The 115,343-nt window shown below is 40.4% G+C and carries 97 protein-coding genes, 1 pseudogene and 1 other annotated feature (2 of these 99 only partly in view); of the genes and pseudogenes, 57 read left to right on the forward strand and 41 right to left on the reverse strand.

Annotated elements, in window-relative coordinates:
- Positions 1–1,534 carry the 5' portion of an energy-dependent translational throttle protein EttA gene (gene ettA, locus M1E86_RS03205; RefSeq protein ID WP_004914750.1) on the reverse strand. 134 nt of this gene lie to the left of the window's left edge, so 1,534 of the gene's 1,668 nt are visible here — the first part of the coding sequence; its start codon is at positions 1,532–1,534; the stop codon falls past the left edge of the window.
- Positions 1,535–1,990: 456 nt separating this feature from the next.
- Between ettA and sltY the strand changes: the two genes are divergently transcribed.
- Together sltY and trpR are read left to right on the forward strand one after the other, a co-directional pair.
- The gene (sltY, locus tag M1E86_RS03210) at positions 1,991–3,904 is read left to right on the forward strand and encodes a murein transglycosylase (RefSeq protein WP_185746895.1); all 1,914 of its coding nucleotides are present in this window, start codon (positions 1,991–1,993) and stop codon (positions 3,902–3,904) included.
- A gap of 224 nt (positions 3,905–4,128) precedes the next feature.
- Complete coding sequence (gene trpR, locus M1E86_RS03215; RefSeq protein WP_125891892.1) at positions 4,129–4,446, forward strand: trp operon repressor; 318 nt, start codon at positions 4,129–4,131, stop codon at positions 4,444–4,446.
- A gap of 329 nt (positions 4,447–4,775) precedes the next feature.
- Here trpR and yjjX read toward each other — a convergent pair whose 3' ends face one another.
- Positions 4,776–5,312 carry an inosine/xanthosine triphosphatase gene (gene yjjX / locus M1E86_RS03220; protein WP_004914743.1) on the reverse strand — a complete coding sequence of 179 codons (537 nt, stop codon included), beginning with the start codon at positions 5,310–5,312 and terminating at the stop codon, positions 4,776–4,778.
- A 52-nt stretch (positions 5,313–5,364) separates the two neighbouring features.
- On the opposite strand from yjjX, the gene gpmB reads away from it, so the two are divergent.
- Positions 5,365–6,012: a 2,3-diphosphoglycerate-dependent phosphoglycerate mutase GpmB gene (gene gpmB, locus M1E86_RS03225; RefSeq protein ID WP_125891893.1), complete on the forward strand. Its 648-nt coding sequence runs from the start codon at positions 5,365–5,367 to the stop codon at positions 6,010–6,012.
- 43 nt (positions 6,013–6,055) lie between these two features.
- Here the strand turns inward: gpmB and robA are convergent, their stop codons facing one another.
- Entirely contained in the window at positions 6,056–6,970 is a 915-nt protein-coding gene (gene robA / locus M1E86_RS03230; protein WP_426099247.1) for an MDR efflux pump AcrAB transcriptional activator RobA, read from the reverse strand.
- A gap of 185 nt (positions 6,971–7,155) precedes the next feature.
- Here robA and creA point away from each other — a divergent pair, with 185 nt between their 5' ends.
- Positions 7,156–7,632: a protein CreA gene (creA, locus tag M1E86_RS03235; RefSeq protein WP_213912980.1), complete on the forward strand. Its 477-nt coding sequence runs from the start codon at positions 7,156–7,158 to the stop codon at positions 7,630–7,632.
- Between the two features lie 62 nt (positions 7,633–7,694).
- Here creA and arcA read toward each other — a convergent pair whose 3' ends face one another.
- Positions 7,695–8,411: a two-component system response regulator ArcA gene (gene arcA, locus M1E86_RS03240; RefSeq protein WP_004905684.1), complete on the reverse strand. Its 717-nt coding sequence runs from the start codon at positions 8,409–8,411 to the stop codon at positions 7,695–7,697.
- Between the two features lie 1,079 nt (positions 8,412–9,490).
- On the opposite strand from arcA, the gene thrL reads away from it, so the two are divergent.
- From thrL to thrC, 4 genes are all read left to right on the forward strand, one after another.
- The gene (gene thrL, locus M1E86_RS03245; protein ID WP_071548816.1) at positions 9,491–9,559 is read left to right on the forward strand and encodes a thr operon leader peptide; all 69 of its coding nucleotides are present in this window, start codon (positions 9,491–9,493) and stop codon (positions 9,557–9,559) included.
- Positions 9,498–9,619 (forward strand) — a sequence feature (Thr leader region). It overlaps the preceding gene by 62 nt.
- Positions 9,620–9,643: 24 nt before the next feature.
- Complete coding sequence (gene thrA, locus M1E86_RS03250) at positions 9,644–12,103, forward strand: bifunctional aspartate kinase/homoserine dehydrogenase I (protein WP_213912979.1); 2,460 nt, start codon at positions 9,644–9,646, stop codon at positions 12,101–12,103.
- Positions 12,104–12,106: 3 nt separating this feature from the next.
- The gene (gene thrB, locus M1E86_RS03255) at positions 12,107–13,036 is read left to right on the forward strand and encodes a homoserine kinase (RefSeq protein WP_213912978.1); all 930 of its coding nucleotides are present in this window, start codon (positions 12,107–12,109) and stop codon (positions 13,034–13,036) included.
- A gap of 3 nt (positions 13,037–13,039) precedes the next feature.
- Complete coding sequence (thrC, locus tag M1E86_RS03260; RefSeq protein ID WP_213912977.1) at positions 13,040–14,335, forward strand: threonine synthase; 1,296 nt, start codon at positions 13,040–13,042, stop codon at positions 14,333–14,335.
- Between the two features lie 126 nt (positions 14,336–14,461).
- Here the strand turns inward: thrC and M1E86_RS03265 are convergent, their stop codons facing one another.
- The 6 genes from M1E86_RS03265 to M1E86_RS03290 all read right to left on the reverse strand — a co-directional run bounded on the left by M1E86_RS03265 (position 14,462) and on the right by M1E86_RS03290 (position 18,895).
- A complete protein-coding gene (locus M1E86_RS03265) occupies positions 14,462–15,124 on the reverse strand; it encodes a hypothetical protein (RefSeq protein WP_125891899.1) in 663 nt (220 codons plus the stop codon).
- A 61-nt stretch (positions 15,125–15,185) separates the two neighbouring features.
- Complete coding sequence (locus tag M1E86_RS03270) at positions 15,186–15,416, reverse strand: hypothetical protein (RefSeq protein WP_125891900.1); 231 nt, start codon at positions 15,414–15,416, stop codon at positions 15,186–15,188.
- A 444-nt stretch (positions 15,417–15,860) separates the two neighbouring features.
- The gene (locus M1E86_RS03275) at positions 15,861–16,055 is read right to left on the reverse strand and encodes a hypothetical protein (protein WP_125891901.1); all 195 of its coding nucleotides are present in this window, start codon (positions 16,053–16,055) and stop codon (positions 15,861–15,863) included.
- 200 nt (positions 16,056–16,255) lie between these two features.
- Positions 16,256–16,720 carry a hypothetical protein gene (locus M1E86_RS03280; RefSeq protein WP_125891902.1) on the reverse strand — a complete coding sequence of 155 codons (465 nt, stop codon included), beginning with the start codon at positions 16,718–16,720 and terminating at the stop codon, positions 16,256–16,258.
- Positions 16,721–16,827: 107 nt separating this feature from the next.
- The gene (locus M1E86_RS03285) at positions 16,828–18,219 is read right to left on the reverse strand and encodes a Cu(+)/Ag(+) sensor histidine kinase (RefSeq protein ID WP_213912975.1); all 1,392 of its coding nucleotides are present in this window, start codon (positions 18,217–18,219) and stop codon (positions 16,828–16,830) included.
- Positions 18,212–18,895 carry a heavy metal response regulator transcription factor gene (locus M1E86_RS03290; RefSeq protein ID WP_213912974.1) on the reverse strand — a complete coding sequence of 228 codons (684 nt, stop codon included), beginning with the start codon at positions 18,893–18,895 and terminating at the stop codon, positions 18,212–18,214. The genes M1E86_RS03285 and M1E86_RS03290 overlap by 8 nt, the downstream gene beginning before the upstream one ends.
- Before the next feature lie 154 nt (positions 18,896–19,049).
- Between M1E86_RS03290 and M1E86_RS03295 the strand changes: the two genes are divergently transcribed.
- The 5 genes from M1E86_RS03295 to M1E86_RS03315 are packed head-to-tail and all read left to right on the forward strand — an operon-like array spanning position 19,050 to position 25,689.
- Positions 19,050–20,444 (forward strand): efflux transporter outer membrane subunit, encoded by a 1,395-nt coding sequence (locus M1E86_RS03295; RefSeq protein ID WP_213912973.1) that lies wholly within the window; start codon positions 19,050–19,052, stop codon positions 20,442–20,444.
- Between the two features lie 8 nt (positions 20,445–20,452).
- The gene (locus tag M1E86_RS03300) at positions 20,453–20,794 is read left to right on the forward strand and encodes a copper-binding protein (RefSeq protein ID WP_426099248.1); all 342 of its coding nucleotides are present in this window, start codon (positions 20,453–20,455) and stop codon (positions 20,792–20,794) included.
- 17 nt (positions 20,795–20,811) lie between these two features.
- Entirely contained in the window at positions 20,812–22,080 is a 1,269-nt protein-coding gene (locus M1E86_RS03305; protein ID WP_213912971.1) for an efflux RND transporter periplasmic adaptor subunit, read from the forward strand.
- A gap of 3 nt (positions 22,081–22,083) precedes the next feature.
- Positions 22,084–25,221 (forward strand): CusA/CzcA family heavy metal efflux RND transporter, encoded by a 3,138-nt coding sequence (locus M1E86_RS03310; protein WP_213912970.1) that lies wholly within the window; start codon positions 22,084–22,086, stop codon positions 25,219–25,221.
- 45 nt (positions 25,222–25,266) lie between these two features.
- Positions 25,267–25,689 (forward strand): DUF411 domain-containing protein, encoded by a 423-nt coding sequence (locus M1E86_RS03315; protein ID WP_213912969.1) that lies wholly within the window; start codon positions 25,267–25,269, stop codon positions 25,687–25,689.
- A 48-nt stretch (positions 25,690–25,737) separates the two neighbouring features.
- Here the strand turns inward: M1E86_RS03315 and M1E86_RS03320 are convergent, their stop codons facing one another.
- The gene (locus M1E86_RS03320; RefSeq protein WP_125891910.1) at positions 25,738–26,730 is read right to left on the reverse strand and encodes an aldo/keto reductase; all 993 of its coding nucleotides are present in this window, start codon (positions 26,728–26,730) and stop codon (positions 25,738–25,740) included.
- Positions 26,731–26,929: 199 nt separating this feature from the next.
- Positions 26,930–27,706: a peroxide stress protein YaaA gene (yaaA, locus tag M1E86_RS03325; RefSeq protein ID WP_213912968.1), complete on the reverse strand. Its 777-nt coding sequence runs from the start codon at positions 27,704–27,706 to the stop codon at positions 26,930–26,932.
- A gap of 349 nt (positions 27,707–28,055) precedes the next feature.
- Between yaaA and tal the strand changes: the two genes are divergently transcribed.
- Positions 28,056–29,009 (forward strand): transaldolase, encoded by a 954-nt coding sequence (gene tal, locus M1E86_RS03330; protein WP_125891912.1) that lies wholly within the window; start codon positions 28,056–28,058, stop codon positions 29,007–29,009.
- Positions 29,010–29,199: 190 nt separating this feature from the next.
- Complete coding sequence (gene mog, locus M1E86_RS03335; RefSeq protein ID WP_181489286.1) at positions 29,200–29,781, forward strand: molybdopterin adenylyltransferase; 582 nt, start codon at positions 29,200–29,202, stop codon at positions 29,779–29,781.
- Positions 29,782–29,860: 79 nt separating this feature from the next.
- Here the strand turns inward: mog and satP are convergent, their stop codons facing one another.
- A complete protein-coding gene (gene satP / locus M1E86_RS03340; protein ID WP_125891914.1) occupies positions 29,861–30,427 on the reverse strand; it encodes an acetate uptake transporter in 567 nt (188 codons plus the stop codon).
- 335 nt (positions 30,428–30,762) lie between these two features.
- On the opposite strand from satP, the gene dnaK reads away from it, so the two are divergent.
- A complete protein-coding gene (gene dnaK, locus M1E86_RS03345; RefSeq protein WP_125891915.1) occupies positions 30,763–32,679 on the forward strand; it encodes a molecular chaperone DnaK in 1,917 nt (638 codons plus the stop codon).
- 111 nt (positions 32,680–32,790) lie between these two features.
- A complete protein-coding gene (dnaJ, locus tag M1E86_RS03350) occupies positions 32,791–33,927 on the forward strand; it encodes a molecular chaperone DnaJ (RefSeq protein ID WP_112307826.1) in 1,137 nt (378 codons plus the stop codon).
- 67 nt (positions 33,928–33,994) lie between these two features.
- Here dnaJ and M1E86_RS03355 read toward each other — a convergent pair whose 3' ends face one another.
- Positions 33,995–35,395, reverse strand: coding sequence for an amidohydrolase (locus M1E86_RS03355; protein WP_213912967.1), 1,401 nt, complete (start codon positions 35,393–35,395; stop codon positions 33,995–33,997).
- Between the two features lie 115 nt (positions 35,396–35,510).
- Complete coding sequence (locus M1E86_RS03360) at positions 35,511–36,359, reverse strand: EamA family transporter (RefSeq protein WP_213912966.1); 849 nt, start codon at positions 36,357–36,359, stop codon at positions 35,511–35,513.
- 388 nt (positions 36,360–36,747) lie between these two features.
- On the opposite strand from M1E86_RS03360, the gene nhaA reads away from it, so the two are divergent.
- Both nhaA and nhaR read left to right on the forward strand, forming a co-directional pair.
- On the forward strand, positions 36,748–37,923 hold the full coding sequence (nhaA, locus tag M1E86_RS03365) for a Na+/H+ antiporter NhaA (RefSeq protein WP_213912965.1): 1,176 nt from the start codon (positions 36,748–36,750) through the stop codon (positions 37,921–37,923).
- A 189-nt stretch (positions 37,924–38,112) separates the two neighbouring features.
- Complete coding sequence (gene nhaR / locus M1E86_RS03370) at positions 38,113–39,033, forward strand: transcriptional activator NhaR (RefSeq protein WP_125891919.1); 921 nt, start codon at positions 38,113–38,115, stop codon at positions 39,031–39,033.
- A 55-nt stretch (positions 39,034–39,088) separates the two neighbouring features.
- On the opposite strand, the gene rpsT is transcribed toward nhaR, so the two are convergent.
- Positions 39,089–39,349 (reverse strand): 30S ribosomal protein S20, encoded by a 261-nt coding sequence (gene rpsT / locus M1E86_RS03375; RefSeq protein ID WP_004914688.1) that lies wholly within the window; start codon positions 39,347–39,349, stop codon positions 39,089–39,091.
- Positions 39,350–39,937: 588 nt separating this feature from the next.
- Between rpsT and ribF the strand changes: the two genes are divergently transcribed.
- The 16 genes from ribF to M1E86_RS03455 all read left to right on the forward strand — a co-directional run bounded on the left by ribF (position 39,938) and on the right by M1E86_RS03455 (position 60,942).
- Positions 39,938–40,876 (forward strand): bifunctional riboflavin kinase/FAD synthetase, encoded by a 939-nt coding sequence (ribF, locus tag M1E86_RS03380; protein ID WP_102138982.1) that lies wholly within the window; start codon positions 39,938–39,940, stop codon positions 40,874–40,876.
- A gap of 28 nt (positions 40,877–40,904) precedes the next feature.
- Entirely contained in the window at positions 40,905–43,715 is a 2,811-nt protein-coding gene (gene ileS, locus M1E86_RS03385; RefSeq protein ID WP_426099249.1) for an isoleucine--tRNA ligase, read from the forward strand.
- Positions 43,715–44,218, forward strand: a complete 504-nt coding sequence (lspA, locus tag M1E86_RS03390; protein ID WP_125891921.1) for a signal peptidase II — start codon at positions 43,715–43,717, stop codon at positions 44,216–44,218. Before ileS ends, lspA begins: the two co-directional genes overlap by 1 nt.
- Before the next feature lie 82 nt (positions 44,219–44,300).
- A complete protein-coding gene (fkpB, locus tag M1E86_RS03395; protein WP_004905629.1) occupies positions 44,301–44,771 on the forward strand; it encodes an FKBP-type peptidyl-prolyl cis-trans isomerase in 471 nt (156 codons plus the stop codon).
- Positions 44,752–45,705 (forward strand): 4-hydroxy-3-methylbut-2-enyl diphosphate reductase, encoded by a 954-nt coding sequence (gene ispH / locus M1E86_RS03400; protein WP_213912963.1) that lies wholly within the window; start codon positions 44,752–44,754, stop codon positions 45,703–45,705. Before fkpB ends, ispH begins: the two co-directional genes overlap by 20 nt.
- A gap of 1,311 nt (positions 45,706–47,016) precedes the next feature.
- A complete protein-coding gene (gene fimA, locus M1E86_RS03405; protein WP_125891923.1) occupies positions 47,017–47,562 on the forward strand; it encodes a type 1 fimbrial major subunit FimA in 546 nt (181 codons plus the stop codon).
- Between the two features lie 77 nt (positions 47,563–47,639).
- Positions 47,640–48,176 carry a fimbrial protein gene (locus M1E86_RS03410; protein WP_213912962.1) on the forward strand — a complete coding sequence of 179 codons (537 nt, stop codon included), beginning with the start codon at positions 47,640–47,642 and terminating at the stop codon, positions 48,174–48,176.
- Positions 48,177–48,240: 64 nt separating this feature from the next.
- The gene (locus M1E86_RS03415) at positions 48,241–48,939 is read left to right on the forward strand and encodes a fimbria/pilus periplasmic chaperone (RefSeq protein ID WP_213912961.1); all 699 of its coding nucleotides are present in this window, start codon (positions 48,241–48,243) and stop codon (positions 48,937–48,939) included.
- A 92-nt stretch (positions 48,940–49,031) separates the two neighbouring features.
- Positions 49,032–51,674, forward strand: coding sequence for a fimbrial biogenesis usher protein (locus M1E86_RS03420; protein ID WP_426099431.1), 2,643 nt, complete (start codon positions 49,032–49,034; stop codon positions 51,672–51,674).
- A 12-nt stretch (positions 51,675–51,686) separates the two neighbouring features.
- On the forward strand, positions 51,687–52,226 hold the full coding sequence (locus M1E86_RS03425; protein WP_426099250.1) for a fimbrial protein: 540 nt from the start codon (positions 51,687–51,689) through the stop codon (positions 52,224–52,226).
- A 12-nt stretch (positions 52,227–52,238) separates the two neighbouring features.
- Positions 52,239–52,751 (forward strand): fimbrial protein, encoded by a 513-nt coding sequence (locus M1E86_RS03430; RefSeq protein WP_125891927.1) that lies wholly within the window; start codon positions 52,239–52,241, stop codon positions 52,749–52,751.
- 8 nt (positions 52,752–52,759) lie between these two features.
- On the forward strand, positions 52,760–53,689 hold the full coding sequence (locus M1E86_RS03435) for a fimbrial protein (RefSeq protein WP_125891928.1): 930 nt from the start codon (positions 52,760–52,762) through the stop codon (positions 53,687–53,689).
- A 355-nt stretch (positions 53,690–54,044) separates the two neighbouring features.
- Positions 54,045–54,866 (forward strand): 4-hydroxy-tetrahydrodipicolinate reductase, encoded by an 822-nt coding sequence (gene dapB, locus M1E86_RS03440; protein ID WP_213912958.1) that lies wholly within the window; start codon positions 54,045–54,047, stop codon positions 54,864–54,866.
- Between the two features lie 445 nt (positions 54,867–55,311).
- Positions 55,312–56,475, forward strand: a complete 1,164-nt coding sequence (gene carA / locus M1E86_RS03445) for a glutamine-hydrolyzing carbamoyl-phosphate synthase small subunit (RefSeq protein WP_426099251.1) — start codon at positions 55,312–55,314, stop codon at positions 56,473–56,475.
- 15 nt (positions 56,476–56,490) lie between these two features.
- Positions 56,491–59,712, forward strand: a complete 3,222-nt coding sequence (carB, locus tag M1E86_RS03450; protein ID WP_213912957.1) for a carbamoyl-phosphate synthase large subunit — start codon at positions 56,491–56,493, stop codon at positions 59,710–59,712.
- Between the two features lie 204 nt (positions 59,713–59,916).
- Positions 59,917–60,942, forward strand: a complete 1,026-nt coding sequence (locus tag M1E86_RS03455; protein ID WP_213912956.1) for a MerR family transcriptional regulator — start codon at positions 59,917–59,919, stop codon at positions 60,940–60,942.
- A gap of 39 nt (positions 60,943–60,981) precedes the next feature.
- On the opposite strand, the gene M1E86_RS03460 is transcribed toward M1E86_RS03455, so the two are convergent.
- Together M1E86_RS03460 and metC are read right to left on the reverse strand one after the other, a co-directional pair.
- Positions 60,982–61,659: a DedA family protein gene (locus tag M1E86_RS03460; RefSeq protein WP_213912955.1), complete on the reverse strand. Its 678-nt coding sequence runs from the start codon at positions 61,657–61,659 to the stop codon at positions 60,982–60,984.
- A gap of 157 nt (positions 61,660–61,816) precedes the next feature.
- A complete protein-coding gene (gene metC, locus M1E86_RS03465) occupies positions 61,817–63,001 on the reverse strand; it encodes a cystathionine beta-lyase (protein WP_125891934.1) in 1,185 nt (394 codons plus the stop codon).
- A 412-nt stretch (positions 63,002–63,413) separates the two neighbouring features.
- On the opposite strand from metC, the gene exbB reads away from it, so the two are divergent.
- The 4 genes from exbB (at position 63,414) to yedF (ending at position 67,761) form a co-directional block, all read left to right on the forward strand.
- Positions 63,414–64,358, forward strand: coding sequence for a tonB-system energizer ExbB (gene exbB, locus M1E86_RS03470; RefSeq protein WP_125891935.1), 945 nt, complete (start codon positions 63,414–63,416; stop codon positions 64,356–64,358).
- Between the two features lie 5 nt (positions 64,359–64,363).
- Positions 64,364–64,789 carry a TonB system transport protein ExbD gene (exbD, locus tag M1E86_RS03475; protein WP_102138994.1) on the forward strand — a complete coding sequence of 142 codons (426 nt, stop codon included), beginning with the start codon at positions 64,364–64,366 and terminating at the stop codon, positions 64,787–64,789.
- A gap of 1,521 nt (positions 64,790–66,310) precedes the next feature.
- The gene (gene yedE, locus M1E86_RS03480) at positions 66,311–67,525 is read left to right on the forward strand and encodes a selenium metabolism membrane protein YedE/FdhT (RefSeq protein WP_213912953.1); all 1,215 of its coding nucleotides are present in this window, start codon (positions 66,311–66,313) and stop codon (positions 67,523–67,525) included.
- Complete coding sequence (yedF, locus tag M1E86_RS03485) at positions 67,522–67,761, forward strand: sulfurtransferase-like selenium metabolism protein YedF (RefSeq protein WP_004914660.1); 240 nt, start codon at positions 67,522–67,524, stop codon at positions 67,759–67,761. Before yedE ends, yedF begins: the two co-directional genes overlap by 4 nt.
- Before the next feature lie 526 nt (positions 67,762–68,287).
- Here the strand turns inward: yedF and M1E86_RS03490 are convergent.
- Complete coding sequence (locus M1E86_RS03490) at positions 68,288–68,803, reverse strand: GNAT family N-acetyltransferase (RefSeq protein WP_125891937.1); 516 nt, start codon at positions 68,801–68,803, stop codon at positions 68,288–68,290.
- Between the two features lie 233 nt (positions 68,804–69,036).
- The gene (gene rdgC / locus M1E86_RS03495) at positions 69,037–69,942 is read right to left on the reverse strand and encodes a recombination-associated protein RdgC (RefSeq protein WP_213912952.1); all 906 of its coding nucleotides are present in this window, start codon (positions 69,940–69,942) and stop codon (positions 69,037–69,039) included.
- Positions 69,943–70,145: 203 nt separating this feature from the next.
- Here rdgC and mak point away from each other — a divergent pair, with 203 nt between their 5' ends.
- Together mak and M1E86_RS03505 are read left to right on the forward strand one after the other, a co-directional pair.
- Positions 70,146–71,051: a fructokinase gene (gene mak / locus M1E86_RS03500; RefSeq protein ID WP_213912951.1), complete on the forward strand. Its 906-nt coding sequence runs from the start codon at positions 70,146–70,148 to the stop codon at positions 71,049–71,051.
- A gap of 759 nt (positions 71,052–71,810) precedes the next feature.
- Complete coding sequence (locus M1E86_RS03505; protein WP_125891940.1) at positions 71,811–73,760, forward strand: bifunctional 2',3'-cyclic-nucleotide 2'-phosphodiesterase/3'-nucleotidase; 1,950 nt, start codon at positions 71,811–71,813, stop codon at positions 73,758–73,760.
- A gap of 166 nt (positions 73,761–73,926) precedes the next feature.
- Here the strand turns inward: M1E86_RS03505 and M1E86_RS03510 are convergent, their stop codons facing one another.
- From M1E86_RS03510 to sbcD, 4 genes are all read right to left on the reverse strand, one after another.
- Positions 73,927–74,226, reverse strand: a complete 300-nt coding sequence (locus M1E86_RS03510) for a type 1 fimbrial protein (RefSeq protein ID WP_125891941.1) — start codon at positions 74,224–74,226, stop codon at positions 73,927–73,929.
- Positions 74,227–74,653: 427 nt separating this feature from the next.
- The gene (locus M1E86_RS03515; RefSeq protein WP_125891942.1) at positions 74,654–75,253 is read right to left on the reverse strand and encodes a nitroreductase family protein; all 600 of its coding nucleotides are present in this window, start codon (positions 75,251–75,253) and stop codon (positions 74,654–74,656) included.
- 470 nt (positions 75,254–75,723) lie between these two features.
- Positions 75,724–79,407: an AAA family ATPase gene (locus M1E86_RS03520; protein WP_213912950.1), complete on the reverse strand. Its 3,684-nt coding sequence runs from the start codon at positions 79,405–79,407 to the stop codon at positions 75,724–75,726.
- Position 79,408: 1 nt separating this feature from the next.
- Complete coding sequence (gene sbcD / locus M1E86_RS03525; protein WP_213912949.1) at positions 79,409–80,623, reverse strand: exonuclease subunit SbcD; 1,215 nt, start codon at positions 80,621–80,623, stop codon at positions 79,409–79,411.
- A gap of 285 nt (positions 80,624–80,908) precedes the next feature.
- Here sbcD and phoB point away from each other — a divergent pair, with 285 nt between their 5' ends.
- The 3 genes from phoB (at position 80,909) to brnQ (ending at position 84,748) form a co-directional block, all read left to right on the forward strand.
- The gene (gene phoB / locus M1E86_RS03530) at positions 80,909–81,598 is read left to right on the forward strand and encodes a phosphate regulon transcriptional regulator PhoB (RefSeq protein WP_125891945.1); all 690 of its coding nucleotides are present in this window, start codon (positions 80,909–80,911) and stop codon (positions 81,596–81,598) included.
- A 23-nt stretch (positions 81,599–81,621) separates the two neighbouring features.
- Positions 81,622–82,932: a phosphate regulon sensor histidine kinase PhoR gene (phoR, locus tag M1E86_RS03535; protein WP_213912948.1), complete on the forward strand. Its 1,311-nt coding sequence runs from the start codon at positions 81,622–81,624 to the stop codon at positions 82,930–82,932.
- A 490-nt stretch (positions 82,933–83,422) separates the two neighbouring features.
- Positions 83,423–84,748, forward strand: coding sequence for a branched-chain amino acid transport system II carrier protein (gene brnQ / locus M1E86_RS03540; protein WP_125891947.1), 1,326 nt, complete (start codon positions 83,423–83,425; stop codon positions 84,746–84,748).
- A gap of 66 nt (positions 84,749–84,814) precedes the next feature.
- Here brnQ and ggt read toward each other — a convergent pair whose 3' ends face one another.
- From ggt to M1E86_RS03555, 3 genes are all read right to left on the reverse strand, one after another.
- The gene (gene ggt / locus M1E86_RS03545; RefSeq protein ID WP_213912947.1) at positions 84,815–86,581 is read right to left on the reverse strand and encodes a gamma-glutamyltransferase; all 1,767 of its coding nucleotides are present in this window, start codon (positions 86,579–86,581) and stop codon (positions 84,815–84,817) included.
- A 239-nt stretch (positions 86,582–86,820) separates the two neighbouring features.
- Entirely contained in the window at positions 86,821–87,423 is a 603-nt protein-coding gene (locus M1E86_RS03550; RefSeq protein WP_004905550.1) for a peroxiredoxin C, read from the reverse strand.
- A 234-nt stretch (positions 87,424–87,657) separates the two neighbouring features.
- Entirely contained in the window at positions 87,658–88,269 is a 612-nt protein-coding gene (locus M1E86_RS03555; protein ID WP_213912946.1) for an ACP phosphodiesterase, read from the reverse strand.
- A gap of 394 nt (positions 88,270–88,663) precedes the next feature.
- Here M1E86_RS03555 and queA point away from each other — a divergent pair, with 394 nt between their 5' ends.
- From queA to pgpA, 11 genes are all read left to right on the forward strand, one after another.
- A complete protein-coding gene (gene queA / locus M1E86_RS03560; RefSeq protein WP_213912945.1) occupies positions 88,664–89,734 on the forward strand; it encodes a tRNA preQ1(34) S-adenosylmethionine ribosyltransferase-isomerase QueA in 1,071 nt (356 codons plus the stop codon).
- Between the two features lie 89 nt (positions 89,735–89,823).
- On the forward strand, positions 89,824–90,951 hold the full coding sequence (tgt, locus tag M1E86_RS03565) for a tRNA guanosine(34) transglycosylase Tgt (protein WP_102139012.1): 1,128 nt from the start codon (positions 89,824–89,826) through the stop codon (positions 90,949–90,951).
- Between the two features lie 94 nt (positions 90,952–91,045).
- Entirely contained in the window at positions 91,046–91,378 is a 333-nt protein-coding gene (yajC, locus tag M1E86_RS03570) for a preprotein translocase subunit YajC (RefSeq protein WP_004905542.1), read from the forward strand.
- Between the two features lie 26 nt (positions 91,379–91,404).
- Positions 91,405–93,252: a protein translocase subunit SecD gene (gene secD / locus M1E86_RS03575; RefSeq protein WP_125891951.1), complete on the forward strand. Its 1,848-nt coding sequence runs from the start codon at positions 91,405–91,407 to the stop codon at positions 93,250–93,252.
- Positions 93,253–93,262: 10 nt separating this feature from the next.
- Positions 93,263–94,231: a protein translocase subunit SecF gene (secF, locus tag M1E86_RS03580; protein WP_125891952.1), complete on the forward strand. Its 969-nt coding sequence runs from the start codon at positions 93,263–93,265 to the stop codon at positions 94,229–94,231.
- Positions 94,232–94,444: 213 nt separating this feature from the next.
- Entirely contained in the window at positions 94,445–94,894 is a 450-nt protein-coding gene (nrdR, locus tag M1E86_RS03585; protein WP_125891953.1) for a transcriptional regulator NrdR, read from the forward strand.
- Positions 94,895–94,899: 5 nt separating this feature from the next.
- Positions 94,900–96,015, forward strand: coding sequence for a bifunctional diaminohydroxyphosphoribosylaminopyrimidine deaminase/5-amino-6-(5-phosphoribosylamino)uracil reductase RibD (ribD, locus tag M1E86_RS03590; protein WP_125891954.1), 1,116 nt, complete (start codon positions 94,900–94,902; stop codon positions 96,013–96,015).
- 90 nt (positions 96,016–96,105) lie between these two features.
- A complete protein-coding gene (gene ribH, locus M1E86_RS03595) occupies positions 96,106–96,579 on the forward strand; it encodes a 6,7-dimethyl-8-ribityllumazine synthase (RefSeq protein ID WP_004905531.1) in 474 nt (157 codons plus the stop codon).
- A gap of 103 nt (positions 96,580–96,682) precedes the next feature.
- Positions 96,683–97,099 carry a transcription antitermination factor NusB gene (nusB, locus tag M1E86_RS03600; protein ID WP_036958557.1) on the forward strand — a complete coding sequence of 139 codons (417 nt, stop codon included), beginning with the start codon at positions 96,683–96,685 and terminating at the stop codon, positions 97,097–97,099.
- Positions 97,100–97,342: 243 nt separating this feature from the next.
- Positions 97,343–98,326, forward strand: coding sequence for a thiamine-phosphate kinase (thiL, locus tag M1E86_RS03605; RefSeq protein ID WP_213912943.1), 984 nt, complete (start codon positions 97,343–97,345; stop codon positions 98,324–98,326).
- A 1-nt stretch (position 98,327) separates the two neighbouring features.
- Positions 98,328–98,846 (forward strand): phosphatidylglycerophosphatase A, encoded by a 519-nt coding sequence (gene pgpA, locus M1E86_RS03610; RefSeq protein WP_248467673.1) that lies wholly within the window; start codon positions 98,328–98,330, stop codon positions 98,844–98,846.
- A 325-nt stretch (positions 98,847–99,171) separates the two neighbouring features.
- Here the strand turns inward: pgpA and M1E86_RS03615 are convergent.
- The 4 genes and pseudogenes from M1E86_RS03615 to xseB form a co-directional block, all read right to left on the reverse strand.
- A pseudogene (locus M1E86_RS03615) lies at positions 99,172–99,255 on the reverse strand (carnitine metabolism transcriptional regulator CaiF); the annotation flags it as partial.
- A 324-nt stretch (positions 99,256–99,579) separates the two neighbouring features.
- Positions 99,580–101,445 carry a 1-deoxy-D-xylulose-5-phosphate synthase gene (dxs, locus tag M1E86_RS03620; RefSeq protein WP_213912941.1) on the reverse strand — a complete coding sequence of 622 codons (1,866 nt, stop codon included), beginning with the start codon at positions 101,443–101,445 and terminating at the stop codon, positions 99,580–99,582.
- 249 nt (positions 101,446–101,694) lie between these two features.
- Positions 101,695–102,612, reverse strand: a complete 918-nt coding sequence (gene ispA / locus M1E86_RS03625) for a (2E,6E)-farnesyl diphosphate synthase (RefSeq protein ID WP_213912940.1) — start codon at positions 102,610–102,612, stop codon at positions 101,695–101,697.
- 3 nt (positions 102,613–102,615) lie between these two features.
- The gene (gene xseB, locus M1E86_RS03630) at positions 102,616–102,867 is read right to left on the reverse strand and encodes an exodeoxyribonuclease VII small subunit (RefSeq protein ID WP_125891971.1); all 252 of its coding nucleotides are present in this window, start codon (positions 102,865–102,867) and stop codon (positions 102,616–102,618) included.
- A gap of 220 nt (positions 102,868–103,087) precedes the next feature.
- Here xseB and thiI point away from each other — a divergent pair, with 220 nt between their 5' ends.
- Positions 103,088–104,539, forward strand: coding sequence for a tRNA uracil 4-sulfurtransferase ThiI (gene thiI, locus M1E86_RS03635; RefSeq protein ID WP_213912939.1), 1,452 nt, complete (start codon positions 103,088–103,090; stop codon positions 104,537–104,539).
- Positions 104,540–104,609: 70 nt separating this feature from the next.
- On the opposite strand, the gene M1E86_RS03640 is transcribed toward thiI, so the two are convergent.
- The 3 genes from M1E86_RS03640 to panE all read right to left on the reverse strand — a co-directional run bounded on the left by M1E86_RS03640 (position 104,610) and on the right by panE (position 107,005).
- A complete protein-coding gene (locus M1E86_RS03640) occupies positions 104,610–104,753 on the reverse strand; it encodes a Hok/Gef family protein (protein ID WP_004914564.1) in 144 nt (47 codons plus the stop codon).
- Between the two features lie 784 nt (positions 104,754–105,537).
- Positions 105,538–106,131 (reverse strand): protein deglycase YajL, encoded by a 594-nt coding sequence (yajL, locus tag M1E86_RS03645; protein ID WP_213912938.1) that lies wholly within the window; start codon positions 106,129–106,131, stop codon positions 105,538–105,540.
- Positions 106,094–107,005, reverse strand: coding sequence for a 2-dehydropantoate 2-reductase (gene panE / locus M1E86_RS03650; RefSeq protein WP_213912937.1), 912 nt, complete (start codon positions 107,003–107,005; stop codon positions 106,094–106,096). The genes yajL and panE overlap by 38 nt, the downstream gene beginning before the upstream one ends.
- Before the next feature lie 187 nt (positions 107,006–107,192).
- On the opposite strand from panE, the gene M1E86_RS03655 reads away from it, so the two are divergent.
- Positions 107,193–107,684, forward strand: a complete 492-nt coding sequence (locus tag M1E86_RS03655) for a YajQ family cyclic di-GMP-binding protein (protein ID WP_004914551.1) — start codon at positions 107,193–107,195, stop codon at positions 107,682–107,684.
- A 37-nt stretch (positions 107,685–107,721) separates the two neighbouring features.
- Here the strand turns inward: M1E86_RS03655 and M1E86_RS03660 are convergent, their stop codons facing one another.
- From M1E86_RS03660 to M1E86_RS03690, 7 genes are all read right to left on the reverse strand, one after another.
- On the reverse strand, positions 107,722–109,083 hold the full coding sequence (locus M1E86_RS03660; RefSeq protein WP_213912936.1) for an MFS transporter: 1,362 nt from the start codon (positions 109,081–109,083) through the stop codon (positions 107,722–107,724).
- Between the two features lie 303 nt (positions 109,084–109,386).
- Entirely contained in the window at positions 109,387–110,274 is an 888-nt protein-coding gene (cyoE, locus tag M1E86_RS03665) for a heme o synthase (RefSeq protein ID WP_004905461.1), read from the reverse strand.
- A gap of 12 nt (positions 110,275–110,286) precedes the next feature.
- Positions 110,287–110,619: a cytochrome o ubiquinol oxidase subunit IV gene (locus M1E86_RS03670; RefSeq protein WP_125891977.1), complete on the reverse strand. Its 333-nt coding sequence runs from the start codon at positions 110,617–110,619 to the stop codon at positions 110,287–110,289.
- Positions 110,620–111,234 carry a cytochrome o ubiquinol oxidase subunit III gene (locus M1E86_RS03675; RefSeq protein WP_004905456.1) on the reverse strand — a complete coding sequence of 205 codons (615 nt, stop codon included), beginning with the start codon at positions 111,232–111,234 and terminating at the stop codon, positions 110,620–110,622. It abuts the gene before it with no gap.
- Complete coding sequence (gene cyoB / locus M1E86_RS03680) at positions 111,224–113,215, reverse strand: cytochrome o ubiquinol oxidase subunit I (protein WP_036958554.1); 1,992 nt, start codon at positions 113,213–113,215, stop codon at positions 111,224–111,226. The genes M1E86_RS03675 and cyoB overlap by 11 nt, the downstream gene beginning before the upstream one ends.
- 4 nt (positions 113,216–113,219) lie before the next feature.
- Positions 113,220–114,191: a cytochrome o ubiquinol oxidase subunit II gene (cyoA, locus tag M1E86_RS03685; protein ID WP_125891978.1), complete on the reverse strand. Its 972-nt coding sequence runs from the start codon at positions 114,189–114,191 to the stop codon at positions 113,220–113,222.
- A gap of 427 nt (positions 114,192–114,618) precedes the next feature.
- Positions 114,619–115,343: the 3' portion of an outer membrane protein OmpK gene (locus M1E86_RS03690; protein ID WP_125891979.1), read on the reverse strand. It continues 46 nt past the right edge of the window; 725 of the gene's 771 nt are visible here — the last part of the coding sequence; the start codon falls outside the window, past its right edge — the gene reads right to left on this strand; its stop codon occupies positions 114,619–114,621.

The following is a 115,343-nucleotide window of genomic DNA, read 5'->3' on the forward strand; positions in this document are numbered from 1 at the left end:
TAATATGCGTTGCAATACGGTCAAGGAACCAACGGTCATGGGAAATAACCATAGCACAGCCCGGGAACTCTAACAGGGCGTTTTCCAACGCACGTAAAGTTTCAACGTCGAGGTCGTTAGTTGGTTCATCGAGTAACAGGACGTTGCCGCCCACTTGCAGTAGTTTGGCTAAGTGCAAACGGCCGCGTTCACCACCAGATAACTCACCAACACGTTTACCTTGGTCTACGCCTTTAAAGTTAAAGCGACCGACGTAAGCGCGGCTTGGAATTTCAAAGTTACCAATACGCATGATATCTTGGCCGTTGGAAATCTCTTCCCAGACAGTTTTGCTGTCATCCATTGCATCACGGAACTGGTCAACAGAGGCAATTTTCACGGTATCGCCTAATGTGATCGAACCAGAGTCCGGTTGCTCTTGGCCTGAAATCATACGGAACAGGGTAGATTTACCCGCACCGTTAGGACCGATAATCCCAACTATCGCCCCTTTAGGGATCGAGAAATTCAGGTTGTCAATCAGAACGCGGTCACCATAGGATTTACTTAGGTTTTCAACCTCGATAACTTTATCCCCTAAACGCGGTCCAGGTGGAATAAAGAGTTCGCTGGTTTCATTACGTTTTTGATATTCAACGCTATTAAGCTCTTCAAAACGAGCCAAACGCGCCTTCCCTTTAGCTTGGCGGCCTTTGGGATTTTGGCGGATCCACTCAAGCTCTTTCTCGATAGATTTACGACGAGCGGCTTCTGTAGAGGCTTCTTGCGCCAGACGTTCATCTTTTTGCTCAAGCCAAGAAGAGTAGTTACCTTCCCAAGGAATACCTTCACCACGGTCAAGTTCGAGGATCCAGCCCGCCACGTTATCTAAGAAGTAACGGTCATGCGTGATAGCCACAACAGTCCCTTCGTAATCATGTAAGAAACGCTCTAACCATGCAACAGACTCGGCATCCAAGTGGTTAGTTGGTTCATCGAGCAGTAACATGTCTGGTTTTTCTAATAGCAGACGGCAAATTGCCACACGGCGGCGTTCCCCCCCGGAGAGGTTTTCAATTTTAGCATCCCAAGCTGGCAGGCGCAGTGCATCCGCAGCACGCTCCAATTGGTTATCTAAATTATGGCCGTCTTGCGCGGAAATAATTGCTTCTAACTCGCCTTGCTCTTTTGCGAGTTTATCAAAATCTGCACCTTCTTCTGCGTAAGCTGCATAAACTTCGTCTAAGCGCGTTAATGCATTTTTTACTTCGCTAACCGCTTCTTCAACGGCTTCACGCACGGTGTGCTCAAGGTTTAGCTTCGGTTCTTGCGGAAGGTAGCCGATTTTCAAACCCGGTTGTGGACGCGCTTCACCTTCGATATCGGTATCAATACCCGCCATAATACGCAGTAATGTCGATTTACCTGCACCATTAAGACCTAAAACACCGATCTTAGCCCCCGGAAAGAAGCTCAGAGAGATATTTTTTAAAATATGACGTTTCGGTGGAACAATTTTTCCAACCCGATACATACTATAAACGTATTGAGCCAATTTATTTACCTTTTGATTTATAAAGGGAATTTTAGTTTTCTGTTTCTATGCAGTAGGAATACATGATCTACTGCGATTGGATAAACAACAATAAATATTTTGGTATGAACTATACCTGATTGCGTATGTGATGGTCTAGGCTATCTGCGTTAACTCGATAGTAAAAACCTAATAAATATAAAGTAAAAGACTGTAAAGTCGAAAAATTCAAGAACTCTCCGCTGTTACTAAATAAAAACTTTCGGTAGCATTCATAGTATTGATATATGTTTAATATACCCGTAATCCTTCACGTTGCAGCGTTTTTTGTTGAGGTGGCTAGCCGAGTTACATAGTTTATCTATGCTCCTCGTCTATCTTAGCTTGTCGTTTACCTGCAACTCGAATTATTTGGGTATATATAGGTTAAGGGCTTTCTTGTATTTTGACTTTAGTTTAGTGATGGAGCGAGTGAATATGAAAGGTTGGTTAGCGGCAGTACCTGTGACAATGTTGCTGGTTTCCAGCACCGTATGGGCGGATCCCTTGCAGGCACAAAGGGAACGTTATCAGGCAATTAAGGTTGCATGGGATGCCAATAAAATGGATGAAGTCGAACGCTTGCTGCCGACCTTGCATGATTATCCACTTTACCCTTATCTTGCTTATCGTGAGCTGACTCAAGACTTAGATATTATTTCACCTCGTCAAGTTCAGGAGTTTATTAATACCTATCCAACCTTGCCTGTCGCTAAAAACCTGAAAACACGCTTTGTCAACGAACTAGCTCGCCGCCAAGAGTGGAAATCGCTGCTGGAATTTAGCCCTGAAGCGCCAAAACCTGCCGAAGCACAATGTAATTTTTATTTTGCAAATTGGGCGGTGGGAAATAAACAAATTGCTTGGCAAGGGGCAGAAAAAGCCTGGTTAAATGGCCGTTCAATGCCGAGTGCTTGTGATAAATTATTTAATGAATGGGAAAAAGCAGGTTATTTAACCCCTGAGATGACCCTTGAGCGTATTAACTTAGCCATAAAAGAGGGCAATACCTCGATTGCGAGTTATTTAGCTAAACGCTTACCGCCAAGTTATAAAACGATTGGCGATGCGTTAGTGAAATTACAAAATGACCCTGCCTCAGTTGTGACATTCGCCAAAACGATGACACCAACAGATTTTACTCGTCAAGCCACCATCGCGGCTTTTAGCCGTTATGCACGCCAAGCCCCTGATGCGGCTCGTACAGTACTGAATAGCATCAGTTCTGCCCAAAAAATGAATATGGCGGAAAAGCAGTTACTTAAAGACAGTGTTGCTTGGCAATATATGGGAGATGTGACCCCGGAGCAGGCTCAATGGCGCGATGAAACTATTCAAGAAAGCAATTCATCGTCATTGAAAGAGCGTCGTGTTCGTTTAGCATTAGGCGCTGGTGATAAAACGGGTGTCGCGTCATGGCTAAAACGCTTGCCAGCAGATGTCAAAAATAAAGAAGAGTGGCAGTATTGGCAGGCTATCACGTTAATTGATGCAGGCAAAAAAGCAGAAGGAGAGGTATTACTTCGCCAATTAACGGAGAAGCGCGGCTTCTACCCAATGGTGGCCGCACAGGTACTAGAAATTGACTACCCGGTGTATGTAAAAAGCGCGGTTAAGCCTGATTCAAGTATTGATCAATTGCCTGAAGTACAACGTGTTCGTGAGTTAATGTACTGGGAAATGGATAACCTTGCCCGTTCTGAGTGGGTGAGTTTAGTGGCATCGTTGCCAGCAAACCAGCAAGAGCAATTGGCGCGTTATGCGTTTGATCATAAATGGGCCGATCTCAGTGTTCAAGCGACTATCACAGCCAAACTTTGGGATCACCTAGAAGAACGTTTCCCACTAGCGTGGGACAAAGAATTCAATTTATATACTAAGTCGAAAGATATTCAAAAGAGCTATGCAATGGCGATCGCTCGCCAAGAGAGTGCGTGGAATCCGCAGGCTCGTTCACCGGTTGGAGCGACAGGTTTGATGCAGTTGATGCCAGCAACAGCAAAACATACCGCGCAGAAGCAGGGCATTAATTATGTGAACACGAGCCAGTTGACTAACCCGACAACCAATATTGAGCTAGGAACAGCTTATTTGGAGGATGTTTATCAGCAATTTGGTAATAACCGTATTTTAGCCAGTGCGGCTTATAATGCAGGCCCTTCACGTGTGACTCGCTGGTTAGGTAACAGCGGGGGGCGCATTGATGCGGTCGCATTTGTCGAAAGTATCCCGTTCTCAGAAACTCGCGGTTATGTGAAAAATGTGTTGTCGTATGATTTATTCTATCGGCACTTTATGGGGCAGAAAAATAGTAAAATATTGCTTCCTAATGAGTGGAATATGAAATACTAACAAATACTCTTCATATTTCGAATTGTAGGGGTGTTGGCTACGTTTGCTAACCCTAGTCACATATTTGTGTATGCTCCTAGGGCTATCCTCGCTAGTCGCCTAGCCACAACTCAAACTATTTAGCGTATTAACGCAGTAACTAAATGAAAATGGCGTTTGATTGATGATTTCCAATAAGAGTGTGTTATTATTTGTACTAGTTAAATAGTATGGGTGGATAAACGATGACAGCAAATCAACAACATGACCCGGCACTGACTGCCGATGAAAACGCTGACTGGCTGCGCTTTGTGAATTTATTACAATTGGCATTTGAACAAGATATTCATTTGCCAGTTCTTCAGTTATTACTCACGCCAGATGAACGTACAGCATTAGCGACTCGCGTTAAAATTGTGCAAGAGTTGATGCGCGGTGAAATGAGCCAAAGAGAACTGAAAAATGAGCTCGGCGTGGGGATAGCAACTATTACCCGGGGTTCGAATAGCTTAAAGTCAGCGCCTATTCCTGTGAAGGAGTGGTTGGAGTCTCAACTTCTCTAAAATACGCGTCATATTTTGCACTGTCGCGGTGTTGGCTTCATGGGTTAGCCTTAGTCACATACTTGTGTATGCTCCTAAGATCTAACCCATTTGCCGCCTTGCGACAGCACAAACTATTTAGCGTATTGGGGAAACATTTATTTCTTTTAATTTTCAGTCCATAAAGACTAGCTTCTTTGATAACAGCTTGTCACAGTACGAATTATTTAGAATATTAATACCCTTCATATTTTGAATTAATAGTCACAAAAAAAGTATGGTTTCCCATACTTTAGTGTGAAAAGCGTGGTGTTTAATCGCACATGCAATTTTAATTATTTTAAGTATAATTAATCTTCTACTTGGTTTAGCTCTTTATAAATTTCATGCTTAATGGGAACCAAGGCCAATATCAAGGCTTGTTGGTAAACACTGGTGCGAGTTAATACCCCGTCAGTGAAAAAGCCAATAGCACCACCTTGTTGTTTGATATTATCGATGCCTGTTAAAAAGGCCATTTCATCGCCGAGTTCACGGCCTTCACGAATACCCGCCAGAATTTTTTCTGGGATCATAATACTGGCAGAGCGAGATTCACCACGTATTTGCTTATGTTCAATCACTATCCAAGCAAATGTCATATCGTCTTCGATACCCGCTTCAATACCAACCCAAAAATCCGCTTCAGGGCGAACTTGTCTAGAGGCCATAACACGTTGTCTAGCCCCAGTACGGGTTTCATTATTACCGATAGGTTGCTGTGGAACGCTGCTATCGACATTAATATCTTCAATTTGATAACTGCCAGCCCCAAAAACAGCATCGAAAGCAAGATGGATCGCTTTAATTTTGGCAGGATTAGTCGTTGCAGCTATAACTTGGTACATTAATTATTTTCCTTTGAACACATACTTCGAAAAGTAATAACGGAACACATCTATGTTACAGGTTTATCTTGTTCGCCATGGCGAAACTGAATGGAATTTAGCTCGTCGCATCCAGGGACAATCCGATAGCCCTCTGACCGCCACTGGACGACTGCAAGCAAGGCAGGTGGCTGAGAGGATAAAGTCAGAAGGTATTACCCATATTATCACTAGTGATATGGGACGCACACTGGAAACTGCACAAATAATTGCAAGTGTGTGCGAGTGTGAAATTACCACAGAACCGCGTCTACGTGAACTAAATATGGGTGTTCTTGAACAAAGAGCAATAGAGTCGTTAACGCCAGAGGAAGAACTGTGGCGTAAAAGCTTAATTGATGGAACCCGAGGAGGACGAATTCCAGAGGGTGAATCAATGGAGGAGCTGTATACACGTATGTTTGCAGCACTTAATAGTTGTTTAGATTTGCCTGAAGGTAGCCGCCCACTAATTGTTAGCCATGGGATTGCGTTGAGTACGTTAATTAGCCGTATTATGGGGGTTCCTGCTTACTCAGAACGCCGCCTACGTTTACGTAACTGTTCGTTATCTCGTGTTGATTATCAAAACAGCCCATGGTTAGCGAATGGTTGGATCGTGGAAACAGCAGGCGAAGTAACACACTTATCGCAGCCTGCTCTTGACGAACAGCAAGGCTAACTATTTAGAAAAAGGAGTTTCAATAAACTGAAACTCCTCTTCTTTAAGGGGTTGTGGCCGAACCTGTTTTGATGGGGACATAATAATCAAAGGTATCGATGTGTGTTTTAGGGTCATCATTTTCTGGAGTGATGTGACGTAAATCGATGTCTTTTAATCGATAATGTTCGATGTCATAACCTGGTCGGCGTGTTAAATTCAGCTTAGGCAGATATACACCATAAATTTGGTATAAAAACTCTTGTAATGCATCTCGAGTTGGCGTGCCATTGAACGAAAATTTAACATAATGGCCACTTGGTAGCGTTAAGCTCGTGTATTGGTCAGTATTAAAACTCGCATCTTCAGGTTTTACCGCCGTGGTATAGAATACCGTTTGTTCATCTTCTTTTTCTGGATTATGAATGGCATGGTGCAAGCCAAAAACTTCAGACGCAATCGTCGTCGTATTATCCAAATAGTAGTGCCAAAAAGTTTGGCGCATTTGCGAACAAGCGGTCGACCACTCTTCTAACGCATAAGAACAACTTTGTTCCAAGCCAACTAACTCTTGTGCAGGCATTTGTAGGAACTCATGTTCAATATTCGTGTGATTATCTAAAATAATCGGTGGGCAAATACCTGTCGCACACCACTCTTCACTCCGACGGTAAAAAGCAGGGGTTAGGTTAAACTGCTTTTTAAAGGCTCGAGTAAAAGTTTGTTGCGAATCAAAGCGATACTGCAATGCAATATCAAGAATTGGTCGGCTTGTTAGCCGCAATGCCACAGCCGCACGAGAAAGCCTTCTGGCACGAATATAAGCACCAATCGCTTGGTCAGTCACCTCTTTGAACATTCGTTGTAAATGCCACTTTGAGTAACCCGCTTTTGCGGCAACATTATCCAGCGAGAGTGGTTTATCTAGGTTGTCATCTATCCAGCGAAGCAAGTCGCGAATAATATTAGTTTGATCCATGTATATCCCCAGCCAATGCGACTTATAGAACAGATATAATCTATCAATGAATGGCTATTCTATATCAAGTTATCTTTTTCGGTTATAGTAAATGAGTTGTATTTGATAATTAGTTAAGAAAGTGAATAATAAGTCTTGCTTTACTACGAGGTTTTACCGATTTTTAGTTGAATAGGAAATTCAGTATGCGTCGTTCCAGATTAAAAAATATCATACTTGCGGCATTATTATCAGTGTTGCCGAGCATCACATTTGCTGAGGAAATTGGTTCAGTCGATACTGTTTTTAAAATTTTCGGCCCTGATCATAAAATTGTTGTAGAAGCATTTGATGATCCGGATGTTGAGAATGTCACTTGCTATTTAAGTCGTTCGAAAACAGGGGGGATCAAAGGGGGGTTAGGGTTAGCGGAAGACACCTCTGATGCTGCCATTTCATGTCAGCAAGTTGGACCGATTGAGTTAAGCGACCGCGTCAAACGTAAACCAACAAAAGGGCAGGTTGTTTTTCAAAAACGAACGTCTTTAGTCTTCAAAAAATTACAAGTTGTACGTTTTTACGATCCAAAACGTAATGCATTAATCTATTTGACTTATTCAGATAAGATGATCGACGGCTCACCAAAAAATGCGTTAAGTGCAGTACCAATTATGCCTTGGTGATTAATTTAGATGATAAAAAACCGGCTAAATAGCCGGTTTTTTGAATATCAATTCAAAATTGATTATTCGTCTAAATCACCACAGAAACGATAGCCTTCACCGTGGATGGTCGCAATGATTTCTGGTGTGTCAGGCGTTGATTCAAAATGTTTACGAATACGACGGATCGTGACATCAACCGTTCTATCGTGTGGCTTTAATTCACGGCCAGTCATTTTCTTCAGCAGGTCCGCACGAGTCTGAATTTTTCCTGGGTTTTCACAGAAATGCAGCATCGCACGGAATTCACTACGTGGTAATTTGTAGTGCTCACCTGCAGGGCTGACTAATGAACGGCTATTGATGTCTAATTCCCAACCATTAAACTTATAGCTTTCAACTAAACGACGCTCTTCGGTACCGCCCGCTAAATTCATTGTACGGGACAGTAAGTTGCGAGCACGAATAGTCAGTTCGCGTGGGTTAAATGGTTTAGTGATATAGTCATCAGCACCAATTTCAAGGCCAAGGATTTTATCCACTTCGTTATCACGTCCGGTTAGGAACATTAACGCAATGCTTTCTTGCTCACGAAGTTCACGAGCAAGTAATAAACCGTTTTTACCTGGTAAGTTAATATCCATGATGACTAAATTGATGTCATGTTCAGAGAGAACATTATTCATCTCTTCGCCATCAGTTGCCTCATGAACCACATAGCCTTCCGCTTCAAAGATACTTTTCAGCGTATTGCGTGTGACAATTTCATCTTCAACAATCAAAATGTGTGGGGTCTGCATAGTTGCTACCTAAAGTATTAAAATAAGAATACTGAACTCACAATCCGTTTCCAGTTAGGTGGTTATTGATATTGTTCTTCTGGAAAAACACGCTTATGAGTATAAATTTGTTTTGAAATTCAACAGTGCCATCATGTTGCCATTTTAGGCAAAAGACTTTAACAACAAGTCTAAATATAAGCACTTTCCCAATATTGTACTGTTAACAGCAATATAACAGCTAATACTGCATTTACCACCTAAAAAACTAACTTTTGTTGATACATATCAAAATCAATTGTAGCACGTTAACAAAAATTGTTAGGTAGATAATTATATAAATTAATGCAGTATTTAGGAATCAGATAGCGTCTAAAAAAAGGGGAGCCGTTGATGCACTGGGGAGCTTTAGCTTGGTATTAATGAATATAATCTTCAATGGGTTAAATATACCATCATAAATAATGTTTAATTTGTGAGTTACCTCCAATTTTGAAAGGTTATTTTGATACACAGAAAGGTAAGTAATCACTCTGGTTAGAGATAACAGGATGCAAATATTCAATTTGTAAGTTTTTGTGTTATTTAATTAGGAAATATACTTATTTTATTTTGATAGTGTCAGTTTTTAACAATCACCTAGCATTTGTTTGTAATTTAAACAGACAAAAAATGTGGATTCAAGTCCTCATACTTACCTTGTCATTTATTGTCATTACCGATTGTAGATTGATGACCATGAATGGTAAATGGCATGAAATATATGCGTTGAATGCATCGGTTGGGTTGCTCACTTTTTCATCTTGATTCTCTTCACAAGAAATGGCTAAAGGTCATCTTTTTTGTCTATTTTATAGGCGATTTTGTTTTTTGTCGGTTAAAAAATTATTCATCTTTAAATTTTAATTATTTTGGTTTTAAAAACCAACATTGGTGTGATGGGGGTCTTTTTGGAAAGGTGTTTTTCGTACTGGTAGATAATTTATCAAGTAAAAAAAGGGTTTTAAAAGGGATGTTTTACAAATAAATTTGACAAAATATAGCAATTGCTTTAACCGTATAGGGAGAAACTTAAAGAATCTAAGAGACAGACAGAATCTATGCGTAATATCAGCCTGACTATTATTATTACCACCACCACCGTAACCACAGGAAACGGGGCGGGCTGACGCATCCAAAAAATAAAAATGAAAAAGCCCGCATACTTAAACGATGCGGGCTTTTTTTTGGTGTTAATTCAGGAGAGAAATACCATGCGTGTGCTTAAATTTGGCGGTACTTCGGTTGCAAATGACGAACGAGTACTGAATGTTGCTGACATCGCTGAAGGCAAATTAGCAGATGGACAAGTGGCTTTGGTGTTATCCGCGCCAGCAAAAATCACTAACCATTTGGTTGCTATGATTGAAAAAACGGTTGCAGGACAAGATGTCATCACGCATGTTAATGATGCTGAAATGATTTTTGCTAACCTTTTAAAAGGATTAAAAGAAAAACAACCCGGTTTTGAATATGACCGGTTAAAAAAACTGACAGAACAAGAATTCGCGCAAATCAAACAAGTACTGCATGGTATTACTCTTCTCGGACAGTGTCCAGACAGCATTAACGCATCAATTATCTGCCGTGGTGAGAAACTCTCTATCGCTATTATGGAGTCAGTGCTAAAAGCTCGCGGCCATAATGTGACCGTCATTAACCCTGTTGAGAGCTTACTTGCGAAAGGCCACTACCTTGAATCTACGGTTGATATAAATGAGTCAACAAAACGCATTTCTGATTTAAATATACCGAAAGATCATTTTGTCTTAATGGCAGGCTTCACTGCAGGTAATGAGAAGGGTGAACTAGTGGTATTAGGCCGTAATGGCTCCGACTATTCAGCAGCAGTGTTAGCGGCTTGCTTACGCGCTGATTGTTGTGAAATTTGGACTGATGTTGATGGGGTCTATACATGTGACCCGCGTTTAGTGCCTGACGCTCGCTTGTTAAAAGGGATGTCATATCAGGAGGCTATGGAGTTATCCTATTTTGGCGCCAAAGTTCTCCATCCTCGTACCATTGCCCCAATTGCTCAATTCCAAATCCCTTGCCTGATAAAAAATACCACCAATTTAAGCGCACCAGGCACTTTAATTGGCGATGGCCAAACTGACGACAGCACACCAGTGAAAGGGATCACCAATCTGAATAATATGGCGATGATCAACGTATCTGGTCCCGGTATGAAGGGAATGGTGGGGATGGCTGCACGCATTTTTTCCGTCATGTCTCGTAAAGGGATCTCGGTTGTTCTGATCACGCAATCCTCATCAGAATACAGTATTAGTTTTTGTGTCCCGCAAAATGAGTTAGTCAGAGCACGCGCTGCACTGGAAGAAGAGTTTTACTTAGAACTAAAAGATGGCGTACTTGAGCCGCTGGATGTGATGGAGCAGTTAGCGATCATTTCTGTGGTAGGTGATGGTATGCGTACTTTGAAAGGCATTTCGGCGCGTTTCTTCTCTGCGTTAACTCGCGGCAACATCAATATTGTGGCTATCGCTCAAGGTTCTTCTGAACGTTCAATTTCTGCGGTAATTGCCAATGAGTCTGCAACAACGGCAGTGCGTTTATGTCACCAAATGCTATTTAATGCAGAACAAGTTATTGAAGCCTTTGTTATCGGTGTGGGTGGTGTTGGTAATGCGTTAATTGAACAAATTCATCGCCAGCAACAATGGCTAAAACAAAAACATATCGACTTACGTGTCTGTGGTATTGCGAATTCACGTGCAATGCTAACGGATATGCAAGGGATCGATTTAGATAATTGGAAAGCGGAACTGGCGGAAGCGAAAGAGCCATTTAGCTTAAGCCGCTTAATTCGTTTAGAGCGTGAATACCATTTCTTGAACCCTGTCATTATCGATTGTACATCAAATCAGGAAATCGCAGAGCAGTACGTCAACTTCTTGAAAGATGGCTTTAATGTGGTCACACCGAATAAAAAAGCCAACACTTTATCGATGGATTATTACCACCAATTACGTGCTGCAAGTGAAACATCGAAACGTAAATTCCTCTATGACACCAACGTAGGGGCGGGTTTACCCGTTATTGAAAACCTACAAAACTTACTGAACGCAGGGGATGAACTGGTTCACTTTAGCGGAATTTTATCGGGTTCTTTATCATTTATCTTTGGGAAATTAGATGAGGGCATGTCTTTATCGGAAGCCACAACACTGGCTAAAGAAAAAGGTTTTACAGAACCAGACCCTCGAGATGATTTATCCGGTATGGATGTGGCGCGTAAATTATTAATTTTAGCGCGTGAAGCAGGTTATAATTTAGAACTGCAAGATATTGAAATTGAAGCCGTTTTACCTGCTGATTTTGATAGCAGTGGTTCTGTTCCTGAGTTTATGGCTCGTTTACCCCAACTGGATGCACAATTTGCACAGCGTATAAAAGCCGCAGAAGCGGAAGAAAAAGTGTTACGCTATGTTGGGTTGATTGAAGAAGGGCGCTGTCAGGTTAAAATTGTTGCTGTTGATGGTAATGACCCTCTCTTCAAGGTTAAAAATGGCGAAAATGCACTGGCCTTCTATACGCGTTATTACCAGCCAATTCCTTTAGTATTAAGAGGTTATGGTGCGGGTAATGATGTCACTGCCGCAGGTGTGTTTGCAGATATGCTGCGTACCCTTTCATGGAAACTGGGAGTTTAATAAGTGATTAAAGTTTATGCACCGGCTTCAATTGGTAATGTGAGCGTCGGGTTTGATGTTCTTGGAGCGGCAGTTTCTCCAGCAGATGGCTCATTGTTAGGTGATTGTGTAACAGTTGAAGCGGCGGACACTTTTTCGTTGACGAATAAAGGCAAATTCGTAGCTAAACTTCCGAAAAAAAATGAACACAATATTGTTTACCAGTGCTGGCAATTGTTTTGTGAGCGCCTTGGTCGACCATTAAATGTCGCTATGACACTCGAAAAAAATATGCCAATTGGTTCAGGGCTCGGTTCTAGTGCGTGCTCTGTTGTCGCAGCGCTGATGGCGCTAAATGAATTTGCAGAGAAACCCTTCGATGATACTCAACTGCTTGGCATGATGGGGGAGCTCGAGGGGCGTATTTCAGGAAGTGTGCACTATGATAACGTCGCACCGTGCTTTTTAGGTGGTTTACAGCTGATTATCGAACAGAATGGCATTATTTCTCAGCCAGTACCTGCATTTGAAAACTGGTATTGGGTGATGGCTTATCCAGGAATTAAAGTGTCGACTGCGGAAGCGCGTGCAATCCTTCCTGATAGCTATCCTCGCCATGACATTGTAAACCATGGTCGATACCTATCAGGGTTCATTCATGCTTGTCATACAAACCAATCGTTACTTGCAGCAACGATGATCCAAGATGTTGTGGCTGAACCTTATCGTACACAGCTATTACCGGGTTTTGCGGCAGCACGTCAGAATGCAAAAGAAATTGGTGCGTTAGCGTGTGGTATTTCAGGCTCAGGGCCAACACTGTTCGCTATTTGCGATGACAAACAAATCGCTGAAAAAATGGCGAGCTACTTGAAACAACATTATATTCAGAATGATGAAGGCTTTGTGCATATCTGCCGTTTGGATCTGGCCGGGGCAAGGACAATAGGGTAAATAATGAAACTGTATAATTTAAAAGATAACAACGAACAAGTAAGTTTTGCGCAAGCAGTTAAGCAAGGTTTAGGCAAGCAACAAGGTCTATTTTTTCCTCAAGACTTACCTGAATTCACTGCGGCTGAAATCGACGAATTATTAAAATTAGACTTTGTCACTCGTAGCAGTCGTATTTTAAGTGCTTTTATTGGTGATGAAATCCCTCATGAAGAGCTCGCTGCAAGAGTCAAAGCCGCGTTCGCTTTTCCTGCGCCAGTTTCTCAGGTTGAAGATGATGTTGCGACGTTGGAGCTATATCATGGGCCAACACTCGCATTTAAAGATTTCGGTGGCCGCTTTATGGCTCAGGCGCTGGGGCAAGTCGCTGGTGAGCAGCCGGTGACCATTTTGACTGCCACTTCTGGGGATACAGGAGCAGCTGTTGCACACGCATTCTACCGTCTTAAGAACGTGCAGGTTGTTATTCTCTACCCAGAAGGAAAAATTAGCCCGCTGCAAGAAAAACTCTTCTGCACGCTGGGTGAAAATATTCATACGGTTGCAATTAAAGATGACTTCGATGCATGCCAGGCATTGGTTAAACAATCGTTTGATGATGAAGAACTGAAAAAGGCGTTGTATTTAAACTCTGCGAACTCGATCAATATCAGCCGTTTATTAGCGCAAATTTGTTATTACTTTGAAGCTGTCGCACAGATCCCAGCAGAAAAACGGGATCAATTAGTGATCTCAGTTCCGAGTGGTAACTTTGGGGATCTTACGGCTGGTTTATTAGCCAAATCAATGGGCTTACCTGTTAAACGCTTTATTGCAGCTACTAACGTCAATGATACTGTGCCGCGTTACCTTGTTGATGGGCAATGGAAACCAAAGCAAACTGTGGCAACATTATCGAACGCCATGGATGTTAGCCAGCCAAACAACTGGCCTCGTATTGAAGAGTTATTCCGTCGTAAAGGTTGGTCTCTGGATGAATTAGGCCACGGCGCGGTGAGTGACGAAGTGACTAAAAAGACAGTACGTGAATTAGATAAAAAAGGGTATTTATCTGAGCCACATGCTGCGGTGGCTTATCGTGTGCTTCGTGACCAGTTGCAAGAAGGTGAATACGGGCTGTTTTTAGGTACGGCACACCCAGCTAAATTTAAAGAAAGTGTTGAAGAAATTCTTAATAAAGCAATACCTTTGCCTAAAGAGTTAGCAGAGCGTGCGGAACTCCCACTACTCTCACACTTTTTACCCTCTGATTTTGCACAATTACGCACATTTTTAATGAAGTTAGCACCTAAACAATAAAGAATACATGGATACGAAAAACGGAAGCGGTAGCTTCCGTTTTTATTGATAAGACCATTTTTTATAAAGATAATTATAGGGTTTCATATTGCCACATCACTTATTCACTTCTAACGGATTTGTTTATCACATGGAGCTAAGGCCATCGTGCCCGTCTCTACCGCCATCAGGTCCACCGCGTCCTCCTTTTCCTCCTTGGCTACCATTACCCCCATTGCCGCCATTACCACTACCAGAGCCGTTGCCTCCATTACCCCCGTTACCGCCATTAGTACCACCATGCCCTCCATTACCCCCATTGCCATTTACTGTTCCATTGCCGCCATTCCCACCGCTACCAGCACCATCTCCATCGCCGCCATTTCCCCCATCACCTCCAGTTACACTGCCATTACCCCCATTACCTCCATTGCCATTACTGCCTTTTTCTGCGTTTCCACCATTGCTACCATTACCGTTATTTGATCCCGTTCCACCATTCCCTCCATTTTGGCCATCACCACCGTGACCACCGTGACCACCGTGACCACCGTTGCCACCATGGCCACCTAGACTATCATTTCCAGCTTGACCCGAATTTCCATTTTGTCCATAGCCTACAAAGCTAAAAAATTTAGAAGAGTAATATTGACCATGAAGTCTTGAACATACTTTATTATTTATTTCATTAATATTGAGCTCATTTTTAAATAAACAGTTAGATGGAGTATTTAATAAGGAGTGAGAGTATGCTGAAAATGAGATAGAACTTATTAATAAAACACCAAGTGAAATGTAATTTTTATACATGATAAATTCCTCCGTTCCCTCCTCATTGAATGAGGAGGGAGATATTTAGTGACGAGATATATTATCTACCGTTGCCGCCATTACCGCCGTTACCACCATGGCCGCCATTTCCACCATTTCCTCCATTCCCTCCATTACCACCATGACCGCCATTCCCACCATTTCCTCCATAGTTTTGTTCGTAAGTAATAGAATAAGTAGAAGTATTGTCAGAATGTTCTTTTTGGAAAGAAGTTGCAGATGCTAGAATTGGAAATAATAAAGATACTATGATAATAGATGCTTTATACATATAAAATCCTCTTTTAAAAGTTTAAATTAAAATGAACTGCAATGAAATTGTAAATCATGGTTTTGAATAAGCAATTAATTATTTATCTATGAGTGTAATTAAATTTATTTTACGGTAAATACAAAGTAATATAGCTTGTTTTTATTTTTTGGTTTTATATTAATAACAAATAGTTAATTGTTTATATAACTAATTTGAAAGTTAGTGATTAAATAATTAATTATCAGTTGATAATGAAACCTTTTATTTTAAAGTTAATTTTATAGTTGTGAGGAATAACTCATTGGAAAAAGGGTAAAATGGGATTTTTTTAAATTAGAACCCATTTTACTTGTTATTTAACCGCATATAGCCTATTTTTCCTAGGGCAGTATATTAAATGGAGATAGGACTATACACTATGAGGGAAATATTCTTTAAATTTCATTCGGTATCTTATTACTCTTACTTGATATTCAGCCAGACATCATCATCATCACCATTTTTTACTTGAAACCAAACATCATCATCATCTCCGTTATAGGATATGTTTAAGTCTATACCTAGGATAGGTGGCTCTGGCGGAAAGGGAAGGATAGGGGTAGCGAAAGAGAGCATTGGGAATAATAAAGATGTAAATATGATTGATTTTTTAAACATATAGTTGCCTTTTAAAGTTAATGTTAAAGTGAGAACTGCTTAGAAATAATAATCTATTTCTCTTGATGTTCAATGAATAGTTTAATTTAAACTTTAATAAAAAATGAAAGGGGTTAAATAAAATCATGATTGATAGGGTTAAATTTTTTTCAATTAATTTAAAACCATATTATTTTAATAATATGGTTTTAAGGTTTAAATTAATTATCTTTTAAGTTGTCTAGTATTTTACGTTGAATAGATTCCGATGAACTGTTTTTATGGAAACTTAACATCGTGACTGCTTTTTCATTTTCATTCATATCGGAAAATGATTTCGCAATTTTTACTGTCGGTTTTTTATCGTTAGGCGATTGGTTTTGGTGGTAACTGATCATGTTCTGCATCATTGGTGATGTATTGTTTTGTGTAAAACTTAATGCCGCAGCAGCTTGGGCGTGTTCGTCTAACTGAAGGAATGACTGAGTTGAATTGACACTATTATTGGTCGAAATGCCCGCTTTGCTTAAATGGTTATTAATCGATTTTAGGTTGGAATAAGAAGTATTATTTTCAGTGAAACTTAATGCATTTGCAGCATTATAATGTATTTCTTTTTCAGTTTGAGCGGCAGATACATGTGTTGCTATAGCTGCAAGTGTTAAAGCAAAAATAAATTTTTTCATTGTGAATCCTTATTAAGTTAAATCGTTTATCTTGTAACTATAATAAGGGTTTATTTCTGTCTGAATACTGACAACAAAATGACAAAATTGCCATTTGTGGCAGATGTTTAATTTGGTTTTATAGGTAAAAATACAGTAAAGCGTGTTGAAAAATCATCTGATTTTACAGTGATCCTGCCTTTATGCGCCAATATAATTGACTTGACGATAGCTAACCCAATTCCACTTCCTTCATTTTTTCTTTGCCTTGATTTATCCACTCGATAAAATCTATCAAAGAGTTTTTCTAAGTGTTCTTCGGGTATTTTTATACCGGGATTACTAATGGTTAATTCAACACCTTCTTTTACATTTGAAATGTTAATGCTGACAGCATCACCTTTTGGGGTATAGCGGATAGCATTTGATATTAAATTAGTAATCGCTCTTCTCAACATGTCTTTATCGGCACTAATAGGGCTAGCGTCCCCAATTATCTTAAGTTTTATTTCATTCTCTTCAGCGAGATATTCAAAGTAATCAAATATAAGCTCTATTTCATTTTTAATATTAATGATTTTTTTCTCTGGGATAAGGCGGTTATCATCCGCTTGAGCAAGAAAAAGCATATCAGAGATCATTCGTGATAGACGGTTATATTCTTCCAAATTAGAGTATAACACTTCAACGAGTTCTTCTTTACTGCGATTTTTACTCAAAGATATTTGGGTTTCAGTCATTAAATTAGTGATTGGTGTACGCATTTCATGAGCAATATCTGCTGAAAAATTTGTTTGCCTTACGAAAACATCTTCAATTTTGACTAGCATCTGATTAAATGACTTTGTTAATTGCTTCAATTCTTTAGGTACAGAATCAGGATCTAAACGAACGCTTAAATTTTCGGATGTGACATTTTTTATGTCATCGCTCACATCTTTAAGGGGCTTTAATCCCTTAATCACAAGGAAATAAACGACAAGGATAGTAAATAAGCACAGTATAATCGCACTGATAATTAAATTATTTATTAATGAGCTCAGATAATCATGATGAAAATTCAATGATAGTGCAGTAACCAATCGATATTGTTTAGGTTCTGAAGGAGGCCCGACCTGAATAAGGCTTTCTGATAGACGATAATCTCTAAGCTCTACGTTTTGGTTATTTTTATCAGGGTCATAATTTTTTAAGTGGGTAATAAGTTTATCTGTTGCATTGGGAGATACTAATGTATTTCCTTCATCGTCAATGAGATAAATAGTGATGTCTTGATGTTCATTAATAATGGTTTTAATACGTGCATATTGCTCACTTTGTGGCTCCGTATTATCATTTAATAAGCTTCGGATCGTTAAATTCAACTGGTTAAGTGTATATTCATCTTGCTGCTTAAAATGCAACATAACCGAGTTGATCATGATCGAGCTAAATAACAGTAAGGCGAGGGAGAGAGTAATACTGATCAAAACAATAAGACGAATTGAAATAGAGACAGGAGATCGAAATAACTTAATCATTTTCAGGGATCTCAAGTAAATAGCCCATTCCTCTAATGGTATGGATTAATTTAGGTTCATAGTGTTGGTCTATTTTAGCTCTTAACCTTTTAACTGCCACATCAATCACATTGGTATCACTATCAAAATTCATATCCCAAACTTTTGAGGCGATAAGAGAACGTGAGAGCACTTCGCCTTGGTGAAGAATAAAAAATTCCAATAATGAAAATTCTTTACTGGTTAGTATGATTTTATCGTTTTCACGCGTCACACGTCGTTTGATTAGATCAACATGTAAATTAGCAATGGTAAATTGTGTTTTCTGGATGCTGTTGTTGCCTCTACGTAATAAAGTTCTTACCCGGGCAAGTAGCTCAGAAAAATCAAATGGTTTAACAAGATAATCGTCAGCACCTAACTCTAGCCCTTTGACTCGATGCTCAACATTACCTAAGGCTGTAAGCATGAGGATGGGTGTATTTTTTCCTGTATTACGTAAATTTTTAGCAATTTCCCAGCCGTTAATATCTGGCAACATTACATCAAGAATAATTAAATCATAGTCTTCAGTTGTCGCCATATGCAGGCCTGTAATGCCATTTTCGATCGCATCAACAATAAACCCGGACTCACTTAAGCCTTTAGATAAGTATTCTCTCGTTTTATGTTCATCTTCAACAATAAGTAGTTTCATCTCAGGCCCGGCTGTCAGGAAAACAATGTAGTTATTCTAAGCACTACGGCAATGAAATGTAAAATGACAAATTTGTCATTTTCATGTCATGAATCTAACAGGAGGTCTTTTTTATTATAGTGACAATTTTAATCACTAGAGGCATGGCTATACCATGTATTCCCCTAAAATATTAATAATAGCTTATGCCCTAATTTTAACTGGTTGTGTTTCGCTCGCCCCTGAATATCAACGCCCTAATCTGAATTTGCCTCATCAAATCAGTGGCAATGTTCCTGATATAGTAATGGGGGATAAAACAGAATTAGTCATTCCGAGTTGGTCTCAATTTATTCAAGACCCACAAATGAAAAGCGTGATAGAAATTGCGCTTGAGAAAAACAGCGATTTATATCTTGCGGCCTTAGATGTAGAAGAAGCTCGTGTACGCTTCGGGCTAGCGGGAGCAGAAAAATACCCTCAAGTTAGTTCATCGATGAGTGGGGATTATGGCCAATCATTAGAGTCTGGGTCATCCTTCAATAAGAAATACAGTGCAGGCATTGATATCAGCTATGAACTGGATTTTTTTGGGCGTATTAAAAATTTATCTGATGCCGATAAAGCAAAGTTTATCGCTTCTCAAGAGATGAAGCGTGCGACACAAATTATTACAATCAAAACGGTAGCAGAAGCGTATTTAGATGTGGTGTATAACCAGAAATTATTATTAATTGCACAAGAGACGAAGCAAAGCTACCTCAATAGTCAATCGATTGTAATGCAAAAAGTCGCAGCAGGAAAAGCAGGGATATCAGACCTAGAACAAGCTAAAGGGCAAGTACAGTCTATCTCTATTAATATCGAAAAAATTGAAAGTGAAATTGCAAAAAATGAAAATTTACTGAATTTTTTGACAAATGACTACGCAACAAAAATAAATTCAGGTCTAGGACGCTACGAACCAAACTATCCTTTAATTACGGCACCTCCAGATATTCCCTCTGAGATATTACTAAAACGCCCAGATATTATGGCAGCAGAGCAAAACATTATTTCTGAGAATGCCAATATAGGTGTCGCAAGGGCCGCTTTCTTTCCTTCTATTTCCTTTAATACAGGAATAGAAAACAGTAATGATTCTTTAACAGGGTTATTTGATTCCTCAAATGGTATTTGGAATTTTATTCCTAAAATTACGCTACCTATTTTTACTGGTGGTACAAATAGCCGAAATTTAGAATTAGCAAATATTAGAAAAAACAAAGCCATAGCTAGTTATGAAAAAAGTATTCAGGTCGCATTTCGTGAAGTAAAAGATACCCTAGTACTCAAATCGAGCTTAGAAAAACAGCTTATATCTCAAGAGCAATATGTCAAAACGCTGCAAAACGTCTTAATACAGAAACAAGCAAGTTATCGATATGGCGGTTTAAGCTATCTCGATGTGCTTGAAGCACAGCGTAGCTTATTTACCGAACAACAAAATTTATTGATGTTGAAAATAGAACAGCAGAAGAATGAAATAAATTTATTCTCTGCATTAGGTGGCGGATTAATAAAATCATGAGGGTAATAATGAAAAAATTAAATACGGTATTTTTTGCAATTTCAATGGCGATGTTAACAGCAACTAGTTATGCAAATGCTGCTGATCATAACCACTCTATTTATCCAGAAAAAGTCGCAGAACCGACAATCAATACTGAAGGAACGCTAATCTCGATTGATAAAGATAATAAAAAGTTAACAATAAATCATAAAGAAATTCAAAGTATTGGCTGGCCGCCAATGACGATGCGTTTTACCTATGAAGATGAAACTATGATCAACGGTTTACAAGAAAATGATGAATTAAAATTTTCATTTGTACAACAAGGCAATCTTTCAATGTTGAAATCCATCGAAAAGATAAACTAAATAGGTAGAGAGATGTTATGTCATTAGTTAACCTGACCAAATTGCTATTGGTAATTATTTTATCGAGCGTTATTTCAATTTTATTTTATCGATATTTTTTCGTTGTAGAAAATAATAGCCAATCAGTTGAAAAACAAGAACGCACCGTATTGTATTGGTATGACCCAATGTATCCCAATACCAAATTTGATCAGCCAGGGAAATCTCCTTTTATGGATATGGATCTTGTTCCTAAATATGCGGATGAAAACTTGGTTTCAGCGAATAGCAAAGGGATAACAATTAACCCAACACAGACACAAAATTTAGGACTTAAAACGGTGGATGTAAAGTGGGGGAAGCTAAGCTATGACTTAACATTTCCAGGCGAAATTGCATTTAATGATCATCAATTCGCTATCGTGCAAGCACGAGAAAATGGTTTCGTTGAAAAAGTTTACCCATTCACCGTTGGTGAGAGGATCCAAAAAGGCGTTCCTATTGCTGAACTAACGATCCCTGCATGGGTTGAAGCGCAAAGTGAATACCTTGCACTCAAACAAATGAATGCGAGCCGACAAGATCTTAACAGCGTCATTGAACGTTTACGTTTAAATGGCATGCCAGAGGGAGCACTTTCTCAGTTTATAAAAACAGGAAAAGTCCAATCACGTTTTACGATCCAAGCACCTATTTCAGGGGTAATTACTGCACTTAATCTACGTTTAGGGATGAACGTGTCTAAAGAGGTTGTTATTGCACAAATACAAGGAACAGACCCATTATGGATTAATGCCTCTGTTCCTCAGTCAGTTGCTGAATTACTGAATAAACAAACAGAATTTACAATTTCTATCCCCGCTTATCCTTCACAGTTATTTACTGTAAAAAACTGGCTGATATTACCTAGCGCAGATCAAGCAAGCCGTACAATTAATATTCGTACAGAAATAGCAGACCCTAGCCATTTATTAAAACCGGGTATGACTGCATATTTAAATTTAGTTGCAGAAGGCAATGAAAGTTTATTGATCCCCTCACAAGCCATTGTGGATTCAGGGAAAGAACAACATGTTATTGCTGTTGGTGAGAATGGTGAATTTATTCCGAAAAGAGTACGAGTACTCAATGAATCCCAACAAATGACGGCAATATCTGAAGGATTACAAGTGGGTGAGCATATTGTGACTCAGGGGATTTTCCTGATTGATTCCGAAGCGAATATTGCGGGAGCATTAGCCAAGATGGAAGCGCTTCCTGAGCCTTCAGCGTCATCTAATCATTCATCACATAAATCTCAGGAGTAGAGTATGTTGGAATGGATTATAAGACGCTCGGTCGCTAACCGCTTTCTAGTGCTCATGGGTGTCATGTTTTTAGTTATTGCGGGTATTTGGAGTATCCGCAGTACACCTGTTGATGCATTACCTGACTTATCTGATGTACAAGTGATCATCAAAACCACTTATCCAGGTCAAGCGCCCCAACTGGTTGAAAACCAAGTTACCTACCCAATAACGACGACGATGCTATCTGTGCCGGGAGCAAAAACAGTGCGGGGGTTTTCTGCATTTGGTGACTCATATGTTTATGTTATTTTTGAAGATAATACAGATTTATACTGGGCTCGTTCACGCGTTTTAGAATATTTAAATCAAGTGCAAAACCAATTGCCAAAAGGTGCAGTAGCCTCCATTGGCCCTGATGCGACAGGGGTTGGTTGGGTTTTTGAATATGCTTTAGTGGACAAAACCGGAAAGCATAATCTAGCAGAACTGCGTTCATTACAAGATTGGTTTTTGAAATATGAATTGAAGGCGTTGCCTAATGTCTCCGAAGTGGCAACCGTTGGCGGTGTGGTTAAATCTTACCAAATCTTAGTTGATCCGCTCAAGCTCAGCCAATTTTCCGTGACATTACCTGAAATAAAACAGGCAGTCGAAATGGCTAACCAAGAAGCGGGTGGCTCATCGATTGAAATTGCTGAAGCTGAATATATGGTTAGAGCAAGTGGATACCTTCAATCTATTGATGATTTCAATAAAATCTACCTGAAAACCCCCGAAAATGGCGTGCCAATTTACCTGCAAGATGTTGCTCGAATACAGGAAGGCCCTGAAATGCGTCGTGGAGTTGCTGAGCTCAATGGGGAAGGCGAGGTGGTTGGTGGTATTATCTTGCTTCGTTCAGGTGAAAATGCACGTAATGTGATCCATGATGTAAAACAGAAACTTGAAGATTTAAGTGCCAGTTTGCCGGAAGGCATCGAAATAATCACGACTTATGATCGAAGTATTCTTATTGATAATGCGATTGATAATCTAAGTTATAAGTTACTAGAAGAATTTATTGTTGTCGCATTAGTGTGTGCCGTTTTTTTATGGCATTTCCGTTCTGCTCTCGTGGCAATTATTTCTTTGCCCCTTGGATTATTTATTGCCTTTATCGTCATGCGCTACCAAGGAATAAATGCAAATATTATGTCGTTAGGGGGCATTGCAATTGCTATCGGGGCAATGGTAGATGCCGCCATTGTAATGATCGAAAATGCGCATAAAAAATTAGAAAAATGGCAACATGAAAATGAAGGCAAAGTCATTGATAATGCCCAGCGTTGGAAAGTTATTACGGACTCTGCTGTTGAAGTTGGGCCTGCATTATTTATCAGTTTATTAATTATCACATTGTCTTTTATTCCTATTTTTACGTTGGAAGGACAAGAAGGCCGTTTATTTGGCCCGCTCGCATTCACAAAAACTTATGCCATGGCGGGAGCAGCGGCGTTAGCGTTAATTGTTATTCCAATCCTAATGGGGTATTGGATCCGCGGTAATATTCCAAATGAAAATAAAAATCCACTGAATCGTTGGTTGATTGCTCTCTACAGCCCTATTTTAGTTAAGGTATTAGCGTGGCCGAAGACCACCTTATTAATTGGTTTCTTATCTTTATTTACCGTGATATGGCCATTAAAACATTTAGGGGGTGAATTCCTTCCTGCGATTAATGAAGGTGACTTACTTTATATGCCTTCAACATTACCGGGAGTTTCGCCTGCTCAAGCGGCATTTTTACTGCAAAATACAGATAAGTTAATCAAAACTATTCCTGAGGTAGATACGGTATTCGGTAAAGTCGGTAAAGCTGAAACGGCAACGGACTCTGCTCCTATGGAGATGATCGAAACAACGATACGTTTGAAACCGCAAGCAGAGTGGCGAGAAGGAATGACACTCGAAAAAATTATTGATGAGCTTGATGAAACCGTGCGCTTGCCTGGGGTTGCAAACTTATGGGTTCCACCTATACGTAATCGTATTGATATGTTATCAACAGGAGTCAAAAGCCCTATCGGTATCAAAGTATCAGGCAGAGATCTTGATGAGATCGACGCATTAGCCCAAGAAATTGAAAAGGTGACAAAATCGGTTCCTGGGGTTGTTTCTGTTTTGGCCGAACGATTGGTTGGTGGGCGTTATATTGATGTCAAAATTGATAGAGAAAAAGCGGCTCGTTTTGGCATGAGTATCAGTGATGTACAAGTTTATATTTCAATGGCGACTGGTGGGGAAATGATCGGGGAAACGGTTGAAGGAATCGAGCGCTACCCAATTAGCATAAGATATCCTCAAGATTACCGAAATAGCGTATCTGCGATGAAATTATTACCAATTTTAACGCCGAGCAAACAGCAAATTGTGCTTAGTGATGTTGCTGATGTATCTGTGAATATGGGCGCTCCAATGTTGAAAACAGAGAACGCAAGACCAACAAGCTGGATTTATATTGATGCACGCGATCGCGATATGGTCTCTGTTATTAAAGATATTGATGCCGCAATAAAAGATAACATCCAAATGAAGCCGGGTTTGAGCTATTCCTTTACGGGACAATTTGAATTGCTCGAAAGAGCTAACCAAAAATTAATGTTAATGGTTCCTGCTACCATACTGATTATTTTTGTCCTGCTTTATTTAGCATTCAGACGATTTAGTGAAGCATTACTGATTTTATTAAGCTTACCATTTGCTTTAGTGGGCGCTATTTGGTTCCTTTATTGGATGAACTTTAATTTATCGGTTGCGACAGGGACTGGGTTTATTGCATTGGCAGGTGTCGCCGCTGAATTTGGCGTGGTTATGTTGATTTATTTACGCCATGCAATCGAAGATAAAGAAAAACAGCAAGGAATAAGCAAGTTATCAAACCAAGATTTAGACCATGCATTATATGAAGGTGCTGTTTTACGTGTCCGTCCTAAAGCCATGACAGTTGCCGTAATTTTAGCGGGTTTATTGCCAATATTACTTGGGACGGGAGTCGGTTCGGAAGTCATGAGCCGTATAGCTGCACCGATGATTGGCGGTATGATCACCGCGCCACTATTATCCCTATTTATTATTCCCGCAGCTTATAAATTAATCTGCCAGTTACGTCATAAAAAATAGACACTTTTTAAGTACTCGTCATTATTATTGATAAGGTAAATAGCAATGAAAAAGATAATTTTAGGTGGAATGTTTTTACTGTCATTTTCTGCATTTTCTCAAAACCAGAGTGTGCAATTGTATAAAGATGCAAATTGTGGCTGCTGCCAATTATGGGGAGAAGGGGTTAAAAAAGCAGGGTATGACGTTGTGATCAATGAAATCAGTTATGATGACTTGAACAAACTAAATGATGAGCTGAATGTGCCACATAACTTACGCAGTTGCCACATTGCAAAATATAAAGGCAAAGTGATTGTTGGTCATGTTCCTGTCAGCAGTCTTGATGCGATTGATACCTTACCGGCGGATGTGGTAGGAATTTCTGTTCCTGGTATGCCAATTGGTAGTCTAGGGATGGAACAACCAGATGGTCGTACTCAGCCTTATTCTGTGGTGCAGTTTAAAGCCAATGGGGAATATCGTTAATTGAGATAAAATTCATTAAGTTGCAGGATATCCTGCAACTTATGGGGGTTATTCGTTTTCTAATATTAATTCGATGGCTTTGAGTTCATCTTGCGTAAAGTTACGATTTTTTAGGATCCCCATTGCATCATCAATTTGGCTAATACGGCTTGCACCGATGAGGACGGAAGTGATCCTATCATGTCTAAGCAACCAGGCTAATGCCATTTGGTTTAGCTTTTGTCCTCTTTTTATCGCCAATTCATTCAGTTGTTTAACTTTTGATAAAATGGTCGAAGTGAGCCTTTCAGGAGGTAAAGAAGGATTGCCTGCCGCGCGTGAATCAGCAGGAATACCATTAAGGTAGCGATCAGTTAAAAGACCACCGGCTAGCGGGGAATATGCGATAGAGCCCACCCCTTCTTCTTCCAGTAAATCGAGTAAACCCTCTTCAGGAGTACGTTCTAGCATAGAATATTTCGGCTGGTGGATCAGGCAAGGGGTTCCCAATTCATTGAGGATACCAATAGCTTCTTTGGCTAAATTCGTTGGGTAATTAGAAATCCCGACATACAGGGCTTTTCCTTGGCGAACAATGAGATCCAACGCTCCCATGGTTTCTTCTAATGGGGTGTTGGGGTCAGGTCGATGATGATAAAAGATATCTACATAATCCAAACCCATTCGTTTCAAGCTCTGGTCTAGGCTTGCCACCAAGTACTTTTTACTTCCCCAGTCACCATAAGGGCCATCCCACATAGTGAAACCCGCTTTTGATGAAATGATCATTTCATCACGATAAGGCAGGAAATCCTGTTGCATGATTTGGCCAAATGTACTTTCGGCAGATCCAGGAGGTGGTCCATAATTATTAGCCAGATCGAAATGGGTGATCCCAAGGTCAAAAGCATGACGAAGCATGGCTTGGCAGTTATCAAAGGGTTTGTTATTGCCAAAGTTATGCCATAACCCTAATGAAATCAGTGGTAACCGTAACCCGCTACGGCCACATAAACGATATTCCATTTCACTATAGCGCTTTGATGATGCAACATAAGGCATACTTCACCTCCAAAGTAGTGGGCAAAACCTCAACTTATACTGTCATAAAGCTAAAAAGTAGTCTGAGGAATCAATGCTAATTTGTTATTGGTTAGAAAGTTTATAAATAAACTGTGATAGAGTTGGAAAAAAGAGTGAAGTATTTTGAAATACGTGGGTATCGGCTGTGCGCCAGTCCCCACGTTTTAGGGATTAAGAATTAAGCTTGTTCTGAACGAGTAAATACTAGCTCGTTACCTTTAGATTGGCTCTCATCAAATTGATAGCTTTCTAAATTAAAATCAGCCAGTTGGTCTGTTGTCGTCAATTTATTTTGGATAATAAAGCGACTCATTAAACCCCGCGCTTTTTTTGCATAAAAACTGATAACTTTATATTTACCATTCTTTTCATCAAGGAAAACAGGTTTGATGATTTGACCATCCAGTTTCTTCGTATTCACGGATTTGAAGTACTCATCAGAAGCTAGGTTGATTAATACTTGGTCTTTTTGTTCTGCTAAGGCGTGATTGAGCTGTTTGGTGATAATGTCTCCCCAAAACTCATATAAATCTTTTCCACGGGTGTTTTTTAAACGAATTCCCATTTCTAAGCGATAAGGTTGCATTAAATCTAGTGGCCTTAAAATACCGTAAAGACCTGATAATATGCGTAAATGGGATTGAGCAAACGCAAAATCGTCTTGTGAAAAAGTCTCTGCTTGCATACCAGTATATACGTCCCCCTTGAATGCGAGGATCGCTTGGCGTGCATTTTCTGGGGTAAAGTCCGCATGCCATTCTTCAAAACGGGCAGCGTTGAGCCCTGCAAGTTTGTCACTAATTTTCATTAAACTGGCAATATCTGAAGGGGTTAACTTACGACAGACATTAATTAATTTTTGAGACTCAGTGAGTAATTCAGGCTGAGTAAATTGCTGCGTCGCAAGTGGGCTTTCGTAGTCTAATGTTTTTGCAGGTGAAATTGTAATAAGCATGACTTGACCCTTTATAAAGAATGATACTGCTTACTTTAGCAAAAATTCTTCCTAATTGGCTAATTGATACGATAAGCCAAACCAATATTATTCTTTATTATAATAAGAGCACAGTATCACTGCTAAAAGGATTCAGTTTCTAATTGGCTAGCGAAACCGATTGCCAATCAAATAGTTGCTTTTGACTAGATTTACTTGCTTGCAGCAATATGGATGCATGATATTATCTGTAGACGGTGCGGCGATAGCCACAATTCCTTTATAATACGCAAAGTAATTCAAGTTGCAGTTTTTTAGCCTATACCGCTACAACTTGAAATATGACGGGTATAACAACGAGATTAAAGAAATGACCGATAAACTAACCTCACTACGTAGTTTGACAACCGTTGTTGCTGATACTGGCGACATCGAAGCGATGAAGCTTTACAAACCACAAGACGCGACCACAAATCCATCGCTGATCTTAAATGCTGCACAAATTCCTGAGTACCGTAAATTAATTGATGAAGCGGTAGAATGGGCACGTAAGCAAAGCAGTAATCGTGAGCAACAAATTGTTGATGCTTGTGACAAACTGGCTGTTAATATCGGTCTGGAAATTCTGAAATTAGTTCCGGGTCGTATTTCTACTGAAGTTGATGCGCGCCTTTCTTATGATGAAGAAGCTTGTATTACTAAAGCGCGTCACTTAATTAAAATGTATAACGATGCAGGCATCAGTAATGACCGTATTCTGATTAAACTAGCTTCGACTTGGCAGGGTATCCGTGCTGCAGAGAAACTGGAAAAAGAAGGCATTAACTGTAACCTGACCTTATTATTCTCTTTTGCTCAAGCGCGTGCTTGCGCAGAAGCAGGTGTATACCTGATTTCTCCATTTGTGGGCCGTATCCTTGACTGGTACAAAGCGAATACAGATAAAAAAGAATTCGCGCCACATGAAGATCCAGGTGTGATTTCTGTTACCGAAATCTACAATTACTACAAAGCTCACGGTTATAAAACTGTGGTTATGGGCGCAAGCTTCCGTAACGTGGGTGAAATCATTGAGTTAGCAGGTTGTGACCGCTTAACTATCTCCCCTGGCTTACTGAAAGAACTGTCTGAGTCACAAGGCGAATTAGACCGTAAATTGATAGATACAGGTAAAACTCAAGAGCCAGGCGCTAAGTTGACTGAAGCTGAGTTCTACTGGCAGCACAACCAAGATCCAATGGCGGTTGATAAACTGTCTGACGGTATCCGTAAGTTTGCAGTAGACCAAGAAAAACTGGAAAAAATGATTGCAGATTTACTGTAATTTATTTCGTTTTTTCTTAAAACCCAGCCAGTTGGTTGGGTTTTTTTATACCTATTTTTCATTGAGTTAGTTCTCAATTTCAAGATATAAAATTGAGGTCACTGTATGCAAAAGCGCATCATGCTATGATAATGCTCCTGTTTATCCATTAGTAGACAGTTTCTGAATTGATCAATTTTTTGAGGTTTGTATGAATGAATTGCGCATAGGTCTGGTTTCTGTTTCTGATCGTGCTTCGAGTGGTATTTATGAAGACAAAGGCATTCCTGCATTAGAAGAGTGGTTAGCAAAAACGCTGACAACCCCTTTTCGTATTGAAACACGCCTGATCCCTGATGAGCAAATCATGATAGAGCAAACATTATGTGAGCTGGTGGATGAATTTGCTTGCCATTTAGTCCTCACTACTGGTGGGACAGGGCCCGCTCGTCGCGATGTCACGCCTGATGCAACCCTTGCGATTGCTGACCGTGAGATGCCGGGTTTCGGTGAGCAAATGCGCCAAATTAGTCTAAAATTCGTCCCTACTGCGATACTGTCACGTCAAGTGGGGGTAATACGCAATCAAGCTCTGATTTTAAATTTACCAGGGCAGCCTAAAGCGATTGCGGAAACTCTGGAAGGTTTAAAAGACAAAGAAGGGAATGTGGTAGTTTCTGGTATTTTTGCCAGTGTTCCTTATTGTATTCAATTACTTGATGGCCCCTATGTAGAAACAGACCCTACAATTGTGAAAGCGTTCAGGCCTAAATCGGCTATTCGCCCTGAGTAGTCTTTTAATGTAATCAGGTGAGGCTTAACTCACCTGATTAATGATATTTAATGCATAAAATCACATACGTGAGTTAAATTTAACCACGTTGGCCAATCGGTAATACCGTTTTACCATATTGCTCATTTAATATTTCTGCGACTGCTAAATAAAATGCGCTAGCACCACAGATAATTCCCTCAAAACCAGCAAATTTTAGTAATGCTGCATTTCCCGTCATATTACCAATCGCTAATAAAGCGAATAATACCGTTAAGCTACCAAAGACAAATTGCAAAACAAAATTAGCTTTGAAGGTTCCTAAAAACATGAAAAAGGTAAAAATTCCCCAAATAGCGAGGAAAACACCTAAAAACTCAGGTGAAGTTGCTTCGGCTAATCCCATTGAAGGCAAAAATAATAACCCCACTAATGCAATCCAAAACATACCGTAAGAGGTAAATGCAGTTGCACCGAATGTATTGCCTTTTTTGTATTCGATCAGACCCGCAATAAATTGAGCAATACCACCATAAAAAATGCCCATACTTAAAATAACGGATGAAAGAGGGAAAAAACCTGCGTTATGAATATTCAGCAGGATGGTTGTCATACCAAAGCCTAATAAACCAAGTGGGCCTGGATTTGCAAGAGAGCTAGACTGCATATAACCTCTGGTAAAATATAAATAATTCAAATAGATAAAAAACAAAATTTTTTGCCAAAGTGACAGCGGCGGCGCATCATACGCAGTTTTAATTGTTTAAACAATGATCACAAAACAGGTTTTTTTGCAATAAATGCAAATTTTTTTGATTCTCCCCCTTGATGAATGAATTTGTGACCCCATCTTAAAAGCATCAACTGATATCAATCCAAATTATTGCGTATTGAAAAATAATTTAGGCTCTGAGTGAAAACTCCCTTGAAAATGAAATATTGAGCCTCATATAGATTGATATCGAAATCATAGTGAAAAGAATTCCTTTGGAGGCGTTTTAGATGGGTAAAATCATTGGTATCGACTTGGGTACAACTAACTCATGCGTTGCAATTATGGATGGTACTACAGCTCGTGTTCTGGAGAACAGCGAAGGTGATAGAACGACTCCTTCCATCATTGCGTACACTCAAGATGGTGAAATTTTAGTTGGTCAGCCAGCGAAACGTCAGGCTGTGACTAACCCAGAAAATACTTTATTCGCAATCAAACGTTTAATTGGTCGTCGTTTCCAAGACGAAGAAGTTCAGCGCGACGTTTCTATCATGCCATATAAAATCATTGCGGCTGATAACGGCGATGCTTGGTTAGATGTGAAAGGCCAAAAAATGGCGCCACCACAAGTTTCAGCTGAAGTTCTGAAAAAAATGAAGAAAACAGCAGAAGACTATTTAGGTGAGCCAGTAACAGAAGCGGTTATTACTGTTCCTGCTTACTTTAACGATGCTCAGCGTCAAGCAACTAAAGATGCTGGTCGTATCGCTGGTCTAGAAGTAAAACGTATCATTAACGAACCAACAGCTGCTGCGTTAGCATATGGTTTGGACCGAGAAGTGGGTAACCGTACTATCGCGGTATATGACTTAGGTGGTGGTACCTTTGACTTATCAATCATCGAAATCGATGAAGTTGATGGCGAAAAAACCTATGAAGTTCTGGCTACCAATGGTGACACTCACTTAGGTGGTGAAGACTTTGATACACGTTTAATCAACTACTTAGTTGAAGAATTTAAGAAAGAACAAGGTGTTGACCTGCGTAACGACCCGTTAGCAATGCAACGTCTGAAAGAAGCTGCAGAAAAAGCGAAAATTGAGCTGTCTTCTGCACAACAAACAGATGTTAACCTGCCGTATATTACAGCAGATGCAACAGGTCCTAAACACATGAATATCAAAGTGACTCGTGCGAAATTAGAGTCACTGGTAGAAGATTTAGTTAAGCGTTCTATGGAGCCAGTTAAAGTTGCTCTGCAAGACGCAGGCTTAAGCGTGAGCGAAATCAACGACGTTATCTTAGTTGGTGGTCAAACACGTATGCCAATGGTTCAAAAAGTTGTTGCTGATTTCTTTGGTAAAGAGCCACGTAAAGACGTGAACCCAGACGAAGCAGTTGCAATGGGTGCGGCAGTTCAAGGTGGTGTTTTAGCCGGTGATGTTAAAGACGTTCTGTTACTTGACGTAACTCCTCTGTCTTTAGGTATCGAAACCATGGGTGGCGTGATGACTTCGTTAATCTCGAAGAATACCACTATCCCAACGAAACATAGCCAAGTGTTCTCAACAGCGGAAGATAACCAAGCAGCGGTAACTATCCATGTTCTGCAAGGTGAGCGTAAACGCGCAAGTGACAACAAATCACTGGGGCAGTTTAACTTAGATGGTATTCAACCTGCACCACGTGGTATGCCACAAATTGAAGTAACTTTTGATATCGATGCTGATGGTATCTTGCATGTTTCTGCTAAAGATAAGAATAGCGGACGTGAGCAAAACATCACCATTAAAGCTTCTTCAGGTCTGAATGACGAGGAAATCGAAAAAATGGTACGTGATGCAGAAGCAAACGCTGAAGCAGACCGTAAATTTGAAGAATTAGTTCAGGTTCGTAACCAAGCTGACCAATTAGTTCACGGTACGCGTAAACAAATCGAAGAAGCCGGTGAGAAATTACCAACTGAAGATAAAGCGAATATCGAAAAAGCAACTTCTGAGTTAGAAGCAGCAGCAAAAGGTGAAGACAAAGCAGATATTGAAGCGAAAATCCAAGCTTTAGTCACGGCATCTGCGAAACTTCTGGAAATCGCACAGCAAGAAGCTCAAACGGGCGGTGCAGCTGGCGCTGGTGCAGAAGCGAAAAAAGATGATGATGTTGTTGATGCTGAATTCGAAGAAGTAAATGACAAAGACAAAAAATAATGCCCTTAGCGGGCACAGTAGCTATAGCAAATGACAGTTAATGGTTACTGATACCGGATACGGGCGTCGAGGAAACTCTACGCCCGTTCCGCATGTTAAGGGTAAAATTAAATGGCAAAAAGAGATTTTTATGAGGTATTAGGCCTCGAAAGAAATGCATCGGATAAAGATATTAAGCGTGCTTATAAGCGCTTAGCGATGAAGCATCACCCTGACCGTAATCAGGGTGATAAAGGTTCAGAAGATAAATTTAAAGAGATCAAAGAAGCTTACGAGGTTCTTTCTGACGAGCAAAAACGTGCTGCTTATGACCAGTATGGTCATGCTGCGTTTGAGCAAGGTGGAATGGGCGGAGGCGGTGGCTTCGGTGGTGGTGCAGACTTTAGTGATATTTTTGGTGACGTCTTCGGTGATATTTTTGGAGGTGGCCGCAGACAGCAGCGCCCTAGCCGTGGTTCTGACCTACAGTACAACATGGAACTGACTCTTGAAGAGGCTGTCCGTGGAGTGACCAAAGAAATCCGTATTCCAACCTTGGAAACCTGTGATGTTTGTCATGGTAATGGTGCGAAACCAGGAACCAGTGCGGATACGTGCTCAACATGTCACGGTATGGGCCAAGTCCATATGCGACAAGGCTTTTTCTCTGTACAACAGCCTTGTCCAACGTGTCACGGTCGCGGTAAAGTAATCAAAGACCCATGCAACAAATGTCATGGTCATGGCCGAGTTGAAAGATATAAAACACTGTCAGTTAAAATTCCAGCAGGCGTAGATACGGGGGACCGTGTGCGTTTGTCAGGAGAAGGTGAAGCCGGAGAAAACGGGGCACCAGCAGGAGATTTATTCGTTCAGGTTCATGTATTACCTCATAACATTTTTGAGCGTGATGGTAATAACCTGCACTGCGAGGTTCCAATTAACTTTGCTGATGCAGCATTGGGTGGTGAAATTGAAGTGCCAACCCTTGATGGCCGTGTGAAACTGAAAATTCCAGCAGAAACTCAGACCGGTAAAATTTTCCGCATGAAAGGAAAAGGTGTGAAATCGGTGCGTGGTGGTTTGCAAGGTGATTTAATGTGCCATATTGTTGTTGAAACACCTGTAAAACTGAATGAAAAACAAAAAGAGTTACTCAAAGAATTTGGTGAATCACTAGGTGGAAAGAGCGGTGAGAAGAATAGCCCGCGCTCTAAAAGCTTTTTAGATGGCGTGAAAAAATTCTTTGATGATTTAACTAATAAATAATTAGTTAATAATTGGTAATGTTAGAATGGCTGACTGAGCATATTGCCAAGTCAGCCATTTTTTTATCTTATTTTACGACTTCACCACTCGCAACTACGGTTTCGCGGACTTTGTTAGCAAAGTTTTGAGCTTCTTTAATAATGGTGCCTTCATCTGCGGTCAGCAGCTGGCGGTCTTGCATCAACACCTTGCCATCAACAATAGTATGGCGAACATTCGCGCCATTTGCACCATAGACTAATGCGGCATAGGGGCTATACATAGGAACCATGTTTGGTGATTTAGTATCAATAACAATGATGTCAGCTAATTTCCCCGCTTCGAGAGAGCCTAATTTGTCTTCCATATGTAACACTCGCGCAGAGCCCATGGTCGCCATCTCAACAACCGTAATGGGGGGCATCGCCGCTCTATCTTTATTGGCTAGTTTGTGAATTTTCCCCACTAAGTTCAGCTCATTTAATGTTGTTAACGTATTACTCGACATCGGACCATCGGTTCCTAAACCAACTCGAATACCTTTTTGAAGCATGGTCGTGACCGGCGCTACTCCCTTAGCAGATTTCGTGTTTGCACTGATATTATGTGCGACACCCACATCATACTGCTTGAGGAGATCCATATCTTTTTCATCAACCATGATTGCGTGAGCTGCAATAACTTTATTATTCAGCGCTCCAATATCAGCCATATATTGTACAGGGCTTTTCCCTCCCGTACGTTTGGCGATTTCTTCTTGCTCACGATCTGTTTCAGCAAGGTGGATCATCACTGGCACATTAAGTTCTTGAGACAATTTTGCGATTTTCTGTAAGTGCTCTGTGGTATTGGTATACGGTGCATGAGGTGCAAAGGCGGGGGTGATACGAGGGTGATCTTTGTATTGGTTGATAAAATTCACTGCATAATTGATACCTTCATCTGCATTTTTTGCATCAGCGACAGGAAATTGAATAACAGATTCACCAAGGACAGCTCTTAAGCCAATTTTATCAACGGTTTTAGCCACTTCATCTTCAAAATAATACATATCAACGTAAGTTGTGACACCACCTTTAATCATTTCAATATTAGCAAGGTTTGCGCCAACACGTACCATTTCACGAGAGACCATTTTGTTTTCTAATGGGAAGATATAACGGTGTAAACGGTCTGGCACATCATCGGCTAAAGAACGAAAAACGGTCATAGATGCATGTGTATGAGTATTAATTAACCCAGGCATGACAATGTCGCCATCAACATTCAGGATACTAGGTGCTTGATAACTTTGAGCCAGCTCAGGGCCACCAACAGCAATAATTTTATTGCCTTTGATGACAACAGTACCATGGTCAATAACTTGTTTCTGGGCATCCATTGTTAAGATGGTTCCATCTACAATAATGATGTCAGCAGATGTAGCTGCAAAGCTAGAAAAAGAAGCACTAATAATGGAAATAGCCAGTAAAGATTTTAAAAACGACATTTTGGCCTCATATCTGGTGAGAAAATATAAAAATTATGAGTGAAAAAACATTAATACTATTTTTGAGAAAACTAAGTGTATTGCTTACTGATTGAATATTTAAAATAATAATTTTTTAATGGCTTAATTTTGCTAATAAAACACCAAAAACAATAACGACACAGGCAATGACTCGCATCACGTTGAATTTTTCTTTGAGAAAAGCAATAGATAGGAACATGGCGAAGAGTACACTCGTTTCTCTAATCGCTGCGACCATGACAATTGGGGCTTGGCTCATCGCCCATATAGCAATGCCATAACTAATGAGCTGCATTAACCCCCCCAGTAACCCTGAACGCCAATATTGTTGAATTCCAACAAGTAAGGTGCCTCGGTATTTGATAAAACCGGGTACAGCTAACACCATGCCATTTAATAAAAATAGCCAGAGAGTATACGTCACGGGATCTTCACTTGCTCTGGCACCATAACCATCAGATAAGGTATAACAGGCGGTGAAGAAGGCTGTTGATATGGCAAAAACTAGAGCTTTCCCCTTGATATTTAATGTGAATTTTTTTCCTGCAAACGCAATCAATACGACGCCACTAATAATGAATAAAACACCAATAAGGCCCATCAATGGAATTAACTCATTAAACAGCAAAGCACCTAATAGTGCCGTTATTAATGGTGCGGACCCGCGTGATATTGGATAAATCTGGCTTAAGTCACCGTGTGTATAAGCCTGACTTAAAAAATAGGTATAGCCAATATGAAAAAGTACGGATAAGGCTAACCAGTAAATCGCTTCTGGAGATGGTAGACCTAACCAAAATATTGCGGGTATTGATAAGACGCCAGAAAAAACAGAAATCATGACTAGGCCGAAAAAACGGTCATTGCCAAATTTAACTATGGCGTTCCAGCTTGCATGGCAGAAAGCTGCAAACAGCACAGAAAGTAATACGTAAGTTGTCATTGTTAAATTGTAATCATTAGTATTTTATTAGCAATCCAAACACATTTTTTTGCGAGGCGCTTGGCAGATATCTTGTAGATAGTCTTCCATATTTAAAATTTTTACGAAAGGTATCGAAGAAATAAATATAGGTTTTTTGCTTGTGAACATAAAAAATGCAGATTTTTGATACCCAAAAAATTAAATTTATAAAGTCCGTTTATCACAAAATTTATTATTTGTTTTTATAAAAATTGTCTATAGTAAAATTAACGTTTTTTTCTCATTTGCCGTGATCTCTAACCTAAACAAATCGGTAATTTCGAGCATTAAGCGATAAATAAACGATTTTTTACGAATTAATAATTAGCATAGTATTAACATTCAAAAAAACATTGAGGTTAAATATATGACAGCAATTATTCGTAAATTTTTAAGGTTAGAAGCAGCAGGGGGCTTACTTCTGATTATTGCTGCCATAGTCGCTTTAGTGATGGCAAATTCGCCATTACAGGGGGCTTATCAGCAATTTTTAGATATTCCTATATCAATTAAAATATCAGAATTTGGTTTGGATAAGCCTTTGATATTATGGGTCAATGACTTTCTAATGGCGATTTTCTTTTTGGTGGTTGGCCTTGAAGTAAAACGTGAATTATTAGAAGGATCCCTCGCAGGACGAGACAAAGCAATATTTCCAGCAATTGCAGCATTAGGTGGAATGATTGCTCCCGCATTAATTTATTTATTATTTAATGGAGCAGACACTGTTACCCAACAAGGATGGGCAATACCAGCAGCAACAGATATCGCATTTGCTTTAGGTGTGATGGCGTTACTAGGTAAGCGAGTACCCACAGAGCTAAAAGTGTTCTTATTGGCATTGGCTATCATTGATGATTTAGGCGTTATCGTAATTATTGCATTTTTCTATACCAGCTCAGTTTCCTTGATTGCATTGGGGCTATCAGCATTGTGTATTGCGATCCTCTGTATGATGAATTGGCGTAGAGTAGAGAATACAGCCGCTTACTTAGTTATTGGGTTAATATTGTGGGTGTGTATTTTGAAATCTGGTGTTCATGCCACATTAGCTGGGGTAATTGTCGGCTTCTTGATCCCTTTACGTGGTACTAACCAGACTAAACCTTCAGAAGAATTAGAGCACGTCCTACATCCATGGGTTGTTTACTTAATTCTACCTGTTTTTGCATTTGCTAATTCAGGAGTACAACTTCAAGGTGTGACTTTAGACGGTTTATTGAGCCCATTGCCTTTAGGGGTAGCCGCTGGTTTGATCTTAGGTAAGCCTATTGGGATTTTTCTGTTCAGTTGGGTTTCGGTAAAACTTGGGGTTGCAAAATTACCGGAGTCGATTAACTTAAAACAAGTATTTGCAGTTTCTGTACTGTGTGGGATCGGTTTTACTATGTCTATTTTTATCACTGGTCTCGCATTTGATGGGCTTGATGAAGTGTATAGTACCTATTCACGACTAGGAATTTTGATTGGTTCGACGTTAGCAGCGTTTTTAGGGTATTTTATGTTAAGAGTAGTGTTACCGAAACAAAAAGAATCAATCTAATACAAGATTATTGTGTAATTTTGCAAATTATTAGTAAGAATTTCCGAACTAATAATCTATGATATACCGTAGTGTGTTCATTAATACACTACGGTATTCATTTTAAAGGCCCTGAAAATATAGGGTACAGGTAAATGTGTATGGTCAATAGTAGTTACCATAACTAGCGACGGTACAAAAGGAATCGATATGCGGGTTTCACATCTTAATTTTAACCATCTTTACTATTTCTGGCATGTATGTAAAGAGGGCTCTGTTGTCGGAGCAGCAGAAGCGCTTTACCTGACACCTCAGACAATTACAGGGCAAATAAAAGCGCTAGAAGAGCGCTTAGGTGGCAAGTTGTTTAAAAGGCAGGGGCGAGGTTTAGTGCCATCTGAGCTTGGACAATTAATTTTTCGCTACGCAGATAAAATGTTTATGCTTAGCCAAGAAATGCTCGATATCGTCAATTACAGCCGCGAATCTAACTTACTGTTTGATGTCGGGGTTGCGGATACGCTATCAAAACAGTTAGTAAGTAAAATATTAGAAACTACGGTTGTTGAGCATGAACAAATTCATTTACGTTGTTTTGAATCAACCCATGAATTGTTATTAGAACAGCTCAGTCAACATAAATTGGATATGATTTTATCTGACTGCCCAGTTGACTCATCTCAGCAAGAAGGCTTGTTTTCGGTGAAATTGGGCGAGTGTAATATGAGTTTCTTTTGCCGTCAGCCTATCCCTAAAAAGCCATTTCCTGAATGTTTAGAGGAACGTCGGTTATTGATCCCTGGGCGGCGATATTTATTAGGTAGACATATACTCGCTTGGATCCGCAATAAAAATTTGCAGGTTGAAGTATTAGGTGAATTCGATGATGCCGCACTTATGAAAGCATTCGGTATGCATTATAACGCAATTTTTGTTGCTCCGTCGCAATATACACCTGACCTTTTAGGTGGAGACGATATTGTAGAATTGGGGCGCTTAGAAAGTGTAAAAGAAGAATACTACGTTATTTTTGCAGAGAGAATGATCCAGCACCCAGCAGTACAACGAGTGTGTAATAAAGATTTCTCAGATTTATTTTCAGTTCCGCTTGATAGCCTAGATAAAAAATAATAATAAATAAAAAAACCGGCATAAGCCGGTTTTTTTAGCTAATCAAGAAGCAAGATTACATCGCTTTGATTTGAGCAACTAAGTTAGCTTTATGACGTGCTGCTTTATTTTTGTGGATCAGGCCTTTAGTAGCATGGCGATCAACAATAGGTTGCATGTCATTGAATGCTTTCTGAGCAGCTTCTTTATCGCCAGCAGCGATAGCAAGGTAAACTTTCTTGATAAAAGTACGTACCATAGAGCGACGGCTAGCGTTATGCTGACGACGTTTCTCTGACTGAACGGCACGTTTCTTAGCTGATTTGATATTAGCCAAGGTCCAACTCCCAAATGTATTCTATTGAGGACAATTCAAAGGTCGAGGAATATGCCCTTTCGCCCTTCATTTGTCAATGGATTTGTGCAAATAAACATCGTGTACTTCGATGTCCATGCGCTGTGAATGGTGCAAGATTCTATCAGCAAATATGAGAAGAATACAGATCTTCGCGTGAAAAAATGCGTAATTGATGGCAGAAATTTAAAAAGAGCGAAGACGAAAAAAAATTTTTGGCCTATCAATCAATGGTGAGTATGAAAATAGACCATAAAATGGTTGTTTTTTGTTCTTTTTAATCGTTTGGTTATAACCATTGAAGTGTAAAACATAAAAATATAATATTTTTAGAGACCTTGGAACAAATTTGTTGTATTGATAATCCATTGGTTACCCCAAAGTTTTTGATGTTCGAATGCAATAGCTCTGTTTGGGGAGCGTAATAACCCACTAATGGCATAAAATAGTGGGGAATAAATCGTGTAGAGATCAAAAAAATAGGGTTTAATGAAACCTTTTGCGAACTAAGGTTAACCTTATGCGTCGTACAAGGTATAATCCTGCAATTTCCTCGGTATTGAGCCTGTTATGGAGCTAATTCGCGGTATACAGAATATCCGGGCGTGCCATCATGGTTGCGTGCTGACTATCGGTAATTTTGATGGTGTCCATCGTGGGCATCAGGTTTTACTTCAAAATTTGAAACTTAAGGGAGCGCAGTTAGGGTTACCAACTGTTGTGATGATATTTGAGCCACAGCCCCTTGAATTTTTTATTGGTGACAAGGCGCCTGCGCGTTTGACACGCCTGCGAGACAAAGTTAAATATCTCGCAGATAGTGGTATCGATTACCTCTTATGTGTTGAATTTAACCAGCACTTTGCATCATTAACACCCGCTGAGTTTGTTTCTGACTTACTCGTCAATAAGCTTGGTGTAAAGTATCTCGCTATAGGTGATGATTTCCGCTTTGGGAAAAATCGCATGGGGGATTTTGCTTTTTTACAACAAGCGGGTGATGAATTTGGTTTTGAAGTTGCAGATACAGAAAGCTTCTGTGATTCAGGGCTACGTATCAGCAGTACAGCGATACGTAAGGCAATTCAAGAAAATAACCTTGAATTAGCTGAAAGCCTGTTAGGGCATTCTTATCGTATTAGCGGGCGAGTGGTTCATGGTAACCAACTTGGCAGAACAATAGGTTTTCCGACAGCAAACCTACCGTTAAAACGTTTAGTCACACCGGTTACTGGTGTGTATGCTGTGGAAGTTTACGGTTTAGGTGATAAGCCTTTACCGGGTGTGGCAAATATTGGCACACGTCCGACTGTATCTGGAAAAGGAACACAGTTAGAAGTTCATCTGATTGATGCAAATATGGATTTATATGGGCGTCATATCGATGTAGTGTTACGTAAGAAATTACGTGATGAGCAGCGGTTTGCTTCGTTGGAAGCGCTTAAGGAGCAAATTGCTAATGATGTAATTGCAGCGAGAGAGTATCTTACTGCAATAGGAATCAGATAATTTAGCGGAAAATTGGAACTGAGAATCGATGAGTGACTATAAAAATACCCTGAATCTACCAGAAACAGGGTTCCCAATGCGTGGCGACCTCGCTAAACGCGAACCACAGATGTTAGAGCGCTGGTACAAAGAAGGTTTGTATCAGGCAATCCGTAAAGCAAAATCGGGCAAGAAAACGTTTATTCTGCACGATGGCCCTCCGTATGCTAACGGCAGTATTCATATTGGTCACTCAGTTAACAAAATTCTCAAAGACATTATTATTAAGTCCAAAGGGTTGGCGGGTTATGATTCCCCATACATCCCTGGTTGGGACTGCCATGGATTACCGATTGAACATAAAGTTGAACAAATCGTCGGTAAGCCAGGTGAAAAAGTTTCCGCTGCTGAATTTCGTGCACAATGCCGTCAATACGCTAAAGAGCAAATTGAAGGCCAAAAAGCTGATTTCATGCGTCTTGGTGTATTAGGTGAGTGGGATAAACCTTATCTAACAATGGATTTTAAAACCGAAGCTCATATTATTCGAGCATTGGCGAAAACTATTGCAAACGGTCATTTAGTGAAAGGGGCAAAACCTGTCCACTGGTGTACAGCCTGCGGTTCTTCATTAGCGGAAGCTGAAGTTGAATATTATGATAAAACTTCACCATCTATCTATGTTCGCTTCCCTGCTGTAGATGGCAAAGCTGTGTGCGAAAAATTTGGCATTGTTAGCGAAAAAACACCTTCGTTAGTCATCTGGACAACAACGCCTTGGACTTTACCCGCTAACCGTGCGATTTCTTTAAACCCAGAGTTTAAATATAATTTAATCGAAGCAAATGGTGAATTAGTCATTTTAGCTGCCGATCTCGTCGAAGAGGTCATGAAAACGATAGGGGTTGAGGCGTGGGTAGTTCTAGGGGAGTGTGAGGGTTCTGCACTTGAACTTTTACGTTTCAATCATCCATTTATGGGCTTTGATGTGCCGGCAATTTTGGGTGACCACGTGACATTAGACGCGGGTACTGGTGCTGTTCATACTGCACCGGGCCATGGTCCTGAAGACTATGTTGTTGGCCAAAAATATGGTTTAGAAACAGCGAACCCTGTGGGGCCAGATGGTTGCTTCTTACCAAATACTTACCCAACATTAGATGGCGTATTTATTTTCAAAGCGAATGACCTTATCGTTGAATTATTGAGCGAAAAAGGCGCATTACTATACAAACAAGCGATTCAACACAGCTACCCTTGCTGCTGGCGCCATAAGACTCCGGTTATCTTCCGTGCTACGCCACAGTGGTTTATCGGTATGGATAAAAACGGCTTACGTGAACAATCTCTGAAAGAAATTGATATTGTTCAATGGATCCCGGGTTGGGGGCGCGCACGTATAGAGTCAATGGTTGAAAACCGTCCAGACTGGTGTATTTCTCGTCAACGTACTTGGGGTACCCCAATGTCGTTATTTGTTCATAAAGACACTGAAGAACTGCACCCTCGTACATTAGAATTAATGGAAGAAGTGGCTAAGCGTGTTGAAGTGGATGGCATTCAAGCATGGTGGGATCTTGACCCTGCTGAGCTGTTGGGTGATGAAGCCGAAGCATATCGTAAAGTACCTGACACCTTAGACGTATGGTTTGACTCAGGTTCAACGCACTTTGCGGTAGTGGACGCACGCCCTGAATTTCATGGCAATTCAGCGGATATGTACCTTGAAGGTTCAGATCAACACCGCGGCTGGTTTATGTCATCATTGATGTTATCAACGGCAATGAAAGGTAAAGCACCTTATCGCCAAGTATTGACTCATGGCTTCACTGTTGATGGTCAAGGCCGCAAAATGTCTAAATCTTTAGGCAACACAGTGAGTCCACAAGATGTGATGAACAAACTGGGTGCGGATATCTTACGTTTATGGGTTGCATCAACGGATTATACGGGTGAAATTGCGGTTTCAGATGAAATTTTAAAACGTGCGGCAGATTCTTACCGCCGTATCCGTAATACAGCGCGTTTCTTATTGGCTAACCTTAACGGCTTCAATCCAGAAACTGATATGGTGAAGCCAGAAGATATGGTGGTCTTAGATCGATGGGCGGTGAGCCGTGCTTTAGAAGCTCAGCAAGAAATTGCTAAAGCCTATGATGAGTATGACTTCCTATCCGTTATTCAGCGCTTAATGCATTTTTGTTCTATCGAGATGGGTTCATTCTATCTGGATATCATCAAAGACCGTCAGTATACCGCGAAAAGTGATAGCTTAGCGCGTCGTAGCTGCCAAACTGCATTATTCCATATTGTTGAAGCGTTAGTGCGTTGGATGGCTCCAGTTCTGTCATTCACTTCTGATGAAATTTGGAATGAATTACCAGGAAAACGAGCTCAATTCGTTCTTACAGAAGAGTGGTATAACGGTTTATTTGGTTTAGATGAATCAAATGAAATGAACAACAGTTTCTGGACTGAGCTACTGGCTGTTCGTGGTGAAGTGAATAAGGTCTTAGAACAAGCGCGTACTGATAAACTCATCGGGGGCTCATTAGAAGCTGCTGTGACTCTGTATGCGGATAAAGCGCTGGCCGAAAAACTGCAAAGCCTTGGTGATGAATTACGCTTTGTTTTACTGACATCACAAGCCCATGTCGCTGATATCGCAACAGCTCCTGCAGATGCGCAAGAAAGCGAATTAAAAGGCCTGAAAATTGCGTTCAGTAAAGCTGCGGGTGAAAAATGCCCTCGCTGCTGGCACTACGCAAGTGATATTGGCTCTTCGAGCGAGCAACCAGAAATTTGTGGTCGCTGTGTTACTAACGTAGCCGGTAACGGCGAAACGCGTAAGTTTGCTTAATGAAGACGCCAGTTTGTTCTACCGGTTTGCGTTGGTTATGGTTGACCATTGTGATCATCGTTGCGGATTTAGGCATTAAGCAGTTAGTGCTTAGTGACCTAAATCTGTACGAGCCACATCCGATAATGCCATTTTTCAACATAATGTACGCACAAAATTTTGGAGCGGCATTTAGTTTCTTGGCTGATGAAGGTGGCTGGCAACGTTGGTTCTTTGCAGGTATTGCAATTGGGATATCCATTATCTTAATGGTCATGATGTATCGCCAAAGTGCACAAAAGCGCCTCTCAAACATTGCTTATGCGTTGATTATTGGTGGTGCTATCGGTAATTTAAGCGATCGTTTAGTTCATGGCTTTGTTATTGATTACCTTGATTTTTACGTTGGTAATTGGCATTGGCCGACATTTAACCTAGCGGATATGGCGATATGTATTGGTGCGGCACTTGTCATTTTTGAAGGTTTCTTACCCGATAAATCAAAGCAAGAAAAAGCCAATTAAGATGGCAGTGTACTAGGTTAGAATGTAATAACTCACAGCCCAGATTTTCTGGGCTGAATTTTATGATAAATAGGTTTGGTTTATGTCTACTCAAATACAGGCGCAGAGCTCTGTTTTACTGCATTTCACATTGAAATTGGAAGATGGCTCTACGGCTGACTCCTCGCATGCACAAGGGAAGCCTGCGTTATTTGTTTTAGGGAATGACTCCTTATCGCCAGAACTTGAAGCCCAATTGATTGGCCTTAATGAAGGTGAAAAGAAAAGTTTTTCACTGCCCGGAGATACTGTTTTTGGGAAACATAACCCTGACTTAGTTCAATATTTTTCATTACGTGATTTTATAGAAACGGGCATCCCTGAAATTGGTACGATAATGCTATTCACAGCGATGAATGGCAGTGAAATGCCAGGTGTAGTAAAATCAATTGAAGGCGAGTCGATTACGATTGATTTTAATCACCCGCTCGCTGAGCAGCAAATTAGTTTTGATATCGAAGTGCTTGAAGTAGATCCGCAATTGGAGAATCACAATGCAAATATTAATGGCTAACCCTCGTGGGTTTTGTGCAGGCGTAGACCGCGCAATTAGCATCGTAGAAAGGGCATTAGAAATCTATGGCGCTCCAATTTACGTTCGTCACGAAGTGGTTCATAACCGTTATGTTGTTGATGATTTACGTCAACGCGGTGCTATCTTTATTGAGGAAATCTCCGAAGTCCCTGATGGGTCAATCTTGATTTTTTCTGCACACGGTGTTTCCCAAGCTATTCGTCAAGAAGCGCGCTCTCGCGATCTAACAATGTTATTTGATGCGACTTGTCCTTTAGTGACGAAAGTTCATATGGAAGTTGCACGAGCGAGCCGCAAAGGCAAAGAAGCCATTTTAATTGGCCACGCTGGGCACCCAGAAGTCGAAGGTACGATGGGGCAATATAGCAACCCTGAGGGGGGGATGTATCTTGTTGAAAGCCCAGAAGATGTTTGGAAGCTACAAGTGAAAGATGAAAATAATCTCTCTTTCATGACGCAAACAACACTTTCTGTAGATGATACTTCCGATGTTATTGATGCGCTGACATCTCGCTTTCCAAGTATCGTTGGGCCTCGTAAAGACGATATTTGTTATGCAACGACTAACCGCCAAGAAGCGGCGAGAGAGCTTGCAGAACGTGCTGACATTGTTTTAGTCGTCGGTTCTAAAAACTCATCGAACTCAAACCGTCTTGCGGAGTTAGCTTCGCGTATGCAAAAACCTGCCTATTTAATTGATGGTGCGGAAGATATTAAAACGGAATGGTTAGCAGATAAAAATATTATCGGCTTGACAGCAGGGGCATCTGCGCCAGACATTTTAGTTCGACAAGTTATTGATAGACTTAAAGAATTGGGGGCTGATTCTGTTGTTGAATTGCAAGGCCGTGAAGAAAATATCGTCTTCGAAGTTCCTAAAGAATTAAGGGTTGAAGTCAAAGAGATTAATTGATCATTTGATTTTAATTATGGAAGCAGCCTTGTTAGCTTTATTTCAAGGCTGTTTTTCATTTTACTACTTGTGAAAAGTATCTCTTCTTTATGTATTGGGCGTAATCATTTACGTTTATAATGCCTTTAATCTCCCCAAATACTGCCATTCATACAAGCTTATCATCATTTAATTAATACTGAGTTTAATGTGCATTTCTAGTCTACGTAATATTGAACTTCATCAGTGCTATGAGTATTGATAATGCTTCCCCCTCTAATTACTTACTAAGAGCTTCGATAGAGCTAAAATCCGCTCACTTAAAGCCTTGATAGAGATGATAGAAGAGTGAATTAGAATCTATCACGTATCGGTAAGTTTTTTCTTTGATTTCTAAAAATTAGGAGTATTGACACTTGTTTTTGGCAAATTCATATTTTTTTCTATTTACTAATTAAAATACTAATGCAGTAAATTTAATTTTATTAATCAAAAGAACAAAATTAATTCAGTGATGTAATGAAATTAAATTACTTTTATACTAACTTAAAATACATGAGTTATAATTTCAACACGAAAACACACGGTTAATAATTAATTGTTACATTTGTTTTTGTTTTTTGGATATTACATATATCACTTAATTGTAACAATGTGAAAATAATACATATATAAATGATAATATAAAAACGATGTCAAGTAATTCTAATTAAAGAATGTGTTTTTTTTGTTTTTTTAATTGATTGATTTAATTGGGTTTTAATTTTAATTTAAATGTGAAGAAAATATTTTGCTTTATTTGATAGGTTTCATCTATCGTATGACTGTTTATTTAGTGGTAAAAGCAAGTTTGAGTTGTACGCATGTGTCGAGTATCTTTATTGCGGTTGATTAGGTATTCTAAAAACATTATCAATAAAAGTTACTATTTTTATTCGTTAAGTATTTAACAATAAAAATACCAATAACTTTTGGTGTTAAATCTCCTAGGTGCAGAAATGTAAAACTCAATACAGAATGATGATATCGAAAGATGTAACGGGAAATAAAAATTAGATCTTATCTATACCATTGTTCTGATTCACTGATATATGGATGGCTCGGTATTCTAATAGTTTCTGAGACTGCAGATGGATTCATTTTTATTCTCCATGTGAGTTTTATTTAACTGTTGATATGTGATCAACGAAAAATAGTGGTTATTTTTATCTGAAAATATACCTGGTATTGCCATGTGGTTGATACTTTTTTTATTTAACCTATTCGATGAATTTTTTAATTTTCAATAGGGTCTAGTTTAATTTTTCTAATTAATAATATCAAGGAATAGTCATGAAAGTTAAATCGTTAGCATTAGTTGTTATTTCAGCTTTATCTCTGAGTTCTGTAGCTGCAGTTGCTGCAACAACAGTTAATGGCGGTACTGTTCATTTTAAAGGTGAGCTTGTTAACGCAGCTTGTGCAGTAGACGGTGGTTCATCTGACCAAACCGTTACTTTAGGGCAAGTACGCACAGCTAGATTAGCTCAAGCAGGTGATACTAGCGGATCTGTTGGTTTCAACATTAATTTAAATGACTGTGATACTCAAGTTTCTAAAACAGCTAAAGTTGCATTTATCGGAGCTGCTACTGATGCTGCTAACCCAACTGTTTTAGCTATCACTTCAGGTGTTGCAGGTTCAGCTACAAATGTTGGTATCCAAATTTTAGATTCTAAAGGAACTGCTCTAGGCTTAGATGGTAGCACTTTCAGCAGCCCGATTACTCTGAAAGATGGTTCTAACGTTCTGCCATTCCAGGCTCGTTACTTTGCAACTGGCGCAACCACTGCTGGTTCAGCAAATGCAGATGCTACTTTCTCTGTACAGTACGAGTAATTTGTAAACTATGATTAGGGATTAATCATTAAAACCATGGATGGTTTTCAAGAATAGAAAGGGAAAGGCAAAGTGCAATGAAAAAACTAACGATTAGTTTATTAACTCTGTTTTCTTCCTTTGCTTTAGCAGGTAATCAGTGGAAAGTTCAGTTACCTGGTGGAGGGATGAGATTTCAAGGCGAGTTGATCGCAGAAGCGTGTAGCGTTGAAACATCTGAGCGATTTTTAACAGTTAATATGGGACAAGTACGAACGAATATGTTTAAAGAAGCTGGTGATGATTCAGAGCCAACAAGCTTTAATATTTATCTTCGTGATTGTAGTAAAAATGTTAGTGAACATGTGTATATAAATTTTTCAGGGATTGCTGACAAAAATAATCCCCATATTTATTCTGTAAGCAATGGAGTTAATGCTGCAAATGGAGTTGGAATTGCTATATTTGATGCTGGAAATGAATTAATACCTATCAATGATGCACCAAAAAAAATAGCAAAAATAGAATCTAAAGATGTGGTTTTACACTTTACTGCCAAATATCGGGCTACCAGCAATAATATTACGGGTGGTACTGCAAATGCCCAAGCACTGTTCTCTTTAACTTATGAATAAAATAAATTTAGGGTTAGTTTCAGTACACAAATAATATTTTTAAATGTATAAGGATTGATTCAAAATGAAATCAATAAAAAAATATAAGTTGTTAACGTCAATATTGGTGCTTTTAAGTTCAGTGTTCTTCAACCAAGCGAATGCTGCGGTAGCTTTAGGAGCAACTCGAGTTATTTATGATGAAGGCCAAAAACAAGTACAATTGTCTGTTACAAATAATGATGAGAAAGGTGTTTTTCTTATACAGTCATGGGTTGAAAATACAAATGGACAGAAAGATAAGCAATTTGTAATAACTCCACCATTATTTACAATGAATGGAAAAAAAGAAAATACACTGCGCATAATTGATGCAACAAATAACCAACTTCCTAAAGATAGAGAAAGTCTTTTTTGGTTGAACGTTAAGGCTATTCCTGCGATGGATAAAAGTAAAGCAAATGAAAATACTTTACAATTAGCCATCATTAGCAGAATAAAACTTTATTATCGCCCAAGTAATTTGGATCTTGATCCTTCTAAAGTTCCAGATGAATTACGTTTTAAAATTACGGGTAATAAATTAACTATTATTAACCCAACTCCATATTTTGCAACAGTTACTGACATCACTGTTGGTGCTACAAAACTGGAGAATGTTTTAGTTCCTCCTTTAGGTGAAATAGTCACAAATATGCCTTCTAATGCAAAAGGTAATATTACCTTTAGAACAATAAATGATTATGGCGCATTAACACCTGTCGCATCTGGTATTGCTAAATAAATGGATGTAATGCAATTCAGTTAAGTGTAATAGATTTAAATGGCGATTAGACTGGAGGGAACATGCCATACCAAGTATCTGAAAATAAACAAATGAATTATAAAGGAAAAAAAACTTTCGGATACAAGTATCATTCTGATAAATTTTTTCGAGTACTTCCGATCTCTTTTTTTGTGGGGATGTTGTTATATCCATCGTTAGCAAAATCAGAAGTATATTTTAATCCTCGCTTTTTATCTGATGATGTTGAAAATATTGCTGATTTATCTGTATTCGAAAGTGGTCAAGAAGTTCCTGAAGGTTCATATCGTGTTGATGTATATTTGAATGACGGCTATTTATTTATTAAAGATATCAACTTTAAGCTAGATGAAAAGCAGTCTAAATTAACCCCTTGTTTCACAAAAAGCGACTTAACTAGAATGGGGGTAAATGTCATATCATTACCCGGCCAAGAGGTAGGGAAAGAAAAAACAAAAGAAGGAGAGGAAGGGTCTCTGGATAGCTGTAAATTACTTTCAGAGATAATTACTGATTCAACATCAACATTTGATGTTGGTTTACAGCGTCTTAGCCTGACTATTCCACAAATATATTTAGCAGATACTGCTCGAGGTTATATTTCACCTGACCTATGGGATCAAGGTATTCCCGCGGGCATTATTAATTACAGTTTGACTGGAAATCAGTCACGCATGCAATCTGGTGAAAACCGGAGCTATACCTATCTTAACTTACAAAGTGGAATTAACTTAGGGGCTTGGCGCTTACGTGATAACTCCACGTGGACTCACACAACAGGCTCTAATAGAAATGAAACCAAATGGGAGCATATCAATACTTTTTTAGAAAGAGGTATTAACCAAATACGCTCGCGTTTAGTCATTGGTGATAGCTATACAGAAGGTTCGATATTCGACAGCTTTAACTTCAGGGGGATCCAACTTTCCTCTGATAGTAATATGTTACCTGATAGTCAAAGAGGATTTGCGCCTGTCATTCGTGGGACGGCTCGGGGAACTGCAGACGTGACTATCAAGCAAAATGGGTATGAAGTTTACCGTAATACATTCCCACCAGGTCCTTTTATCATAGATGACCTCTACGCAAACGGGAATAGTGGTGACTTACACGTCACTATTACAGAAGCTGACGGTAGTACACAAAGCTTTGTTGTACCATTCTCAACAGTCCCTTTATTACAGCGTGAAGGACATTCTGAATACAGTATAACGGCTGGTGAATATCGCTCAGGAAGTAGTTTTCAAAAGAAACAAAATTTCTTCCAAGGTACATTAATGCGTGGATTGTCATACGGTTGGACTATGTATGGTGGTGGACAATTAGCTGATCGTTATCGTTCAGTCAATCTAGGTTTGGGGAAGAATATTGGTGTATTAGGTGCATTGTCACTCGATATTACACAAGCTAACGCTAAGTTACCTGACGATAGTAACCATCAGGGACAATCAGTGCGCTTTCTATATAGTAAGTCCATGAACTCAACAGGAACGACTTTCCAACTTGCTGGGTACCGTTATTCGACGAAAGGTTTCTATACATTTGCAGATACCACGTACAAAAGAATGCAAGGTTACTCTATAGAAACACAGGATGGTACGGTTGAAGTCACTCCGACTTATACCGATTACTTTAATCTTGCTTATAACAAACGTGAAAAGCTGCAATTAAGTATGAGCCAGCAGCTAGGTGATGTCACAACTCTGTACATAACGGGCACCCATGAAAAGTATTGGAACACAAGTCGCGCTGATAAGCAGTTACAGGTAGGTTTGAATACGCTTTTCAAAGGGATCACTTGGGGAATTAACTACAGCTTGTCAAAAAACTCATGGCAAGACGGTAATGATCAGGTAATTGCTTTGAATGCGAATATACCATTGAACCAATGGATGCGCACGGACAGTGATTCTATATGGAAGAATTCAACGGTTAGTTATAACGCTTCACACGACTTCAAAGGAGAGGCTTCTAATACGGCAGGTTTATATGGAACGCTATTAGAAGACAACAATTTAAGTTATAGCGTCCAAGCTGGCTATAAAGGCGGCGGTCAACAGCAGTCTTCTGGGACAGGGTCTACCTCGTTAAACTACCGTGGAACTTACGGAAATAGTAATGTTGGTTACAGTTATAATAAAAATTCGCGGCAATTTTACTATGGGGTAAGTGGCGGTATTTTAGCCCATGAGAATGGTATTACTCTTAGCCAGCCGATGAATGACACTGTTGTATTGATTAAAGCTCCGGGAGCGGACAACGTAAGAATTGAAAATCAAACGGGCGTTAAAACTGACTGGCGTGGTTATGCCGTCTTACCTTATGCAACGGAATACCGTGAAAATCGTATTGCTTTAGATACTAACACACTAGCAAATAACGTGGATCTTGATGAACCGGTAGTGAGTGTTATTCCTACTAAAGGTGCAATTGTACGTGCCAGTTTTAATCCAAAAGTTGGTGTGAAAGTAATTATGACATTGATGCATAAGGGAAAAGCTGTTCCTTTTGGCGCGATTGTTTCATTAAAAGATAACAATAGCAGTAGTATCGTTGCAGATGAAGGACAAGTTTATTTGACTGGATTACCACTATCAGGTCAGTTGACAGTTCGATGGGGAAATGGCGCTGACTCGCAGTGTGAGGTTAATTACGCCTTACCTGAAAACAGTCAGTCAGAGCTACTTAATTCATATCAAACCGTTTGTCTTTAAAGGAGCTGATTAATGATGAAAAATATAATATATCGTTGTTACCTCATGATATTGATATTCATTTTTTTTGCTTCGAAAAGTTTCGCTGCAGATAGTTCAATTAATATAACGGGGAGCGTTGCAGATAATACATGCGCGGTTTCACCTAGCTCAGATGGCCAAATTGTTGATTTTTTAAATGAAAGCATTAAGTCTTTGAATGCGGTTAATAAAACATCTCTGGCGATCCCTTTTTATATTGAGCTTTTTCCATGTGGTACAGCAGTAACAGGTGTAAAAGTTGGATTTACCGGAATTGCTGATTCGAGTAATACCTCTTTATTAGCATTAGAAAATATTGGAGGTGCTGCATCTGGAGTTGGCATACAAATATTAGATAAAGCGAGAAACCCGCTATCACTCAATGATGATAATCAAAATATACCTTGGACATCATTAACGGCTGGCTCTCGTAATACATTGAACTTTTATGCTCGATTAATGGTAACTGAACTTCCTGTAAATGCAGGTAAAATTCGCGCAACGTCAACATTTACTCTTGAATATCAATAGGATGAGAATGTTATGGTAATAAATAAAAGGATAGTAGCTACCGCATTAACCGTTGCGGGGTTATGTTTATCAACGACATTGAGTTATGCAGCGGACGTAACAATCAATATTTACGGTCAGGTAAAAACAGTGCCTTGTACTGTCGTAACTGCGAATAAGAATGTGGATTTAAATGATCTCAGCACTTTTGACTTCATTAACGCGGGATCAACATCTAAATGGCACCCTATTGAGTTAGAGTTGATTAATTGTCCTACAGGTTCTTCTAACGTAACAGCTAGATTTACAGGGGTATCCGATATTACGGGATACTATAGAAACCAAGGAACAGCACAAAACATCCAGTTGCAACTGCAGGATGATTCAGGCAGAGACCTCAATAATGGTACCCAAGCTGTCATGCAAATTAATAGCAGTACTGCTTCAGCAAATTTTCCTCTGAAAGTTAGAGCGATATCGGTTAACGGAGGAACGACACAGGGAAGTATACAAGCAGCTATTGATGTTACTTATACATACCAGTGAGCTATATTATGAATATAAATAAAATTTTAAAATTATTTTTTTTTAATACTGTTATCTATTTTTTAGGTATTACAACAGCATATTCATTTACATGCATGGATAAACGTAATGTTTTAAGTTATAAAAATTCACCTGCCACAGCGAATGTGTATGTTGATCTGCAACCTAGACTCGAAGCGGGTCAAAACTTAGTTGTTGACCTTTCTCAATCGATTACGTGTTGGAACGATAACCCAAACTATAGGCGTGACATGGTGAGCGTAATGCAAGGTTCAGCATACGGGAATGTTCTCGCTAATTTTAGGGGGACTTTGAATTACTATGGTCTATCCTATCCATTTCCATTAAATTCAGCGACGCATTCTGTTGCATTCAGGCAACCAGCAGTTTGGAATGCTAAGCTCTATTTATCACCATTAAATTCAGCCGAAGGTATCGTTCTTAGTCAAGGCACGCATTTTGCGACTTTAGTTATGTACCAAGTTGGGTCTGATATTTCTGGTGGGGGGAATATACAAACTGCGACATTTATATGGAAACTTTATGCGAATAACACCGTGGTTGTTCCTGTCGGTGGATGTGATGTATCTTCGCGTAATCTTAATGTCTATTTGCCAGATTACCCAGGTTCATCAAATATACCGTTATCGGTTTATTGTGGTAAAAATCAAAATGTTTCTTTCTATCTCTCAGGTTCGACTACGTCAAGTAGTTCAATATTTGCTAATACCTATTCAGGTTCAAATGCTGCGAGGGGATTAGGTGTTCAGATTACCCGTTATGGAACGGCACTTTCGGCAAATCAGCGAGTTCGAATGGGGCAAGTTGGACCATCACCTGTTTCTCTTAATTTACAAGCAAAGTATGAAAGAACAACAGGACAAGTCACAGCAGGGCCTGTACAGTCAGTCGTTGGTGTTTCATTTGTTTATGACTAACAATGCCATTTAAATTACCAAGAAAGTATTATTTATATCGATTTGCAATACTTTCTTGGGTAATTTTATATACGACCGCTTAACCTTTTCATCAATATCAATTCTATTTTATCGTTAAAAATAACTTCATTGCTATATCCATATTTCTTGGTTCATATTTCTTGATTAAAACTTTTACTGATAATCCCTTTCCTCTCTACGCTTTTGTTAATAACGATACATTTTTGCTAGCGCAATACGATCAGGATAGTTAATCTGTACCACAATGACTTCTAAACTGTGGGTAAAAATAGCCTTTTTATCTAAACTAACAGTTCAAATTTATCTATTTGTATTAATTAAAAAAGGGTAAACCATGGCAAATTCAGTGGTACGTGTTGCAATCGTTGGCGCAGGTGGACGTATGGGACGCCAGCTAATTCAAGCCGCGCAACAACAGGATGGAATTCAATTAGGTGCTGCGATTGAGCGTGAAGGCTCATCGCTTATCGGGACAGATGCAGGTGAACTCGCTGGTATCGGTAAGTTAGGTATTTCCATTGTTGATTCGCTAAATCAGGTTGTTAATGATTTTGATGTTGTCATTGATTTCACTCGCCCTGAAGGGACTTTACGCTACCTTGCATTTTGTAAAGCAAACCAAAAAGCGATGGTAATTGGAACGACAGGGTTTGATGAGCAAGGTAAGCAAGCTATTGCCGAAGCGGCAAAATCTATTCCTATTGTCTTTGCGGCAAATTTCAGTGTTGGTGTCAATGTGGTGCTGAAATTACTGGAAAAAGCAGCAAAAGTGATGGGGAATTACACTGATATTGAAATTGTTGAGGCTCATCACCGCCATAAAGTGGACGCACCATCAGGTACGGCCCTAGCTATGGGGGAGTCTATTGCTAGCGCTCTGGGGAAAGATTTAAAAGAGTGTGCGGTATATACCCGTGAAGGTTACACCGGGGAGAGAGAACCTGGAACCATTGGTTTTGCAACTATTCGTGCTGGGGATATTGTCGGTGAACATACCGCAATGTTTGCAGATATTGGAGAGCGAGTAGAAATCACCCATAAAGCCTCTAGCCGTATGACCTTTGCAAATGGCGCCATAAAGGCATCTGGTTGGGTTTGCGCTAGAAATAGTGGGTTATATGATATGAAAGATGTGCTTGGGTTGGATGATTTGTAGTTTTTTGTTTTTTATTTTGTATTTTAAATCATTTGGTTGTAGTTTATATTTATTGTTATGATATCGATTTGAATTATTTTCATTCAAATCGATATTAATTCATGTTTTAATGGTTTTTATCTTCAGTTTTGCTCGTTAATTATCCTTTCCTCCTTCTTTTAGCTAGGTTATTATCAATAAACTAGTTATCTTGCTTTGCAACCGTTTACTTATTCGTTTTTACTATGGTTTATACTGCTCACCCAGTTAAAAGCGAGGTAGTTAAGTAAAAAAGTAAGATAAAAGTGAAAAAAATGCATTTTTTTCTAGACAAGACTCCATCTCATCATTAGAATGCGCGCAATTTGCCAAAAATTTGCTTAAAAACTCATTTTGGCATTGATTTAGATCGTGAAATCTGAATTAATATGCAAAAAACGTGATTTATTATTCTCCGGAGGATGTTTTGATTAAGTCAGCTATATTGGTTCTGGAAGACGGAACCCAATTCCACGGGCGTGCTATCGGTGCAGAAGGCGCTGCAGTTGGAGAAGTCGTTTTCAACACGTCGATGACCGGATATCAAGAAATAATTACAGACCCTTCCTATTCCCGCCAAATTGTTACTCTCACTTATCCCCATATTGGTAATGTCGGCACTAATGCTGATGACGAAGAATCCCCAAATGTTCATGCACAAGGCCTAATCATTCGTGACTTACCATTGATTTACAGTAACTTCCGCGGGCAAGAAGGATTATCCGAATATCTAAAACGCCATAACGTCGTGGCGATTGCGGATATCGATACACGTAAATTAACACGTTTACTGAGAGAAAAAGGCGCTCAAAACGGTTGTATCATTGCGGGTGATAACCCTGATGCTGCACTCGCATTGGAAAAAGCGCGTAGTTTTTCAGGTTTGAATGGGTTGGACTTGGCAAAAGAAGTCTGCACTAAAGAGATTTATAATTGGTCCCAAGGTTCATGGACGCTGGAAAATGGCCAGCAGGGCGCGAAAACTGCCGAAGAACTCCCTTTACATGTTGTTGCTTATGACTTCGGTGCGAAGCGTAATATCTTACGTATGTTAGTTGACCGCGGTTGCCGTTTAACGGTGGTGCCAGCAACTACCTCAGCAGAAACCGTATTGGCGATGAACCCCGATGGTATTTTCTTATCGAATGGCCCTGGTGACCCAGCGCCTTGTGATTATGCAATCAAGGCAATTGAAACATTCTTAACCACAGAAATCCCAGTATTCGGGATTTGTTTAGGCCACCAATTACTTGCTCTGGCTAGCGGTGCCAATACCATGAAAATGAAGTTTGGCCATCATGGTGCTAACCATCCAGTTAAAGATTTAGACAAAGATGTGGTGATGATCACGGCGCAAAACCATGGTTTTGCGGTTGATGAATCGACACTTCCCGACACCCTGCGCGTGACGCATAAGTCACTCTTTGATGGAACATTGCAAGGTATTCACCGTACGGATAAACCCGCATTTAGTTTTCAAGGCCACCCAGAAGCAAGCTCAGGGCCACATGATGCGGCAAATTTATTCGACCATTTCATTGAATTAATTAATGAATACCGTCAAAACACCCCTCGTCAAAACGCACAATAATCGGGAGCAAGAAAAATGGCAAAACGTACTGATATAAAAAGCATTCTGATTTTAGGTGCCGGCCCGATTGTGATTGGTCAAGCATGTGAATTTGACTACTCAGGTGCTCAAGCGTGTAAAGCACTGCGTGAAGAAGGTTACCGCGTAATCTTAGTTAACTCGAACCCCGCGACCATTATGACTGACCCAGAAATGGCGGATGCAACTTACATCGAGCCGATTCACTGGGAAGTTGTGCGTAAAATTATTGAAAAAGAGCGCCCAGATGCAGTGCTACCGACCATGGGTGGCCAAACAGCATTAAACTGTGCGCTTGAATTAGAACGTAAAGGTGTTTTAGCTGAGTTTGGCGTGACCATGATTGGGGCGACTGCTGATGCAATCGATAAAGCAGAAGATCGCCAACGTTTTGATAAAGCAATGAAAAAAATCGGCTTGGGCACTGCACGCTCAGGTATCGCACATAATATGGAAGAAGCATTTGCTGTTGCCGATGCGGTAGGTTTTCCCTGTATTATTCGCCCATCATTTACGATGGGAGGTACGGGTGGCGGTATTGCCTATAACCGTGAAGAGTTTGAAGAAATCTGTACTCGCGGTTTAGATTTATCTCCCACTAATGAATTATTGATTGATGAGTCGCTGATTGGTTGGAAAGAATACGAAATGGAAGTTGTCCGCGATAAAAAAGACAACTGTATTATCGTTTGTTCCATTGAAAACTTCGATGCCATGGGGATCCATACGGGTGACTCTATCACCGTCGCGCCAGCTCAAACATTGACCGATAAAGAATACCAAATCATGCGTGATGCATCGATGGCCGTATTACGTGAAATCGGCGTTGAAACAGGTGGCTCTAACGTTCAATTCGCGGTAAACCCTAAAGATGGGCGCTTAATTGTTATTGAAATGAACCCGCGAGTTTCACGTTCATCGGCATTAGCATCGAAAGCCACGGGTTTCCCAATTGCTAAAATTGCAGCGAAACTGGCTGTCGGTTATACCCTTGATGAGCTGATGAATGACATCACTGGTGGCCGTACCCCTGCCTCATTCGAACCTTCCATTGACTACGTTGTGACAAAAATTCCGCGCTTTAACTTTGAAAAATTTGCGGGCACGAATGACCGACTCACAACGCAAATGAAATCGGTTGGCGAAGTGATGGCGATTGGCCGCACATTTCAAGAATCGATGCAAAAAGCATTACGCGGTTTAGAAGTTGGCGCGACAGGGTTCGACCCGAAAGTGGCTCAAGAGGATCCTGAGGCACTGACTCGTATTCGTCGTGAATTAAAAGATGCAGGCGCAGAGCGAATTTGGTTTATTGCAGATGCTTTCCGTGCAGGCTTATCTGTCGATGGTGTTTTCAATCTAACCAATATTGACCGCTGGTTCTTAGTGCAGATTGAGGAGCTAGTCCGCTTAGAAGAAAAAGTGGCTGAGCTCGGTATTAATGGGCTGACAAAAGATTTCCTACGTACTTTAAAACGTAAAGGTTTTGCCGACGCGCGTTTAGCGACTTTAGTCGGTGTTTCTGACGCTGAGTTACGTAAACTACGCCAAGGTTATGGTCTGCACCCAGTCTATAAACGTGTTGATACCTGCGCGGCCGAGTTCGCTACTGACACCGCTTATATGTATTCCACATATGAAGAAGAGTGTGAATCAAACCCAAATAATGCCAAACCAAAAGTGATGGTGTTAGGTGGTGGGCCAAACCGAATCGGGCAAGGGATTGAATTCGACTATTGCTGCGTGCACGCATCTTTAGCGTTACGTGAAGATGGCTATGAAACCATTATGGTGAACTGTAATCCAGAAACGGTTTCAACGGACTACGATACTTCAGACCGCCTCTATTTCGAACCTGTCACCCTTGAAGATGTGTTAGAAATTGTGCGTATCGAGCAGCCAAAAGGTGTGATTGTGCAATATGGTGGCCAAACACCATTAAAATTAGCGAGAGCATTGGAAGCCGCAGGGGTTCCAATCATTGGAACGAGCCCAGATGCCATCGACCGTGCAGAAGATCGTGAACGTTTCCAGCAAGCCGTCAACCGTTTGAACTTGAAACAACCACAGAACGCAACTGTCACAGCGATTGAGCAAGCCATTGAAAAAGCAGCTATTATTGGCTATCCACTGGTGGTTCGCCCATCTTATGTACTAGGTGGCCGAGCAATGGAAATTGTATATGACGAAATCGATTTACGTCGCTATTTCCAAACTGCGGTAAGTGTCTCTAACGATGCGCCAGTGCTCCTTGACCGCTTTTTAGACGATGCCATTGAAGTTGACGTGGATGCGATTTGTGACGGTGAGATGGTGCTGATTGGTGGTATCATGGAGCACATTGAGCAAGCTGGCGTACACTCTGGTGACTCCGCATGTTCACTCCCTGCTTATACACTTAGCCAAGAAATTCAAGATGTAATGCGTGAACAAGTTCGTAACCTTGCCTTCGAGTTACGTGTACGTGGTTTAATGAACGTGCAGTTTGCCGTTAAAAATAATGAAGTTTATTTAATTGAAGTCAATCCACGTGCCGCAAGGACAGTGCCTTTCGTGTCTAAAGCAACCGGTGTGCCATTAGCGAAAGTTGCAGCGCGTGTGATGGTAGGGCAAACCTTGACACAGCAAGGGGTGACGGAAGAAGTTATTCCACCATACTACTCGGTGAAAGAGGTGGTATTGCCATTCAATAAATTCCCTGGCGTTGACCCAATTCTTGGGCCTGAAATGCGTTCAACAGGCGAAGTCATGGGTGTCGGCCGGACATTTGCAGAAGCATTCGCTAAAGCGATGTTAGGTAGCAGCTCGACCATGAAAAAGTCTGGTCGCGCGCTGTTGTCTGTTCGTGAAGGTGATAAAACAAAAGTTGTCGATTTAGCCGCTAAGCTGTTAAAACATGGCTTTGAGCTAGATGCCACTCACGGCACTGCGATTGTTCTAGGAGAGGCTGGTATTAATCCGCGCCTAGTCAATAAGGTTCATGAAGGTCGTCCACATATTCAAGATAGAATTAAGAATGGCGAATACGATTATATCGTGAATACTACAGCAGGGCGCCAAGCCATTGAGGACTCAAAATTAATTCGTCGCAGTGCATTGCGTTATAAAGTCCACTATGACACGACGTTGAATGGTGGGTTTGCCACTACGATGTCGCTTAGTGCAGACCCAACCGATACGGTAATCTCTGTACAAGAAATGCATGCATTGATTAAATAATTATTTAATAAGTAGCTATATAAGCCTCAGTATTCAATCTACTGGGGCTTTTTTATTGCTATTCTATAAAGCCATCTCCTGAAGAGAGGGAAATTGTCTGCTGATATAATGGATAAGATGGAATTTTAATAAAAAGTGCAAAGTGGTGATTGACTCTCACGTAACGTGAGGCACTAACCTTAGTCGCAATTACAGGAGGAACATATGCTATTTCAAGTTGGTGAGATCGCGGAAAAAACAGGATTAACCATCCGTACACTTCATCATTATGAAGAAATTGGCTTATTGGTACCAACTGCAAGAACCGATGCAGGTTATCGGCTTTACAACATGCAATGCATAGAGCGTTTAACGCAAATTCAATTGTTACGGCAAGTTGGAGTCAAACTGAAAAACATCGGTGAATTACTGGATGGTCGGAGTGGAAATATGACGAGTTTGCTGCAAGAGCGAATTGCATTATTAACGGAACAAATGGAGCAAATGGCGACATTACGTAATCGATTAGAGCAATTACACAGGCAAATGCAAACGGGGAATACTTTAACTCAGGCTGATTGGTTTTCTGTATTGGAGATGATGTCGATGTTTGATAAATATTTTACCCCTCAAGAATTGGAACAATTGCCATTATATACGGCGCATACGCTGAAAAACCAAGAGTGGCAACAGCGCGTAGCAACGGTAAGTAAGCTGATGGAACAAGGTGCAACACCTCAATCTACAGAGGTGCAACAAATTGCACATGAATGGATGACAGCGTTAGAAAGAGATACTGGAGGAAACCCTGATTTCTTTGCGCGCTTGAATCAAATTCATTTATCGGATAACACGTTAGCATATTCATCAGGCATTTCTGTCGCAATGATCCAATTTGTTGCAGAGGGTTTTAGTGAATACCAATTATCACTATTTAAACCCCATTTAACCGCGGAACAATTTGCTTTTGTTCAGCAACATTATTTTGCATCAGGACAGGTGTGGCCTGAGTTAATTGCGGGTTTATATAATGCATTAAAAGCCCAAAAATCCCCAGATTCACCTGAAGTGCAACAATTAGCACAAACATGGTTAACGATGTTCAACCAGTTTACTGGGGGAGATCCTGAGCTACAAGAGAGAATTCGGGCTATTTATCGTGAAGATCCCAATATTTCTCAAGGGACATGGATGACTGCAGAAATTGGTCAGTACTTATTTTCTGCTATTAGCAGTTTGATGACGGAATAAACCAAATGGCCGCTAACTCGCGGCCATTACTCGGTTATATTATGATTTTTCTTTGCTACTCGAGAGTGCTTTGCGGTGTTTCCAGTACATTACAATTGAGCCGATTAGGCCACTAACCAGTAAGATAACTGGAATAATCATCAGCGCACTAATCACAATTTGCTCGTGTTCTTTCACAAAAGGAATTTGGTTTAGGGCATACCCTAAGGTGACGATCAAACCAACCCATAACAAACCACTTAACCAGTTAAAAAACTGGAAACGGCGGTGACTTAATTCAGATAACCCAGCAAGCAAAGGTAATATTGTTCTGACAAATGCAAGAAAGCGCCCTATAAGTAGCGCGTATAAACCTTGCTTATTAAACATATTGTTTGCTTTGGTGTGATATTCCTCAGGGATTTGCGCTAACCAGCGCTTCACAACCTGAGTTTCACTTAACCATCGGCCTTGTAGAAAACCTATCCAACACCCTAAGCTTGCAGCGACTGTGAGTAACAATATAGTCGGAATAAAGTGTAAGACCCCTTTAGCAATCAATGCACCTGAAAGGATCAGCAAGGTATCACCAGGTAGGAAAGCAGCGGGTAAAACGCCATTTTCTAAGACAATGACAACAAAAAGTACGGTATAAATAACCCAAAGCACTTCAGGGTTGGAGAGTTTAAGGAAATCGTGGTTCCAAAGTGCAAGTACGATTTCGCGTAGGACTTCCATAATTATTCCTGTATTTGCGTAAAAGCGAATTTCTTATTGCCTATATTACAGGAAAAAAAGAGCCCAAGTTTGATTTGTTTGAAGAATTAATCATTTAGTAGGGTAATTGCAGGAAGCATTTAACATTGCTCCTGCAATTAATAGACTGATTTTTAATTTAAATTCGCTCGAAAGCTAATTGTAAGTCATGGATTAAATCATCAGTGTGCTCTAAACCAATATGCACGCGGAAGAAGGTTCCTTCTTTTGGTGAAAAATCATACTGCCGCATATTGAGTAAATCTTCTTTTTGGTATCCCAAAATCAGCGACTCAAAACCACCCCATGAATAACCCATTTTAAAGTGATTAAAATTATCAAGAAAAGCGGTAAATTGCTCAGTGGTTAAGCGTGATTTTAGTTGGAAAGAGAACAGCCCATTAGAACCTGTAAAATCACGGATAAAGAATTCATGACCTGGAGAATTCTCAAGTGCAGGGTGAAATACTTGTTCAACTTCAGGGCGTTGTTGCAGCCAATTAGCAACTTGTAAACTATTAATTTGATGTTGTTTTAGTCGAGTTGCTAATGTGTGGAGCCCTCGATTAGCCATATAAACGGTATCTGGATCCGCGGTTTGGCCTAGGAGGTATGAATTTTCACGTAATGTTTCAATACAGCGTTGGTTTGCCACCGCAAGGCCAAGCATACCGTCGGAGTGGCCATTGATATATTTAGTTGCTGATTGGATCGACACATCCACATCAAATAATAATGGTTTAAGTAAGACGCCAGCTGCCCAAGTGTTATCAATCATAATCACAATTTCAGGGGATTTGACGCGTATAGCTTTCACTATTGCTGGTAAATCATGAACTTCCATGGTGATAGAGCCGGGGGACTCTAAAAATACAATCCGCGTATTGGGCTGAATTAAATCAGCAATATCCGTTCCGATGAGTGGATCAAAATACGTGGTTTTGACATTTAGCTTAGTAAGGATGTTGTCGCAAAAATTTTGCGTTGGATCATAAGCTGATCCAGTCACCAGGATATGTTCGCCAGCAGAAATAAACGACAAAATGGTATTGGTAATTGCGGCAGCACCTGATGGGTAAAGGACGCATCCAGCACCTGCTTCTAATTCTGTCATCGCTTCTTGAAAAGCGAAATGTGTTTGTGTACCGCGACGCCCATAAAATAGTACGTTATTTGCACGATGGCGAGTTGCATGACGTTTTTCTTCAAGGGTATCAAAAATAATAGAAGAGGCTCGCTGAATAACAGGGTTTACCCCTTTTTGTGTGTATTTGGGGTTCCGCCCAATATGGACTAATTGTGTTTCAGGTTTTATGTCTGCCATGATTTTTCCCTACACAGAATATGAACTGGTTAAACTTAGAGGTAATTTATACTAAGACGTTAAATGATCCTGATAGAAATGTAACTTGAGTATTCTTCAACTTTCAAACTGTAGGTAAATTTTATTTGTAATATTGGGAATGAATATTTAATTGAACCGTGAATTATTAAGGAAAATAACCGCATAGTAGAGAAGGTCATGTTTGTCTAAACGCAAAAAAACATAAAAAAATCGCGAATACTAATGATAATTACTATCAATTCGCGCTGTGTTTGATATCATCAGCACCGTCTTTTTGAAAAGAGACGGACAGCGCGAGTCAAATTTCGCTTTTAAAGGTTAGTCGATGAATGGCACAATCATCGATATGAATTTTTTTATACAACACTAAAAAGAGAGTAAAGGCCAACTGATGCGTAAACTAACAGCTTCTATTCTATTGGCGTTCGGCTTAATGGGTACGGCAGTCGCTGAAACCACACCTGCAACAACACCAGCTGCGTCTCAAGATACACCATCAACACAACCGGCAGTAAATTCAGCTGCACCAACAACTACGACACCAAGTGCTGAAGTTTCATCAGTACCCGCGGAACCTGTACAAGGCGAAGCCGTGAACACAACAGTTGTTAATGAAAACATTGAAATTGCAACAGAAGCACCAACGGGCGGTTTTGACCAAGATTTATCTGTTTGGGGAATGTACCAAGGTGCAGATAATATTGTTAAAACAGTCATGATAGGGCTTGTTATTGCTTCTGTTATTACTTGGGCAATATTTTTCTCAAAAGGTTTGGAAATTTTAGTTGCTCGCCGTCGCTTAAAAGTAGAAGCGAAAGCGATTTCTGAGGCGAAGTCACTTGATGAAGCCGTCAGTATCGCAGAAGGTTTCAAAACAAATAGCATTACGCGTATGTTATTAAACGAAGCCGTTACTGAGCGAGCGTTATCAGCAAATAGCGCTGATTTATCAGGCACAAAAGAGCGCACATCATTCCGCCTAGAAAGGGCAGTCGCTGCGATTAGTCGTTATATGGGCCGTGGTAATGGCTATTTGGCGACTATTGGTGCAATTTCTCCATTCGTCGGTTTATTTGGAACGGTCTGGGGGATCATGAACAGCTTTATCGGGATTGCTCACTCGCAAACGACTAACCTTGCGGTTGTTGCGCCGGGTATTGCAGAAGCGTTATTAGCGACAGCAATCGGTCTTATTGCCGCTATCCCTGCGGTTGTGATTTATAATATTTTTGCTCGCATGATCAACAACTATCGTGGTCAAGTAGGGGATGTCGCTGCTCAGTCTGCGTTGTTGCTGGGGCGTGATCTTGATCTGGCAAATAGCAAAGCAAGGTAATTATTATGGCAATGCGTTTAGGTGACGAACAAGACGATAGCGGTGAAATGCATGAAATTAACGTAACACCTTTTATTGATGTTATGTTGGTTTTATTGATTATCTTTATGGTTGCAGCACCATTGGCAACAGTTGATATTAAAGTCGACTTACCCGCCTCGACAGCGAAGCCGCAGCCACGTCCAGAAAAACCTGTGTTTTTAACGGTAAAATCGGACAGCCAGCTTTTTATCGGTGACCAAGCTGTGACAAAAGAACAGCTTGCTTCCACTCTTGACCAAGCAACAAGTTCTAATAAGGAAACGACAATCTTTTTCCAAGCGGATAAGAGTGTTGACTATGAAACGATGATGGATGTAATGAATGCATTGCGTCAATCAGGGTACTTGAAGATTGGTTTAGTGGGAATGGAAGCAACATCCTCAAAATAAGCTGATTAAGTTCTATAAACGCGTTTTATCATTAAGGGTAAAACGCGTTTTTTATTATCTAACAGTCCTTCAAGTTAAGTTCGTCGCTTTTTACACTCTCTTCGACATTATTTTTAGATAGCTTATCGGGTTTATTTAACTAATTAAATTTCATTTAAAGAATTTTATTCTTATTTGACGCTTTTTATTTGTAGTTTGATAGTGCGAATTGGCTATTGTATTCATTTTTTCACACTATTTCGGATATTTTTATTTGTATTTCTTCTAAATAATGATGAATTATATTAATTTTTATAATCAATAATTCTATGTTTTTCATTTTTTATCGTAGTTGCTTCTATGTAACATGACCTTTTTATTTATCTATATATTAGTTATATTAATTCATCACATTGGTTTTTTTGTTCTAAAATACGAGTTAAATAGCATATAAATTCTAATGATTTTATCAATTACGATGTAATGCGATGGGATACTTAATGAAAAATAAACCATGTTTATAATAAGGACTTATGTAAAACATCATTTTTAATCTATTTGGTATAATACCTTATTAATTTAGTGGTTATTTTATATGGGAACATTAGTCAAAAAGTGATTATTTATCATATATCTGGATTTTTTTACGTAGGGTTTATAGATGAATAAAACATGACTACGTAAATACTATTAATGATTATAATTAAATAATATGTAAGTTTTATTAATGCTCAATATTTTTATTATTTCAGGAAATATATTTTAGGAATTACTTAGTATATTTAATTAATGTTAAATTTATTTTCAAAAATTGAAATAAATTACTTTGTAGAAAGAGTGTGAATAGTTTGTAATATCTTAATAATAGGTTAAATATTTTGCTATCTTTTCCAAGGCTTTTCATTATCCAATTGATTTTAGTGGTTTTTATTGTTTTTTCTGTATCGGGATACGAAAATAAAAAAACACTTGCGCAACAAAAGTGTTGCGCTATAATGCAATCAATAACATTTAGAAACACTTTTAAATACTTTATTATACTGAGTTATCTATTTTTATAATTTACTTAGCTAGGGAATCAATAAGGCCAATGCTAATTTGGGAATAATACAAAGTTAGCGGATATTTAGGTCTTTACATTAAAAATAGATATAATTACTTAACAGGTAACTTAGTGAACGTATTTATACTGTGAGATAAGTGTTATTACTGGAGTCAAATGGGCTGACTACAGACTACGCATAGCAAGCGTCGCCGTAATACGGCAATTTCATATTATACTCTTCTATAGATAAAATAAGACTACACTTCCAGCGCTATCATTGAGATAGCGCTTTTTTTTATTGCTATCTATCTCTTTAAATCTGGTTGTGTTCAAGATCAATCTGCCTCTTGTTTTATGATGAAATAACTTCACGAAAAAAATTATCGGAGTATGATGTTGCCACTTCGCTGTGGGGATCGATATAAATACTTATAACGATAATTATACAACGGCGAGTTTCTCTGCCAAGGTCTGGCGTGAATGAATTGGAAGTAACAATGACTTGGTCTGATTTTAAATCTCGCTATCTCATCGGTTTTTGGAAACCATTACCTGCAGTTATTGCCGCAGGTATCTTATCAACCTATTACTTTGGCTTGACTGGCACGTTTTGGGCAGTTACGGGTGAGTTTACGCGTTGGGGCGGGCACATCATGCAATTATTTGGCGCTGAACCAGAGACATGGGGCTATTTTAAAGTTATTGGTTTCGAAGGTACACCACTGGATCGTATTGATGGTGTGATGATTATTGGCATGTTTGCCGGTTGTTTTGCCGCGGCATTATGGGCCAATAATATTAAATTACGAATGCCTCAGCATAGGATCAGAATTTTTCAAGCTATTTTGGGCGGTATTATCGCTGGATTTGGTGCTCGTTTAGCAATGGGGTGTAATTTAGCCGCATTCTTTACTGGGATCCCTCAATTCTCATTACACGCGTGGTATTTTGCTGTTGCTACTGCGGCAGGGTCATATTTTGGTGCGAAATTCACACTAATGCCAATGTTTCGCATCCCCGTAAAATTGAAAAAAGTTAGCACTGCATCACCATTAACCCAAAATCATGATGCGGCAAAAAGGCGCTTTAAACTGGGAATGGTGATTTTCACATTAGCGCTGGCTTGGGGCTTTTATACTTTATTAGATTCCCCTGTGATGGGCTTCGCCATTTTATGTGGTATCGGCTTCGGGCTATTAATTGAAAGAGCACAAATTTGTTTTACCTCTGCATTTCGTGACTTGTGGATCACCGGACGCACACATATGGCGAAAGCGATTATTACTGGTATGGCAGTCAGTGCGATTGGTATTTTCAGTTATGTCCAGCTAGGTGCAATACCAAAAATTTTATGGGCTGGGCCGAATGCGGTCATTGGTGGGTTACTGTTTGGCTTCGGTATTGTGCTCGCGGGCGGTTGTGAAACAGGCTGGATGTACCGTGCGGTAGAGGGCCAAGTCCATTATTGGTGGGTCGGTTTTGGTAATATTATTGGCGCTACGGTGCTAGCTTATTACTGGGATGATTTAGGCCCTTGGCTAGCGACTGATTTCGACAAAGTTAATCTACTTGAAACCTTTGGGCCAGAGGGTGGATTACTGGTCACTTATGGATTATTAGCGGTGGCATTCGTGTTGATGTTGGTTTGGGAAAAACATTTCTTCCGTAAACGTACTCAAAAAACATCTAATGTATCCGTGGAGGTAGCATGAGTAAGAAAGACATTATCCCTGATTATCGTTTAGATATGGTTGGAGAGCCGTGCCCATATCCCGCAGTCGCGACACTCGAAGCGATGCCATCGTTGAAAAAAGGCGAAATTTTAGAGGTAGTCAGCGATTGCCCGCAATCAATTAATAACATTCCTCTAGATGCGAAAAATTATGGTTATACGGTATTGGATATTCAGCAAGATGGGCCGACTATTCGCTATCTTATCCAAAAATAACGGATACGCGAGATACCCGTTATACTTTGCGCCGCAGCGTTGTTGACTGCACTCACCGCCCCTAGTCACATACTCTTGTATGCTCCTAGGGCTCGGTTCGCTTGTCGCCTAGCTGCAACCCAAATTATTTAGGGTATCTTGGTGATACAATAATCCATATTATGGCTCATTGATTGGCGAGATGAGTTGATATTGCAGCGTTGTTGACTGCACTCACGGCTCCTAGTCACACTGTATGCCGTTAGGGCTCGGTTCGCTTGTCGCCTAGCTGCAACCCAAATTATTTAGGGTATCTTGGTGATACAATAATCCATATTATGGCTCATTGATTGGCGAGATGAGTTGATATTGCAGCGTTGTTGACTGCACTCACGGCTCCTAGTCACACTGTATGCCGTTAGGGCTGAGTTCGCTTATCGCCTAGCTGCAACCCAAATTATGTAGGGTATCTTGGTGATACCCTACATATATTAAAGCGACCTATAAGTTAGGGAACGGAATGCGGAGAGTAGAGGCAATAGTGTGCTTACTCTTCTTGTTCTTGCCAATGAGTAATATCTAGAACCAGTTCGCATTCATCATCCATATAAGCGCCTGTTGGGACAAACCCCAGCTTTTTGTAAAACTCAAATGGACTTTCTTCCCCTTCACCACAGCTGTTATAAAGGCGTGGATAACCTTTTCTTTTTAAATACTGAATGACTTGGACCAATGCTTCTCGGCCAAACCCCAATTTTTGGTAGGGTTCAGCAATCATAAAACGCCAAAGCATAATGCCATCATATTCTAATTCGTCATCATCTAGCCCTGAATGCAGCATGATGAAACCAACAGGAACATCATCCGCGTAAATGCCTCGATACCATGCGCAATCCGAAAATTGGGCCTCTACCATGGAATAGGCGTTATCAGCTACCATATTACGTTGCGCTTCACTCAGTGTATGGCTTAATAGGCAAATCTCAGAAAAATTATCGGCAGTGATTTTTTGCAAGGTAACTTGTGAATTTTCATCCAATTCAGGTTCGATGAGCTCTTTCATAACATTTCCTTCGACAGAATATTGACCATAACCATCAGTGATGGGCTATTTTTATTATTGTTGTTGAACATCATTAAATATTAGAAATTTACGATATGGATATAAATCAACCAGAGATTTCACGACCAGTCAACGACTTAATTGTGGCTATGTAAGCGGGGTCTAAAAAGTGATGGCAACTTACTTAAGTGTCAGTTGCCATTGTGAGAATTATAGAGAATATGAAAAGAAATTTAGTGTTCGGCTTCGCCACCTAATACATCAATCAAGCGAGCGATTAATGCACTGAGCTCACCTGTCATTAAGACGTAATCAGCATCAAATTTTTGAGCGTAGTCTTCTTTAGCGATGTCGTCATTTTGATCTTTTAATGTATCGCTAAATTTGAGGCGCTTCAGGGAACCATCATCAGATAACATGAACTGGATTCGTTCTTCCCAATCTAAGGCCAATTTGGTAACGAGTTTACCTGCTTCAATATGGGTGGCTATTTCATCAGAAATGAGGTCTTGTTTCTTACAGCGGATAATACCACCTTCTTCTAAGATAGCTTTTAGCTCCGCTTCATCCATGACGGCAAAACCTTGTGGTAATGAGCCTGAACGGATCCATTCAGTAAGTGTTAACTCTATAGGATCTTTAAACGTTAGAGGGACAACAGGTAGGGAACCTAAGCTTTTGCGGAGTAAGGCTAAATTATCTTCAGCGCGTTTTGCACTTGCGGCATCAACAATAATTAATTGATTTACTGTATCAATCCAAATGTAGGTTTTACTGAATTTACTGAATGCACGAGGAAGGAGTGAGTGAACGACTTCATCTTTTAGTGAATCTTTTTCCGTTTTCTTCAGCTTACGGCCTTGGTCAGCTTCCAACTTTTCGATTTTATCCTGCAATTCTTGCTTAATTACAGGAGATGGCAGCATTTTTTCTTCTTTTTTAGCACAAATAAGGATTTGATTACCCGCTGCATGCGTCAATGCATCACCACCATTCATGGGAGAAACCCAGCCAGTTTGCATCATATCTTGGCTACCACAAGGGTGATAGGCGAGGGCGGCAAGCTGTTTCTCTAAATCATCTGCGGAGAGTGCCAAATCCCGATTTAGGCGATAGACCAATATATTCTTGAACCACATGAAAAACCTACCTTTGTTGATAAATAGCCAGTTAGAGCAGGGGGCTATGATAGCGAATTGTCTGTTATTAAGCGAAAAAAAATGCGCACTAGTTGAAGGCTGCTATCATTTCATTAGTTAACTATTGATAATGTCCCTCAAAGCAAGCCATGATAGTAATAGAAGCCCTGACATAAAAACTTTAAATAGTAGAGAGCATCATAATGAGAATAGGTATTGACCTTGGTGGAACCAAAATTGAAGTTATTGCATTGGATGACAATGGTAATGTCTTGTTTCGTAAGCGTATTCCAACTCCTCGTGGTGATTATGATGCGACACTTAACGCGATAGCAAGTTTAGTGGCAGATGCAGAAACGGCGACTGGATTATCAGGTAGCGTTGGTGTTGGGATCCCTGGAACTTTGTCTCCAGTGACAGGAAAAGTTAAAAACGCCAATTCCACATGGCTTAATGGTAAACCGTTCGATGTCGATTTAAGTCATTTATTAAACCGTAAAATAAAAATGGCGAATGACGCGAACTGTCTCGCAGTCTCTGAAGCGGTTGATGGTGCGGGAGCGGGAGAGAAAGTCGTTTTTGCCGTGATTATTGGAACTGGATGTGGTGCAGGGATTGCGATAAATGGGCAAGTGCATTCGGGGGGAAATGGTGTTGCAGGGGAATGGGGACATAACCCTTTACCATGGCAAGATGAGCAAGATAGACAATTTCTAGCAGCAGAAAGTTGTTATTGCGGGCTGACGGGGTGTACTGAATTATTTGTCTCAGGCACAGGTTTTATGGCGGATTACGCGAAACTGGCAGGACGTCAAAAAACGGGAATGGAAATCGTTGAATTGGCGCAAAGAGGGGATCAACATGCTGCCATCGCACTCGAAAATTACCTTAATCGCCTCGCAAAAGCTCTCGGACAAGCCATTAATATGCTAGATCCAGATGTCATCGTGTTAGGGGGCGGAATGAGTAACGTTGATTATTTATATGAGGCGTTGCCTGAAAGGATCCGCCAATGGGTATTTGGTGGAGAGTGTGATACACCAATTCGTAAAGCGGTGCATGGTGATTCGAGTGGAGTTCGCGGTGCGGCTTGGTTGTTTTCGTCCTAATTTACGCTGTCGCGGTGTTGGCTTCATTCGGTTACTCGGGTCACATACTTGTGTATGCTCCCCGAGATACCCTCTTTTGCCGCCTAGCGACAGCGTAAATTAGTTAGAAAATAGAGCCAATGGGATGGTAGCGGTGTTGGCTTCATTCGGTTACTCGGGTCACATATTTATGTATGCTCCGCGAGATACCCTCTTTTGCCGCCTTGCCACAACTCGAATTATTTAGAAAAAATACTTGGTTTCTAATCAAATGAAAAATCTTTAGAAAACTAATGATTAAATAATCATCTTTTATTTCTTAAATTAAATTTAGATTAATTGAAAATAATTTGATGGATAGATTTATAGAATAAAAAGGATAAATAAAAATAAATGTGCTTTCTTGGCTAAATAAAGCACATTTATTTAAGTTAAATAAGTTTCTTTAATACTCAGTGATATAAATCACAGTTCTTTTTTTCCTACGAAAAATATTCACAACTCCTCAATGGAATAAGTTGAGTTAATTAAGGTGAATTTGTCATCATTAATTCATTTTTGTGAGCTATATAAAAATCAAGCCCAATAAAAAGATGAAAACCGTGATTTAGTCACAAAAAATGGTTACTGTTTGCAGTGTATTATCATTAAAAATTGACGTCATGCACATAGTGTAAAATTTTAATGCTATTTTTGTTGTTTATTTGTTCAATTTTACAGGGTAGACACTCGAATTTGAGAGGGCTATTTTCTCTCAATAATGGCAACTAAGGGGATTACATGAATAAAGTATTAAAACTTTCAACACTTGCTATGTTAGTCGCATTTAATGCGAACGCAGCAACGGTTGATTTACGCGTAATGGAAACATCAGATGTTCACAGCAACCTCGTTGACTTTGACTATTATAGAGATAAGCCGACAGAACAATTTGGTTACGTACGTACTGCAACATTAATTAAAGCCGCTAAACAAGAAGCAACAAACTCAGTATTAGTGGACAACGGAGATTTAATCCAAGGTAGCCCATTAGCAGACTACATAGTCGGTGAAGGTTTAAAAGACGGTGAATCTCACCCGGCACATAAACTTTTAAATACTATGGGTTACACCGTAGGTAACTTCGGTAACCATGAGTTTAACTTTGGATTAGAATTCTTACATAAAGCTATTGATGGCGCAAAATTCCCATATATTAATGCCAATATTATCGATGCGAAAACAGGTAAAAACTACTTTAACCCATATATTATTGTCGATACACCAGTTAAAGATAGAGATGGCAAAACACATACCATCAAAATTGGCTACATCGGTTTTGTCCCACCACAAATCTTAATTTGGGATAAACCAAATCTAGAAGGCAAAGTCTTAGTTAACGATATTACGGAAACCGCGAAAAAATTTGTACCGCAAATGAAAAAAGAAGGTGCGGATTTAGTTGTTGCGATCCCTCACTCTGGTTTTTCCCAAGAGCCATATAAAGCAATGGCTGAAAACTCAGTTTATTACCTCAGTGAAGTCCCTGGTATAGACGCTATCATGTTTGGTCACTCACACGGTGTGTTCCCTAGTAAAGATTTCAGCGATATCAAAGGCGTTGATGTTGCAAAAGGGACCGTTAATGGTGTTCCAGCTGTCATGCCTGGCCAGTGGGGTGACCATTTAGGTGTTGTAGATTTAGTCGTCAATAATGATGATGGTGCATGGAAAGTGGTTGATGCAACCGCTCACGCACGCCCTGTCTACGATAAGCCAAATAAGAAAGCCTTGGTTGAGCGTGATGGTGAACTGGCGAAAATCATTGAACAAGAACACCAAGATACCCGCAAATTTGTTGGAAAACATATCGGTAAAGCGTCCGAAAACATGTACAGCTTCTTAGCATTGGTTCAAAGTGACCCAACTGTACAGATCGTGAATGATGCTCAAATCGACTACACCAAAAACTTCATTCAAGGTGACCCAGATCTGGCAGATTTACCTGTTCTTGCAGCCGCTGCACCATTTAAAGCTGGCGGACGTAAAAACTCACCAACTGAATTTATTGAAGTTGAAAAAGGGGATTTAACTTTCCGTAATGCTGCTGACTTATATTTATATCCAAATACGTTAGTTGTAGTGAAAGCGACAGGGGCCGATGTTGTTGAGTGGTTAGAATGTTCAGCAGGTATGTTTAATCAAATCAATCCACAATCAACAGCACCACAAAGCTTATTGAATTGGAATGGTTTCAGAACTTATAACTTCGATACAATTAGTGGTGTAAATTACCAAATCGACCTGACTCAACCTGCGAAATACGATGTTGATTGCCAAACAATCAACAAAGATGCTAACCGAATCAAAAACGTAACCTACCAAGGTAAGCCGATTGATCCAAAAGCAACCTTCTTAGTGGCAACGAATAACTACCGTGGCTACGGCGGTAAATTTGCTGGGACAGGTGATAATAATGTCGCATTTGCATCTCCAGATGAAAACCGTTCTATTTTAGCGGCTTACATTGCTAAAGAGTCTAAAGAGAAAGGACAAATTGCGACCAAGGCAGCTAATAATTGGTCATTCACTCCAATTAAAACAGACAAAAAACTAGATGTTCGCTTTGAAACTGCACCAAGTGAAAAAGCAGCAAAATTCATCAAAGAGAATGCACAGTACCCGATGAAACAAGTCGGTACCGATGAAATTGGTTTCGCTATTTATCAAATAGATTTAACCGAGAAGTAATCTAAACATATTGATATCATTCAAGCCTACCTACGGGTGGGCTTTTTAGTGGCTAAATAATGTGTTTAATAGGTACTTTTTAGAGGGGGAAATAGTGCTCGGAATATTAAGACAATTTTTACATTAAATATTCCGAGCAGTTATGATTAAGGTAAACATTATGGATCTACTCATAAAAGACATTTAACATAGGTAACTTCGTATATTTATCATATTCAACTTTTACATACTCAGATTCTACCTTTTGACCATTTTTTAAAGAACCTGTTGTTGAAATATCTTTACCTTTTCGGTAACACGTAATATTAACCCGATCTTTATGTTCAACTTCGATAGAACATTGTGGTTCATAGATATAGCCTGAAAATGAAATTGTACCTCCTGATGAGTTATTACTTGCATAGGTGAAAGAACCGCTTGAAATGATTATAGCAACAACGGATGTTAGTAAAGATAAACCTTTCATAGTCCACCCCCTTAATAACACTTCACACGATGAAGCGTATTTTTGTGCTCTCACTTTTAGTGTAGTTCAAATATCTATAATGCAAAACTAAAAATGAAAATATACTTAGAGTTTAGTTGGGTGGTTGGTTAATGTATTGATAAATATCAACTTATGTTTTTACTGGGTTTTATCTGATCAATTAATGGTCAGGTGGTAATAGGAATGTAATAATAATAGAAGAATTGTAAATGTTTCTTTTGTTTAGATAAGGTATTTTCAGTAAATATGTTTCATTGAATATATATATTAATTTAGAATAAGTTGTTATTTTACATTTTGGGTTATCATCTACGATGTTCTTGAGCTGTTTTTTAATAATGTTAAATAAATAAAGTCCTCCCGTAATATATTACGGAAGGACTATTGGGATTTTTAGTATTTCAATTTATTTGAAAACTTTAAAACGATCATCATCGTCCATAAAGTCTTTATCACCTGCTGGCTCATTAATTGAACCAAATACCATTTGCGCGCGTAATATCCAGTTAGCCGGAACATTCCATGTTGTTTGTACATCATTATCAATCAGTGGATTGTAGTGTTGTAAGGATGCACCGATATTTTCTTGTGATAATGCAGTCCAGACTGCGAATTGTGCAATACCACTGGCTTGTTCAGACCAAATTGGGAAATTATCTGCATATAAAGGGAATTGCTCTTGCAAACCTTTAACAATGTCTTGGTCTTCAAAAAACAGAATAGAACCGGCTCCAGCAGCAAAACTATCAATTTTTTGTTCTGTTGAAGCGAAGGCTTGCTCAGGAACGATTTTACGCAGTGCTTCTTTGGTTATATTCCATAATTTTTGGTGTTCAGCACCAAATAAAATCACTACACGAGATGTTTGTGAGTTAAATGATGATGGTGAATGTTTAACTGCTTCTTTAATTAATTTCGTGACGTGTTCTTCTGATACAGGCAAAGCATCGCCGAGGTTATAGATAGTACGACGATTTTTAATCATTTCGATAAATGCGTTAGACATTTTAGTCTCCTAGCTTTTCATTAGCGCACGGCATGTTATTGAATAAACCTTAGAAGCCGTAGTGTGTTTCAATGGTTATTACTATAACGTGGGGAATAAAAAATCATAGAAAAAAAATTTAACGATAAGGTTCAAATTTTTGCTCTAAGTTGGCAGGTTGGTTTTATTTGTTTTAAAACAATATATTAAGTTAATCTTAGGCAGGAAATTATGGCAGGAAACGGCATTGATAAGCACAAAATAATAATATGTATAGAAAATAATTGAGGATAAAATAGAGGGGAATGAAAGCACCTAGGTAGCGTATCAATTTTATCAAAAAGAGTGTGCTGGAACGGGCTCAGTATTCTCTACCTATGTAGGAAATAATGAAGCAGATGCATTTCGTTTTCTAAACAACTTAGCGACTTTTAAATTGGTGGTTAGTATAGGGGGAGAACCATTCCCCCCCGAACAGTCACAAAATTGGGTTAAATAATACGAAATTGTGCGGGAAGTTCGCTAAAGCCAAGCCCATTGCCTTTTTTCACAGCAATTTGTACAGGAATACGTTCTTTCATTGCTTCCACATGGCTAATGACACCTATAGTTTTGCCAGAAGCATTTAAACTTTCTAATGCATCAAGGGCAATATCTAATGTCTCTGCATCTAAAGTACCAAACCCTTCATCTAAAAAGAGTGACTCCAATTGTGTACGGTGACTTACCATATCGGATAAGGCTAAGGCTAACGCTAAACTAACTAAAAAGCTTTCCCCGCCTGAAAGCGTTTTAATATCTCGAATACTATCTGCCTGCCAGCCATCAATAACTTGTAATTCAAGGTTTGCTTGGTGGTTACGCTGCAATAAATATCGGCCATGAAGTTTTTCAAGTTGTTGATTAGCTAGAGAAACTAAGCAATCTAAAGTTAAGCCTTGTGCATAGCGGCGGAATTTATCTCCTTCAGCGGAACCGATAAGTAAGCTGAGATAGCTCCAATCATCGTAACTTAACTGACTTTTCTCTATTTCTTGCAGTAAACCCTGCTGCTGGTGACGAAGTTGCTTATCTGTATTGAGCTGGTTAATTATCTGGCCTTGTTTCTGATTTATTTGCTTAATTTCTTCATCGAGTTGGGCAACAATTGTTTGTAATTGCGCTTCAGTCAGTGTCGCAAAATCAGTATTACGTTGTTGATTCAGTACTTCAATGGCCTGTACCCCCTCTTTATAACGCGTTTCACACTGTATGCGTGCTTGGTTAATACGTTGCTTTAGTGCTTCTAATTGTTGTTTTTCTTCATGGTTTATCAATGCCTCAAGGAAAGCGTGCTGGTCACGAAATGGGCTATCGGTAAGCGCTTGAGTAAACAGGGTATTCGCTTGTGTTTGTGCCTGTTTTGTTTTTTCGCTGGCATCAATGAGCGCTTGATAACTTCCATTCATTGATGCGATGGTTTTATCAGTCTCATTGAGTTGTTTGCTTAATTGTTCTTGAGCTTGGAAAAGCATAGCTTGTTTGTCATTCAATTGCTGAATAAATTGGTTGATAGTTAAGCCAGAAACCAGTGTTTTCCGTCGCGCTATTCTTTGCTCTAAATCTAACTCAATTTGCTTAAGGCGATTTCTTTCTTGCTCAATTTGTTGAGTGAGAATGTTGAGTTGTTCTGACTCAGCTTTTAATGTGGCTTTATTGACTTCAATTTGTTGGCTAAGTGTCTGCGCCATCACTTTTTGGTTGTTGAAGTGCTCACTGCGTTGGGTGAGCTCGCTAATCCATTCATCGAACTTGTCTTTATCTGGTACATTTAAGTTAAATGGCGTGAGAGTGGATTGCCATTTATCTAACTGTATCTGTTTACGCTGTTGGAATTGGTTATATTCTTTTTGGAGCTCATCAAGTTGTTGTGTTTGGTTTTTTAAACGCTCTTCAATTAATGACAAATCAGATTGCCACTGGGTAAAGCCTGCTTGTTGCTCGTGTAGTTGATATTTAGCTTGCTGATATTCGCGCTCTAGCACTGTCATATCAGCAACTATTTTCTGTTGTGTAGCTAACTGTTCCGTTAATTGATTAACGAAAAGTGTGACGGCAGGTTCATTTTGGGCTAATTCAGGTGTGAGTGCTTGCTCACATGTTTTTTGCCACTGTTGGTTAAAGGTATCAAGTTGTTCATTGATTTGCTGCTGTTGCTGTAAATTTTCGTTTTTGCGTTGTTTTTGTGTGTGAAGTTGTGATTCTAACTGAGTTTGTTGTTGCTTTAATTGGTCGAGTTTATTTGTAAGCTCAATAAGTTGTTGCTGTGTTTCACTGAGGTGAATTGATTGATAATCGTTAACGGCAGGGTGCTCTGTTGCTCCGCATAATGGGCAGGGGTTACCCGCTATGAGTTGCTGACGTTCATGCTCTAGGCTAACAATTTTTTGTTCTAATTGTAATTTGTCATTGGTTAGTTTGATGAGTGGCGTCAATTCATTCATGCGCGTTAGGGCAATGCCCAACGTTTTTTGCGTGGTGGTGATATCTTGTGCTAATTCAACATTTTTCTGGGTCTGTTTTTGTTTCTGCGTTTGTGCGTTAAGGCATTGAGATAATATTAATGGCAATAATTTAGCATGTTGTAAGCGTGCTTGTAGCTGTTCAATGTGTTGATTGATGGCGTTAATGTCATGTTTTTCTTGGCTTTGTTTGTAGCTTTCTTCTAGTTTTTTGAATGTGACAGTGCTGTGTTCTAACTCGAGACGTTTTTGGGTTAAAGTTTCCGCTTTTTGCTGCTGTTGCCGCTGTAACTGTGCAACTTCATTTGAGGTACTTTGTTGTTTTTTATGCAAACTCGCCAGTTTGTCAGCTAATTCGAATATAAAATGGCCTTGTTGTTGCCAGCTGCCGATGTGCGCATTGAGCTCAGCGTCTTTTGGGTGTTCTTCAAGGAATAAATGGAGTTTCTTTAACTCAAGGTGCGCAGTGTGGATCTGACTTTGTGTCTCATCAACTAAGCGCTGCTTTTGCTGGAGCGTGATTTGTTGTTGTTCGATTTGCTGCGTAACTTCAGCTTGTTGCTGCTTTAATTGTGTAATTTGGTTATCCAGAGGCCTGACAGTTTCATCAATCAATTGATGTTGTTGCTTGGCAAAATCAAGGTGTTGTTGATACTCAGATTGTGATTTCAACAACTTTTCTTGCAGTGGGGCACGTTCAGCTTTCTGGGTCTGTAGGCTAAGTTTCAACTGTTGCTGTTTATTCGTGTACTCAGTGAGCTGTTGCTGTTGGCGCTCAACTTCTTGCCATAACGGGCGAAGCGACTCGGCAGGGGCGCTATCAGCCAATCTTTTCAACTGAGGCTGTGCGGCTTGGAACTCAAGCTCATTTTTTTTGAGTTCATCATCAAGTGACTGCATGCGTTGGGTGAGCTGGTGGTATTGTTGCCACCAATTGACGCCTTGTTGGTGGCGAGCCCGCTGTTGCTTGGTTTGAGTCTCTTGTTCAAGTAAATGATTTTGCTGTACTAATAACTCTTGGTGTTCTGCTTCAGTGAGTAAATTAATGCTTTGTGCCTTTGCCTTTAGCAAATCTAAGTCAATTTTGGCTTGCTTGTGTTGATTAAAAATATAAATTGATATTTGGCTATAAATTTCGGTTCCTGTTATTTCTTCAAGTAAATCAGCACGTTCTTTTTCAGTGGCATTTAAAAAAGCCGCGAAGTCCCCTTGAGAGAGTAAAATTGATTTAGTGAAGCGCTCATAATCCAGCCCAGTTATTTGCGCTATTAATTCTTTTATCTCTGTGATTTTTACGGCCAATATTTTTCCATCAGTAACCGTTGCAAGCTCCGCCTTAGGCTGTTGTAAATTGCCATCAGGTTTCCCTCCTGCTCGACGTTGGCTCCAAAAAGCACGATAAGCTTTGCCTTTGACTTCAAACTCTACCTCAGCAAGGCATTCCCCTGTGTGGCGAGTCATCAGTTCATTCTGTGCATTAGAAATAGTTTTTAAACGCGGTGTTCGGTGATAAAGCGCGAGGCAAATCGCATCCAATAAAGTGGTTTTTCCTGCACCTGTGGCTCCTGTGATGGCAAACAGGCCATTGCTCGCAAATGGCTCCTCAGTGAAATCAATTTTCCACTCACCCCGAAGAGAGTTAATATTTTTTAAACGTAAACTTAAAATCTTCATATTAACTTTCCTTGCTCATTTGTAATGCGTCATAAGATTGTTGAAATAGCTGCACTAGGCGCTGTTCACGCTCAGGATCCTCTAAAGACTCTTGGGCAAGGCGACGTAAAAAAACATCTTCTACAGTGAGCTCACTTAATGTTTCATTGGCCAAGGTTTGACTTTGTCCCTGTATTTGCTTGCGTGCACGGCGCAGTATCACAACTTCAACAGGGAGATCTTGTGTCAACGCTTCAATACGCTGTTGGATATCAGCGAGGTAATCTTGTGAAGCAACTTCAATATCTAACCAAACAGGTTTATCACCTCGGTAATCCTTCCATTCCTCTAATTGCTGTTCTATTTGGCTTAACGAGCCTTTAATGCTTTGCAATGGTTGAATAGTCGGGATGTCCAATGGAGTGATTTGAGTCAATTCACTTCCAGTAAATTCGACAAGGCAGACACTTTTTTGTTGCGCTGTTTCGTCAAAACTCAATGCAATCGGTGAGCCACAGTAGCGAATGTTTTCTTGTCCTCCAATTACTTGGGGACGGTGAATATGGCCAAGGGCAATATAATCAGCAGGGGGAAAAGCCCCAGAAGGAAACGCATCTAACGTACCAATATAAATATCTCGAACGGAGTCCGTTAAGGCTGCACCGACAACCGTTAAATGGCCAGTGGCAATAATTGGAATATCCAGCCCCAATGCGGTTCGCTGTTCTAGCGCGAGTTGGTAGCTGGCTTGGTAATGGGCATGAATAGCGGTTTGCAGCGAGAGTTGTTTATCTTCACTATTTTGCCCAGCGATACTGAGCTGGATATCTCGAGGACGTAAAAAAGGGATGGCACAGACTAAACCGATGGGTTGTGCCTGCTTATTTATTAAGGTAACGACATGCGGCTCACTTCCAGACGTAATGACTTGTGTATTCAAGTAACGAAGTAGAGCGCTTGATTCATTGAGCACAGAAACAGAATCGTGATTACCACTTAAAATCACCAGCTGGCAGCCTGTTTTTTGTAAATCAACAATAAATTTATTGTATAGTTCACGTGCATAGCTCGGTGGCGAACCAGTATCGAAGATGTCTCCTGCAACGATGACCGCATCAACTTGATGTAATTCCACTTGTTCAACAAGCCAGTTTAAGAAATGTTGGTGCTCAGGCGCACGGCTTTTGGTAAAAAAATACTGACCAAGATGCCAGTCTGAAGTATGAATAATGCGCATGAGTTATCAATTCCTATCATCAATAATGTGCATGAACGTTCGATAATTAAGTATACCTGATCCATACCTTTCGTTGAGGGATGTTTGCGACTTTATTACTCATTACTACGTTGTAGATTACTATGTTGCAGAACTATGTTGCGGAAATATTTCACTTAAATGACATTTAACCGCTAAAATAAAGATTAATATGAGTTTCACCCATTGATATTCATAATTCTGTCATAAAAGTGACGCATAATGCTTTCACATTTTAGATGTCTTCTTAATTTTACAGGAACAATCATGGCAAGACGCATTCTAGTTGTTGAAGATGAAGCGCCCATCCGAGAAATGGTTTGTTTTGTATTAGAACAGAATGGTTTTCAGCCTATTGAAGCTGATGATTATGACAGTGCGATTGCACAACTCGTAGACCCGTTACCTGACCTCGTCCTACTGGATTGGATGATCCCCGGTGGCTCAGGGATCCAAGTCATTAAACATATGAAGCGTGATAGTGCAACACGTGACGTTCCTGTCATGATGTTAACTGCACGAGGAGAAGAAGAAGACCGCGTAAAAGGTTTGGAAGTTGGCGCGGATGACTATCTTATTAAGCCATTTTCACCGAAAGAATTAATTGCTCGGGTAAAAGCAATCTTACGTCGTATCTCCCCAATGGCGACGGAAGACATTATTGAAATGAATGGGTTAACATTAGACCCTACCTCTCATCGTGTCACTAGCAATGAAATCCCTATTGATATGGGGCCAACTGAATATAAATTACTCCATTTCTTTATGACGCACCCTGAACGCGTATATAGTAGAGAACAGCTATTGAACTATGTATGGGGAGCCAATGTGTATGTGGAGGATCGAACTGTTGATGTCCATATTCGGCGGCTAAGAAAGGCACTAGAGACGGAAGGTCATGATAAAATGGTACAAACTGTACGTGGTACAGGCTATCGTTTTTCTGTCCGTTACTAAAAACCACAAAGGGAGAGCCATGCGTGCTTGAACGTTTATCGATTAAGCAGCTGATTTGGGGGCTGTTTTTATTTATCTTACCCGCTCTTATTTTATCGGTTTTTATTGGCCACCTCGCGTGGCTATTAGTGATATCGCTACTTGCCGCTCTGATATGGCATGGGTATAACCTGCTCAAGCTTTCTTACTGGTTATGGTTAGATAGAAGTATGCTTCCCCCTGAGGGCCGAGGTGGGTGGGAACCGATATTTTATGGTATCTACCAGATGCAACAGCGTAATCGAAAACGCCGTCGTGAATTAGGCCAGTTAATTAAACGGTTTCGTAGTGGTGCAGAGTCACTCCCTGATGCAGTGGTTATGATGACAACCGAAGGCAATATCTTTTGGTGTAATCGACATGCTCAGGCTTTACTCGGCTTTCGTTGGCCTGAAGATAATGGCCAACATATTTTTAATTTATTACGTTACCCAGATTTTAGCCGCTACTTCACCATTAAGCGTTATGACCAAGCGCTGACTATCGAGCTCAATAGTGGTGAAATCGTTGAGTTTCGTATTTTACCGTATACCGAAGGCCAGTTATTGATGGTTGCGCGGGATGTGACAGAAAAACGTCGTTTGGAAAAGGCGCGTAGGGACTTCTTTGCAAATGTGAGTCACGAATTACGGACGCCTCTTACGGTAATTCAAGGTTACCTTGAAGTGATGGACGATCAAGAAAACGTGACTGCGGTCAATAAAAAAGCATTGCATGTCATGCAAGAGCAAACGCATCGTATGGATAACTTAGTCAAACAGCTTTTGCAGTTATCGCGTATCGAAGTTGCTCCTCAAATTAACCTTGATGAGCAAGTGAATATCCCTGTCATTCTCAAAATGATTGAGCAAGAAGCGCTTAGTTTAAGCCAAGGGCGTCATCAATTTGAGTTTCATATTGATGAAAAATTGCGTGTTCATGGTAATGAAGAGCAATTACGTAGTGCAGTGGCAAACTTAGTCTATAACGCGATCAGCCATACGCCTGAAGGCACAAAAATTTGGGTTGATTGGCAGAGAAGCGGACAAGGGGCGCGTTTTAGTGTGAGAGATAACGGGCAAGGGATACCCGCAGAGCATATCTCTCGTTTAACGGAACGTTTTTATCGGGTAGATAAAGCACGTTCTCGCCAAGGCGGTGGAGGTACTGGACTTGGGTTGGCTATTGTTAAACATGCATTACAACATCATAGTAGCCAATTGGTGGTGACGAGCCAGTTAGGGAAAGGGAGTGAGTTTTCATTTACGTTACCAACAGTACTAATTGTTGACGATAAAAAACTTAAAAATGGGTAAATAACTCCACTTTATTAATGTAATCAAAATATTAATAAAGTGGATTATTTCTATTTATTAATCAATATGTGTATTCAGTTCAATATTCATATATTTAATGCTAATAATCTTTATTTCATTAATTATATATTCTGTTAAATAGTCAATTACAATCACTAGAGAAAGAAGAGTTGTTCATTTTTCGAACAAAGCATATAACGATTATTGGGATTTTACTGAAAGTAATCACTGGTTCTGAAAATTAGTTTAGTTATTTGTTCTTGTTTTTCGGTTTGCTATTGCCTTTTTTCCCTATAAAAGTTCTACTTGTTGTCAGTTATTGGCGAATTTTTCTGTTTTTTGACTTTTCATTTCGTGTGATACAAGCAAATATACTTTTTTATATTGTTAACAGTATGTTTATCAGAATTCTATCTCGCTATATATATTTCAAAGGGTTGCTAAGTGCAAACCCATAATTTTCTATTTTGTCACTTAAAAATAACATAATATGGCTCATCGTTTATCATCAAGAGATATCATCGCATTAGGCTTTATGACTTTTGCGTTATTCGTCGGGGCAGGGAACATTATCTTTCCCCCTATGGTTGGTTTGCAGGCAGGGGAACAAGTTTGGACTGCCGCACTAGGGTTTTTGGTTACTGGTGTGGGTCTACCTGTTTTAACGGTTATTGCGCTGGCTAAAGTGGGTGGGGGCATTGAAGCTCTTAGCACGCCTGTCGGCAAAACAGCAGGGTTACTATTGGCGGTTGTTGCTTATTTGTCTGTAGGGCCGCTATTCGCCACCCCAAGAACGGCGACAGTATCTTATAAAGTCGGTATCGCACCCTTATTCGGTGGTGAGTCCGATATGCTATTACTGATCTACAGCGTAGTTTACTTCGTTCTCGTTATTGGTATTTCATTATACCCAGGAAAACTGCTAGATAGCGTTGGGCACATTTTAGCGCCTGTAAAAATGTTAGCCTTGGCTATTTTGGGGGTTGCGGCTGTTATGTGGCCTGCCGGTGATCCGATCCCTTCGACAATAGAATACCGTGAGATGGCTTTCTCGAATGGCTTTATCAATGGTTATCTGACAATGGATACCCTTGGTGCGATGGTATTTGGTATCGTTATTGTTAATGCGGCGCGTTCAAGGGGTATCGAAAACTCTTCATTATTAACCCGTTATACTATGTGGGCGGGGTTAATTGCAGGGGTATTATTGACGCTGGTCTATTTGTCATTGTTTAAGCTCGGCGAGAATAGTGGTTCGTTAATTCCAAACCCAGCCGATGGCGCTGATATCTTACATACCTATGTCCAATACACTTTTGGTAATTATGGTAGCTTCTTCCTTGCGGTATTAATCTTTGTTGCCTGTATGGTAACTGCCGTGGGCTTAACCTGCGCCTGTGCCGAGTTCTTTAGCCGCTATGTACCGATTTCTTACCGTAAACTGGTGCTGATCCTTGGGGTTTTCTCCATGGTGATCTCAAACTTAGGTTTAAGTAAGCTAATCGCCTTCTCATTACCGGTGCTAGTTTCAATTTATCCACCTTGTATCGTATTAATTTTATTAAGCTTTACTTTAAAGTGGTGGAAAAACCCAACGATAGTTATTGCACCAACCATGTTAGTCAGTTTTGTGGTTGGTTTAATTGGTGCGGTAAAAGCGTCAGATCATCTGAAAGGTTATATCCCTGAATGGATGACCACAATGCCGTTGTATAAACAAGATTTAGTTTGGGTATTACCGACTGTTGTTGTGATGGTCGTGGCGATTTTATGCGATAAGTTGGTATCGCCATCAGTACAACATAAACAAGTTTAATTATTTGATATTATTAAAAAAGGAGCTGAATAGCTCCTTTTTTTCTATTTCTATTTTATTTGCCCGTTAATCGACTCCAACAGCGCTACCTGCTGGACGGCGTACATCGTTAGAGCCATAAATAAAGCCTTCGCGTACTTTTCCAGATACAGCTGAATCATTACCGGATGATTTTGCACTGACGCCCGCACCTTCAGGGATCGCGACCATAATCAACTCAGCGGCACCCCATGGTGTTTGTTCAACCATCTTGTATCCCATTTTGTCCAGCAGCGCTAAGGTGTCTTTAGAAACGCCTCTTTGCTCATAATAAACCTCATCAGGGAGCCACTGGTGGTGAATGCGTGGTGCATTAACCGCTTCTTGTGGCGGCATACCATGGTCGATAATATTTAAAGCGGTTTGCAGCGTAATTGAAATAATCCGTGAGCCTCCCGGTGAACCTAGCACTAAGAACACTTTGCCATCTTTCGTCACAATAGTTGGGCTCATGGATGAGAGTGGTCGTTTACCGGGTGCAATAGAATTGCGTTCACCCTGTACTAAACCATATAGGTTTTTTTCGCCCACTTTGGTGGTGAAATCATCCATTTCATCGTTTAAGAAAAAGCCAGTTCCGGGCGGGATCACCACAGAGCCAAAACGGCCATTAATGGTATAAGTGGTTGATACTGCATTTCCTTTCTCATCGACGACAGAATAGTGCGTGGTTTCAGGTTTTTCGTGTGGCCCCATTCCCGGTTGAACTTGGGTTGATGGTGTTGCTTGGTTGGGTTTGATTTCTTTACGTAACTCTTCTGCGTAAGCTTTACTCAGTAATTTTTCCGTTGGGTTATCGACAAATTTAGGATCCCCTAAGAACGTATTTCTATCCATATAAGCATGACGCATCGCTTCCGTTAGAGTATGAATATAGTCCGCAGAGTTAAAGCCCATTTCCTTTAGGTCATAACCTTCTAAGATATTAAGTGTTTGGCAGATAGTCACTCCACCTGAACTTGGTGGTGGCGCTGAAATAAATTGATAGCCTCTATAGGAACAGCTCACTGGCGCTGTATCCGTGATGGTAAAATCCGCAAAATCTTTTGCTGTTAAAATTCCGCCATTTTTCTTGGATGCTTCTTCAACAATTTTGGGGATTTCTCCTTCATAAAAGGCAGATGGGCCATTTTGGGCAATTTTTTCTAGCGTGTTAGCTAAATCGGTTTGGACCAATAAGTCGCCTGGTTGGAAGGCACTGCCATCGGGTTTTAAGAAGATACGCGCGACTTCAGGGTCTTGTTTAAAACGCTCTGTTGTGGTGTCGAGGACATCAGTATCTGCGCGGGTTAGAGTAAAGCCTTCCCTTGCTAATTTTATGGCGGGTGCCATCACCTGCTGGCGGCTCATTGTCCCATATTTCTCTAGGGCATAGTCTAGGCCTTTAACGGTACCTGGTACGCCAGATGCGAGGTAACCATACAAACTGGCATCTTTTATAAGCTGACCATCTTTATCTAAATACATATCTGCGCTAGCGGCACCGGGGGCAGTTTCTCTAAAGTTGATGAATAAGTCTTTGCCATCAGCTAGGTGAATAGTCATAAAGCCACCACCGCCGATATTGCCACAACAAGGGTTAACAACCGCTTGTGCATAACCTACCGCAACGGCTGCATCAATGGCATTACCGCCTGACTTGAGAATGTCCGCTCCAATTTGCGATGCTAGGTGTTGGGAAGAAACAACCATGCCTTTTTTCGCTTCGACCGCAGGTTCGGAGGCGGCATAGAGTTGACTAGTAAGGAGTAAGGAAAGAAGTAGAACCGCAGGGCGTAATGATGTTTTTATCATTCGTATCTCCCAGTTAAGGTTAATTGAAGTGTTCTATTGCACAAATACTCAATATGAATAATTTGTTAATTATTTGTGTTTTTAATGTATAGCACACAATAATACAAAACATTGAGTATTTGAGTTAAGAATTGTTAACTGAGTGGAATAATTGCTAATAGGAAGAGAAAAAATAGACTTGGTTCACAAAAAGTAAAAAGCGGGCCTAATGCCCGCTTTTCAAAAACTTGCGTAACGAATTACAGTTTTGCAGAGTTTTTAGTCAGGTAGTCAGCAACGCCTTTTGGAGATGCGTTCATACCTTCTTGGCCTTTTTCCCACTGAGCTGGGCAAACATCACCGTGCTCTTCGTGGAATTGCAGCGCGTCAACCATACGCAGCATTTCGTCAATGTTACGGCCTAATGGCAAGTCATTAACGACTTGGTGACGGACAACACCGTTTTTGTCAACGAGGAAAGAACCACGCAGTGCAACGCCTGCATCTGGGTGTTCGATACCGTAAGCTTTGATGATTTCGCGTTTGATATCAGCAACCATTGGGTATTTAACTTCGCCAATACCGCCGTTATCGACTGGTGTTTTACGCCATGCGTTATGAACAAACTCAGAGTCAAAAGAAACACCAACAACTTCTACGCCACGTTTTTTGAATTCTTCGTAGCGGTGGTCGAATGCGATCAGCTCTGAAGGACAAACGAAAGTAAAGTCCATTGGCCAGAAGAAGATCACAGCTGGACGGCCGTTCAGGTGGGTTTTCAGGTTGAAGTTATCAACAATTTCACCGTTACCTAAAACAGCTGCAGCAGTAAAGTCGGGGGCTTGACGTGTTACCAGAACCATAATTTACTCCTATGAGTTTGAATTAAAGTTTTTTATCCTATTTATTCAATCACTGAAAAATTTTAATCACTGACAAATAATATGAACATAGTCCGCTAAGAGAATAAAAAAATATCTTTTGATAATAAAGACATTTAAACCGATTATTGTGATAGGTTTTGGCTATCAATAATACTGGTTTATTAAATTAATATCAATAAGATAGTTTTATTCCGCTAAAGTGCAAGCTTTAATTTATTCCTTTGTGTTAATTGTGACATTCTGTACAAAAAAATGTTGCAGTGCATTAGCCATCATTTCTGGGTAAAATTGAAAGAAAATATTTTCTAACGCATCATACTGTAATAAAAAGTCGTTAAATGAACCGCTTAGCGCGCTGAGCTTGGGGCGCCTTTTTGCCATTCCATTCAATGATTTTCCAATATAATTTTTATCTGCATAACGTATCAGCCACTGTTGGGGCCAAAGGTATTCATTTAACTCCTGAAATTTTTCAGGGGTATGACAAAGTTGAGGCTCAATTATTGTTCGGCAGTCACGTACAAAGTCCATTAGTGATATTGAAGGCTCAATAGTTGACCAATGCAAAGATAAAAAATGATCCCAGACTAAATCCAAGGTTATAGGCGCAACACGGCGATATTCATCACGAAACAACCGTTTAGCTTCTTTGACTAAAGGGTGGGTATCTGTAATGCGGTCGACGGCTCGATGCATAAAGATACCAGAGACAATGTCGGATGAATAAAGGCCCGTAGGGTTACCGCGGACGTAGTCAGCCATGATGTTGCCGAGTAGGGAGCTGTCAGCGAGGTGGGCCAGGTGGAGGTGAGCTAGGTAATTCATCCTCCTATGATATACCCGATGCCTTTCAAATTATAGCCGTGTTAGCTGCACAAACCGACCCTAGTCACATACTGATGTATGCTCCTAGGGATCAATTTGCTTGCTGCCTTGCTCTAATTCGAAATTCATGGGGTATATTTATTTAGTAGAAAAAGAAAAAGAAAAAGAAAAAGAAAAAGAAAAAGAAAAAAGACGGGAGTTAATGTGTCATAAAAGTTGAGTAAAATTGAAATAATTCATTCTTTGAATGGATAAATAGCATACAGAATTTTTTGCTAACAAAATATTTGTTAAATAATGGTGTTTTTTTGTGCGATTTTGCGCTTATTTCTTGCGCCAAAGTCGGTGCGGCACTAGACTAGTTGCCTGTTTTTTTTAGATTGATGTCAATACAATGCGTGTTTCTGATTTTACTTTTGAATTACCTGAAGAACTGATTGCCCATTATCCACAGGCTGAGCGCAGTGCTTGCCGCTTATTAAGCCTCGATGGTGGCTCCGGGCAGCTCACGCATGGTGTTTTTACCGATATTCTAGAAAAACTGGAGCACGGTGACTTGCTAGTGTTCAATAACACTCGCGTGATCCCAGCACGGTTATTTGGGCGCAAGGTTAGCGGCGGTAAAATTGAAGTTCTGATTGAACGTATGTTGGACGAACACCACGTACTTGCTCATGTTAGGGCATCAAAAGCACCAAAAGAAGGGGCTGAATTACTGCTAGGTGAAGATGAAAGCGTGAAGGCGACGATGGTCGCGCGTCATGGTGCATTGTTTGAACTACGTTTTGACGATGAACGTGATGTGCTGAGCATCCTAAACCAAATTGGTCATATGCCTTTGCCACCTTATATTGACCGCCCTGATGAAGAGTCAGATAAAGAACTTTATCAAACTGTGTATAGTGAAAAACCGGGGGCTGTCGCAGCACCAACGGCAGGTTTACACTTTGATGAGCCGTTACTTGAAGCATTGCGCCAAAAAGGCGTAGAAATGGCGTTTGTGACATTGCATGTGGGAGCCGGCACCTTTCAACCAGTACGTGTTGATACTATCGAAGATCACATTATGCATTCTGAATATGCAGAAGTGCCACAAGAGGTCGTGGATGCCGTTTTAGCCTGTAAAGCTCGAGGTAATCGCGTTATCGCCGTTGGAACGACATCTGTTCGGTCACTAGAAAGTGCCGCAAAAGCAAGCCAAGACGCTTTAATTGCTCCATTTTTTGATGATACCCAAATCTTTATTTACCCAGGGTATGAATATCAGGTGATAGATGCACTAATCACCAATTTCCACTTACCTGAATCTACATTAATTATGTTGGTTTCTGCGTTTGCTGGATATAAAAATACTATGAACGCATATAAAGAGGCGGTGGAACAAAAATACCGTTTCTTTAGTTATGGCGATGCAATGTTCATTACCCCCAATTCAAATGCTCGATTTGAGAAAATTGGTGAGTAATCAGTTTTAAGCGGTGGCATCGGCTGCTTGCTTAGCAAATTAATATTATCGATAGCAACAGACTGTTTTTCTGCTGCTAGGAGGCAAATGTGAAATATGAATTACAAACGACTGACGGCAATGCACGCCGTGGTCGCTTAGTATTTGAGCGTGGTGTGGTGGAAACCCCTGCATTTATGCCAGTAGGAACCTACGGTACAGTTAAGGGGATGACCCCTGAAGAAGTCAAAGAAACTGGTGCTCAAATCTTATTAGGGAATACTTTCCACCTGTGGTTACGTCCAGGTCAAGAAATCATGAAGTTACATGGCGATCTCCATGACTTTATGCAATGGCAAGGGCCAATTTTAACCGATTCAGGTGGCTTTCAAGTCTTTAGTCTTGGTGCGATGCGCAAAATTAAAGAAGAAGGGGTGCATTTTCGCAACCCTATCAACGGTGAAAAAGTTTTCCTAAGCCCTGAAAAATCGATGGAAATTCAGTATGACCTCGGCTCAGACATTGTCATGATTTTTGACGAATGTACGCCATACCCTGCGGATTGGGACTATGCAAAGACATCCATGGAAATGTCGCTGCGTTGGGCTGCACGTAGTCGTCAACGTTTTGACGAACTGAACAACAAAAATGCCCTGTTTGGTATCATTCAAGGCAGTGTTTACGAAGATTTACGTGATATTTCAGTTAAGGGGCTGGTGGAAATCGGCTTTGATGGGTACGCTGTAGGCGGCTTAGCCGTAGGCGAACCGAAAGAAGATATGCACCGTATTTTAGAGCACGTCTGCCCACAAATTCCGGCAGAAAAACCACGCTATTTAATGGGTGTAGGGAAACCGGAAGACTTAGTGGAAGGGGTTCGCCGTGGTATCGATATGTTCGATTGTGTGATGCCAACACGAAATGCACGAAATGGGCATTTATTTGTGACAAATGGCGTGGTAAAAATTCGTAATGCTAAGTATAAATCAGACACATCAACACTGGATGCTGATTGCGACTGCTATACTTGCCGTCATTATAGCCGTGCTTATCTGCATCACCTTGATAGATGTAATGAAATCCTTGGTGCAAGGCTCAATACCATCCATAATTTACGTTATTACCAGCGTTTGATGGCAGGTATTCGCCAAGCCATTGAAAATGGGAATTTTGAAGAGTTTGCTAAAGATTTTTACCAAAAGATTGGTAAACCCGAACCTTCATTAAATATCGAGTGAATTTAAGTGCGAAATGCCACTAATCTGTGTAGCATATCAAACTTAGCTTTTTTGTATGTAAAATTGCTTTCAATAAAACAATGAGGAAAGTTGAATGAGTTTTTTTATTTCTGAAGCGGCGGCGTCAGCAGGTGCACCAGCGCAGGGTAGTCCATACACCATGGTTATCATGCTTGTTGTTTTCGCGCTGATCTTCTATTTCATGATTTTGCGTCCACAGCAAAAACGTGCGAAAGAACACCGTAAATTGATGGAATCTATCACTAAAGGTGATGAAGTTTTAACAACTGGTGGTTTAATCGGACGTGTAACTAAAGTGTCTGAAACCGGTTATGTGGTTCTTGAGCTGAGTGAGAACACAGAAGTAACCATCAAACGTGATTTCGTTGCTGCTGTTTTACCTAAAGGCACAATGAAAGCAATTTAATTCTGATTCTCCCGAAGGGAACTGCCGTGCTAAACCGTTATCCTTTGTGGAAGTATCTGATGTTGATCTGTGCGATCCTCATCGGTTTGCTTTATGCGCTTCCAAACCTATATGGTGAGGATCCGGCTGTTCAGATCACTGGCGTGCGGGGAACCGCCGCCAATGAACAAACGCTGATCCAAGTCCAAAAATCGTTAAAAGACGATAAAATTGAGAGTAAATCTATCTCTCTAGAAAATGGGGCGATTTTAGCCCGATTCAACAACTCTGATGTTCAGTTACGTGCGCGTGAAGTGATCATGAATGCACTGGGTGACCAGTATGTTGTTGCATTAAACCTTGCACCTGCAACGCCTAAGTGGCTCGAAGCTATCGGTGGTGAACCGATGAAGCTTGGTCTTGATCTGCGTGGTGGGGTTCACTTCCTGATGGAAGTTGATATGGACACTGCATTAGGTAAATTGCAGGAACAAAACATGGATGGTTTGCGTAATGACCTACGTCAAGAAGGCATTGCGTACTCTTCTATTCGTAAAGGCAATGATTACAGCGTGGAAGTTCGCTTTCGTAACGCGGATGATCGTAGCCAAGCTGAAAAAGCATTGTCTCGTAAATACCCTGATTTAGTCTTTAGTGATGGCAGCGATAACACGATGATTGCTGTTATGACCGACGAGCGCTTACGTGAAGCTCGTAACTATGCGGTTTCTCAGAACATCACTATTATTCGCAACCGTGTAAACCAATTAGGTGTTGCGGAGCCACTTGTTCAACGCCAAGGTGCTGACCGAATTGTCGTTGAATTACCGGGTATTCAAGATACCGCTCGTGCAAAAGAGATTTTAGGTGCGACTGCGACATTAGAATTCCGTTTGGTGAATACTTCAGTCGATTCTTCAGCAGCAGAAAGTGGCCGTGTACCAGGTGACTCAGAAGTTAAATATGACCGTGAAGGCATGCCTTACGTGTTATATAAGCGTGTGATCTTAACGGGTGACCATATTACGGATTCAACCTCTGAAGCGGATGAAAATGGTCAACCACAAGTAAGTATCAGCCTTGATAGTGCTGGTGGTTCTATCATGTCTGATTTTACACGTGATAACCAAGACAAGCTGATGGCAACGCTGTTTGTTGAATACAAAGACAGTGGCAAAAAAGACGCAACGGGCCGTTCAATTTTGGTGAAAGATGAAAAAGTCATCAATGCGGCACGTATTTCTGCGCGTTTTGGTAGTAAATTCCGTATTACGGGTATTACTAATGGTACTGAAGCTCGCCAGCTTTCATTACTGTTACGTGCAGGTGCGTTGATTGCACCAATCCAAATTGTTGAAGAACGTACCATAGGTCCAACACTGGGTATGCAAAATATCGAGCAAGGGCTAAAAGCTTGTATTGCAGGTCTGTTAGCTTCAATCCTGTTTATGATTATTTACTATCGTAAATTTGGTTTGATTGCGAGTAGCGCGCTGTTGGCTAACTTGGTGCTAATTGTTGGTGTAATGTCCTTATTACCGGGCGCGACACTTACCATGCCAGGTATTGCCGGTATCGTGTTAACCCTTGCGGTTGCCGTCGATGCGAACGTTCTCATTAATGAACGGATAAAAGAAGAGTTGCGAAATGGGCGGTCTGTCCAGCAAGCGATTCATGAAGGCTATAAAGGCGCCTTCTCAAGTATTACAGACGCAAACTTAACGACACTGATTACAGCCATTATTCTTTATGCGGTGGGTACAGGGTCGATTAAAGGCTTTGCGATTACGACAGCGATTGGTGTCGCAACCTCTATGTTTACAGCTATTGTCGGTACACGTGCTATTGTGAACCTGCTTTACGGCGGTAAACGTATTAACAAGCTGTCAATTTAAGGAGCACGTTGTGGCACAGGATTATTCTGTTGAACAATTGAACTATGGTCGTAAAGTTTATGACTTTATGCGCTGGGACAACGTTGCCTTTAGTATTTCTATCGTATTACTGATTGCTTCTTTTGTGATTATTGGCGTCAAAGGTTTTAACTGGGGCTTAGATTTCACTGGTGGTACGGTCATTGAAATCAACTTAAGTCAGCCAGCTGATTTGGATAAAATTCGTGATAGCTTGTCTAACTCGAACCATAAAGATCCACTAATCCAAAACTTTGGTAGTAGCCGCGACATCATGATCCGCATTCCGCCAATTGAAGGCACTGCGGGTCAAGAAGTTGGGAAAGAAATTATCACAATCATCAACCAGAGCGTGGATGACAAAGCAACTGTTAAGCGTATTGAATTCGTTGGGCCGAGTGTCGGTGCTGAGTTGGCGCAAACAGGGGCTTTAGCTCTGTTAACTGCGTTGATTTGTATCTTGATTTATGTCGGCTTCCGTTTTGAATGGCGCTTAGCTGCGGGTGCGGTATTATCACTCGCGCATGACGTGGTAATTACTTTAGGCATTCTGTCTCTGTTCCATATTGAGATAGATATGACCATCGTGGCATCATTGATGTCGGTTATCGGTTATTCACTGAACGACAGTATCGTTGTATCAGACCGTATCCGTGAGAACTTCCGTAAAATTCGCCGTGGTACACCATACGAAATCATGAACGTCTCTTTGACGCAAACATTGAGCCGTACCATCATGACATCAGCCACCACGTTATTAGTGGTTCTGATGCTGTACCTATTTGGCGGTGCAATGTTGGAAGGCTTCTCATTGGTGATGTTAATCGGTGTAACTATCGGTACTATCTCATCTATTTACGTGGCTTCTGCATTAGCACTGAAGATGGGTATGAAGCGTGAACACTTGATGCAAGCTAAAGTCGAAAAAGAAGGCGCAGACCAAGAGTCATTACTGCCTTAGTTCTTAAAATAGTTCGTGTTGTGAGTAGGCAGCAAGTGAACGATATCCCTAGGGACATACATAAGTATGTGACTAGGGGTAATAAACGATACTAGCACCCTTACAACGCGAAATATGAAGAGCAACGAGAACACCCTAGGAGGCATCTTCTAGGGTGTTTTTTCTTACATAGTAGGGTAAACTAACACCCCCTAAATAGATTCAGGAAACGCTATGCACTGCCCATTCTGCTCAGCTGTAGATACGAAAGTTATTGACTCGCGTCTGGTCGGTGAAGGGTCCCAAGTCCGTAGACGCCGCCAATGCTTACTTTGTCATGAACGCTTCACAACCTTTGAAGTTGCTGAACTTGTCATGCCTAGGGTCATTAAAAGCGATGATATTCGCGAACCTTTTGATGAAGAAAAGCTTAACCGAGGCATGCAAAAGGCATTAGAAAAACGCCCTGTAAGTTCTGATGCTATTGAACAAGCCATTATTTCGATTAAATCCCAGCTTAGGGCCACCGGGGAACGTGAGGTTCCGTCGAAATTAATTGGCGGTTTGGTTATGGATGAGCTGAAAAAGCTCGATAAAGTTGCCTATATCCGTTTTGCTTCTGTTTATCGCAGTTTTGAAGATGTGCGTGAATTTGGCGAAGAAATCGCTAAATTACAGGATTAACGCCAATGATTGAACAAGACAACATTTATATGGCTCGTGCCTTTGAATTAGCACGAAAAGGGCGTTTCACCACATCACCTAACCCAAATGTCGGGTGTGTGATTGTACGTGATGGTGTCATTGTTGGTGAGGGGTATCACCAAAAAGCAGGTGAACCCCATGCTGAGGTTCACGCATTAAGAATGGCCGGTGATAAAGCGCAAGGGGCAACAGCGTATGTCACCCTTGAGCCATGTAGCCATCACGGCCGTACCCCGCCTTGCGCAGAAGCGCTGATCAATGCAGGTGTAAGCCGAGTCGTCGCTGCCATGCAAGACCCAAACCCTCAAGTTGCGGGCCGTGGCCTGTATATGCTGTCACAAGCCGGAATTGAAACGCGCAGTAATGTTTTATTAGATGATGCAGAAGCGGCTAACCGCGGCTTTTTAAAACGTATGCGTACTGGCTTTCCCTATATTCAATTAAAACTCGCCGCTTCACTCGATGGCAAAACCGCCCTTGGTTCTGGGGAAAGTAAGTGGATCACCAGTCCCGCGGCTCGTAAAGATGTACAAGCTCTTCGCGCCGAGGCTAGTGCTATCTTAAGCACAAGTAGCACCGTGGTTGCGGATGACCCTTCGTTAACGGTGCGTTGGAAAGAATTACCTAGCGATATTCAGCAAATTTACCCTGAAGAACAAGTCCGTCAACCTATCCGCATTGTGTTAGATAACCACAATCGCGTGACTCCTGAGCATAGCGTCACTCAATTAGATGGCGAATGTTGGTTGGTGCGTTCAAACCCAGATGAAAATGCAGTATGGCAAGGGCAAGTTGAGCAAATTGCTATTCCTGCAGATGAAAGCGGCACTGATCTGGTCATTTTGATGATGCAACTGGCTAAACGTAATGTGAATAGTATTTGGGTTGAGGCAGGGGCAAAACTTGCAGGCTCATTGCTTAAGTTAGGTTTAGTGGATGAGCTGATTGTCTATATTGCGCCTAAATTATTAGGAAGTAGCGCTCGAGGCCTAGTGGACTTCCCTCCGCTTAATGCCCTTATTGATGCGCCAAAATTTGAATTTACAGAAGTGAAGCAAGTTGGGCCAGACCTACGTGTCAGGCTTCGTCCCGTATGGTAAGTATTTTTTTTGAAAATCATACGTACGGTACACGAAAGAATGTGATAAAATCCGCGCCCCGCGGGTTATAATTAATATTAGAGGAAGGCTATGAACGTAATTAAAGGTGTTGTTGCTGCTCCACAAGCGCGTGTTGCTATCGCTATCGCTCGTTTTAACAACTTTATTAATGATAGTCTGCTGGAAGGTGCTGTTGATGCGTTAGAACGCATTGGTCAGGTTTCAAATGACAACATTACCATTGTGTGGGTTCCAGGCGCTTATGAGCTGCCGTTGACCACAAAAGCATTAGTTGAAACGAATAAATACGATGCAGTCATTGCATTAGGTACAGTTATTCGTGGCGGTACCGCTCACTTTGAATATGTTGCAGGTGAATGTAGCTCCGGCCTATCTCATGTCGCGATGAACAGTGAAGTACCAGTGACTTTTGGTGTGTTAACCACTGAAAATATCGAACAAGCCATTGAACGTGCGGGTACTAAAGCAGGTAATAAAGGTGCTGAAGCTGCACTGACAGCACTGGAAATGATTAATGTAATTAAGGCCATCAAAGGCAAATAATACACAGCTAGCTCTATGTTGCCGTTTTTTCGCCACAATGGTGTAGATAACGCATTGCAACAAGTGTTTTTTGTGTACAGTTTTTAAATTTAAGGGGAATCTTGTGAAACCTGCTGCTCGTCGCCGCGCTCGTGAGTGTGCTGTACAGGCCATTTATTCATGGCAATTATCTGGCAATCCAATTGCTGAAGTCGAATATGAGTTTATTGCTGAACAGGACATGTCAGACGTCGACGTAAACTATTTTCGTGAACTGTTATCAGGTGTTGCAACCAACGCGACAAAACTTGATCAACTGATGGCGCCTTATTTATCTCGTCAGCTCGAAGAGTTAGGGCAGGTAGAAAAAGCGATTTTACGTGTCTCCATGTTTGAATTAAGTTTCCGTGAAGATGTACCTTATAAAGTCGCAATCAATGAAGGTATTGAATTAGCGAAAGTTTTTGGCGCAGAAGATAGCCATAAATTCGTTAATGGTGTGTTAGACAAAGCTGCACCTGCGGTTCGCCGTAAAAAATAATAATATCAGGGTTCCCTCCTGTTGCACTACGGTAATAAATAGGTAGGCTGGGTTCCAGTCTACCTTTGTGTTTATATGCTCGCGATATTTCAATGATAGGTGAGCGAAAAATAATTGTGGCTAATTAGATACATTATTTAGGTTAGCAATTATGCATTATTTACCTATTATTGAATTATTAGGGTGTAAATTATTTGCTTCGTCTCAAACGAAAATAGATATAGCGAAAACGGAAAATCTACCATGTCATATGGCGAATTTGACCTCATCGCGCGTTATTTTAACCGTCAAACCACTAACCGACGTGATGTTAATATCGGTATTGGGGATGACTGTGCGTTGATGACCATTCCAGAAAAACAGCAACTTGCTGTAAGCACTGACACTCTTGTTTCTGGTATTCACTTCCTACCAACCATTTCACCAGCTGATCTCGCTTATAAATCATTAGCCTCTAATTTAAGTGACCTTGCGGCGATGGGGGCGGATCCTGCATGGGTTTCTTTAGCAATTACATTGCCTTGCGTTGATTGTGATTGGTTGCAATCCTTTAGTGATAGTTTGTTTGAACAGCTTAACTATTATGGAATGCAATTGATTGGTGGTGATACAACACGCGGGCCAATGAGTTTAACCTACACGGTTCATGGCTTAGTACCAAATGGTAAGGCGATGTCTCGCGCAGGAGCGCGTAATGGTGATTGGATTTATGTCACTGGCACTCTCGGTGATAGCGCGGCAGGCTTAGCTATTTTGCAAGATAAACTGAATGTTGAAAATGTAGAACATCAAGAATGGCTAATTGCGCGTCATTTACGTCCGCAGCCACGTATTTTACAAGGCCAAGCGTTGAGAAACCTGGCTTCTTCAGCAATTGATATTTCGGATGGTTTAGTTTCTGATCTTAACCATATTTTGAAAGCGAGTGGTTGTGGCGCACGCATTAATTTAGATGCATTGCCTCAATCAGAAGCATTGAGACAAAGTTGTAGTCTTGAACAAGGGCGTTTATGGTCTTTGAGTGGTGGTGAAGATTATGAACTCTGCTTTACCGTTCCTGAAATTAATCGTGGGGCGTTAGAGATGGCATTAGCGCATACGGGATCAGGCTTCACGTGTATTGGGCAAATTAAGCCGCAGTCTGAAGGAATTAGCTACTTTTGCAATAACCAAGAAGTTGATGTAAACCTAAAAGGTTTCGATCATTTTGTTTCGGAAGGTGCATAGAATGGCAAGTCGCCAAGAAAAAGCAGAAGCAAAAAAACGGCTAAATATGCGTAATCCTTGGCACTTATTGGCTACGGGCTTTGGTAGTGGCCTTTCGCCTATTGTGCCTGGCACAATAGGCTCTCTTGCTGCGATACCTTTTTGGTTATTAATGGCAAATATGCCTATTTGGAGTGTGTGGGTACTCATTGTCGTGGGTTTTTGGATTGGTTGCCTAATTTGCCAGCGCGCTTCCGACGATATGAAAATTCATGACCATGGCAGCATTGTTTGGGATGAATTTATCGGGATGTGGATTACGCTAATGGCGATCCCTGTTGTTGATTATGAGTGGGTCATCACCGCATTCTTTATTTTCCGTATTTATGACATGTGGAAACCATGGCCAATACGGTTTTTTGACCGAAAAGTCAGCGGCGGTTTTGGTATTATGATTGATGATATCATTGCGGCCATTTTTGCGTATTTCACTATTTGGTTGTTGGTTTGGTATGAGGTTATGCCGTTCTCAACCAACTAAATACGCGTCATATTTTTTTGCGCTGTGGCGTTATTGGCCGCGTTCATTCGCCCTAGTCACATACTTTTGTATGCTCCTAGGGTCTTATTCACTTGCCGCCTAGCCACAACTCAAACTATTTAGCGTATTGGATTAGCCGAAAATCAATGAATTGATTTCCTCGTTTATTTTCAAAACGTATACGACTTGCCGCCAAACATAATATGTTTGTCAGCAGTCTGAAACACAGGCTTAAGCCTGCGTTTATTCTTTTGATGTGGCAATACAGGTTAACGGCGCTGCGCCCTGGATAGCATCCATTGCCACTTTTGTTCCCGATTTAATATTGGCAACCGCGACTCGATAATTTATTCGGGATCATCTTAACTTCGCATTGAATTTCGGCTACGTCAGATAAAATATAAGAAATTATATTGATAGATTTTAAAATAATTTGCATGTCTTTATTTTGGGGATTTACATTCAAGACGAAAGTTTTGTTTATATTCAGATTTTAGGTAAATAGCTGAATATCATTGTAGATAAGCTGATTATATTTAGTTTTATATTTTACTGTAATGATCTACAAATATAATATAAATGTGACAAGGGGGATTTTTAAAATTAATATTAGCGATTAAAAAATAACAAAGAGTTAAAAATTTTTCTAATATATTAAGAAAGAGAATAAGAGTGATTGGCTTTGTGATTGAATGAGGGCATTGCGTGTTGATGCAATGCCCTAGAGATAAAATTATTTGGCTAAGTAGTTATTAATAGAATTAACAATACCAGTGGAATCTAAGCCTAATTCAGCAATAAGTTCCTCTTGAGTACCTTGAGAAATAAAATAGTCAGGTAAACCAAGATTTAAGGTTGGAATGATTTTTTTCTCATGCATTAAGAATTCATTCACGCCGCTACCTGCACCACCCATGATGGCATTTTCTTCGAGAGTGACAAGAACATCATGAGTCTCGGCTATTTCAAGGATCAGGGCTTCGTCTAAAGGTTTAACAAAGCGCATATCAATGACAGTTGCATTGAGTTGCTCGGCAGCGACTAATGCGTGGCTTAATAATGTGCCAAAGCATAAGATAGCGACTTTTTCACCTTGGCGACGAACAATACCTTTACCAATAGGTAGTGGTGATAACGGCTGTAATTCAGCACCTGTTCCTGTGCCCCGAGGGTAACGTACCGCACATGGACCATCTTGATAATGGTAACCTGTATGTAGCATTTGGCGGCACTCATTTTCATCACTTGGAACCATGATAACCATGGTTGGTATACAGCGCAGGAATGAAATATCAAAAGAACCTTGGTGAGTTTGCCCATCAGCCCCCACGATGCCTGCTCGGTCAATCGCAAACATGACCGGAACCTTCTGGATAGCCACATCATGAATGACTTGGTCATAACCGCGTTGCAAGAAAGTGGAGTAGATGGCAACAATAGGTTTATAACCACCAATGGCAAGGCCGGCTGCAAAGGTGACCGCATGTTGTTCAGCGATCGCGACATCGAAATATTGGTCTGGGAATTCTTTAGAAAAGCGGACCATACCAGACCCTTCACGCATAGCAGGGGTGATAGCCATCAATTTGCTATCATCTTTAGCCTCTTCACACAGCCAATCACCAAAAATTTTAGAGAAAGTCGGCCCTGTCTCTTTGCTTTTAGGTAAAGTGAATGTGCTTGGGTCAAATTTAGGAACCGCGTGCCAGCTAATTGGGTCTTTTTCTGCCGGCTCATATCCCCGGCCTTTCTTAGTCATAATATGTAAAAACTGCGGACCTTTTAAATCACGCATATTTTTTAACGTTTGGACTAAGGCAACAACATCATGGCCGTCAACAGGACCAATATAGTTAAAACCTAATTCTTCAAACATGGTTCCCGGTACAACCATGCCTTTAATATGTTCTTCTGTCTTTTTCAGTAATTCTTTGATTGGAGGCATGTTAGAAAAAACTTTTTTGCCACCTTCACGCAATGTTGTGTAGAGCTTCCCAGAAAGCAAGTGAGCTAAGTGGTTGTTGAGTGCGCCAACATTTTCGGAAATAGACATTTCGTTATCATTTAAAATAACCAACATGTCAGGTGCGGCATCCCCTGCATGGTTCATCGCTTCAAATGCCATTCCGGCAGTGATCGCACCATCACCAATAACACAAACCGTTTTACGGCTTTGTTGCTCTTTTTCTGCAGCAATGGCCATACCTAAACCGGCACTAATAGATGTGGAGGAATGGCCAACGCTTAAAATGTCATACTCGCTTTCTTCACGCCATGGGAAAGGGTGTAAGCCATTTTTCTGACGGATGGTATCAATACGGTCGCGGCGACCCGTCAATATTTTGTGTGGGTAGGCTTGGTGGCCGACATCCCAAACAAGGTTATCAAACGGGGTTTTATAGACATAATGTAATGCGACGGTGAGTTCAACAGCACCGAGACCAGAAGCAAAGTGACCGCTAGAGCGACCCACGCTACTCAGTAAAAATTGTCTGAGTTCATCACAAAGCTTAGGCAAACTCTCTTTAGGCAACAGACGAAGCTCATCTGGTGTCTCTGCCAAGGCTAGCGTTGGATATTTAGCGATATCAATACTCATTAGTTGCTCACTTATAATTAATAAAAAACCCAACTTACTTAGCCATAATAAAATGCCTTCTTGCAATTTTTAGCCGCATAAAGTGTCTATGTGCTGTTGGGTTGCCTTCGTTTATCGTCTACCTATAACTCGAATAATTAAGAAGTTATCCATCTATTTTTTAGGGCTATAGACATGATTCGAAGATACATTAAGGTAATAATTACCGTAATTATCGATCTTCTTGTCGCCAAAAGGCAAAGCATATTGTCAGCTTTTACGCTCAATAATGAAATTAGCTAAAGCACTTAGCATGTCTATATTATATCCATGGGACTGGAGAGTCTCTAAAGCATCTATCGCATCATGATATAGCTCACGTGCTTTTTTTTGTGCTGCTTCAAGGCCTAATAGCGATGGGTAGGTACTTTTTTCATGTTCGGCATCCGTTCCTTGGCGCTTACCCGTAACTTCACTATCACCAATAACATCTAGGATATCGTCCTGTACTTGAAAGGCAAGACCAATGGATTGTGCATATTTGTCTAAAACAGGCAGTAATTCTTGACCTTTTTCACCAGCCGCAAAAGCACCAAGACGGATTGCTGCACGAATCAACGCACCTGTTTTATGTTGATGAATGCGCTCAAGAGATTCAAGGCCGACTTGTTTTCCTTCTGCATCTAAATCAAGAGCTTGCCCACCACACATCCCCGCTAAACCACTTGCATATGATAACTCTGCAATCATGGCTATGCGGTCTTTGTCTGTTACATCTGGCATTGGTGCAGATGACAGTAATTGGAACGCCAATGTTTGCAATGCATCTCCAGCAAGTACCGCATTGCCTTCACCATACTTCATATGACAAGTCGGTTGGCCACGACGCAAATCATCATCATCCATTGCAGGTAAATCATCATGGATTAATGAATAAGCATGAATACATTCGACTGCGGCAGCTGGGGCATCAAGGTTTTCTTGGCTAACACCAAACATAGAACCGACGACATAAGTTAAAAATGGGCGTAAGCGTTTTCCACCTAATAATGTGCCATGACGCATTGCTTGTGCAAGTGGAAGGTCTGCAAACGGCAGTGCGTTTAAGGCATCTAATAGGTATTGATTGACTCTGTCGTAGGCTTGCTTTTGTTGCTGCGTAAAGCTATCTAAATGTTGTTCAGACATAATTTATTCTGTATCAGGTGAAAAATCGGCTAGAGGTTTATTTTCGTCATCACTTAGCAAAATTTGTACACGTTGCTCAGCTTGCTGTAGTACTTTTTGACCTTGCTTAGCAATTTGAACACCACGTTCAAACTCATTAAGGGCGTCTTCTAAGGGAAGATCACCGGATTCTAGGCGAGCGACGATCTGCTCTAGCTCTTGAAGCGAGTTTTCAAAACTAACAGTTGGAACTTGCTGAGTTTTTTCTTTAGCCATAATATTTAACCACTAATGTGGAATCAGTTAATTCGATGGGTTTTAAATATTCAGCAGACTAACGCAGTCTTGCTACGGTTACAATTTATTATTGGGGTTTTTAGATTCAACCCGCAAGATAGTGTTATAATACACCTCATTATTGACAATTGGTAACGTGTCATGTGTCTCTGTTAAGGCACATTCGTTTGCCCCCAACCACCACGAACATGCAGCTATTATGAAGTTTATCATTAAGTTATTCCCAGAAATTACCATTAAAAGCCAAACTGTTAGGCTACGTTTCATTAAAATTTTGACCAGTAATATCCGTAACGTGCTTAAACCACTTGGCGAAGAAATTTCGGTTGTCCGTAATTGGGATAACATTGAAGTGCGTGTGAAGGGGGAAACAAAACACGACGAAATTTGTGACATGCTAGGGCGTATCCCAGGTATTCACCATATTCTCGAAGTGGAAGAAAAACCATTTACCAGTCTACATCATATTTATGAAATGACACATGAAGCTTATGGTGAGTCATTAGAAAATAAAACATTCTGTGTGCGGGTAAAACGTCGTGGTAAACATGAGTTTTCATCTATCGATGCTGAACGCTATATTGGTGGTGGCCTGAACCAGCACATTTCGTCTGCAAAAGTTAAACTTAAAGACCCTGATACCACGATCCACTTAGAAATCGAAGATGATAAACTCATCTTAGTTAAAGCACGAGTTGAAGGCATCGGTGGTTTCCCTATCGGGACCCAAGAGGATGTGTTATCACTCATTTCCGGTGGCTTTGATTCGGGTGTATCAAGCTATATGTTGATGCGCCGTGGCTGTCGTGTTCACTATTGCTTCTTTAATTTAGGCGGCGCTGCACATGAAATTGGTGTGAAGCAAATCGCACATTATCTGTGGAACCGTTTTGGTAGCTCCCATAAAGTCCGTTTTATTGCTGTAAACTTTGAGCCAGTTGTGGCTGAAATTTTAGAAAAAGTGGATGATGGGCAAATGGGTGTCGTGCTCAAACGTATGATGGTAAGAGCCGCATCTAAAGTTGCAGAACGTTATGGCGTGCAGGCTATTGTTACGGGTGAAGCACTGGGGCAGGTGTCAAGCCAGACTCTAACAAACCTGCGCTTAATTGATAATGCGTCTGATACCCTTGTATTAAGGCCGCTAATTTCCCATGATAAAGAACATATTATCAAGCTAGCTCGTCAAATTGGTACTGAAGATTTTGCTAAAACCATGCCTGAATATTGTGGTGTGATATCAAAAAGCCCAACAGTGAAAGCGGTGAAAGCACGAATTGAAGCGGAAGAGGGTAATTTTGATTTCAGTATTTTAGAGTCTGTTGTTGAACAAGCGCAAAATATTGATATTCGCCAAATTGCACAAGAAAGCCTTGAAAAAGTCCCCGAAATTGAAATGGTGAGTGAGCTTTCAATTGAAAATGAAGTGATTTTAGATATTCGTTCAATTGATGAATTTGAAGATAAACCATTAAACGTGGATGGAATGGAAATTAAGCATATTCCATTCTATAAGCTGAGCACGCAATTTGGTGATTTGCCGAAAGATAAAACCTACTTATTATATTGTGACCGTGGGGTAATGAGCCGTTTGCAAGCGCTATACCTAAAAGAACAAGGTCATGAAAATATAAAGGTTTATCGCCCATAACTTAAAACAGGGTGCTTGCATCACCAACTCATCATCAGAGAGAAATGTGGGGGGAAATCCCCCCACAAGACTAGTTATCGCAGGATAACGTAGCTTGAACCAGTGTGCTTCCACTGCTGATACTGAAAGAGCAGAGCCTTTCTTGCATCAATAACGAAAAACACAATACCGTAAGGCACACGGTAACTAGCCCCAGAAGGGCAATTTTGGCCATTCCTCTTGACTCCTTTTCGAAAAGGAGACAGAATCAAATTGTTGAGTGTTTGAGACTGCCTCGGATTAAGATTAACATCTAAATTCGGGGCTTTCGTCTTTTTGGCTCTCATAAATGCTTGAACCAAAATGATCCAAGCACCCGCGGCAATCATAGCAAAAACTCACTCTAAACAAATCTTTTTGTTGTTCGTTTTTAAAATAAAAACATGTAAATTCAGTCATTTATAATTGTTTTGATATCATTGATATTAATATGATTATTGATGCAACCGAAATGGAAATGGCAAACTGTACTGAATAAAAATAAGTAGAGAATAAAAGCAGGGTGCTTGTATCACCAACTCATCATCAGAGAGAAATGTGGGGGGAAATCCCCCCACAAGACTAGTTATCGCAGGATAACGTAGCTTGAACCAGTGTGCTTCCACTGCTGATACTGAAAGAGCAGAGCCTTTCTTGCATCAATAACGAAAAACACAATACCGTAAGACACACGGTAACTAGCCCCAGAAGGGCAATTTTGGCCATTCCTCTTGACTCCTTTTCGAAAAGGAGACAGAATCCAATTGTGTGAGTTGGAGACTGCCTCGGATTAAGATTAACATCTAAATTCGGGGCTTTCGTCTTTTTGGCTCTCACAAGTGCTTGAACCAAAATGATCCAAGCACCCGCGGCAATCATAGCAAAAAAGTGCTGTAAACACAGGTGTTTTTGGTGTTTAAATCTTATTATTCATGAGGTTAAGTTGTTTCTCTAATCCATGATTCGGAATTTTTTTGTGACTAATCTTCCAAATAATCATTAATACCATTAGGTAAAACGAGCTGTGCGGCAACTTGAGCGGCTGTTTCTCTGCCTACTAATAATTCAATTAATTTTAATGCAAAGTCAAAAGAGGTGGCAGGGCCTTGGCTAGTCAGCAGATTGACGCGCTCATCAAAATAAACTCGGCGATCGACCCATTTATGGGCTGGGATTTTATCTTTCATTGATGGAAAACAGGTCATATTACCTAGCGGAAACAATTGGTGGTATTCAAGCACAAGCGCTGGTGCAGCACAAATAGCCGCCACAATTTTACCATCTAGATGCATACGGCGAACTTTTTCAACAACCAGAGGGCTATCACGGAATGTTTCCGCTCCAGTTATCCCACCAGGGAGTACAATGGCATCAAAAGGCTCATCCGCGACTTTTATCAACGGAATATCGGCAATAATTTTTAATCCACGTGAAGCGCTAATGGTTAAAGAGCCATCTTCAGTCACACTCGCTAAGGTCACATTAATGCCTGCTCTAACTAATAAATCAGCAGTAATGGTAAATTCGATTTCTTCACTACCATGAGCGATGCAAATTAGAACGGAAGTCGTCATATTGTTGTTCTCTATTTTTGACTAAATGGTAAAGGCGATCGTTTTCAGGTGTGCTAATCCCATGAGCTCGTGCTTGTTTAATTAAAAAACCGGTTATGTAGTCAATTTCAGTGCGGCGATTATTACGGGCATCTTGTAACATGGATGAATAGTTATCTGCAGTATTATTCATAATGCCATAGATATATTCTGTTAGCTCTGTTTTATCTGTATGTAACCCTTCAGCTGCCATGACATGGCATATTTCATCAATAATCCGAGATATTTGTGCGGAATATTTGATTAATTCACCATTCTTACAATCGTGCTCGACGGTGAGGGGGTTAATGACACAGTTGGCGATTAATTTACGCCAACAGGTTGTTAGAATTTGATTATGCCAAGCCACATCAGGGAGGGCTTCGTGCAAAATATCCGCAATCGGGTAGTAAGCCTGTGCTTGGGAATTAATCGCGCCAATATGGGTGATACCATTGGCAACATGAAAGACTTGGTTATTTTCTTGCCACGCCGCATGTGTTGTCACACCAGCTAAAATAGGGTGACGCAACGGAGTCAGTTCCTCAACCGTGCCCATGCCATTATGCAGTAATAAAATGGGGGTATTTTCTGGGATAGTTTTAATCAGAGGCAATAAAGCATCAGAAACTTGCCATGCTTTTAAACAGACAATGATTAACTCGCTACTTTGCAAGTGATTAATATTATTACAAGGAATGAGCTCTCGGAAAGTACGTCCATCGGGTTCATTAACATCGACGAATAAATCAGACTGTGCAACACGTAGCCAACCTTGTACGTCATGTCCTTGCATTGCAAGAGAAGCAAGCCACAGTTTACCTATCGCACCACAACCAATCAGAGTTATTTTCATTGTTTCCCCTTTGAAAATGGGAGTTTAACGTCTTATAAGGTAAGGCGGAAGTGATCTCTTGCCAGTATAACCTTTTACTATACTAAGTTGTAGGTAATGAAACATCATAGGCCCTGATAACTTGAAGTGATATGAGTAAAAACGTTATCATGCGCACAATCTAAAAATTATCAGTGAGGTTCTGGCTATGCCATCATTTGACATTGTATCTGAAGTGGAAATGAATGAAGTACGTAATGCGGTGGAAAATGCACAGCGTGAGTTAACCAGCCGTTGGGATTTTAAAAATGTCGAAGCCAGTTTTGAGCTAAATGACAAAAATGAATCCGTTAAAATTACTAGCGAATCTGATTTCCAAGTACTTCAGTTAGTTGATATTTTAAGAGAAAAAATGGCAAAGCGCGGTATTGATGGTGCGGTATTGAATGTGCCTGAAGATATCGTTCATAGTGGAAAAACCTATAGTGTTGAAGTTACGTTCAAGCAAGGTATTGATGCTGCGATTGCTAAAAAAATCGTTAAATTAATTAAAGACAGTAAACTGAAAGTTCAAGCACAAGTTCAAGGCGACCAAGTGCGTGTGACGGGTAAAGCCCGCGATGACTTACAATCGGTTATGGCGCTAGTGCGCGGTGGGAATTTAGGCCAACCTTTCCAATTTAACAACTTCCGCGATTAGTTGTTTATTAAGTAAGCCCGCAATGGCGGGCTAATTTTTACTGATTTATTAATGTTTCAAGTTGCTCTCGATTAATGATTTTTCTATCAACTTTAACATAAGCACTAAATTCCTCGTCAACGACAAGCGCTTCCATCACCCCTTCTTGAGCTTGTAATTTTTTCTCAAGGCCTCTTGTATCTCCAATATGGTTGGGTAATTCAATACGAATACTGCTGACATAAGGAGGCTGCTGCATGGTCAGACTAATGATAAACCAGATGACGGTTAAAATTAAACCACCAATAAAAACGGTACCAGCCCCTTCAAAACTGTACAACCACCCACCGACAATACCACCAATGGCAACACCTAAAAACTGGCTGGTGGAGTAAACTCCCATGGCTGTTCCTTTATAGCCTGCAGGTGCCTCTTTACTGATTAGTGACGGTAAAATGGCTTCCATGATATTGAAAGCAATAAAAAAGAGTTGAATACCGAGGAAAATCACCCATAAGTGACTACCAGAAAGCCATAAGGTAATTTCAGCTAATGCTAAAACGATAATGCAAAATAAGAAAACCTGTTTCATTTTGCGGTGTTTTTCCGCATAAATAATAAAAGGAAGTACTGTTACAAAGGCGATTAACATCGTAATCAAATAAGCTTTCCAATGGTCTTTCGCTAAAAAGCCAGAGTCAGTCATGATAAGAGGTAAAGCAACAAAACTGGACATCAATAGGGTATGTAAGCAGAGGATCCCTATATTTAATTTGAGTAACTGTGGGTGCATTAAAACGGTTTTTAAATTACTTTGCACAAATGCAGACTCACGATTTAAGATATGAGTATTAGTATTAGGAACAACAAAAACAGTCACTGCAATAGCACCCACTGCAAGTAGTGCTATTCCCCAAAATAGACCACTTAAACCAATCAGGTTGGTGAGAATTGGACCCAGTACTAACGCTATAGCAAAAGTTAAACCGAAACTAATACCTAGAAATGCCATGGCTTTAGTTCGATTTTGCTCTCGAGTTAGGTCGGAAAGTAGTGCCATGACGGCAGCTGAAATGGCACCGGCACCTTGTAAAGCACGCCCAATAATAATTCCCCAAATTGAATCGCTTAATGCTGCAACGATACTTCCGATAATAAAAATAACTAATCCAATAATAATTAAAGGCTTTCTGCCAATTTTGTCTGACATCAAGCCAAAAGGGATTTGGAAAATAGCTTGGCTAAGGCCATAGATACCAATAGCGACACCCACTAAGAACTCGCTAGCTCCTTGTAAATGCATTCCATAGCTCGTCAAAATAGGTAATACCATAAACATTCCCAGCATTCGCAAGGAAAAAACTGAGCCTAACCCCCAAGTGGATCTAAGCTCTGCGGACGTCATTTTGTTATCATTCATTTTTATTCTTCATATTTCGTGCGGTAGCGGTGTTGGCTCTCTTGGCTACTTAGGTCGCATACTGGTAGCACAATAAATTTGTGTTACGTTGTGGTGATATGTTTGTATTATCAATCCATTAGCATTTCTAATAGTGCATTTTATATCTAGCTTATAAATAGCAAGGGGCTATTTAACCATAAAATAGATTCATAAGGATAGGCAGAATAAGTAAAAGTGAGTTGTAAAAGCAGTTAGAGACAAATAAAAAACGGCGGGGAAGGCCCGCCGTTTAGATATTGTTATCATCAGTAAACAGATAAGTTATCTGACGAGAGCTATAACAGTATCGCTTGAAACGATAGGATCAACTGACATCATTACACTCAATGAAGTAATTGCTACGATTGAGAAAATGAACAGTTTTCTAGCCCAGACTCGGTCGTCATTTTCGGTTTTGAAGCCCGAAATTGCCATACCTAGCCACCATAAGCTGACTGCTGCACCTACGATGAGGTACTTATAGCCCGCGTATCCACTGATAGCTAACATCAATGTTGCGACCATAAACGCTAGGATATACAGGAAAATATGTGTCTTCGCGACTGAAATTCCTTTAATAACCGGTAATACTGGAATGTTTGCGGCTTTATAATCCTTAAAGCGGAAGATAGCAATGGCATAAGAATGAGGCATCTGCCACAAACTGAATATCAACAATAGGATAAGTGCACCCATATCGAATTCATTTGTAACCGCGCAGTAACCGATAACCGGTGGTGCCGCGCCTGAAAGGCTGCCAATCAGCGTGCCATAAACGGATTTACGCTTCATATATAGGCTATAAATACCTACATAAACAATGAAGCCGATAACTGCAAGCAGCATTGCCAGCGCATTGGCTGCTACAAGTAGCAGCACCATACCAGCAATACCTAATGCAGCAGCGTAAATCAGGCTAACTTTCGGGTCAATCAGCCCTTTAACTAAAGGGCGATTCTTCGTTCTTTCCATGATACGGTCGATATCACGGTCGATGTAGTTGTTAAATACACAACCAGAAGCCACGACCAGCGATACACCCAGTAAAGTCGCAACGAACAGTGGGTAATCAATTGACCCTTTTGAAGCCAATAAAAAACCACCGATCACAGAAATCAAGTTTCCGAATATAATTCCTGGTTTGGTCACTTGCAGGTATTGCTTAAACATATCGGCAACTCTTTAGTCGAGCATCATATTGATGTTCAGGTTGTACATAATCCACAGCGAGCCGATGACCACGATACCAATAATTAGCATCGTGAACAGGAAGGCGACTAAATTCCAGCGCTCATCTGATGATGTATTCATATGTAAGAAACAAACCAAATGAACTAGAATTTGCACAACGGCCATGCCCACTACAACCCAAAGGATTGCTGAGGTTGACGCCGTACCTTCCATCACCATCCAGAAAGGGATCACTGTCAGGATAACTGATAGAATAAAGCCAATCAGGTATGTTTTTACGCTACCGTGGCTTGCTCCAGTGTGAGCATCTTTTGCATGACTCATTTAAATAGCCCCCAGAAGATAAACAACGGTAAATACACAAATCCACACAACGTCTAAGAAGTGCCAGAACAGGCTTAGGCAGTTTAAACGTGTTTTGTTGACATCAGTTAGACCACGGCGAGTAACTTGGATCATCATGATAATAATCCAGATCAGGCCCGCAGTTACGTGTAGACCGTGAGTCGCAACGAGTGCGAAGAAACCAGATAAGAAACCGCTACGGTCAGGACCAAAGCCTTCTGCAATCAATTCATGGAACTCATAGATTTCCATGATGACGAAGCCTAGACCTAACAGAAACGTTGCGAACAGCCATAAGTTAACAGCAGCTATCTTACCTTTATGCATCGCTATCATTGCGAAGCCATAAGTAATACTACTTACTAACAGTAAGAAGGTTTCGCCTAATACGAACTTCAGACTGAAGATATCTTTACCAGCAGGTCCGCCAGCAGTTCCATCGGCCAAAACAACATAGGTGGCGAACAAACAAGCAAACAGAATCAAGTCGCTCATGATGTAGAGCCAGAAACCGAATACTTTTGTTCCACCTGCATCGTGGTGCCCATGCTCAGCATGGGCGATATTTTGGTTAGTCATTGTATTAGTTGACATCGTTCACACCTGCCTTACGCAATTCTTCAAAGTGCTTATTCTCGATTTCTTCGATTTCAGCCACAGGTACGTAGTAATCAACATCTTCGTCGAAGCTTTTTGCAATCCAAGTTACGATCATTCCACCGAAACCAATGATTGCGAGCCACCAGATGTGCCAGATCATTGCGAAACCTAAAACCAAGCTAAATGCAGCGATAATAACGCCTGCGCCTGTGTTTTTCGGCATATGAATTTCTTCATATGAAGTTGGTTTCTTATGAGCAAGGCCTTTCTCTTTCAGATCCCACCATGCATCGCGGGTTTGAACGTGTGGTTCAATCGCAAAGTTATAGAAAGGTGGTGGAGAAGATGTTGCCCACTCAAGTGTACGTCCACCCCATGGGTCACCGGTTAAATCACGGTTTTCATGACGGTCGCGGATACTCACAATGATTTGGATAACTTGGCATGCAATACCGATGGCGATTAACGCAGCACCGCCTGCAGCAACCACTAACATTGTGTGGTAAGTCGGGTCAATATTCTGACTTAAACGACGGGTCATACCCATAAAGCCAAGAATATACAGTGGCATAAAGGCTAAGAAGAAACCGATGATCCAGAACCAGAAGGCACGAACACCCCATTTCTCATTTAGTGTGAAGCCATATGCTTTCGGGAACCAGTAAGTCATACCCGCGAAGCACCCGAATACAACACCACCAATGATAACGTTATGGAAGTGAGCAATCAGGAATAGACTGTTATGCAGAACGAAGTTTGCACCTGGAACAGCAAGTAGAACACCAGTCATACCACCAACAGAGAAGGTGATGATGAAACCGATAGTCCACAGCATAGGTGATTTAAACTCGATACGGCCTTGGTACATGGTAAACAACCAGTTGAAGATCTTAACCCCTGTAGGGATTGCGATAATCATTGTGGCGATACCAAAGAAGGCGTTAACGTTCGCGCCTGAACCCATCGTAAAGAAGTGGTGCAACCAAACGATGAACGACATAACGGTAATAACGATTGTAGCCCAAACTAATGAGGTATAACCGAATAAACGTTTTTTCGAGAAGGTCGCTGCAACTTCAGAGAATACACCGAATACTGGGAGAACAAGGATATACACCTCAGGGTGACCCCAAGCCCAAATCAGGTTGATGTACATCATCATGTTGCCGCCCATATCATTAGTAAAGAAATGGGTGCCTAAATAACGGTCTAACGTCAGAAGCGTTAATGTGACGGTTAAGATAGGGAAAGCAGCAACAATCAATACGTTAGTACATAACGCAGCCCAGCTGAATACAGGCATTTTCATCATCGACATTCCCGGTGTACGCATACGGATAATAGTCGCGATGAAGTTAACCCCTGTTAATAGTGTACCAATACCGGATATCTGGAGACTCCAAAGCCAGTAATCGACCCCGACCCCAGGGTTGTACTCCAAGCCGGATAATGGCGGATAAGCCAACCAACCAGTCTGTGCGAATTCACCAACCCCTAGGGAGATGTTGATTAACACAACACCCACAACAAAGAACCAGAAACTCAATGAGTTCAGGAATGGGAACGCAACATCACGTGCACCAATTTGCAGAGGCACAACTAAGTTCATCAGACCAACAACGAATGGGGTTGCCATGAAGAAAATCATGATAACGCCGTGCGCAGTAAAGATTTGGTCATAGTGATGAGGATTTAAGAAGCCCTCTTGGCCAGCAGATGCAAGAACTTGCTGCCCACGCATCATGATAGCATCAGCGAAGCCACGGAATAACATGACCATCGCTACAATGATGTACATGACACCAATTTTCTTATGGTCAACAGAGGTTAACCATTCTTTCCACAACCACTTCCATTTACCAAAGTAAGAAATCACACCAACTAGGCCAAGCCCACCAAGGACAATAGCAATCAATGTGACAACGATAATCGGCTCATGGAGCGGAATTGCATCTAGTGTTAATTTTCCGAACATGCCCTTATTCCTCAGCGCCAGCTGCATGAGCGCTATGGCTCATTTGCATTGAATTACCTGTAGCATTGTTATGGTCAGTCATTGAATGACTTTGATTTTCTACAGGAGCGTGACCTTTATGGTGCTCATGACCAAACTTCAGAACGATATCTTCATAAAGTTTAGGCTTCACGCTAGAGAAGTAGGTAACAGGAACGTTCATGCTTGGCTTAGCGACTTCGTCAAATGCCTGCATGGTGTCCATTGTTTTAGGAGAAGCTTTCACCTTTTGTACCCACTCATCAAAACCTTGACGGTCAGGAGTTGCAATTGCATTGAACTTCATATCAGAGAAGCCGTGGCCACTATAGCTTGCAGAGAAGCCTTTATAAGTGCCTGGTTCGTTAGCGATTAAGTGAAGTTTTGTTTGCATACCCGCCATCGCGTAGATTTGCCCACCTAAAGATGGAATGAAGAATGAATTCATCACCGAATCTGACGTGATTTTGAAGTTAACTGGCACACCGGTAGGGAATGCGATTTCATTAACTGTTGCAATGCCTTGCTCTGGATAAATAAATATCCATTTCCAGTCAGCAGAAATAACTTCAATCGTGACGGGTTCCTGATCACTTACTAATGGCTGATACGGGTCCAGCTCATGTGTCGTTTTCCAAGTAATAGTACCTAGAATAATGATAATGATGATAGGAACAGTCCAGCAGACTAACTCAATTTTATTTGAGTGAGCCCAATTAGGACGGTAGGTTGCTGACGTGTTGGATTCACGGTATTTTCTTGCGAAGATAATCGTCATGAAAATAACAGGAATAACAACAAGTAGCATTAAGCCAATTGCAATAAGAATTAGCTCTTTTTGTTTAACGCCAACGGCGCCTTTTGGATCCATCAACACCATATCGCAACCACCTAATAGTAAGGTAGCTACAACAAGTGAGATTGCTCCGATGCTTTTTTTGTAGTTCATAAGTCTCATCCACGACCCCAAATGACAAAGATTCTAATTGTCGTTTCATCAGTGCGGGCATTTTACGGTAAGGTTATGCGAGTGTAAATGATTGTAAGGCAAAGAAACTGAATTGTTAGCTCTTTATGTTAATATGATCACATGTAATGAACTTATAAACAAAAAGTTAAAATTGATACGAATTATAAGTATGTGTTGATAAAACTCTATTAATACTAAATTATCTTGGTAATTTTTCAAAGAAAAATATATACAAAAGAAATAAAAAAAGAGGGAAACTGATATAAATGATTAGCAATATGCTAAGGGAAATTACAGTTTTTAGTGCCGATAAAGCTATTTTAGTTGCTTTATCGGCCAAATGATAAAAAAAAATTTTATTTTACTGATAGAAAAAAGAAATTTGTTAAATTTTGATCCAGTTTTCTATATCGAATTAAAATGTGTACTTTAATGTATAAATGATTGCATCCTGATAGAAGGTATCCCCTAATTTATTATCTGCATAGCGGTATTGTACCCCTGCAGAAACATGATTTGTGGCATTCCACCAAAAAGCAAGAGCGCCATTTATGCCATTACTCTTACCGCCGTTATAGCGTTTGTTCCTAGCAAACTCCATTTCATGCCAGTTTGTTATCATGAAATTTTCTTCGAATGCGCTGAAATTATAACCGGCTACCCAACCTGCGACATATCCATTATTACCAGAATAGAATGTCTGATCGGTGTAATTAAGAGCAATAAAAGGCTTAAACCATAAGTCACCGAATGCAGTGTTATAACCAATACCATATAAGGTGTTCACATCATGGAAATTACCACCATACTTGGCTCCCGGTAATGACCAAGTACCATAAACGTGTCCATATAAGTTAAAACCAGTGTCACCTAAGTAAAAGCGGCCTGTTGTTTTAATTGTATAACGTTTATTCCGCCCCGAATCGGTATGTTGGCTGTGGAATGGATTTTCGAGATCAAAAAAACCATATAACTCACCCCAATTAAAATTGGCCCCACCTTCAAGTTCAATATAGGCAAAATCTTTTTTACGTGTCGTTTTTTCTGTTTTGGTTTCAGTGCGATGTGACCAATCTAAATAGTTTATATTGACATCAGCAAAGCCATTTTTATAGCCAATAATATCGTCAGAGTATGCTG

It is taken from the genome of Providencia sp. PROV200 (assembly GCF_049901995.1).
Taxonomy (GTDB): domain Bacteria; phylum Pseudomonadota; class Gammaproteobacteria; order Enterobacterales; family Enterobacteriaceae; genus Providencia; species Providencia rettgeri_E.

Coding starts and splice junctions, on each gene's coding strand:
- sltY (WP_185746895.1), top strand. CDS start 1,991: ATGAAAGGTTGGTTAGCGGCAGTACCTGTGACAATGTTGCTGGTTTCC.
- trpR (WP_125891892.1), top strand. CDS start 4,129: ATGACAGCAAATCAACAACATGACCCGGCACTGACTGCCGATGAAAAC.
- yjjX (WP_004914743.1), bottom strand. CDS start 5,312: ATGTACCAAGTTATAGCTGCAACGACTAATCCTGCCAAAATTAAAGCG.
- gpmB (WP_125891893.1), top strand. CDS start 5,365: ATGTTACAGGTTTATCTTGTTCGCCATGGCGAAACTGAATGGAATTTA.
- robA (WP_426099247.1), bottom strand. CDS start 6,970: ATGGATCAAACTAATATTATTCGCGACTTGCTTCGCTGGATAGATGAC.
- creA (WP_213912980.1), top strand. CDS start 7,156: ATGCGTCGTTCCAGATTAAAAAATATCATACTTGCGGCATTATTATCA.
- arcA (WP_004905684.1), bottom strand. CDS start 8,411: ATGCAGACCCCACACATTTTGATTGTTGAAGATGAAATTGTCACACGC.
- thrA (WP_213912979.1), top strand. CDS start 9,644: ATGCGTGTGCTTAAATTTGGCGGTACTTCGGTTGCAAATGACGAACGA.
- thrC (WP_213912977.1), top strand. CDS start 13,040: ATGAAACTGTATAATTTAAAAGATAACAACGAACAAGTAAGTTTTGCG.
- M1E86_RS03265 (WP_125891899.1), bottom strand. CDS start 15,124: ATGTATAAAAATTACATTTCACTTGGTGTTTTATTAATAAGTTCTATC.
- M1E86_RS03270 (WP_125891900.1), bottom strand. CDS start 15,416: ATGTATAAAGCATCTATTATCATAGTATCTTTATTATTTCCAATTCTA.
- M1E86_RS03275 (WP_125891901.1), bottom strand. CDS start 16,055: ATGTTTAAAAAATCAATCATATTTACATCTTTATTATTCCCAATGCTC.
- M1E86_RS03280 (WP_125891902.1), bottom strand. CDS start 16,720: ATGAAAAAATTTATTTTTGCTTTAACACTTGCAGCTATAGCAACACAT.
- M1E86_RS03285 (WP_213912975.1), bottom strand. CDS start 18,219: ATGATTAAGTTATTTCGATCTCCTGTCTCTATTTCAATTCGTCTTATT.
- M1E86_RS03290 (WP_213912974.1), bottom strand. CDS start 18,895: ATGAAACTACTTATTGTTGAAGATGAACATAAAACGAGAGAATACTTA.
- M1E86_RS03295 (WP_213912973.1), top strand. CDS start 19,050: ATGTATTCCCCTAAAATATTAATAATAGCTTATGCCCTAATTTTAACT.
- M1E86_RS03300 (WP_426099248.1), top strand. CDS start 20,453: ATGAAAAAATTAAATACGGTATTTTTTGCAATTTCAATGGCGATGTTA.
- M1E86_RS03305 (WP_213912971.1), top strand. CDS start 20,812: ATGTCATTAGTTAACCTGACCAAATTGCTATTGGTAATTATTTTATCG.
- M1E86_RS03310 (WP_213912970.1), top strand. CDS start 22,084: ATGTTGGAATGGATTATAAGACGCTCGGTCGCTAACCGCTTTCTAGTG.
- M1E86_RS03315 (WP_213912969.1), top strand. CDS start 25,267: ATGAAAAAGATAATTTTAGGTGGAATGTTTTTACTGTCATTTTCTGCA.
- M1E86_RS03320 (WP_125891910.1), bottom strand. CDS start 26,730: ATGCCTTATGTTGCATCATCAAAGCGCTATAGTGAAATGGAATATCGT.
- yaaA (WP_213912968.1), bottom strand. CDS start 27,706: ATGCTTATTACAATTTCACCTGCAAAAACATTAGACTACGAAAGCCCA.
- tal (WP_125891912.1), top strand. CDS start 28,056: ATGACCGATAAACTAACCTCACTACGTAGTTTGACAACCGTTGTTGCT.
- mog (WP_181489286.1), top strand. CDS start 29,200: ATGAATGAATTGCGCATAGGTCTGGTTTCTGTTTCTGATCGTGCTTCG.
- satP (WP_125891914.1), bottom strand. CDS start 30,427: ATGCAGTCTAGCTCTCTTGCAAATCCAGGCCCACTTGGTTTATTAGGC.
- dnaK (WP_125891915.1), top strand. CDS start 30,763: ATGGGTAAAATCATTGGTATCGACTTGGGTACAACTAACTCATGCGTT.
- dnaJ (WP_112307826.1), top strand. CDS start 32,791: ATGGCAAAAAGAGATTTTTATGAGGTATTAGGCCTCGAAAGAAATGCA.
- M1E86_RS03355 (WP_213912967.1), bottom strand. CDS start 35,395: ATGTCGTTTTTAAAATCTTTACTGGCTATTTCCATTATTAGTGCTTCT.
- M1E86_RS03360 (WP_213912966.1), bottom strand. CDS start 36,359: ATGACAACTTACGTATTACTTTCTGTGCTGTTTGCAGCTTTCTGCCAT.
- nhaA (WP_213912965.1), top strand. CDS start 36,748: ATGACAGCAATTATTCGTAAATTTTTAAGGTTAGAAGCAGCAGGGGGC.
- nhaR (WP_125891919.1), top strand. CDS start 38,113: ATGCGGGTTTCACATCTTAATTTTAACCATCTTTACTATTTCTGGCAT.
- ribF (WP_102138982.1), top strand. CDS start 39,938: ATGGAGCTAATTCGCGGTATACAGAATATCCGGGCGTGCCATCATGGT.
- ileS (WP_426099249.1), top strand. CDS start 40,905: ATGAGTGACTATAAAAATACCCTGAATCTACCAGAAACAGGGTTCCCA.
- lspA (WP_125891921.1), top strand. CDS start 43,715: ATGAAGACGCCAGTTTGTTCTACCGGTTTGCGTTGGTTATGGTTGACC.
- fkpB (WP_004905629.1), top strand. CDS start 44,301: ATGTCTACTCAAATACAGGCGCAGAGCTCTGTTTTACTGCATTTCACA.
- ispH (WP_213912963.1), top strand. CDS start 44,752: ATGCAAATATTAATGGCTAACCCTCGTGGGTTTTGTGCAGGCGTAGAC.
- fimA (WP_125891923.1), top strand. CDS start 47,017: ATGAAAGTTAAATCGTTAGCATTAGTTGTTATTTCAGCTTTATCTCTG.
- M1E86_RS03410 (WP_213912962.1), top strand. CDS start 47,640: ATGAAAAAACTAACGATTAGTTTATTAACTCTGTTTTCTTCCTTTGCT.
- M1E86_RS03415 (WP_213912961.1), top strand. CDS start 48,241: ATGAAATCAATAAAAAAATATAAGTTGTTAACGTCAATATTGGTGCTT.
- M1E86_RS03420 (WP_426099431.1), top strand. CDS start 49,032: ATGAATTATAAAGGAAAAAAAACTTTCGGATACAAGTATCATTCTGAT.
- M1E86_RS03425 (WP_426099250.1), top strand. CDS start 51,687: ATGATGAAAAATATAATATATCGTTGTTACCTCATGATATTGATATTC.
- M1E86_RS03430 (WP_125891927.1), top strand. CDS start 52,239: ATGGTAATAAATAAAAGGATAGTAGCTACCGCATTAACCGTTGCGGGG.
- M1E86_RS03435 (WP_125891928.1), top strand. CDS start 52,760: ATGAATATAAATAAAATTTTAAAATTATTTTTTTTTAATACTGTTATC.
- dapB (WP_213912958.1), top strand. CDS start 54,045: ATGGCAAATTCAGTGGTACGTGTTGCAATCGTTGGCGCAGGTGGACGT.
- carB (WP_213912957.1), top strand. CDS start 56,491: ATGGCAAAACGTACTGATATAAAAAGCATTCTGATTTTAGGTGCCGGC.
- M1E86_RS03455 (WP_213912956.1), top strand. CDS start 59,917: ATGCTATTTCAAGTTGGTGAGATCGCGGAAAAAACAGGATTAACCATC.
- M1E86_RS03460 (WP_213912955.1), bottom strand. CDS start 61,659: ATGGAAGTCCTACGCGAAATCGTACTTGCACTTTGGAACCACGATTTC.
- metC (WP_125891934.1), bottom strand. CDS start 63,001: ATGGCAGACATAAAACCTGAAACACAATTAGTCCATATTGGGCGGAAC.
- exbB (WP_125891935.1), top strand. CDS start 63,414: ATGCGTAAACTAACAGCTTCTATTCTATTGGCGTTCGGCTTAATGGGT.
- exbD (WP_102138994.1), top strand. CDS start 64,364: ATGGCAATGCGTTTAGGTGACGAACAAGACGATAGCGGTGAAATGCAT.
- yedE (WP_213912953.1), top strand. CDS start 66,311: ATGACTTGGTCTGATTTTAAATCTCGCTATCTCATCGGTTTTTGGAAA.
- yedF (WP_004914660.1), top strand. CDS start 67,522: ATGAGTAAGAAAGACATTATCCCTGATTATCGTTTAGATATGGTTGGA.
- M1E86_RS03490 (WP_125891937.1), bottom strand. CDS start 68,803: ATGAAAGAGCTCATCGAACCTGAATTGGATGAAAATTCACAAGTTACC.
- rdgC (WP_213912952.1), bottom strand. CDS start 69,942: ATGTGGTTCAAGAATATATTGGTCTATCGCCTAAATCGGGATTTGGCA.
- mak (WP_213912951.1), top strand. CDS start 70,146: ATGAGAATAGGTATTGACCTTGGTGGAACCAAAATTGAAGTTATTGCA.
- M1E86_RS03505 (WP_125891940.1), top strand. CDS start 71,811: ATGAATAAAGTATTAAAACTTTCAACACTTGCTATGTTAGTCGCATTT.
- M1E86_RS03510 (WP_125891941.1), bottom strand. CDS start 74,226: ATGAAAGGTTTATCTTTACTAACATCCGTTGTTGCTATAATCATTTCA.
- M1E86_RS03515 (WP_125891942.1), bottom strand. CDS start 75,253: ATGTCTAACGCATTTATCGAAATGATTAAAAATCGTCGTACTATCTAT.
- M1E86_RS03520 (WP_213912950.1), bottom strand. CDS start 79,407: ATGAAGATTTTAAGTTTACGTTTAAAAAATATTAACTCTCTTCGGGGT.
- sbcD (WP_213912949.1), bottom strand. CDS start 80,623: ATGCGCATTATTCATACTTCAGACTGGCATCTTGGTCAGTATTTTTTT.
- phoB (WP_125891945.1), top strand. CDS start 80,909: ATGGCAAGACGCATTCTAGTTGTTGAAGATGAAGCGCCCATCCGAGAA.
- brnQ (WP_125891947.1), top strand. CDS start 83,423: ATGGCTCATCGTTTATCATCAAGAGATATCATCGCATTAGGCTTTATG.
- ggt (WP_213912947.1), bottom strand. CDS start 86,581: ATGATAAAAACATCATTACGCCCTGCGGTTCTACTTCTTTCCTTACTC.
- M1E86_RS03550 (WP_004905550.1), bottom strand. CDS start 87,423: ATGGTTCTGGTAACACGTCAAGCCCCCGACTTTACTGCTGCAGCTGTT.
- M1E86_RS03555 (WP_213912946.1), bottom strand. CDS start 88,269: ATGAATTACCTAGCTCACCTCCACCTGGCCCACCTCGCTGACAGCTCC.
- queA (WP_213912945.1), top strand. CDS start 88,664: ATGCGTGTTTCTGATTTTACTTTTGAATTACCTGAAGAACTGATTGCC.
- yajC (WP_004905542.1), top strand. CDS start 91,046: ATGAGTTTTTTTATTTCTGAAGCGGCGGCGTCAGCAGGTGCACCAGCG.
- nrdR (WP_125891953.1), top strand. CDS start 94,445: ATGCACTGCCCATTCTGCTCAGCTGTAGATACGAAAGTTATTGACTCG.
- ribD (WP_125891954.1), top strand. CDS start 94,900: ATGATTGAACAAGACAACATTTATATGGCTCGTGCCTTTGAATTAGCA.
- ribH (WP_004905531.1), top strand. CDS start 96,106: ATGAACGTAATTAAAGGTGTTGTTGCTGCTCCACAAGCGCGTGTTGCT.
- thiL (WP_213912943.1), top strand. CDS start 97,343: ATGTCATATGGCGAATTTGACCTCATCGCGCGTTATTTTAACCGTCAA.
- pgpA (WP_248467673.1), top strand. CDS start 98,328: ATGGCAAGTCGCCAAGAAAAAGCAGAAGCAAAAAAACGGCTAAATATG.
- dxs (WP_213912941.1), bottom strand. CDS start 101,445: ATGAGTATTGATATCGCTAAATATCCAACGCTAGCCTTGGCAGAGACA.
- ispA (WP_213912940.1), bottom strand. CDS start 102,612: ATGTCTGAACAACATTTAGATAGCTTTACGCAGCAACAAAAGCAAGCC.
- xseB (WP_125891971.1), bottom strand. CDS start 102,867: ATGGCTAAAGAAAAAACTCAGCAAGTTCCAACTGTTAGTTTTGAAAAC.
- thiI (WP_213912939.1), top strand. CDS start 103,088: ATGAAGTTTATCATTAAGTTATTCCCAGAAATTACCATTAAAAGCCAA.
- M1E86_RS03640 (WP_004914564.1), bottom strand. CDS start 104,753: ATGGCCAAAATTGCCCTTCTGGGGCTAGTTACCGTGTGCCTTACGGTA.
- yajL (WP_213912938.1), bottom strand. CDS start 106,131: ATGACGACTTCCGTTCTAATTTGCATCGCTCATGGTAGTGAAGAAATC.
- panE (WP_213912937.1), bottom strand. CDS start 107,005: ATGAAAATAACTCTGATTGGTTGTGGTGCGATAGGTAAACTGTGGCTT.
- M1E86_RS03655 (WP_004914551.1), top strand. CDS start 107,193: ATGCCATCATTTGACATTGTATCTGAAGTGGAAATGAATGAAGTACGT.
- M1E86_RS03660 (WP_213912936.1), bottom strand. CDS start 109,083: ATGAATGATAACAAAATGACGTCCGCAGAGCTTAGATCCACTTGGGGG.
- cyoE (WP_004905461.1), bottom strand. CDS start 110,274: ATGTTTAAGCAATACCTGCAAGTGACCAAACCAGGAATTATATTCGGA.
- M1E86_RS03670 (WP_125891977.1), bottom strand. CDS start 110,619: ATGAGTCATGCAAAAGATGCTCACACTGGAGCAAGCCACGGTAGCGTA.
- M1E86_RS03675 (WP_004905456.1), bottom strand. CDS start 111,234: ATGTCAACTAATACAATGACTAACCAAAATATCGCCCATGCTGAGCAT.
- cyoB (WP_036958554.1), bottom strand. CDS start 113,215: ATGTTCGGAAAATTAACACTAGATGCAATTCCGCTCCATGAGCCGATT.
- cyoA (WP_125891978.1), bottom strand. CDS start 114,191: ATGAGACTTATGAACTACAAAAAAAGCATCGGAGCAATCTCACTTGTT.